112 protein-coding genes and 2 tRNA genes (2 of these 114 cut by a window edge) are annotated in these 115,343 nt (G+C 55.6%); 48 read left to right on the top strand and 66 right to left on the bottom strand.

Going from position 1 to position 115,343, the window contains the following annotated elements:
• The 4 genes from EUU23_RS05050 to EUU23_RS05065 all read left to right on the top strand — a co-directional run.
• Window positions 1-1,163, top strand: partial view of a glycosyltransferase family 4 protein gene (locus tag EUU23_RS05050; protein ID WP_160352982.1) — the 3' portion only. Its footprint begins 1 nt before the window's first position; the window shows 1,163 of its 1,164 coding nt (coding positions 2-1,164); its start codon straddles the left edge of the window (only 2 of its three bases are visible, at window positions 1-2); the stop codon is at window positions 1,161-1,163.
• Window positions 1,163-2,470 (top strand): replication-associated recombination protein A, encoded by a 1,308-nt coding sequence (locus EUU23_RS05055; protein WP_160352983.1) that lies wholly within the window; start codon window positions 1,163-1,165, stop codon window positions 2,468-2,470. The genes EUU23_RS05050 and EUU23_RS05055 overlap by 1 nt, the downstream gene beginning before the upstream one ends.
• A 58-nt stretch (window positions 2,471-2,528) precedes the next feature.
• The gene (locus EUU23_RS05060) at window positions 2,529-3,380 is read left to right on the top strand and encodes a hypothetical protein (RefSeq protein ID WP_160353549.1); all 852 of its coding nucleotides are present in this window, start codon (window positions 2,529-2,531) and stop codon (window positions 3,378-3,380) included.
• A 21-nt stretch (window positions 3,381-3,401) separates the two neighbouring features.
• Window positions 3,402-3,477 (top strand) — tRNA-Thr (locus tag EUU23_RS05065).
• A gap of 9 nt (window positions 3,478-3,486) precedes the next feature.
• On the opposite strand, the gene EUU23_RS05070 is transcribed toward EUU23_RS05065, so the two are convergent.
• Window positions 3,487-3,627, bottom strand: a complete 141-nt coding sequence (locus EUU23_RS05070; RefSeq protein ID WP_160352984.1) for a DUF2256 domain-containing protein — start codon at window positions 3,625-3,627, stop codon at window positions 3,487-3,489.
• A gap of 227 nt (window positions 3,628-3,854) precedes the next feature.
• Here EUU23_RS05070 and EUU23_RS05075 point away from each other — a divergent pair, with 227 nt between their 5' ends.
• Window positions 3,855-6,395: a TonB-dependent receptor gene (locus EUU23_RS05075; RefSeq protein ID WP_160352985.1), complete on the top strand. Its 2,541-nt coding sequence runs from the start codon at window positions 3,855-3,857 to the stop codon at window positions 6,393-6,395.
• Window positions 6,396-6,774: 379 nt separating this feature from the next.
• Here the strand turns inward: EUU23_RS05075 and EUU23_RS05080 are convergent.
• From EUU23_RS05080 to infA, 5 genes are all read right to left on the bottom strand, one after another.
• A tRNA-Phe gene (locus tag EUU23_RS05080) sits at window positions 6,775-6,849 on the bottom strand.
• 67 nt (window positions 6,850-6,916) lie between these two features.
• The gene (locus EUU23_RS05085) at window positions 6,917-7,108 is read right to left on the bottom strand and encodes a DNA gyrase inhibitor YacG (RefSeq protein ID WP_343032680.1); all 192 of its coding nucleotides are present in this window, start codon (window positions 7,106-7,108) and stop codon (window positions 6,917-6,919) included.
• Window positions 7,080-8,075, bottom strand: a complete 996-nt coding sequence (locus tag EUU23_RS05090) for a ribonuclease E/G (protein ID WP_160352986.1) — start codon at window positions 8,073-8,075, stop codon at window positions 7,080-7,082. Before EUU23_RS05090 ends, EUU23_RS05085 begins: the two co-directional genes overlap by 29 nt.
• Window positions 8,068-8,643, bottom strand: a complete 576-nt coding sequence (locus tag EUU23_RS05095) for a Maf family protein (protein WP_160353551.1) — start codon at window positions 8,641-8,643, stop codon at window positions 8,068-8,070. The genes EUU23_RS05090 and EUU23_RS05095 overlap by 8 nt, the downstream gene beginning before the upstream one ends.
• A gap of 19 nt (window positions 8,644-8,662) precedes the next feature.
• Window positions 8,663-8,881 (bottom strand): translation initiation factor IF-1, encoded by a 219-nt coding sequence (gene infA, locus EUU23_RS05100; RefSeq protein WP_125230427.1) that lies wholly within the window; start codon window positions 8,879-8,881, stop codon window positions 8,663-8,665.
• Window positions 8,882-9,065: 184 nt separating this feature from the next.
• Between infA and EUU23_RS05105 the strand changes: the two genes are divergently transcribed.
• Entirely contained in the window at window positions 9,066-11,732 is a 2,667-nt protein-coding gene (locus EUU23_RS05105) for a TonB-dependent receptor (protein ID WP_160352987.1), read from the top strand.
• Here EUU23_RS05105 and EUU23_RS05110 read toward each other — a convergent pair.
• The 7 genes from EUU23_RS05110 to hisG form a co-directional block, all read right to left on the bottom strand.
• Window positions 11,729-12,568 (bottom strand): cupin domain-containing protein, encoded by an 840-nt coding sequence (locus EUU23_RS05110; protein ID WP_160352988.1) that lies wholly within the window; start codon window positions 12,566-12,568, stop codon window positions 11,729-11,731. The genes EUU23_RS05105 and EUU23_RS05110 overlap by 4 nt on opposite strands.
• On the bottom strand, window positions 12,565-13,743 hold the full coding sequence (locus EUU23_RS05115) for a GNAT family N-acetyltransferase (RefSeq protein ID WP_160352989.1): 1,179 nt from the start codon (window positions 13,741-13,743) through the stop codon (window positions 12,565-12,567). Before EUU23_RS05115 ends, EUU23_RS05110 begins: the two co-directional genes overlap by 4 nt.
• Before the next feature lie 127 nt (window positions 13,744-13,870).
• A complete protein-coding gene (locus tag EUU23_RS05120; RefSeq protein ID WP_160352990.1) occupies window positions 13,871-15,967 on the bottom strand; it encodes a sodium-translocating pyrophosphatase in 2,097 nt (698 codons plus the stop codon).
• Between the two features lie 153 nt (window positions 15,968-16,120).
• On the bottom strand, window positions 16,121-17,038 hold the full coding sequence (gene thiL / locus EUU23_RS05125; protein ID WP_160352991.1) for a thiamine-phosphate kinase: 918 nt from the start codon (window positions 17,036-17,038) through the stop codon (window positions 16,121-16,123).
• A gap of 76 nt (window positions 17,039-17,114) precedes the next feature.
• Window positions 17,115-17,564 (bottom strand): transcription antitermination factor NusB, encoded by a 450-nt coding sequence (gene nusB / locus EUU23_RS05130; RefSeq protein WP_160352992.1) that lies wholly within the window; start codon window positions 17,562-17,564, stop codon window positions 17,115-17,117.
• Window positions 17,561-18,850, bottom strand: coding sequence for a histidinol dehydrogenase (gene hisD, locus EUU23_RS05135; RefSeq protein ID WP_160353552.1), 1,290 nt, complete (start codon window positions 18,848-18,850; stop codon window positions 17,561-17,563). Before hisD ends, nusB begins: the two co-directional genes overlap by 4 nt.
• Window positions 18,837-19,493, bottom strand: a complete 657-nt coding sequence (hisG, locus tag EUU23_RS05140) for an ATP phosphoribosyltransferase (RefSeq protein WP_160352993.1) — start codon at window positions 19,491-19,493, stop codon at window positions 18,837-18,839. Before hisG ends, hisD begins: the two co-directional genes overlap by 14 nt.
• Window positions 19,494-19,532: 39 nt before the next feature.
• On the opposite strand from hisG, the gene EUU23_RS05145 reads away from it, so the two are divergent.
• Window positions 19,533-20,612 carry a DUF2332 domain-containing protein gene (locus EUU23_RS05145; RefSeq protein ID WP_246156107.1) on the top strand — a complete coding sequence of 360 codons (1,080 nt, stop codon included), beginning with the start codon at window positions 19,533-19,535 and terminating at the stop codon, window positions 20,610-20,612.
• A gap of 9 nt (window positions 20,613-20,621) precedes the next feature.
• Here the strand turns inward: EUU23_RS05145 and EUU23_RS05150 are convergent, their stop codons facing one another.
• From EUU23_RS05150 to EUU23_RS05165, 4 genes are all read right to left on the bottom strand, one after another.
• The gene (locus tag EUU23_RS05150) at window positions 20,622-21,536 is read right to left on the bottom strand and encodes an alpha/beta fold hydrolase (protein WP_160352994.1); all 915 of its coding nucleotides are present in this window, start codon (window positions 21,534-21,536) and stop codon (window positions 20,622-20,624) included.
• A gap of 93 nt (window positions 21,537-21,629) precedes the next feature.
• Window positions 21,630-22,508 (bottom strand): pirin family protein, encoded by an 879-nt coding sequence (locus EUU23_RS05155; protein ID WP_160352995.1) that lies wholly within the window; start codon window positions 22,506-22,508, stop codon window positions 21,630-21,632.
• Between the two features lie 49 nt (window positions 22,509-22,557).
• Window positions 22,558-23,394, bottom strand: a complete 837-nt coding sequence (locus tag EUU23_RS05160) for a helix-turn-helix domain-containing protein (RefSeq protein ID WP_160352996.1) — start codon at window positions 23,392-23,394, stop codon at window positions 22,558-22,560.
• 146 nt (window positions 23,395-23,540) lie between these two features.
• Window positions 23,541-23,816 (bottom strand): BolA family protein, encoded by a 276-nt coding sequence (locus EUU23_RS05165; RefSeq protein ID WP_160352997.1) that lies wholly within the window; start codon window positions 23,814-23,816, stop codon window positions 23,541-23,543.
• Window positions 23,817-23,859: 43 nt separating this feature from the next.
• On the opposite strand from EUU23_RS05165, the gene EUU23_RS05170 reads away from it, so the two are divergent.
• The 13 genes from EUU23_RS05170 (at window position 23,860) to EUU23_RS05230 (ending at window position 34,753) form a co-directional block, all read left to right on the top strand.
• Entirely contained in the window at window positions 23,860-24,456 is a 597-nt protein-coding gene (locus EUU23_RS05170; protein ID WP_160352998.1) for a J domain-containing protein, read from the top strand.
• An 11-nt stretch (window positions 24,457-24,467) separates the two neighbouring features.
• Window positions 24,468-25,463, top strand: coding sequence for a cobaltochelatase subunit CobS (gene cobS, locus EUU23_RS05175; protein ID WP_160352999.1), 996 nt, complete (start codon window positions 24,468-24,470; stop codon window positions 25,461-25,463).
• A gap of 42 nt (window positions 25,464-25,505) precedes the next feature.
• The gene (locus EUU23_RS05180) at window positions 25,506-26,042 is read left to right on the top strand and encodes a peroxiredoxin (protein WP_160353000.1); all 537 of its coding nucleotides are present in this window, start codon (window positions 25,506-25,508) and stop codon (window positions 26,040-26,042) included.
• Window positions 26,042-27,241 (top strand): alpha/beta hydrolase, encoded by a 1,200-nt coding sequence (locus tag EUU23_RS05185; protein ID WP_160353001.1) that lies wholly within the window; start codon window positions 26,042-26,044, stop codon window positions 27,239-27,241. Before EUU23_RS05180 ends, EUU23_RS05185 begins: the two co-directional genes overlap by 1 nt.
• On the top strand, window positions 27,241-29,055 hold the full coding sequence (cobT, locus tag EUU23_RS05190) for a cobaltochelatase subunit CobT (RefSeq protein ID WP_160353002.1): 1,815 nt from the start codon (window positions 27,241-27,243) through the stop codon (window positions 29,053-29,055). Before EUU23_RS05185 ends, cobT begins: the two co-directional genes overlap by 1 nt.
• Window positions 29,056-29,092: 37 nt before the next feature.
• On the top strand, window positions 29,093-29,377 hold the full coding sequence (locus EUU23_RS05195; protein WP_160353003.1) for a ribbon-helix-helix domain-containing protein: 285 nt from the start codon (window positions 29,093-29,095) through the stop codon (window positions 29,375-29,377).
• Window positions 29,374-29,661 (top strand): type II toxin-antitoxin system RelE/ParE family toxin, encoded by a 288-nt coding sequence (locus tag EUU23_RS05200; protein ID WP_160353004.1) that lies wholly within the window; start codon window positions 29,374-29,376, stop codon window positions 29,659-29,661. The genes EUU23_RS05195 and EUU23_RS05200 overlap by 4 nt, the downstream gene beginning before the upstream one ends.
• A gap of 2 nt (window positions 29,662-29,663) precedes the next feature.
• Window positions 29,664-30,335: a nitroreductase gene (locus EUU23_RS05205; protein WP_160353005.1), complete on the top strand. Its 672-nt coding sequence runs from the start codon at window positions 29,664-29,666 to the stop codon at window positions 30,333-30,335.
• Between the two features lie 141 nt (window positions 30,336-30,476).
• Window positions 30,477-31,910 carry a cysteine--tRNA ligase gene (gene cysS, locus EUU23_RS05210; protein WP_160353006.1) on the top strand — a complete coding sequence of 478 codons (1,434 nt, stop codon included), beginning with the start codon at window positions 30,477-30,479 and terminating at the stop codon, window positions 31,908-31,910.
• Window positions 31,907-32,263: a hypothetical protein gene (locus EUU23_RS05215; RefSeq protein WP_160353007.1), complete on the top strand. Its 357-nt coding sequence runs from the start codon at window positions 31,907-31,909 to the stop codon at window positions 32,261-32,263. The genes cysS and EUU23_RS05215 overlap by 4 nt, the downstream gene beginning before the upstream one ends.
• Window positions 32,260-33,204, top strand: coding sequence for a D-2-hydroxyacid dehydrogenase (locus EUU23_RS05220; protein ID WP_160353008.1), 945 nt, complete (start codon window positions 32,260-32,262; stop codon window positions 33,202-33,204). The genes EUU23_RS05215 and EUU23_RS05220 overlap by 4 nt, the downstream gene beginning before the upstream one ends.
• A 2-nt stretch (window positions 33,205-33,206) precedes the next feature.
• On the top strand, window positions 33,207-33,599 hold the full coding sequence (locus tag EUU23_RS05225; RefSeq protein ID WP_160353009.1) for a nuclear transport factor 2 family protein: 393 nt from the start codon (window positions 33,207-33,209) through the stop codon (window positions 33,597-33,599).
• 5 nt (window positions 33,600-33,604) lie between these two features.
• Window positions 33,605-34,753 carry a JmjC domain-containing protein gene (locus EUU23_RS05230; RefSeq protein WP_160353554.1) on the top strand — a complete coding sequence of 383 codons (1,149 nt, stop codon included), beginning with the start codon at window positions 33,605-33,607 and terminating at the stop codon, window positions 34,751-34,753.
• Window positions 34,754-34,920: 167 nt separating this feature from the next.
• Here the strand turns inward: EUU23_RS05230 and EUU23_RS05235 are convergent, their stop codons facing one another.
• From EUU23_RS05235 to groES, 4 genes are all read right to left on the bottom strand, one after another.
• Window positions 34,921-35,478 carry a pseudouridine synthase gene (locus EUU23_RS05235; protein WP_160353010.1) on the bottom strand — a complete coding sequence of 186 codons (558 nt, stop codon included), beginning with the start codon at window positions 35,476-35,478 and terminating at the stop codon, window positions 34,921-34,923.
• A 111-nt stretch (window positions 35,479-35,589) separates the two neighbouring features.
• On the bottom strand, window positions 35,590-37,530 hold the full coding sequence (locus tag EUU23_RS05240; RefSeq protein ID WP_160353011.1) for a potassium transporter Kup: 1,941 nt from the start codon (window positions 37,528-37,530) through the stop codon (window positions 35,590-35,592).
• Window positions 37,531-37,753: 223 nt separating this feature from the next.
• A complete protein-coding gene (gene groL, locus EUU23_RS05245; protein ID WP_160353012.1) occupies window positions 37,754-39,409 on the bottom strand; it encodes a chaperonin GroEL in 1,656 nt (551 codons plus the stop codon).
• Between the two features lie 126 nt (window positions 39,410-39,535).
• Window positions 39,536-39,823 carry a co-chaperone GroES gene (gene groES / locus EUU23_RS05250; protein WP_160353013.1) on the bottom strand — a complete coding sequence of 96 codons (288 nt, stop codon included), beginning with the start codon at window positions 39,821-39,823 and terminating at the stop codon, window positions 39,536-39,538.
• A gap of 265 nt (window positions 39,824-40,088) precedes the next feature.
• Between groES and EUU23_RS05255 the strand changes: the two genes are divergently transcribed.
• From EUU23_RS05255 to EUU23_RS05280, 6 genes are all read left to right on the top strand, one after another.
• The gene (locus tag EUU23_RS05255; RefSeq protein ID WP_160353555.1) at window positions 40,089-40,379 is read left to right on the top strand and encodes a BufA1 family periplasmic bufferin-type metallophore; all 291 of its coding nucleotides are present in this window, start codon (window positions 40,089-40,091) and stop codon (window positions 40,377-40,379) included.
• An 88-nt stretch (window positions 40,380-40,467) separates the two neighbouring features.
• Window positions 40,468-41,340, top strand: coding sequence for an MNIO family bufferin maturase (gene bufB, locus EUU23_RS05260; RefSeq protein WP_160353014.1), 873 nt, complete (start codon window positions 40,468-40,470; stop codon window positions 41,338-41,340).
• A complete protein-coding gene (locus tag EUU23_RS05265) occupies window positions 41,324-42,040 on the top strand; it encodes an HvfC/BufC family peptide modification chaperone (RefSeq protein ID WP_160353015.1) in 717 nt (238 codons plus the stop codon). The genes bufB and EUU23_RS05265 overlap by 17 nt, the downstream gene beginning before the upstream one ends.
• A gap of 3 nt (window positions 42,041-42,043) precedes the next feature.
• Window positions 42,044-42,496: a DoxX family protein gene (locus EUU23_RS05270; RefSeq protein ID WP_160353016.1), complete on the top strand. Its 453-nt coding sequence runs from the start codon at window positions 42,044-42,046 to the stop codon at window positions 42,494-42,496.
• Window positions 42,493-43,017: a sigma-70 family RNA polymerase sigma factor gene (locus tag EUU23_RS05275; protein ID WP_160353017.1), complete on the top strand. Its 525-nt coding sequence runs from the start codon at window positions 42,493-42,495 to the stop codon at window positions 43,015-43,017. Before EUU23_RS05270 ends, EUU23_RS05275 begins: the two co-directional genes overlap by 4 nt.
• 1 nt (window position 43,018) lies before the next feature.
• On the top strand, window positions 43,019-43,654 hold the full coding sequence (locus EUU23_RS05280; RefSeq protein WP_160353018.1) for an NrsF family protein: 636 nt from the start codon (window positions 43,019-43,021) through the stop codon (window positions 43,652-43,654).
• 53 nt (window positions 43,655-43,707) lie between these two features.
• Here the strand turns inward: EUU23_RS05280 and hisF are convergent, their stop codons facing one another.
• From hisF to hisB, 4 genes are read right to left on the bottom strand one after another with little or no spacing between them, the layout of a single operon-like run.
• Window positions 43,708-44,466 (bottom strand): imidazole glycerol phosphate synthase subunit HisF, encoded by a 759-nt coding sequence (gene hisF / locus EUU23_RS05285; RefSeq protein WP_160353019.1) that lies wholly within the window; start codon window positions 44,464-44,466, stop codon window positions 43,708-43,710.
• Window positions 44,463-45,191, bottom strand: coding sequence for a 1-(5-phosphoribosyl)-5-[(5-phosphoribosylamino)methylideneamino]imidazole-4-carboxamide isomerase (hisA, locus tag EUU23_RS05290; protein WP_160353020.1), 729 nt, complete (start codon window positions 45,189-45,191; stop codon window positions 44,463-44,465). The genes hisF and hisA overlap by 4 nt, the downstream gene beginning before the upstream one ends.
• A gap of 13 nt (window positions 45,192-45,204) precedes the next feature.
• Entirely contained in the window at window positions 45,205-45,816 is a 612-nt protein-coding gene (hisH, locus tag EUU23_RS05295; RefSeq protein ID WP_160353021.1) for an imidazole glycerol phosphate synthase subunit HisH, read from the bottom strand.
• 3 nt (window positions 45,817-45,819) lie between these two features.
• The gene (hisB, locus tag EUU23_RS05300; protein WP_160353556.1) at window positions 45,820-46,407 is read right to left on the bottom strand and encodes an imidazoleglycerol-phosphate dehydratase HisB; all 588 of its coding nucleotides are present in this window, start codon (window positions 46,405-46,407) and stop codon (window positions 45,820-45,822) included.
• Between the two features lie 94 nt (window positions 46,408-46,501).
• Between hisB and EUU23_RS05305 the strand changes: the two genes are divergently transcribed.
• The 4 genes from EUU23_RS05305 to gmk all read left to right on the top strand — a co-directional run bounded on the left by EUU23_RS05305 (window position 46,502) and on the right by gmk (window position 49,349).
• The gene (locus tag EUU23_RS05305; RefSeq protein WP_160353022.1) at window positions 46,502-46,978 is read left to right on the top strand and encodes an SspB family protein; all 477 of its coding nucleotides are present in this window, start codon (window positions 46,502-46,504) and stop codon (window positions 46,976-46,978) included.
• A complete protein-coding gene (gene fumC / locus EUU23_RS05310) occupies window positions 46,975-48,366 on the top strand; it encodes a class II fumarate hydratase (RefSeq protein WP_160353023.1) in 1,392 nt (463 codons plus the stop codon). The genes EUU23_RS05305 and fumC overlap by 4 nt, the downstream gene beginning before the upstream one ends.
• A 77-nt stretch (window positions 48,367-48,443) precedes the next feature.
• The gene (locus EUU23_RS05315) at window positions 48,444-48,638 is read left to right on the top strand and encodes a hypothetical protein (RefSeq protein WP_160353024.1); all 195 of its coding nucleotides are present in this window, start codon (window positions 48,444-48,446) and stop codon (window positions 48,636-48,638) included.
• A 57-nt stretch (window positions 48,639-48,695) separates the two neighbouring features.
• A complete protein-coding gene (gene gmk, locus EUU23_RS05320) occupies window positions 48,696-49,349 on the top strand; it encodes a guanylate kinase (protein WP_160353025.1) in 654 nt (217 codons plus the stop codon).
• Window positions 49,350-49,368: 19 nt separating this feature from the next.
• Here the strand turns inward: gmk and EUU23_RS05325 are convergent, their stop codons facing one another.
• The 8 genes from EUU23_RS05325 to EUU23_RS05360 form a co-directional block, all read right to left on the bottom strand.
• On the bottom strand, window positions 49,369-49,845 hold the full coding sequence (locus EUU23_RS05325) for a DUF3429 domain-containing protein (protein WP_160353026.1): 477 nt from the start codon (window positions 49,843-49,845) through the stop codon (window positions 49,369-49,371).
• A gap of 48 nt (window positions 49,846-49,893) precedes the next feature.
• Entirely contained in the window at window positions 49,894-50,595 is a 702-nt protein-coding gene (locus tag EUU23_RS05330; RefSeq protein WP_160353027.1) for an ATP12 family chaperone protein, read from the bottom strand.
• Window positions 50,592-50,816 (bottom strand): hypothetical protein, encoded by a 225-nt coding sequence (locus EUU23_RS05335; protein ID WP_160353028.1) that lies wholly within the window; start codon window positions 50,814-50,816, stop codon window positions 50,592-50,594. Before EUU23_RS05335 ends, EUU23_RS05330 begins: the two co-directional genes overlap by 4 nt.
• Window positions 50,813-51,475, bottom strand: a complete 663-nt coding sequence (locus tag EUU23_RS05340) for an HAD-IA family hydrolase (RefSeq protein ID WP_160353029.1) — start codon at window positions 51,473-51,475, stop codon at window positions 50,813-50,815. The genes EUU23_RS05335 and EUU23_RS05340 overlap by 4 nt, the downstream gene beginning before the upstream one ends.
• A 7-nt stretch (window positions 51,476-51,482) precedes the next feature.
• Window positions 51,483-52,697, bottom strand: coding sequence for an RluA family pseudouridine synthase (locus EUU23_RS05345; RefSeq protein WP_160353030.1), 1,215 nt, complete (start codon window positions 52,695-52,697; stop codon window positions 51,483-51,485).
• Complete coding sequence (locus EUU23_RS05350; protein WP_160353031.1) at window positions 52,694-53,071, bottom strand: fluoride efflux transporter FluC; 378 nt, start codon at window positions 53,069-53,071, stop codon at window positions 52,694-52,696. Before EUU23_RS05350 ends, EUU23_RS05345 begins: the two co-directional genes overlap by 4 nt.
• A gap of 130 nt (window positions 53,072-53,201) precedes the next feature.
• Entirely contained in the window at window positions 53,202-53,999 is a 798-nt protein-coding gene (locus EUU23_RS05355; protein WP_160353032.1) for a hypothetical protein, read from the bottom strand.
• A gap of 268 nt (window positions 54,000-54,267) precedes the next feature.
• A complete protein-coding gene (locus EUU23_RS05360; protein WP_218939505.1) occupies window positions 54,268-54,789 on the bottom strand; it encodes a DUF11 domain-containing protein in 522 nt (173 codons plus the stop codon).
• A gap of 126 nt (window positions 54,790-54,915) precedes the next feature.
• Here EUU23_RS05360 and EUU23_RS05365 point away from each other — a divergent pair, with 126 nt between their 5' ends.
• From EUU23_RS05365 to acnA, 4 genes are all read left to right on the top strand, one after another.
• On the top strand, window positions 54,916-55,194 hold the full coding sequence (locus EUU23_RS05365) for a DUF167 domain-containing protein (RefSeq protein WP_218939506.1): 279 nt from the start codon (window positions 54,916-54,918) through the stop codon (window positions 55,192-55,194).
• A 95-nt stretch (window positions 55,195-55,289) separates the two neighbouring features.
• Window positions 55,290-57,488 (top strand): putative bifunctional diguanylate cyclase/phosphodiesterase, encoded by a 2,199-nt coding sequence (locus tag EUU23_RS05370; protein WP_246156113.1) that lies wholly within the window; start codon window positions 55,290-55,292, stop codon window positions 57,486-57,488.
• A 278-nt stretch (window positions 57,489-57,766) separates the two neighbouring features.
• Window positions 57,767-57,952, top strand: coding sequence for a hypothetical protein (locus EUU23_RS05375; RefSeq protein WP_160353036.1), 186 nt, complete (start codon window positions 57,767-57,769; stop codon window positions 57,950-57,952).
• Between the two features lie 220 nt (window positions 57,953-58,172).
• Window positions 58,173-60,848 carry an aconitate hydratase AcnA gene (gene acnA / locus EUU23_RS05380; RefSeq protein ID WP_160353037.1) on the top strand — a complete coding sequence of 892 codons (2,676 nt, stop codon included), beginning with the start codon at window positions 58,173-58,175 and terminating at the stop codon, window positions 60,846-60,848.
• 9 nt (window positions 60,849-60,857) lie between these two features.
• On the opposite strand, the gene EUU23_RS05385 is transcribed toward acnA, so the two are convergent.
• The 8 genes from EUU23_RS05385 to ribB all read right to left on the bottom strand — a co-directional run bounded on the left by EUU23_RS05385 (window position 60,858) and on the right by ribB (window position 70,128).
• Window positions 60,858-61,709 carry an HpcH/HpaI aldolase/citrate lyase family protein gene (locus EUU23_RS05385; RefSeq protein WP_160353038.1) on the bottom strand — a complete coding sequence of 284 codons (852 nt, stop codon included), beginning with the start codon at window positions 61,707-61,709 and terminating at the stop codon, window positions 60,858-60,860.
• A gap of 86 nt (window positions 61,710-61,795) precedes the next feature.
• Window positions 61,796-62,251, bottom strand: a complete 456-nt coding sequence (locus EUU23_RS05390) for a MaoC family dehydratase (protein ID WP_160353039.1) — start codon at window positions 62,249-62,251, stop codon at window positions 61,796-61,798.
• Between the two features lie 121 nt (window positions 62,252-62,372).
• Window positions 62,373-64,304, bottom strand: a complete 1,932-nt coding sequence (locus EUU23_RS05395) for an acetyl/propionyl/methylcrotonyl-CoA carboxylase subunit alpha (RefSeq protein ID WP_160353040.1) — start codon at window positions 64,302-64,304, stop codon at window positions 62,373-62,375.
• Window positions 64,301-64,828 carry an endonuclease domain-containing protein gene (locus tag EUU23_RS05400; RefSeq protein ID WP_343032681.1) on the bottom strand — a complete coding sequence of 176 codons (528 nt, stop codon included), beginning with the start codon at window positions 64,826-64,828 and terminating at the stop codon, window positions 64,301-64,303. Before EUU23_RS05400 ends, EUU23_RS05395 begins: the two co-directional genes overlap by 4 nt.
• Before the next feature lie 333 nt (window positions 64,829-65,161).
• Window positions 65,162-66,763, bottom strand: a complete 1,602-nt coding sequence (locus EUU23_RS05405; RefSeq protein ID WP_160353041.1) for a carboxyl transferase domain-containing protein — start codon at window positions 66,761-66,763, stop codon at window positions 65,162-65,164.
• On the bottom strand, window positions 66,760-68,361 hold the full coding sequence (locus tag EUU23_RS05410; protein WP_160353042.1) for an AbgT family transporter: 1,602 nt from the start codon (window positions 68,359-68,361) through the stop codon (window positions 66,760-66,762). Before EUU23_RS05410 ends, EUU23_RS05405 begins: the two co-directional genes overlap by 4 nt.
• Window positions 68,362-68,407: 46 nt before the next feature.
• The gene (ribH, locus tag EUU23_RS05415) at window positions 68,408-68,827 is read right to left on the bottom strand and encodes a 6,7-dimethyl-8-ribityllumazine synthase (protein WP_160353043.1); all 420 of its coding nucleotides are present in this window, start codon (window positions 68,825-68,827) and stop codon (window positions 68,408-68,410) included.
• Window positions 68,827-70,128, bottom strand: a complete 1,302-nt coding sequence (ribB, locus tag EUU23_RS05420; protein ID WP_160353044.1) for a 3,4-dihydroxy-2-butanone-4-phosphate synthase — start codon at window positions 70,126-70,128, stop codon at window positions 68,827-68,829. Before ribB ends, ribH begins: the two co-directional genes overlap by 1 nt.
• A 243-nt stretch (window positions 70,129-70,371) precedes the next feature.
• On the opposite strand from ribB, the gene EUU23_RS05425 reads away from it, so the two are divergent.
• Window positions 70,372-71,454, top strand: coding sequence for a DUF2855 family protein (locus EUU23_RS05425; RefSeq protein ID WP_160353045.1), 1,083 nt, complete (start codon window positions 70,372-70,374; stop codon window positions 71,452-71,454).
• Here EUU23_RS05425 and EUU23_RS05430 read toward each other — a convergent pair.
• The 9 genes from EUU23_RS05430 to EUU23_RS05470 all read right to left on the bottom strand — a co-directional run bounded on the left by EUU23_RS05430 (window position 71,441) and on the right by EUU23_RS05470 (window position 81,114).
• Window positions 71,441-72,268, bottom strand: coding sequence for a TIGR03084 family metal-binding protein (locus tag EUU23_RS05430; protein ID WP_160353046.1), 828 nt, complete (start codon window positions 72,266-72,268; stop codon window positions 71,441-71,443). The two genes, EUU23_RS05425 and EUU23_RS05430, sit on opposite strands and share 14 nt — an antisense overlap.
• A gap of 7 nt (window positions 72,269-72,275) precedes the next feature.
• Window positions 72,276-73,541, bottom strand: coding sequence for an acyl-CoA dehydrogenase family protein (locus EUU23_RS05435; RefSeq protein WP_160353557.1), 1,266 nt, complete (start codon window positions 73,539-73,541; stop codon window positions 72,276-72,278).
• Between the two features lie 144 nt (window positions 73,542-73,685).
• Window positions 73,686-75,014, bottom strand: a complete 1,329-nt coding sequence (locus EUU23_RS05440; protein WP_160353047.1) for a phosphotransferase family protein — start codon at window positions 75,012-75,014, stop codon at window positions 73,686-73,688.
• A complete protein-coding gene (locus EUU23_RS05445; protein WP_246156114.1) occupies window positions 75,011-75,406 on the bottom strand; it encodes a ribose-phosphate pyrophosphokinase in 396 nt (131 codons plus the stop codon). The genes EUU23_RS05440 and EUU23_RS05445 overlap by 4 nt, the downstream gene beginning before the upstream one ends.
• Window positions 75,407-75,414: 8 nt before the next feature.
• Complete coding sequence (locus EUU23_RS05450) at window positions 75,415-76,356, bottom strand: nitronate monooxygenase (protein ID WP_160353559.1); 942 nt, start codon at window positions 76,354-76,356, stop codon at window positions 75,415-75,417.
• A 38-nt stretch (window positions 76,357-76,394) separates the two neighbouring features.
• On the bottom strand, window positions 76,395-77,039 hold the full coding sequence (locus tag EUU23_RS05455; RefSeq protein ID WP_160353048.1) for a TetR/AcrR family transcriptional regulator: 645 nt from the start codon (window positions 77,037-77,039) through the stop codon (window positions 76,395-76,397).
• A gap of 57 nt (window positions 77,040-77,096) precedes the next feature.
• Window positions 77,097-78,212: a DNA polymerase IV gene (dinB, locus tag EUU23_RS05460; protein ID WP_343032682.1), complete on the bottom strand. Its 1,116-nt coding sequence runs from the start codon at window positions 78,210-78,212 to the stop codon at window positions 77,097-77,099.
• 92 nt (window positions 78,213-78,304) lie between these two features.
• Entirely contained in the window at window positions 78,305-79,987 is a 1,683-nt protein-coding gene (locus EUU23_RS05465; protein ID WP_160353049.1) for a long-chain-fatty-acid--CoA ligase, read from the bottom strand.
• A gap of 17 nt (window positions 79,988-80,004) precedes the next feature.
• Window positions 80,005-81,114, bottom strand: a complete 1,110-nt coding sequence (locus tag EUU23_RS05470) for an MBL fold metallo-hydrolase (protein WP_160353050.1) — start codon at window positions 81,112-81,114, stop codon at window positions 80,005-80,007.
• Between the two features lie 423 nt (window positions 81,115-81,537).
• Here EUU23_RS05470 and EUU23_RS05475 point away from each other — a divergent pair, with 423 nt between their 5' ends.
• A complete protein-coding gene (locus EUU23_RS05475; protein WP_246156116.1) occupies window positions 81,538-81,810 on the top strand; it encodes a CopG family ribbon-helix-helix protein in 273 nt (90 codons plus the stop codon).
• Window positions 81,807-82,115, top strand: a complete 309-nt coding sequence (locus tag EUU23_RS05480) for a type II toxin-antitoxin system RelE/ParE family toxin (RefSeq protein WP_160353051.1) — start codon at window positions 81,807-81,809, stop codon at window positions 82,113-82,115. Before EUU23_RS05475 ends, EUU23_RS05480 begins: the two co-directional genes overlap by 4 nt.
• Before the next feature lie 45 nt (window positions 82,116-82,160).
• Here the strand turns inward: EUU23_RS05480 and EUU23_RS05485 are convergent, their stop codons facing one another.
• Window positions 82,161-82,862, bottom strand: coding sequence for a DUF1013 domain-containing protein (locus EUU23_RS05485; RefSeq protein ID WP_246156118.1), 702 nt, complete (start codon window positions 82,860-82,862; stop codon window positions 82,161-82,163).
• A gap of 161 nt (window positions 82,863-83,023) precedes the next feature.
• Between EUU23_RS05485 and EUU23_RS05490 the strand changes: the two genes are divergently transcribed.
• The gene (locus EUU23_RS05490; RefSeq protein ID WP_160353052.1) at window positions 83,024-83,983 is read left to right on the top strand and encodes an alpha/beta fold hydrolase; all 960 of its coding nucleotides are present in this window, start codon (window positions 83,024-83,026) and stop codon (window positions 83,981-83,983) included.
• Here EUU23_RS05490 and EUU23_RS05495 read toward each other — a convergent pair.
• Window positions 83,980-84,978 (bottom strand): NAD(P)H-quinone oxidoreductase, encoded by a 999-nt coding sequence (locus EUU23_RS05495; protein ID WP_160353053.1) that lies wholly within the window; start codon window positions 84,976-84,978, stop codon window positions 83,980-83,982. The two genes, EUU23_RS05490 and EUU23_RS05495, sit on opposite strands and share 4 nt — an antisense overlap.
• 76 nt (window positions 84,979-85,054) lie before the next feature.
• Between EUU23_RS05495 and EUU23_RS05500 the strand changes: the two genes are divergently transcribed.
• The 6 genes from EUU23_RS05500 (at window position 85,055) to EUU23_RS05525 (ending at window position 90,328) form a co-directional block, all read left to right on the top strand.
• Window positions 85,055-85,252: a DUF1192 domain-containing protein gene (locus tag EUU23_RS05500; RefSeq protein WP_160353054.1), complete on the top strand. Its 198-nt coding sequence runs from the start codon at window positions 85,055-85,057 to the stop codon at window positions 85,250-85,252.
• A gap of 128 nt (window positions 85,253-85,380) precedes the next feature.
• Entirely contained in the window at window positions 85,381-87,720 is a 2,340-nt protein-coding gene (clpA, locus tag EUU23_RS05505; protein ID WP_160353055.1) for an ATP-dependent Clp protease ATP-binding subunit ClpA, read from the top strand.
• 147 nt (window positions 87,721-87,867) lie between these two features.
• Window positions 87,868-88,650: a hypothetical protein gene (locus EUU23_RS05510; protein ID WP_246156120.1), complete on the top strand. Its 783-nt coding sequence runs from the start codon at window positions 87,868-87,870 to the stop codon at window positions 88,648-88,650.
• A 27-nt stretch (window positions 88,651-88,677) separates the two neighbouring features.
• Window positions 88,678-89,007: a hypothetical protein gene (locus EUU23_RS05515; RefSeq protein WP_160353056.1), complete on the top strand. Its 330-nt coding sequence runs from the start codon at window positions 88,678-88,680 to the stop codon at window positions 89,005-89,007.
• A gap of 399 nt (window positions 89,008-89,406) precedes the next feature.
• The gene (dksA, locus tag EUU23_RS05520; RefSeq protein WP_246156304.1) at window positions 89,407-89,772 is read left to right on the top strand and encodes an RNA polymerase-binding protein DksA; all 366 of its coding nucleotides are present in this window, start codon (window positions 89,407-89,409) and stop codon (window positions 89,770-89,772) included.
• A gap of 169 nt (window positions 89,773-89,941) precedes the next feature.
• Complete coding sequence (locus EUU23_RS05525; RefSeq protein WP_160353058.1) at window positions 89,942-90,328, top strand: PilZ domain-containing protein; 387 nt, start codon at window positions 89,942-89,944, stop codon at window positions 90,326-90,328.
• Between the two features lie 90 nt (window positions 90,329-90,418).
• Here EUU23_RS05525 and pgl read toward each other — a convergent pair whose 3' ends face one another.
• The 7 genes from pgl to EUU23_RS05560 all read right to left on the bottom strand — a co-directional run bounded on the left by pgl (window position 90,419) and on the right by EUU23_RS05560 (window position 99,310).
• Window positions 90,419-91,126: a 6-phosphogluconolactonase gene (gene pgl, locus EUU23_RS05530; RefSeq protein ID WP_160353059.1), complete on the bottom strand. Its 708-nt coding sequence runs from the start codon at window positions 91,124-91,126 to the stop codon at window positions 90,419-90,421.
• Between the two features lie 15 nt (window positions 91,127-91,141).
• Entirely contained in the window at window positions 91,142-91,756 is a 615-nt protein-coding gene (gene eda, locus EUU23_RS05535; protein WP_160353060.1) for a bifunctional 4-hydroxy-2-oxoglutarate aldolase/2-dehydro-3-deoxy-phosphogluconate aldolase, read from the bottom strand.
• A complete protein-coding gene (glk, locus tag EUU23_RS05540) occupies window positions 91,753-92,724 on the bottom strand; it encodes a glucokinase (RefSeq protein WP_160353564.1) in 972 nt (323 codons plus the stop codon). The genes eda and glk overlap by 4 nt, the downstream gene beginning before the upstream one ends.
• Window positions 92,724-94,547 carry a phosphogluconate dehydratase gene (edd, locus tag EUU23_RS05545; RefSeq protein WP_160353061.1) on the bottom strand — a complete coding sequence of 608 codons (1,824 nt, stop codon included), beginning with the start codon at window positions 94,545-94,547 and terminating at the stop codon, window positions 92,724-92,726. Before edd ends, glk begins: the two co-directional genes overlap by 1 nt.
• Window positions 94,540-95,985, bottom strand: coding sequence for a glucose-6-phosphate dehydrogenase (gene zwf / locus EUU23_RS05550; RefSeq protein ID WP_160353062.1), 1,446 nt, complete (start codon window positions 95,983-95,985; stop codon window positions 94,540-94,542). Before zwf ends, edd begins: the two co-directional genes overlap by 8 nt.
• 101 nt (window positions 95,986-96,086) lie before the next feature.
• Complete coding sequence (locus EUU23_RS05555) at window positions 96,087-97,121, bottom strand: ACP S-malonyltransferase (RefSeq protein ID WP_160353063.1); 1,035 nt, start codon at window positions 97,119-97,121, stop codon at window positions 96,087-96,089.
• A complete protein-coding gene (locus EUU23_RS05560; RefSeq protein WP_160353064.1) occupies window positions 97,118-99,310 on the bottom strand; it encodes a thiamine pyrophosphate-dependent enzyme in 2,193 nt (730 codons plus the stop codon). The genes EUU23_RS05555 and EUU23_RS05560 overlap by 4 nt, the downstream gene beginning before the upstream one ends.
• A gap of 220 nt (window positions 99,311-99,530) precedes the next feature.
• On the opposite strand from EUU23_RS05560, the gene EUU23_RS05565 reads away from it, so the two are divergent.
• Window positions 99,531-102,128, top strand: coding sequence for a TonB-dependent receptor (locus EUU23_RS05565; protein WP_160353065.1), 2,598 nt, complete (start codon window positions 99,531-99,533; stop codon window positions 102,126-102,128).
• Window positions 102,129-102,554: 426 nt separating this feature from the next.
• On the opposite strand, the gene EUU23_RS05570 is transcribed toward EUU23_RS05565, so the two are convergent.
• From EUU23_RS05570 to EUU23_RS05590, 5 genes are all read right to left on the bottom strand, one after another.
• Window positions 102,555-104,750 (bottom strand): 3-hydroxyacyl-CoA dehydrogenase NAD-binding domain-containing protein, encoded by a 2,196-nt coding sequence (locus tag EUU23_RS05570; RefSeq protein WP_160353066.1) that lies wholly within the window; start codon window positions 104,748-104,750, stop codon window positions 102,555-102,557.
• A 14-nt stretch (window positions 104,751-104,764) separates the two neighbouring features.
• Window positions 104,765-105,979, bottom strand: a complete 1,215-nt coding sequence (locus EUU23_RS05575) for an acetyl-CoA C-acetyltransferase (protein ID WP_160353067.1) — start codon at window positions 105,977-105,979, stop codon at window positions 104,765-104,767.
• Window positions 105,980-105,981: 2 nt separating this feature from the next.
• Window positions 105,982-107,136, bottom strand: coding sequence for a CaiB/BaiF CoA transferase family protein (locus tag EUU23_RS05580; protein ID WP_160353068.1), 1,155 nt, complete (start codon window positions 107,134-107,136; stop codon window positions 105,982-105,984).
• 95 nt (window positions 107,137-107,231) lie between these two features.
• Window positions 107,232-109,184: an acetate--CoA ligase gene (gene acs, locus EUU23_RS05585; protein ID WP_343032683.1), complete on the bottom strand. Its 1,953-nt coding sequence runs from the start codon at window positions 109,182-109,184 to the stop codon at window positions 107,232-107,234.
• A 129-nt stretch (window positions 109,185-109,313) separates the two neighbouring features.
• Complete coding sequence (locus EUU23_RS05590; RefSeq protein ID WP_160353070.1) at window positions 109,314-110,579, bottom strand: methyl-accepting chemotaxis protein; 1,266 nt, start codon at window positions 110,577-110,579, stop codon at window positions 109,314-109,316.
• Window positions 110,580-110,916: 337 nt separating this feature from the next.
• Here EUU23_RS05590 and EUU23_RS05595 point away from each other — a divergent pair, with 337 nt between their 5' ends.
• Window positions 110,917-111,699, top strand: coding sequence for an SDR family oxidoreductase (locus EUU23_RS05595; RefSeq protein ID WP_160353071.1), 783 nt, complete (start codon window positions 110,917-110,919; stop codon window positions 111,697-111,699).
• A 205-nt stretch (window positions 111,700-111,904) separates the two neighbouring features.
• The gene (locus tag EUU23_RS14130; RefSeq protein WP_246156122.1) at window positions 111,905-112,552 is read left to right on the top strand and encodes a hypothetical protein; all 648 of its coding nucleotides are present in this window, start codon (window positions 111,905-111,907) and stop codon (window positions 112,550-112,552) included.
• Window positions 112,553-112,655: 103 nt separating this feature from the next.
• On the opposite strand, the gene prfB is transcribed toward EUU23_RS14130, so the two are convergent.
• Together prfB and EUU23_RS05610 are read right to left on the bottom strand one after the other, a co-directional pair.
• Entirely contained in the window at window positions 112,656-113,783 is a 1,128-nt protein-coding gene (prfB, locus tag EUU23_RS05605) for a peptide chain release factor 2 (protein WP_160353072.1), read from the bottom strand.
• Between the two features lie 70 nt (window positions 113,784-113,853).
• Complete coding sequence (locus EUU23_RS05610; protein ID WP_160353073.1) at window positions 113,854-114,783, bottom strand: DUF3137 domain-containing protein; 930 nt, start codon at window positions 114,781-114,783, stop codon at window positions 113,854-113,856.
• Between the two features lie 62 nt (window positions 114,784-114,845).
• Between EUU23_RS05610 and EUU23_RS05615 the strand changes: the two genes are divergently transcribed.
• Window positions 114,846-115,343, top strand: the 5' portion of a protein-coding gene (locus EUU23_RS05615) for a LemA family protein (protein ID WP_160353074.1). It continues 60 nt past the right edge of the window; 498 of the gene's 558 nt are visible here — the first part of the coding sequence; its start codon is at window positions 114,846-114,848; its stop codon lies beyond the right edge, outside the window.

Genomic DNA, 115,343 nt, shown 5'->3' on the forward strand with positions numbered 1-115,343 from the left:
TGCAAACCAGCGATCTTCGCATTGCCCTGTTCAGCGGCAATTATAATTATGTCCGCGATGGCGCCAATCAGGCGTTAAACCGGCTTGTCGGATATTTGCTGCGTCAAGGCGCGCAAGTCCGGATATATTCGCCGACCGTTGCCGTCCCCGCCTTTCCACCGACCGGGGATTTGATCAGCGTTCCGTCCATGGCAATTCCCAACCGGCCGGAATACCGCATCCCTTTGTCGCTTTCACGAAATGTCCGGCGCGATCTTGAGGCTTTCGGCCCAAATGTCATCCATATTTCCAGCCCGGATCGGGTTTCACGTCAGGCTGCCCAGTGGGCACGTAACCGCAATTTGCCTGTCCTTTGTTCCGTCCATACGCGGTTCGAAACCTATTTCCGCTATTATAACCTATCATTTATAGAACCATTGGTGGAGGCTTGGCTTCGCAAGCTTTATCGCAAATGTGATGCGCTGGTCGCGCCATCGGAGAGTTTCGCGCAGGTCTTACGCGAACAGCGGATGAATTATGATATTGATATCTGGTCACGTGGTGTGGACCGGGACATTTTCAATCCGCAACGTCGCGATATGGAATGGCGTCGGTCCCAGAATTTGACCGATGATATTCCCGTGATCGGATTTCTTGGTCGGCTGGTAATGGAAAAAGGTCTCGACGTCTTTTCTGATGCTATCGATCAACTCCGTCGCCGCCAAGTGCTACATCAGGTTATGGTCATCGGCGAAGGCCCTGCCCGTGGCTGGTTCGAAAGTCGCCTGCCCCACGCCCGGTTCGTCGGATTTCAAGGCGGAGCCGATCTGGGCCGCGCGGTCGCCTGCATGGACTTGCTGTTCAACCCGAGCGTCACCGAAACTTTCGGCAATGTTACACTTGAAGCAATGGCCTGCGGCCTTCCGGTTGTTGCTGCAAAAGCAACCGGCAGCCAAAGTTTGGTCGAAGACAAGGTCTCTGGACGATTGATCACCCCTGGCGCGATCAACCAGTTTGCAGATGTTTTGCAAAATTATTGTACCAACGCGGAATTGCGTCACCAGCATGGCAATGCGGGGGAATTCCGATCACTCGACTATAGCTGGGATGCGATCAATCAAACGGTGGCTGATACCTATGCACGGCTCATTCGCCAGCGCGCCGCGCGTTCCATGGTCCCGTAATGCCGGATCTCTTTGGGTCACCCGAATTGTCACAGACAACCACGGCCAACGGCCCGCTCGCCGACAGGTTACGACCTACGCAACTTGCCCAGATTATCGGGCAAGAGCATTTGACTGGCAAAAATGGCGCTATCGGGCGAATGGTGGCCGCAGGCAAATTATCATCAATGATCCTGTGGGGACCACCTGGAACGGGAAAAACGAGCATCGCTCGACTGCTCGCCGATGCGGTCGATATGCATTACAAGGCCATTTCGGCCGTGTTTTCCGGGGTCGCCGACCTTAAAAAAGCCTTTGCCGAGGCCGAGACCATGGCGCGCACGGGGAAGAAAACCCTGCTGTTCGTAGATGAAATCCACCGCTTTAACCGCGCGCAACAGGACGGTTTTTTACCCTTTGTAGAAAGCGGCGTGGTGACACTTGTTGGCGCGACTACTGAAAACCCGTCTTTTGAATTAAACGCCGCTTTATTGTCCCGCACACAGGTTATGGTGTTGCACCGGCTTGATGATGCAGCGCTCGATACATTGTTATCGCGGGCAGAAGATGTCGAGCAGCGTCCACTTCCTGTCAAAGCAGATGCCCGATCCGCGTTGGTGTCTAGCGCCGATGGTGATGGTCGATTTTTGCTCAATCAAGCCGAAACGCTTTTTTCAGTTGCGATTGAAAAGCCGCTGGATCCTGTCGCTATGGCCGCCTTGTTGCAAAGAAGGATGCCCGTTTATGACAAGGATCGTGAGGGGCATTACAATCTGATATCTGCGCTGCACAAAAGCCTGCGCGGATCTGATCCTCAGGCGGCGCTTTACTGGATGGCGAGGATGCTGGTTGCGGGTGAGGAACCGCTTTATGTACTGCGCCGCCTTGTCCGTTTTGCGAGCGAAGATATCGGCCTTGCTGACCCGCAGGCGCTGGTCCAATGCCTTGCGGCCAAAGATGCCTATGAATTTCTTGGCAGCCCGGAAGGTGAATTGGCGATTGTTCAGGCTTGCCTTTATCTCGCAACGGCACCCAAATCCAACGCCGCCTATAAAGCCCAGAAGTCCGCCTGGAAAATGGCCCGCGATACAGGCTCTCTGATGCCACCTGCCCATATCCTGAATGCACCGACAAAGCTGATGAAGGATATCGGATATGGAAAGGGCTATGCCTATGACCATGACGCGGAAAATGGATTTTCTGGCGCCAATTATTGGCCCGATGCGGTGACGCCCGTCACTTTATATCACCCCGTAGATCGCGGTTTTGAACACAAGATTGCAGAGCGTCTGCTCCATTGGGACACGCTCCGCAAAAATCGGGGCTAGTCGGCGTTGACCCATCCGCTACCCTATCACCGTTCCACGTCAAATACGTGATATTGTGATGCGAACATATGACCGCTTTGCATGTGTCGACTGGTCTGGCGCCAAGGGCAACAGGCATAAGGGCATCGCGCTTGCCTGGTGTGAACAGGGCACAAAAGCGCCAATACTTGTCGCTCCGCCAGGCAAGCACTGGTCGCGGCAGGACGTTGCCGATTGGTTATTAGCGCAGCAAGACAGTATTCTGATCGGTTTTGATTTCAGCTTCGCCCCTCCTTTTGTCGAACGTGGCAGCTATTTGCCGGGCGAAGCTGTACCTGAAAATGCCCGCGCATTTTGGGCCTATGTCGATGCACAATGCGATGATGTGGATCTTGGGGCGGCATCGCTGCTCGAACAACGGCACCGGGGGCATTTTTACTTTGGTGCAGCAGACGGGCAAAAAGCGGATTTCATGCATTTGCGCCAGTGCGAAGCGCGGTACAATGCCCAAGGGGGCGGAAAACCCTCCACTGTTTATGATGTCATCGGCGCCGCTCAGGTGGCCAAGGCAAGTTTTTCCGGGATGCGTTTTTTGCACCATATCAGCAAGACTTTGCCAATCTGGCCCTTTGATCCCCCTTCCCATAGCGGTCCGCAAATCATCGAAATCTATACCCAGATCGCCGCCCGGGCCGCAGGTATGCGAAAGGGCAGAAGCAAAATCCGTGACCCCATTGCGCTGGACGCAGCGCTTTCGGCATTGGGTTCACAGCCCCATATTCCCATGGATCGCTACACCGACCATGCGACAGATGCGATTTTGACCGCTGCTTGGCTTCGAAAAAACGCGGGAAATCAGGCATTTTGGAATCCGGCCCAATTAAATTTGACGATAGCATCAACAGAGGGCTGGACCTTTGGCGTCATTTGACGCTAAGGGCGCGTGGAATGTGCCGGCTTAGCTCAGTTGGTAGAGCACCTGATTTGTAATCAGGGGGTCACGAGTTCGAACCTTGTAGCCGGCACCATTTCCTGACCTACCTACTTCTTCTGCATCGATCGGAACAGTAGAGGACATTGTCCCAATCCTTCGCCCATTTTTTGCGCCAAGTGAACGGCTTTTCACAAGCCATGCAAATTTTCGACGGAAGATCGGACTTCTTAACCATTTTCGGCATAATATACGTCCGTTCACAAATTGCGGATCAAGGGCACCGTATCATTTTTATCGCACATTCGACTATATTTGCGCTTTGCAAACTATCCAATTGCTGCGCCGCATTTGTGGCGTTATTGAAATTGCAAAGTTTCTTGGTGGGTCATTGACCCACTTGGAAGCGATAAAATAATAATTTCCCCATGGAAAGCCGGAACACCGGCACAAAGATACAACAGGAGAGAGTTTATGAATTTTGCAAATCGGTTGATGAAAGCATCCATGCTATCGACTATTAGCATTGCGTCGCTTGGAATGGGATCCATCGCATACGCACAAGACGCAACACCGCAATCGGAAGAAGCGGCCGCAGACGAAAACGTCATCATCGTAACCGCGACAAAGCGAGAGCAGACGTTGCAGGAAATTCCAATTTCCGTTTCGGTTACCTCGGGTGAGACTATCGAACAGGCTCAAATCCGTGACATACTTGATCTGAAAACGGTGGTGCCTTCATTGCGCGTCAGCCAATTGCAGAATTCTTCATCGTCGACATTCATTATCCGCGGCTTCGGTAATGGCGACAACAATTTCGGGATCGAACCATCGGTTGGCGTTTTCATTGATGGCGTTTTCCGTTCGCGCTCTGCTTCGTCGTTGAACGACCTTGCAAATGTACAACGCATTGAGGTTCTGAACGGACCACAATCGACCCTTTTCGGCAAGAACGCTTCTGCAGGCGTTATTTCGGTTATTACCCGTGCGCCACAGTATGATTTTGGCGGCAGCGTCGAAGCAACTTATGGCAATTTCAATGCCTTCACCATCAAGGGCGATGTAACCGGCCCAATCAGCGAAAATGTCGCATTTTCGGTCGATGCAAGCTATAACCGTCGTGATGGTTACGGAACCATTGTCAATTTAGACGAAGATGTTTCCGATCGTAACCGCTGGACGGCACGTGGCCAGTTGTTGGTAGAACCAAGCGAAAGCCTGAAAATCCGGGCTATCGTCGACTATTCTAACATTGATGAAATCTGCTGCGTTGTTAGCACTTTGGTTGCGGGACCAACTGCACCGGCTGTGTTTGGGGTGGGCGGCGCTTTAAGCACTGATTTCTTCAGCTATGACATTTTTCTGAACCGTCCGCCGGTAAACGAAGTCGACAATTATGGCGGCTCGGTGCAGGTCGATTGGGAATCCGGTCCGATTTCGGTAACTTCGATCAGCTCCTATCGCGAACTGAAAAACTTCGTCGATCAAGATGTCGACTTCACCAGCGCTGATATCGTCAACGAAATTCGTGACCAGCAAGTCGAAACCCTAACCCAAGAGTTCCGGATTACTTCAGATTTCGACGGCCCGATCAACTTCTTGCTCGGTGGTTTCTATTTTGATGAGTCGGTGAAGCAAGACAGCTCGCTTACCGTTGGCGCTGCTGCGCGGCCCTTCTTCTCATTGCTGGCGGGCAATCCGGCCGTCTTCAATGGCGTTGAAGCGGCGCTGGGTCTTCCACAAAATTCGATTTTCTCACCTGGTTTACTTACGTCGGAAGCCTACACTTTGGATAACACATCCTGGTCGGTTTTCGGGACGGTTGATTTTGAGCCAATCGATGGCCTCGTCTTCACTGGTGGCTTCAACTACACCAAAGATAAAAAGGATTTTGCGCTTTCCCAGACTTCGTTTGACGAATTGGGCCAGATCAATTTGGTTGATGCCTTTATCGGGATCGCTACTGGTGGTGCCGTTAGAAATCGTGCCCAGTTCTTGGCGCTACCGGCTGCTAACCAGGCTGCATTGGCTGCTGCTGCTACATCTGCCGCCAATCCGTTCCTTGGACTGGCAGCATTTCAGTTCCAGCCGCCGTTCCTCAACATTCCAAATGCTGTGGAAGATGGCCGGACCCGCGACGATGATCTGAGCTATACCCTTCGTGTAGCCTATGATGTGTCGGACAATATCAACGCGTATTTTAGCTATGCCACCGGTTTCAAAGCCAGCTCGGTAAACCTGTCGCGTGACAGCCGTCCTTCATCCACGGATTTCATTCGCGGTACGCGTGGTTCAAACTTCCTTGCACCACCATCAGCCATTCTTGACGCCGGTCTTGCAGTACCAAATCTGTCGACTGGTTCACGTTTTGCCGGACCAGAAGATGCAGAAGTCTTCGAAATCGGCTTGAAAGCCCAGTTCCCCGGTGTGAGCGTCAACCTCGCTGTGTTTGACCAGTCGCTAAAGGGTTTCCAAAGCTTTTTGTTCACCGGCACCGGTTTCGGTCTGAGCAATGCAGAAGAGCAGTCGGTCCGTGGTTTCGAATTGGATGCGAAGATCAATCCGGCAAAGGGCCTCGCGCTGACTTTCGCTATGACCTATCTTGACCCACTCTTTGATAGCTTCACCGCTGGGCCTCTCGGCGATTTGACCGGCGAGCGGCCTGCTGGTATTCCTGAATACAGCATCTCGACATCGGCCACTTACACCCATGAATTCGGTGGAAGCGGCAATCGCCTGATCACCCGCCTTGATTTCAACCATGAAAGCAATACGCTGATCAACAACGGCTTGCCTACATTTGGTGCGAACAACTTCAAACGCGAAGTTAATCTGGTGAACGCCTCGTCCACCTTTGCTTTGAGCAACGGACTGGAATTGGGACTATGGGCGCGTAACTTGCTCAATGATAAATACATCCTGACAGTTTTCGACGGCGTGGCGCAAAGCGGCACCGTTTCAGGTTATCCGAGCCAGCCGCGTACTTATGGTGCGGTAGCCCGCTTCAAATTCTAAACACCCCAAATTGTGTAAAAAAGAGCCGGGGCAGCATCGCTGCTCCGGCTTTTTCTTTGGGGATTAACGTGGGGAGAGAAAGCAGCATAGGCTATCCGCACCATCCACGAAAAAAGTTTGGAGAGGTTGGGGTCGGATCCGACAATGACCGGCCTTTAGGGGGATCGCCCGCTATTCGGTCGCCCTGAACTTGTTTCACCTGCGGTGACTGCGTTTCAGCGTCTTAGGATCAGGACCTATTAAATGCAGTCACCGCAGGTGAAACAAGTTCAGGGCGACGTAATTAAAAGTTCACGAAGACGAGATCACGACTACTCTGATTACACGCCCGCTTCGCGTCTTCTCAAGAAACGCACCGACCGTAAACCATATCAGAAAATGGTGCCCGAGGGCGGATTTGAACCACCGACACGCGGATTTTCAATCCGCTGCTCTACCCCTGAGCTACTCGGGCTACACAGCAAAAACCGTGTGGGAGCGCAGCCTATAGAGAGGCGATATACCCCTTGGCAAGCGCAAAATCAGTCTCTTTCATCCCTGTCGATGCTATCTTGATAATCAGCTGCCGGTCCCGCCAGGCGATAGCCTTCATCCAACCATTTCAACAGGTCTCTGTCCTTGCACCCTTGGCTACAAAATGGCTTGAAATCGGCGCTTTGCGCTTTTTTACACAAGGGGCATTGATTAGCTCTGCGCGACATGGACATGTCCATAGCCCGTCATCCCGCGCTCTACAACGATCGACATGGCTGCGCCGGTAATCCTTTCACATTCTGTACGCAGCTCCTGCCATTTTGATGACAGCATCAAGCTGGCGATATTTTCGCTGGTGGTAACAATGCGTGGTCCAAAACCCGATGATCGCGCGACATCCCTATAGAGCCACAATGCCTGTGTTTCGTCGGACAAAGCGCCAATCCTTGCACCGAACAGCTGGTCAAGTACGGAAGGCCTGGGTCGGCTTCGGACAATCTGCATCAGGCCGAACCCGTTGATGGCACTGCGTTCAAACGCCCTGCCATCCGGCACAGATGCGGCATCGAAAATATCCGCAATATCTTGCCGCCTTGATTTAGAATCAACAGCTACAAAATCAACAATTGCCATTCCGCCAATCTGGTATAGCCTCAATAAACGTGCGATTTCCCGTGCAGCCACGGCGTTGATCGCAAAAGGATCACCGATGCCGTCGACGTCAAAAACAAGGCCGGCTTTAGTCCGTTGAAAATGCACCGTCACATCGCCTATGCGGGATGATCCCGCCATTGCACTGTCAAAACTTTCACCAAAGGGCTTAATGATCGGGGCAGCGCCGCTTATATCCAAATTTTGCAATCGGTCAGCCCATAGGCTGTTCACGTCGGTCATTGGCAGCGCATCTAAAATTTCGCGACCTTCTGCCGGTTTTAACCGTCCCGGTTCCGCTATGCTTTCTCGAGTGATTTGAAATAAAATCGGTGCACCGTCGGTTTTACCGGTATTTGCCCGGACCAACACTTCAAATCCGTTATCGCCTATGACATAGCTGCCAGTTGGCGTTTGCCGATCTATACGACCCGCACCGACCATCCCCAAAATCGGGTGTAAATCGCGCTGGATGTGAATTTCGACGATTTCATTGTTCACAACCAATGCAGCGCGGCGTTCGCCGGGTGCGTCGTCGGTCCATATTTCAATCAAGCCGGTATCCCGATGCCCGTAGCAAGGTGCGCGTCTCATAAAGTGGCAAGCCGACGACGCCGGAATGACTTCCGGCCATCCAATCGATCAAAGCCTCGGCCCTGCCCTGTATGGCGTAACCACCAGCCTTGCCCAACCCTTCGCCACAATCGATGTAGCTTTGAATCTCATCTGCCCCCAAACGTTTGAAGCGCACGATGCTGTCGCAAATGCAGCTACGCATCCGCCCGTCTACATCAATGATGGCAACCGCGCTCAGAACATGATGCCGCCGCCCGCTGAGCAGTTCAAGAAAGCCCCGCTGCATCTCCCCATCGGCAGCTTGTTGCAGGATTCGGCGGCCGACGGCTACCGTCGTGTCGCCTGCGATGACAATTTCATCCACCCCACGTGACACCGCCACCGCCTTTTCTTCGGCCATTCGCAAGGCATATATGCGCGGCACTTCGCCTTTGCGTGGGGATTCATCGATATCCGGAGACGCAATACGATCCGGCACCACGCCTAAACGCGCCAACAGGTCGCGCCGGCGAGGGCTGGATGAAGCCAGAACAAGTTTCGGGTTCAGACCCAAGGTCTGCGCCGTCTTACTTAAAGCGGTAAGTGATCCGGCCTTTGGTCAGATCATAAGGGGTGAGCTCGCACAAAACCTCGTCACCCACGAGCACGCGGATGCGATTTTTACGCATTTTGCCAGCGGTATGGCCCAATACTTCATGGCCATTTTCCAGCTCGACACGAAACATGGCGTTGGGCAGCAATTCGCGCACCGTGCCACGCATTTCGAGTAATTCTTCTTTTGCCATTCGGCCCCTTAAAATGCTTGAATTTCCAATGTTGCAGCGCCCTTAGCCGGTATAAGTGCAAAAGGAAAGAGGCACCGCACAAAAGCCGTATTGCGACAAATCGTGACAAAGTTCATCTTTATTACTAGTTCTTAATCCTAAATACTCATCAGCCATAAATCAAAAATCAGAGTTTCTCCCCCACATGAAACGATATTCTTTAGGCACGCTATTGCTTGTTTCCACGGCGGCACCGGCTTGGGCCATCAGTGACTCGCCACCGTCCGGTACCGGCGTCCAGCAACTGGTCGAGGAGGGCGAACTCGACACAAGTGACGAAATCGTTGTTACAGCCGAACGAATCCGTGGGTCGGTTGATACCGATGTCCCACCTGTCGAGCAGTTAAACGAAGCAGATATTGCCGCGGTCGGCGCATCGTCGCTGACCGAATTGGTAGCCGCGGTGGCCCCACAAGCCAGTTCGGGGCGCGGCCGAGGCGGCGGCCAACCGATTATCCTACTGAACGGACAACGCATTTCGGGATTCCGGGAACTGCGCGATTTACCGCCCGAGGCAGTCAAGCAGGTGCAGATATTCCCCGAAGAAGTGGCGCTAAAATACGGATTTCGTCCCGATCAACGGGTTATCAACTTCATTCTGAAAGACAATTTTTCGTCATTTTCAACCGAAATTGAACATGCCCAACCGCAGGAAGGTGGTTTTGGCAGCAATCAATTTGAAACGACCTTCACCCGCATCGGCCCAAATACCCGGATAAACCTTGATGTTGAAATTGAGCGGCAAACGCGACTGACCGAGTTCGAGCGTGACCTTATTTCCGCAGACAATTCCTTGCTGGCACGCGACGGTAACATCAGCGGGATAACGCCCAATGGCGAAATTTCACCAGCGCTTTCCGCACTTGCCGGTTCTATCGTGACTCAGGCCGGCGTCCCGGTCGGGGTAAGCAACCCGACATTATCGCAATTTGCATCTACGGCAGATATTCTTAATAGTGGTGATATTGGTCAATTTAGAACCCTGTTGCCACAATCCGAGCGACTGGAGGCCAATGGAAGCTGGAGCTATCTGCTCGCACCGCAGTCGATCATATCACTCAATGTAAATTATGCGCTTAATGGCAGCACAGCTTTGCTCGGCCTTCCTGGTGCAACCTTCGTGCTTCCCGGAAGCAGCCGGTTTTCACCGTTTGGCAATGATGTCACGATCAACCGCTATTTCGACACACCACGCCCTCTCGAACGTGAAAGCGAGGTGCATACATTTCAGACAGGCGGAACTTTCAACCATTTAGTCAGTGGTTGGCGCTGGACCGTGACCGGAAATTATGCACGGACAGATACACAGACACGAACGACAAGGGCTGTTGATTTTGCACCTTTGCAAGCGGCAGTTTTGTCAGGTGCAGCCAATCCTTTTTCACAAGATTTCGGCGCGGACCTGCTTTTCCTGGCACCTGATCTAGCCAACACGCTCGTCCAGAATATCGAGACCCGCAGCACAATCGCCGGATCGCCCTTCACCTTGCCCGCTGGCGAAGTTCAGATGACATTCGCCTCCGGGTTCACCCGGCAAATGCTGGACAGCGATACATTTCGTCTGGGCGCGAATACAGATGTATCGCTTCGGCGAACGATTTTCAGTCACTCGGTCAATGCCGAGCTGCCCCTGACAGGATCGGATTTTGGCATTGGACGCGTAATTGGTGAGTGGGCTATCAATGGCAATATCGGATTTAGCGATCTGTCCGACTTTGGCCAATTGACCGAATATGGTGCCGGATTGCGCTGGTCGCCCGCCAAAAACCTGACATTTCAGGCTTCCATCACTGGCGATGAAAATGCACCCGGTATCAATCAGCTGGGCAATCCGGTCATCGCAACGCCCAATGTGGCCATTTTTGATTTTGCCACCGGGCAAAGCCAGTTCATCACGATTGTTAGCGGCGGAAATCCGACGCTGATCGGGGAAAGCCGCCGCGATCTTATTTTAAATGCGAGCTGGAATCCCGTCTTTGTCAAAGATCTTGGAATCCAGCTTAGCTATTTCAAAAATAACAGCCGCAACACGACCGCAAATTTCCCGCTGCTAACACCAGAGATTGAAGCCGCATTTCCCGGCCGCGCCACCCGCGGCGCCAACGGGGAATTGCTTAGCATTGATCAGCGGCCCGTCAATTTTGACCGTGAACAATCCCAACGGCTTCGCCTTGGCTTCAACATATCGGGCTCCATCGGGCCTCAGTCGCAAGGGCGCGGGCCAATGGGTGGTTCGCCCGGTGCCAGCAACCCCGGCGGCGGGCGCCCGCCTGGCGCAGGGGGGCCGCGCGGCGGTGGCGGCGGCTTTGGTCCAGGCGGCGGCATGCCAAGCCGATGGAGCCTTGCGCTCACCCATATTTACCGCATTCAGGAACGAATAGTGATCCAGCCCGGTGTCCCTGTGCTCGACCTGCTGAATGGTTCGGCCGTGAACAGCAATGGCGGCGCATCAAGGCACGAAGTCGAATTATCTGGCGGTGTGTTCCACAAAGGCTTTGGTATGCGGTTACAAGGCACATATAAAAGCGGCACCACTGCGAACGGTACTGGCCTTCCGGGTAGCAATGATTTGCGATTTAGCGGCGTGGCAGCCATCAACGCGTTCTTTTTTGTAAATCTGGATCAACAGGCCCGAATGGTAAAGGCGGCTCCTTTTTTGAAAGGCAGCCGGATTGTGCTGCGTGTGGAAAACATCTTGAATGATGTTATCGATGTGCGGGATCAGAATGGCGATGTGCCGTTGGGGTTTCAACCAGCGTATCTTGATCCGCGCGGCCGGGTATTTGAATTCAGTTTTCGAAAGAGATTTTAGCCACGAAGCTTTCGCAATATGCGCCAAGCGATCGCCTTCCCCCGATTTTGCGCGGGGAAGCGTCCGGGTGCACGAGGCGAGGCGCCCCATTTTCGCAACATATGATTGAATGCGCGCGCATCGGCCTCAGCAAAGCTCCAGTCACTGCGCCACGTTATCGAAAGGGAGATCGATACCGCAGTTCCATTTTTTACATGATGCGGGGCCATGACCGGAACAAATAGCCCCTGCCCTGGATGTAATGGCCATTCGGTTCCGCCAACGGAGAGGTCATCATGCCACACCAGATTCCGGTGGCCACCGGTGTGATATCCTTCATGGGTTTCATCCGGCGCATATAAGGGATCACCAGCCGGGAACTGTGTCATCACTTTGGTACCGGATAATTGCAGCAGGATATTATGTTCCGGATCAAAATGATAAGGCGTGACCGCGTTTGGACTGGACACAAAAATAAAACCCTGCGGCTTTAGCATATTTCCTGTCTTGGCCTCGATTTGGGGCTTCAATTCGTTTAGTAATTCCAGAAGCAATGCAGCATAATCGGGAATCTGCTCAATATTTTTCAATACAGCCCAACTGCCGCTGGTGTTGGCATTTCTTATCGTATCCCCGATATTCATTCCATTCGCCGGCACATGCTGCGGATCAATTCCGACCGGCAAATCCCCCTTATTATATTCAACCGATGGAGCAGGCAAAGCTTCCCCCAGCACCGCGAGCGCATCCAATGACAAAAGCGGATGTGCCCGCAGATTATGGGCGATGATATGTGGTATTTCGGGATAGGCTTCGGCAAATTTCTGCCGCGCTTCGTTCTCGAAGATCGGCTTCATGTATCGTCTCCTGCACCATTTACCTGTTCCATGGTCGCAACCGGCACCGCGTTTCGGGCTAATTCTGTGTTGAGAAACGCCCCGAAAATCGCCCTTCGACCTGCTCCGCCTATAGCGACCGAATAGCGTCCAATGGTGCGACGTCCGGTCCAGATACTATCGATCATCGGATGCCCCGGTGCAGCGCAACTGTCGCACCACGCGATGTCCGGACGGTCGAGCATCGCCAGATTTTCAATTTGCAACAAAACACCCGGCGAAAATCTGGCATAATCTTCGTCAAAGGCTGTTTTAAAGGAAAAGCAGCCCGACGCTGATATGAAGTTAACCAGCATAGCCAGAGGCTTGCCCTCGAGACGCAAGTCCAACCGTTCGAGTTTACCCGCAACGCAAGCGGCCGCCAGCACTTCAATAAACATGTTCCTGGTCGCTGGAGCACTTGCCAGTGCTGATCCGCTCCGGCCTTTCCACCCGCGCTGCTCCAGAGTTAGAAACTCCTCTGTCCACGCCGCAATTCCCGTACCACTTTGATCTCGAGAGAATGTCAAAGCACCCATTTCTGCCAGCCGGCTTTTCTGCCGCCGAAGCTCTTTGCGCTTTTTGGCACGCACGGCATTTTCGAAATAGCTGTCAGGCGTCAAACCACTTTCCAGAAATGCGCGCTCGGTTCGGTGTACCAATGCGAAACGTCTGCCAGTATTGGCGCAGACATTTTCCAAAGCACGCGCCACAGTCCCGCCGATATTCAATCCGTTGATGTGCAGAAATAGGGATTGTCCTGGATCATTGTCGAGGCACGCCAACATTTCGGTCCAAAATTGGTCTTCATATCCTGCCCGTACAATCGGAGTGCCGAGAAATGCATTGTGGTGAAGCCAATTTTGCACATGTGGCATAGGCCAACGGCCATAACGCTGCTGGGTTGACAGGGGCATCAATCCACACAGCCGATCACGGTCCCAAAGTGAAAATAGTTTGACCCGTCCGAAGGCGTCAAACTGATCCAGCGCGGGGCGCAAAAACCAGCTTTCGGTAAATATATTGGGCTCGGCGGCATTGTCGCCAAGGTCACGCCAGGCGGCGACAAAGCAACCGTCAGCCGCGTCCCGCCAGCTCGATAGCTGGTGGCTGAATACCCCTGCCCTTTTAGTGGCATCCTTTGCCCGCGTCGCCATATTGCCCCTTGCCCCGAACGTCGGAATTCGCCGTAACAGCAAGCGGCAAAGAATTTGCTAATGACCCACGAAAAAACCCCGCCGAATTCACATTCAGCGGGGTTTTAGACCCTAAAGAAGGCGAAGCTTACATTCCGCCATGAGCCAGTGCCGCAAGCAAGAGCAAGGCCACGATATTTGTGATCTTGATCATCGGGTTCACCGCAGGTCCCGCCGTGTCCTTATAAGGATCGCCCACGGTATCGCCTGTGACCGCCGCCTTGTGCGCGTCCGATCCCTTGCCACCATGGTTGCCGTCCTCAATGAACTTCTTGGCATTATCCCATGCACCGCCACCCGAAGTCATCGAGATCGCAACGAACAATCCACCGACGATCACACCCAGAAGCAATGCGCCTAAAGCAGCGAAGCCTTCGGCTTGTCCAGCCACGGCCGTGATGATGAAATACACCGCAATGGGCGTCAGAACCGGCAACAAGGATGGAATAATCATTTCCTTGATAGCGGCCTTGGTCACCAAATCGACAGTGCGGGCATAATTGGGTTTTGACGCATAGGTCATGATGCCGGGGTCGTTTGCGAACTGGTCGCGCACATCCTTTACCACTTCACCAGCAGCACGGCCCACCGCAGTCATGCCCATCGCTCCAAAGAGGTACGGCAGAAGCGCGCCGAGCAGCAGGCCGACGATGACATAGGGGTTTTCAAGACTGAAATTGACCGTCAATTGAGGGAAAAATTCCCTTAGGTCGGTGGTATAGCATGCAAATAACACTAATGCAGCCAAACCGGCCGAACCGATGGCATAGCCTTTGGTAACAGCCTTTGTCGTATTGCCAACAGCGTCAAGCAGGTCGGTCTTTTCCCGGACGGAATCATCAAGACCCGCCATTTCGGCAATACCACCTGCGTTATCCGTCACAGGACCATAGGCATCAAGCGCCACGACCATACCAGCCAAAGCCAACATGGCAGTTGCGGCGAACGCAATGCCGATAACGCCAGCCAGCTGGAACGCGATTATGATACCGGCACAGATGACGATAGTTGGCATCGCAGTCGATTCAAGGCTGATCGCCAGGCCTTGGATGACGTTGGTCCCGTGACCGGTTTCAGATGCCTTTGCGATTGACCGTACCGGCCGATAATTGGTTCCGGTATAATATTCGGTAATCCAGATTATCAAACCGGTAACAACCAAACCCAGCAGCGAACAATAGAACAAGGTTCGTCCGGTAAATCCGCCAACATCGGTTTCCATGCCGCCCAAGGCATAGCTGATTGCCATCCATATCGCGGGAACAGACAGAATTGCCGTCACCAGAAAGCCTTTATACATGGCCCCCATGACATTGGTTCCATTGCCCAGACGGACAAAATAAGTGCCGATAATCGATGTTACTACACATACTCCGCCAATCAGGAGCGGGAGGGTCATCAGGTTCAAGAACAAGCCAGCATCGGTGACGCCCTTCACCAACAATGCGATCAAAACCATTGTGGCACCGACGGTGACAACATAGGTTTCGAACAAGTCAGCGGCCATACCGGCGCAATCGCCAACATTGTCGCCCACATTGTCTGCAATAACCGCAGGGTTCCGTGGGTCATCCTCTGGTATTCCAGCCTCAACCTTGCCGACAAGGTCGGCACCCACGTCGGCGGCTTTTGTAAAGATACCGCCGCCCAAACGTGCGAAGATCGAAATCAACGAAGCGCCGAAAGCAAGCGCGACCAGCGCATCGACAACCGCACGGTCATTTGGTGCAAACCCACGGATGTCGGTCAGGTACCAAAAGAACACCGCAATTGCGAGAAGGGCCAGACCGGCAACGAGCATGCCGGTGATTGCCCCGGCGCGAAACGCCATGGTCAAGCCTGCCTGCAAGCCGGTTTGGGCCGCCGCAGCTGTCCGGACGTTGGCACGGACCGAGATATTCATCCCGATATAACCGGCAACGCCCGACAGAACGGCACCAATCACGAAGCCGATCGTGGGAATAATCCCAAGAAACAGCGCGACCAAAATGGCAACAACAACACCTACAATTGCGATTGTGCGATATTGACGCCCAAGATAGGCCTGTGCACCCTCTTGTATGGCGGCGGCGATCTCTTGCATTTTTTCATTGCCAGCCGATGCGCTAAGCACCTGGCGGCTGGTTACAAAACCGTACACGACGGCAAGCAACCCGCATAATATTGCGATTATTGTCAGAGACATGAAATGTCCTCTCCCCTTTAGTTTTGCTATTACAGCATAGAATGGCATCCTCCTCCCGAAAGATGCAAGCTGCAAAGCTATAGGGCGACGACAAGCGACAACGCAACCCTTAAAAAACGTCCTTTTCCAGCCGATTAGGCCGTGAACGCAAAATCACTGATGCTGATATCCCAGTGTTGCGGGACGCGGTAATGCTTTGTCCCCATCAAACAATATCAGGCCAGCGCCTTGGGTGACGCACCCGATTGCTTGTGCTGCGACGGGAATCTGTATTTCGGGCGATATGGCAAAAAGCAGTTGGTAATCATCCCCCCAGCTTGCGGCCTGCAACCGGCTTTCCAGCGCATCTCCGCGATAGTTGATATAAGCAGGTGAGAGCGGTATTTTCGACAGATCGATGGCTATTCCCATTTTGCTGGCATTTGCCAGCCGTTCGGCGTCAAGCAGCAATCCATCGGACACATCCATCATCGCATGGACCAACGGCGCCAGTAACTGTCCTTCGGCTAGACGCGGCTCTGGGCGGTTGTAAGCAGTGGCCAGCGGGCCGACTTCGTCAAAGCCGGCTTCGATCAATTCAAAGCCTGCCAATGCATCACCTAGCGTTCCTGTCACATAGACAAGATCACCGGGCATCGCACCGCCGCGCGAAGGAACCGGCGCGCATGTCGCAGCGCCAATAGCTGTGAGCCCCAAGGCCCGCTTGTCGCCCCGGTTTGCAACGGTATCCCCGCCCAGCAAAGCGACCCCAAAATGGCTAAGCGCTTTATGTAAACCCACTGCAAATGCCCGGTCCCACGAATCCTCACCCAACATAAAGCCCAGCAACACACCCAAAGGACGTGCGCCCTTGGCCGCGAGGTCTGAGAGATTTGAAGCCACCAACTTCCAAGCGACATCGGCCGGATCGGCACTTGGCAACCAGTGGACATCTTCTGCCATCATGTCGTGGGTCAGAATTAGGTTTTCCGAACCCAGGCTGATCACCGCACAATCGTCCAGCAAATCCCGCGCCGCAGGGTCTGTCGCCATTGCGCGCATTAGGCCGATGAAGGTGGATTCGGAGGTCATGGCCGAACATTAGCCCAAGCTGCATTGATCCAGAACTGGTTTCAGCGCGGCACATTGCACCGCGACTTCGCGCAAATTATCCGCGAACGTCTTTTGCCACCGCGTCGAGCAAGCCGTTGACGAACTTTGCATCCTTCTTGTCAAAAAAGGCATGGGCAACGTCCATATATTCGTCGATAACCGCGCCCGTGGGGATGTCGGCGCGGGCAATCAGCTCATAGGTGCCGCAACGCAAAATCTGAAGCATCGTCTTGTCGAGCCGTCCCATTTTCCACATTTCGCCCAGTTTGCCTTCAACCAAAGCATCGATTTCCGCGCGCCGCGCATTCACGCCAGCCACAACGTCATCGAAAAAATCAACCTCGGCATCCGCATATTGCGCGTCTTCGATCTCGGCACCTAGCCGGTGGGCGTGAAATTCGTCGAGCAGGCGGGCCAACCCGACTTTTTCCATATCCATTTGATACAAAGCCTGCACAGCGGCCAGACGCGCAGCCGAGCGGGATTTGGAATTGCGGGATTTCATAATCTTTTCCTGACGCTGGCGGCATGTGCGGGTAAGCCTTCGGCATCGGCCAAGGTTGCGGCCGCCGGGCCAATAGCTTTGATGGATTGGGTATCGAGCGCGATGAAACTGGTGCGCTTCATAAAATCGAGCACCGATAAACCGGATGAAAAACGCGCACGGCGACCCGTCGGAAGAACATGGTTGGGACCTGCCACATAATCACCAATCGCTTCGGGTGTCATACGGCCGAGGAAGACTGATCCTGCATGGCGAACCAGATTAAAAAGCGTTTCGGCGCGGACATCATCGACGGCAAGTTCAAGATGCTCGGCAGCCAAACGGTTCACGAGCGGCATTGCGTCTTCAAGATTTTTGACAATGATGATCGCACCATTGGCCGACCAGCTTTGCTTCGCCACTGCGCCGGTTGCCAATCCAGCGATTTGAGCATCGACCGCCAGAGCGACCTTATCCGCAAAGGTGGCGTTGTCGGTGAACAATATGGATTGGCTCGTTGGATCATGCTCTGCTTGGCTGAGCAGATCGGCCGCGATCCATTCGGCTTTATTTTTGGCGTCGGCGACCACGACAATTTCCGATGGACCGGCGACCATGTCGATGCCGACCACGCCGTATAACTGCCGCTTGGCCTCCGCCACCCATGCGTTACCTGGGCCAGTGATTACGTCGACAGGCCGGATCCGGTCCGTGCCATAGGCAAGTGCGGCAATAGCCTGCGCCCCGCCGACACGCCATATCTCATCCACACCGGCCAAATGCGCCGCCGCCATCACTGTGGGATTTACTTCACCACCGGGCGTTGGCGTCACCATGACGAGGCGCGCGACACCTGCGACCTTGGCGGGAATGGCGTTCATCAACACAGAGGACGGATAGGCCGCGCGACCACCGGGCACATAGACACCCGCCGCATCCACAGCCGACCAGCGCGCGCCAAGGCGAACGCCCGCCTTATCGGTATAGTCGCGGTCCTTGGGCAATTGTGCCTTATGATATGCTCTTATGCGCTTGGCCGCCAGTTTCAGGGCGTCACGCAAATCGGGCGCGAGGCCGTCAAATGCGGCCTTGCACGTGGCGGCATCGACTTGCCAGCCTTCTTTGTTCAAATCGAACCCGTCGAAGCGCTGGGTCAACTCAAGCAGCGTCACGTCGCCCCTTGTCCGCACATTGCGGATCGTCTGCTCGACGATGCTCGAAACGTCGGAATCAGTTTCACGCCGGTCGTTGACCAGCGCGTCAAAGGCTTCGTCGAAGCCCTTGGCCGAGGAATCAAGCAGCCGCACGGTCGCCTGACAATAACCGGAAGCGTTCAACCAACGCAGGCAAAGTCCCGCTCATCATCTTGAAAGCAGCCCTGTTGACGATCAGCCGGGCAGAAACCTGTGAAATGATATCTGTTTCAACAAGGCCATTTTCCGCCAATGTCTTGCCCGACGACACAAGGTCGACAATCCGCCCTGAAAGACCGAGCGAAGGCGCAAGCTCCATCGCTCCGTTCAGCTTCACACATTCGGCCTGGATGCCCTGCGTCTGGTAATAGCGACTTGTCGTTGTCGGATATTTGGTGGCGACGCGGATATGCCCGCCATTGGCCGAATCCGACGCGTCTGCCGGCATGGCGACCGATATCCGGCAGCGACCGATACCCAGATCAACGGGTGCATAGAGTTCGGAATAGTCGAACTCGTCAATTACATCGGAACCGACAATGCCAATATGCGCCGCGCCATGGGCAACAAAGGTCGCCACGTCAAAAGCGCGCACGCGAATGATGCTCAAGTGCGGGTTATTCGTGGCGAACAGCAGCGCCCGGCTGCTGTCGTCGAAAAAGGCAGATTCCGGCTCGATACCCGCGCTCTGCATCAGCGGCAGCGCTTCGTCCAAAATCCGTCCCTTGGGGATTGCAAAGATGATGCGTTCGGTCACAATGGGCGCGCTTTAGGGGCCGCAGGCGGAAAGGGCAATATGGCAGACTCATTCGGTATCGGTGTCATGGATGATCAGCGGGTCGCCGAAGGCATCAAGGTGCAAGCAGAACATTGCCGCCGAAACGGTGCGCCGGTCACCGCGCGTATCGTTGAAGCGCAGTTGGCATTGATGGCAGGCGACACCTTATGCGGCAAACGCATCGCGCATTGGCCGGGCTTGCCCTTGGAGGATGCACTGCCCTTGCGGCTTGCCGGTGGTTTCCACCATCTGCTGCTAACCCACACGGATTCACGCCTTTTGCCTGTCTATAGCGGAGATGTTTCAAATCAGGCGGAGGTCGACGCCATCGTTGTGGCTGTCACCAGCGATCATGATCAGCGGCTGTTGCCGTGGCTGGATGGGCCGCCGCAAACGAACGAGGCCGGAAGATCGGCCAGCTTCATGGCAGGCTTGCTCTGGCTATCGGACAAAGTCGGGTCACGTTTCGAACTCAACGAGATAGGCGCGAGCGCTGGCATCAACACGATGATGGAACGCTACCATTATGATCTGGGTGGTGTTGAGACCGGACCGGAAACCTCACCAATGCGAATCAAACCGGAATGGCGGGGCCCACCGCCGCCCAAGGCAGAGGTTGAAATTATGCATATATCGGGCTGTGACCAATCCCCCGTTGACCTGTCCGATCCCGACGCCGCGTTACGTGTCAAAAGCTATGTTTGGCCGGAAAATGCCGGAAGGCTCGAACGCAAGGACGCTGCCATCCTACTCGCCGCCCAGAAACGACCGGATATTGTCAAAGCCGATGCGCTGGACTGGGTTCTGGAAAGGCTATCGACTCCTCAGGATGCCGGTGTCGTCCGCGTTTTCAATCACAGCATTGTCTGGCAATATATTCCCGCCGAACGCCGCGCCGCCATAACAGACGCGATTGAAACGCATGGGCGTAATGCATCAGCCGAACGCCCGCTCGTCTGGATGATGCTGGAAACAAACCGCGAAACCTTCAAGCATGAACTGCACATTCGCTATTGGCCTGGGCCGCCCCGGTGGCATCTGCTCGCCGAAGCGCAAGCCCACGGCACATGGGTCGAATGGCTGGCGGGGCAGACTTAGGATCAGGACCTAAGCTAAAAACCGTTCCATTGCGGCAATCACAGCCTCGGGTTTTTCCCAGATCACGAAATGGCCGCAATCATATACCGGCTCCACCACAACAGCGGGGACAAGCTTTTCAATTCCATCTATGTTGCTTGCGGGCAAAGCTAGGTCGTCCATGGCCCACACGACGAGCGTGGGAATGGTCAATTGCGGAAACTCGCCAGCAGCAAAGGCAGGTATTTCCGCATCTTCATCCATTGCCGGGACATAAAGCGCCGATGCACGGTACCAGTTGAGCATTCCGATACAAGCGTCGCGATCCTCCCAGTCGGAAAGCAACGCTGCGCGTTCAGTAGGTTCCATGGCACTCGGTTTATCCCATTTGATCGTTTCCAGCAGCAATCCGGTAAGCCCCTTTTCGCGCACCAGCGCATCATTGGCATGGTCGCGAAAGGCACGAATATACTGGCTCGACGCGCGCTGGTTCATATCGCTAATCAAAAGACGCTGGAACAAATAAGGGTGCGGTGCATTGGCAATGATCGCACGCGAAACACGTCCTGCCCAAGCCGGGTTAAACGCACCCATTTGGCCGTTCAGCGCGACACTCCATGCAATCGCACCGCCCCAATCATGTCCGGCGATGATAAAATTCTGTACATCCAAGGCATCGGCAAGCGCAAAAATATCGGCAGTCAGCTTGTCCGCCGTGTAGGCATCAACATCTTGCGGTTTTGAAGTACCGCGATACCCGCGCTGATCAGGCGCAATACAATAATATCGGTCAGCAAATGCCGCCATCTGGTGTCGCCATGTACGGTGCGATTCAGGAAAGCCGTGCAGAAAGATAATGGCGGGATTATCTGGGTTTCCGGCGGTATAGGCGTCCATTTCGATACCGGTCGAAAGCGACAGGCGACGGTGGGAGAATTCGGTCATTCGGGTTCTAACCTTATGGAAGCGATGGAAAATCGCCACCGCAATTTCTTCTGAAACAGAATTACATCCAATTTGATTGTAAAAAATCCGCAATCACTCACTTCGTGTGAGGGGAATTTCCGGAATGGGAATGGATTCCTTGTCGTCGCCCGGCACCAGAGGAAAATGCCCCGCTTTCCAATCCGATTTAGCCTGATTGATGCGATCACGCGAAGAGGACACAAAATTCCACCAGACATGGCGCGGGGTCGCGAAAGCCTCTCCGCCCAAAAGCATGACCCGGCAATCGCTTTCCGCCCGCAAAGTCATCGTTTGACCCGGCTGCAATACATATAGATTATGTGGGTCCAGCACTTCCCTGTCCAGACTTGCCGATCCCATGGCGACAAGAACAGCACGCTCATCCGCGTCGGCATCAATCGGAATTGTTGCACCGGCATTCATCAATATATCTGCGTAAATGGTTTGGGCATGTTGGGTCGTGGGTGCCGTCACACCCCACAGCGACCCCATGATAACCCGTGCCGAAACATTTCCAGCTTCAATCAACGGCAATTCTTCTTTGGCCACATGTTCAAACGCAGGATCAATTTCCTCTTTGCCATCGGGCAAGGCAAGCCATGTCTGCATGCCCGATATCGGCGATCCTGCTGCTCGTTCTGCCGAGGGTGTCCTTTCGCTATGTACAATACCTTTGCCGGCAGTCATCAAATTAAGAGCGCCTGGCCGGATCGTCGCATAGGTACCCAGACTGTCGCGATGATCGATCGCCCCTTCAAACAGATAGGTTACGGTCGCAAGATTGATATGTGGATGCGGACGAACATCCATTCCGCTCCCTATAACAAAATGGGCGGGGCCGAATTGATCGACAAAAATGAAAGGGCCGACCATAGTCCGCGCCTTGCTAGGCAAAGTGCGGCGTACTTCAAAAGCGCCCAGGTCGTGCGTAGTGGGGGTGATGATCATCATCCGCAAACGATGCTGCCGCCTGCCACAAATTGTCAAGTCAGGAACGACGTCAATCTTCGTACCGGCTTTCCTCACGCAATTTCAAACCCGCCGTTTGCAACGGCGTTACAGCTTCGGCAAAAACCTTCGGCGTCATGCCGGTGTAGCGGCGAAACTCTCTGTTCATATGGGACTGATCATAATAACGAAGTGCGCCAAGCTCCAGTTCGGTGGGGCTGCTGAAACCGCGCATGGCAGTGGCAGAATCCAGAAACCGGCTCCGGCGTAAAATGGCCTTTGGCGTCAAACCAAATGCCGCAAGGCATCGCCGTTCCAATTGACGGGCGGAGAGACCGACTTGTGATGCGGCCTCCTCGATTCGAATTGTGCTATCAGTACGGGCGATTATCTCAAACTGCGCCATTTGCCTGTCTGCCTCGCACGGCTGAAACAAAGCAAGCCGTTTACGGATCGCGTTTTCCATCGCTTGCAACTGCCCTGCGTCATCCTCCGCTTTTGCGACATCATCGAACATAATATCCGCCAATACGCCCCAAAGCTGTTGTAAAGGCAACATCTTGTCCGCGACTGTTTGATGGGATTCAGGGAAAAGTGCGTGCCAGCCACTGGGGCGGATCGCAAAGCCCGTGACCGCAAAACCGCCCTTGACCCGCACCTTGAAAGGCTGGCTGTTCGCGCCGAAAAATACGGTTTTACCCGCGGTACCCCATTCGCCCGGCCCGGTTTCCGCAGACCAATCTCCACGTAACAGGCACCTGACAAACGCCGTTTCTGCCAACAAAAAATCTTCGACTATTGCATTTTCGGGTAAGGGTGCTTCGAACACATAGAATCTTCGGATATAGGGTGCCAGATCAGCCGATGGCCGATAGGTGCGCGACAGCATCACTTCCCCCATTTCTCCGGATGCGACCCAAATAGGCTATGCCCACTTTCCCGGTGGGATAAGATTAGTGCATGAAAGCCTTGTCAGGCAAGGGTTTTCCCAGGTCGTTCATTGGACCTGCATCCCCACCCCTTGCCCCCACACATTTATTCGCCGGGCACGGTGGCCTTTATAGCCAATGCGTGAACACGTTCGCCCGGGATATCCCCTAACGCCTTGTTCACCATCCGCTGGCGTGTCACACGGTTTAAGCCTGCAAAGGCGATACTTTCAATTTCAACGGTAAAGTGCGATTCCCCCGACCCGTCATCGCCGCTATGGCCATGATGTTTTGCGCTATCGTTGATAACAGCAAGGCGCGATGGGGCAAACGCTGCCGTCAGCAACGCTTCCATTTCAAGTTGGGCCGGACCTTTTTTCATTTGAAGCCCTTCCCATATGTCACGTTTTTCGCCAAGGAAAATCATGGCGTCCGACCGACCTAATGACAGATTCCATGGCCGTGTGCGCGGGTCGCGGCGGGCCTGCGCCTTTCCCGGGTGCCGGGAAACTGGGGAATTTAGGGCTCCCGATCCGCTAGGACAGGCCGCATCGTCCAATGGCCCGGGCGACTATCAGTTTCTATGCCTCGACCATGTCCGCGAATTCAATGCCGGGTATAACTGGTTCGATGGCATGACCATGGAAGAAATCATGGCCGCGCAAAGCCCGTTGAATCTCTGGCCTTCCGAAACGCGGGCATTCGGCGCCAATGGCGGTGTCGATTCGCCCCCAAAATGGGCAGACTTTAAAGATCCGCTCGACGCCATTTCCGCTCGATTTAGGGAAAGAATGCCCAAGGAACGGACCGACGGCCAGATCCTCTCGCCGCAGGACCGCACCGCGCTAAAGACGCTAGGGCTTGGCGTAGATGCCGACCGTCGCGCATTACGCACCGCCTATTCCGAAAAGGTGCGCGCTTTCCACCCTGACAAAAATGGCGGGAACCGGTCCTATGAAAAGGCTTTGCAAGACGTGATTGCGGCCTATACGCACCTTAAAACATCTCCCGCATTTTTATGAAGAGACACGGAATGACTGACATCCCCAATATCCAGCCTGACAGCCGCGATGCCACCATCCTTGCTGCACCTGACAAAAGCATCAGCGTGCGTGACATGTTCGGCATTGACGTGGATATGGAATGCCCCGCCTTTTCGATCGCGGATGAACGGGTCCCCGATACAGATGACAGCTATGTGTTCGACCCCGACACGACTTTGGCAATATTGGCGGGATTCGCGCACAACCGGCGTGTCATGGTGCAAGGCTATCATGGGACCGGAAAATCAACCCATATCGAACAGGTTGCCGCCCGCCTGAAATGGCCGTGCATCCGGATTAACCTCGACGCGCATATCAGCCGTATCGACCTGATTGGCCGTGACGCCATAGTATTGCGCGACGGACAACAGGTCACCGAGTTTCGCGAAGGATTGCTGCCTTGGGCGCTCCAGACACCGACCGCGCTGGTATTTGACGAATATGATGCCGGTCGGCCCGACGTGATGTTTGTGATCCAGCGGGTTTTGGAAACCGAGGGCAAGTTGACGCTGCTCGACCAGAATCGCGTCATCCGTCCGAACCCTTTTTTCCGCTTGTTTGCCACGGCCAACACCGTTGGTCTTGGCGATACCAGCGGTCTGTATCACGGCACGCAGGCGATTAACCAGGGTCAGATGGACCGTTGGAACATCGTTGTCGGCCTCAACTATCTGCCCGCGCAGGTTGAAAGTGAAATCGTGCTCGCCAAGGCATCGGGCACTGATGCCGCCAGCGTTGCCAATATGGTCAAGGTTGCCGATCTTACGCGACAAGGCTTTATCAACGGCGATATATCCACGGTGATGAGCCCGCGTACTGTAATCACCTGGGCCCAAAACACCGCCATTTTCAAGGATGTCGGCTTCGCGTTCCGCCTGTCGTTCCTGAACAAATGCGATGAAGCTGAACGCGCACTGGTCGCCGAATATTACCAGCGCGTTTTCGGCAAGGATTTGCCGGAAAGCGTGGTTGGAAAATCTGGCTAAGCTATGGGGTATTTCCCCCGACCGTTACTTCAGGAACATGATATGAAACGCCTTGTCCTCATCATCGCCCTTATTTTCGCTGCCGCCCCGGCATTTGCGGCATTGAAACCCGGTGCGCGCACAACGGACTTCACGACGCAGGCTGTTCTGGCAGGCGATACCTATACCTATAATCTCAAAAAGGCACTGAAACGGGGGCCGGTCGTCCTTTACTTCTATCCCAAGGCTTTCACCTCGGGCTGCACCGTTGAGGCACATGAATTTTCAGAAGCTGCCGATGATTTTGCCGCTTATGGAGCATCGATCATCGGAATGTCCGCCGATAAGATCGATACGCTGAAGAAATTTTCCGTCGAAGCCTGCCGGAATAAATTCACCGTGGGTGTGGCATCCAAACCGGTTATCAAAGCCTATAATGTCAGCCTGCCTGTCATGGGCGGATCGAACCGCACGACTTATGTTATCGCGCCGGATGGGAACATTCTCTTTGCCTATTCGGAACTGGGCGTCAAAGGCCATGTTTCTGGCGCTTTGAAGGCGGTGAAAGATTGGCGCGCGGCAAATCCCAAAGGAAATTGATGCAGCGTTTGTTGGCCATTCTATTTGTTCCGCTGGTGCTTTCCGGCTGCAGCGTGGCCGTCCAATATGGAGATATTCCGCATAGCCAGCTGGCCGAGAGTCCCCGCTGTAATCCTGACAAAAGCGATGCAAGCGCTGTCGCTGGCAAAGACTATTTCGCGGTAACAAGCCGCCTGCCCGATTGTCTTGGTGACAATGTGTCGTTGACAAATCACCGCACAGACCGGGTCCGATATGCGCGTTTTGCGCCACCCCGGATGATCAAGCCTGCCAAGGGAAAAGAGCAGACGATTGTGCCGCTTGCGTTCCAGCCTGAATCGGACTGGTGGGACGGACTGCGGGATGCGGCCAATCTTCGTAAAGGGCGCGTGCTCCTATATGTGCATGGCTATCGCGAAACATTTCCTTCCACTGCGAAAGATACTGTGCAGATTACTTCACTCTCGCAATTTGACGGCCCGATCATCCAGTATAGCTGGCCATCACAGGGCAATTTGCTGAGTTATGCTGTGGATGAGACCAATATGTATTGGGACGAACGAAATTTTCGTAATTTCCTGACCAAATTGGCGCGGCAACAATGGGTGAAGGAAATTGTCATCGTCTCCCATTCGCTTGGCGCCCGTCTGGTTATCCCGGCGGTGGAATATGTGGACCGGACCTCAACCAACGCCGATTCCAGTAATATTTCCAATATCATATTGGCATCACCTGACGTTGATCGTGAAGATTTTGAGCGCGATATCGCCGAAGAGGTTCTGGCTGCGCGGCGTGTGAATAATGACCGGCGCATTACCGTTTACGCATCTCTTAATGACAAGGCGTTGGCGGTGTCGCGTGCGTTACACGGCTATCCTCGCCTTGGCTCACCTTACTGTTTCAATCCATTTGAAGCCAGGGAGCTGATCGCCAAGGGCATTCCGGCGCGATGCTTTGCGACAAAAACCAAATATGAAACGCAGCCCAGTAAAACCGGTTTCACCGTCGTCGATACGACAGATGTCACCAGCGGAGGTAGCGGACATAGCGATTATTTACGTAGTATAGCCGTCTGCCGTGATTTCGCTGCAACCGTCAATGGTGCGCGTGAAAATGCCGACCGCATAGCCACGCAAAACGCGCATGTGTTCAGATTGCAACCCAGCGGAAAAGTGACCAAGGAACAGGTGGCGGCTGCATGTAAATGGGCGGTTGAATAATGGCAGGCGAATCCCCGTTGGAACAATTCAAGCAGGTGCTGACTGGTACAGCCCGCGCCATTGCCCATGAACCCGAGGTAGAACTGGCCTTCACCGCCGACGCGCCTTCGCAATCGGGCAAGAATTTTAAAGTGCCAATGCCTGGCCGCCTTTTACCGCCCGATCAAGTCGCCGAGGCACGGGGTTTTGCCGACAGTTTTGCGCTCAAATTGAAACATCACAATGCGTCCCGTCATGCCGCACTCCGCCCATCCGAAGCAATTGCTGGGGCCGCCTTTGACGCCGTTGAAAATGCCCGTGTCGAAGCACTGGGTTCGCGCAATATGGCTGGTGTCGCAGCCAATCTTGCCCATTCGCTTGACCTGAAACTCCGCACCGACCCGATCAGCCGCGCACAATCGGCAGACGAAGTACCGATCTCTACGGCGCTGTCGCTGATCGTGCGCGAACGCCTGACCGGCACTGCGGTGCCCGAAAGTGCCGCTGCGGGTGTCGACATGTTACGCGGCTGGATCGAGGACAAGGCCGGTAGCGATCTGGACGCACTCGGCCTTGCACTCGACGACCAATCGGCTTTTGCCGCTCTGACGCAAAGCATGTTGGAGCATCTCAATCTCACCGAAGGTGATATCGACCCGTCCGATGCCGACGACGGCGGAGATGATTCAGACGAGCAACAAGAGCAAGACGGGGAAAGCGAAGACGACGGCGAAGGTGAAGCCGGTCAATCCGAAGCCCGCGCGCAGCCCCAAGATGGCGAAGGCGAAGAGACCGAGGCCGACTATGACGGCGAAGACATGGACGACCAAGATAGCGCCGACGGTGAAATGGGCGACGACGGCATGCAGCCCGTTACCCCGCAGCGGCGCAACTGGGACCATTTGCCGCAAAGCGACTATAAAATCTGGTCGACCAAATATGACGAGACGATCACCGCGACCGAACTGGCCGACGAAGAAGAGTTGAACCGCCTTCGCGCTTATCTCGATCAGCAATTGTCCAACCTGCAATCGGTGGTCACCAAACTCGCCAACCGGCTGCAGCGCCGCTTGATGGCGCAGCAGAACCGCAGTTGGGATTTCGATCAGGAAGAAGGCATGCTGGACGCCGCGCGGCTGGCGCGCGTTGTTGTGTCCCCGGGAAGCTCGCTTTCATACAAGGTGGAGCGCGAAACCGATTTCCGCGACACGGTCGTGACCCTGTTGCTCGACAATAGCGGTTCGATGCGTGGCCGCCCGATCAGCATTGCGGCGATCAGCGCTGATATCTTGGCGCGCACACTTGAACGCTGCGGTGTGAAAACGGAGATATTGGGCTTTACAACTCGCGCCTGGAAAGGCGGACAGGCGCGCGAAGACTGGCTTGCATCCGGTCGTTCGCCCATGCCGGGTCGTCTGAATGACCTGCGACATATCATCTACAAAAAGGCCGATGAGCCTTGGCGGCACGCGAAGCGCAATCTCGGCCTGATGATGCGCGAGGGGTTGTTAAAGGAAAATATCGACGGCGAGGCTTTGCTCTGGGCGCATAACCGCCTCATTGCTCGGGCAGAAGACCGCCGCATATTGATGGTGATCTCCGACGGTGCGCCAGTCGACGACAGCACCCTGTCGGTCAACCATGGCGGCTATCTCGAACAACATCTACGCAAGGTCATCGAAATGATCGAAACCCGCTCGCCCGTTCAACTGGTCGCCATCGGCATCGGCCATGACGTGACGCGCTATTACAAACGCGCTGTGACCATCATGGACGCCGAACAACTGGGCGGGACGATGATCGAGCAACTGGCAGGCTTGTTTGACGAGGAGTGAGTTTGACAGATCATATATAATATGATTAAGTATGATCATGTCCAAACTTGAACGCATTACCGTCACCATGCCTGAAGAAATGGCCGCCAGAATGCGAGCCGCTGTCGAATCGGGTGAATACGCCACCACGAGCGAAATCGTCCGCGAGGCGTTGCGTGATTGGCAAGAGTATCAGGAAAGGCGACTGTTAAAACTTGAAAAACTGCGCGATCTAATTGCCGAAGGTGAAAGAGGTCCATATCGGTCGGCGACCGAAGTGCTTGATGAACTTGAAGCGAAATACCTCAAGATAGCTGAATTGACGAAAAACTCCGCTGCATGATTGAACTTGTAATTTCCAATAGCGCAGAAAATGACATTGATTCCATCGCAGCCTACATCGCCCAGGACAATCCGACACGTGCCGTGACGTTCATTGCGGAAATACGAGCAAAATTCCTCGAAATTGCAGAGCGTCCGAACAGTTTTCCGGAAAAGGCGTTGTGGCGCAAGGGTAAACGTTCAGCCATAACTGGTAAATACCACATCATATTTGAAATCAAGCCAACGGTCATTGAAATCGATCGAATCTTGCATGGCGCAAGAAACATCCCGGAAATTTTATAGATATGAACGTAACCGAAGCCGTCGCGACCCGCCGTTCGATCCGGCAGTTCCTGCATACACCCGTGCCACAAGATGTCCTCCAGCGTGTGCTTCAAAAGGCACAGCGGTCACCTTCGGGCGGCAATACGCAGCCGTGGAACGCGGTCATCCTGACCGGACAGCCGCTAACGGACCTGACCGCCAAGATCAAAGCCAAGGCAGCGACCGCGCCTTTGGGTGAAGGGCACGAATATGACATCTACCCCAAGGGGCTGGAGGGCCGTTATGAGGATCAGCGCCGCGGTGTCGGCAAGGCGATGTTCGATGCCCTCGGCCTTGCACGCGAAGATGGCGCTGGCCGTGTCGCGCAGATGATGAAAAACTGGGACAGCTTTGATGCGCCCGTACAACTGTTCACCTACACCCGCAAATATATGGGGCCACCCCAATGGTCGGACATGGGCATGTGGTTACAGACCGTGATGTTGCTGCTGCGTGAAGAAGGCCTCGACAGTTGCGCGCAGGAAATCTGGGCTATGTACGGCACCTATATGCGCGAATTGCTGAACATCGATGATGACCATATCTTCTTCTGCGGCATGGCCATAGGATATCGCGACCCCGACGCACCGGTGAATGGCTTCACGGTTCCACGCGTGGAAATCGATCAAGCAATCCGCTGGGAAGGGTTTTAGGATAATTACACGTCATGCTGAACTTGTTTCAGCATCCATCGTGCAACCGAGAGCGGAGAGTTGCGAGGCGAAATGGACCCTGAAACAAGTTCAGGGTGACGGTGGCTTGACCTATTCGCGTAATTCCAGCATCGCCACCCCATGACCGAATTACGCCTCTTCAACAGCCTGACCCGGCAACTTGAACCCTTTGTTCCCATCCATCCCGGCGAGGCGCGCGTCTACACTTGCGGCCCCACGGTCTATAACTATCCCCATATCGGCAATATGCGGGCTTATGTCTTCGCGGATACGTTGGGCCGCGTGCTTTCTTACAAAGGCTATAAGCTCACCCATGTCATCAACATCACCGATGTCGGCCATCTGACCGATGACGCCGATGCGGGTGAAGACAAGATGGAAAAGATGGCGGCCGAAAAAGCACAATCCATCTGGGATATCGCAAAGCATTATACCGAAGCCTATTGGGAAGACATCAGGGCACTCAATATCCGCCAACCGGCGCATTGGTCGATTGCTACCGACTATGTTCCCGCGATGATCGAGTTCGCGAAAAGCATAGCGGACAAGCATTGCTACGAACTGGAAAGCGGCCTCTATTTCGATACATCAACGGTCGCCAATTACGGCGCGCTGGCGCGGGCCAAAACCGAAGATGGAGAAGGCCGGATCGAACAAGTCGACGGCAAACGTCACGCCGCCGACTTTGCCATCTGGCGCAAGACGCCCGCCGGGGAATCGCGGCAGATGGAATGGGACAGCCCCTGGGGCAAAGGCGCGCCGGGCTGGCATCTGGAATGCTCGGTTATGTCCGAAGCTCTTCTAGGCCTGCCCTTTGACATTCACACCGGCGGCATCGACCACCGCGAAATCCACCACCCCAATGAAATTGCCCAAAACCAGGCGCGGTGCGGCGGCGACCATAGCGGTGCAAGGATCTGGATGCACAATAACTTCCTGATCGAACGCAGCGGCAAGATGAGTAAGTCATCGGGCGAGTTTTTGCGTGTGCAATTGCTGATCGACAAGGGCTTCCACCCCCTCGCCTATCGTTTGATGTGCTTACAGGCGCACTACCGCAGCGAATTAGAGTTTAGCTGGGAAGGGTTGCAAGCGGCGTTTGTGCGGTTGAAGCGGATGGTGATGGGGGTTGAGCAATTACGATCTAGCACTTCCCAACCCGCCACCAAGCCGGGAGAATGGTGGTTTGAAAGACTTTCGGCTTTTGACGATTCAGTCTTGGATGATCTAAATACTCCGAAGGCCCTCATTTGGATTGACGACGTATTAGGGCTAAAAAATGTCAACTCAGGCGAGCGGCTGGCCGTGATTAAAGATATGGACGCTGTCTTGGGCCTCAACCTTTTGATGCTCAACCGCCAAGACCTCCGCGTTCGCCCCAAATCCACACTCATCACCGAGGAGGAAATCGAAGCCGCCCTCACCACCCGCAAAGAAGCCCGGGCGGCCAAGGACTTCGCCCGCTCTGACGCGATCCGCGATGACCTGATTGCAAAGGGCGTGGAAGTTATGGACGGCGACCCCCTCGGATGGGATTGGAAGCTGGATATATGATGCTGAAGATTGCATGGCTTGTTCTTGCTGCGGTGCATGCCACGCCCGCCCTCGCATTTTTCAGGCCGGCTACTCTCACAACATTGTATCGCCTAGACAACTCCAATCCGCTTTTCCTCTTAATGCACCACCGCGCCGCGTTGTTCGTTGCAGTATTCGCACTCTGCCTTTGGTCGGCGTTCGACAGCCAACCACGGCGTGCCGCCGTGGTGGTGACCGGTATTAGCATGCTCTCCTTTCTTGCACTCTATTTCCTGAATGATAGCCCAAAACCGTTGAAGACCATTGCAATGGTCGATCTGGTGGGCATCCCGTTCCTTTTCTTCGTGGCATGGAAGGCTTTCTGGCGTTGACCAAAACCAAACTCGTAATGGCGGGCCTCGTCCGTCCATTGATTGAACCCCGCCTCCCTGAATGGGTGGAGCCGCACTGGTTCATGTCCAAAGACGAGGCATTGGAATTGGCGCCAATGGCCGAAATCGGATGGTTTGACATGTATGACAAGGCCGATATGGCCGCTGTTATCGGGGCCGCCACGCAGATGAAATGGCTCAATTCCATCTATGCCGGTGTCGATGGCATGCCTTTGGCCCAACTGAAAAAGCAAGGCTGCGTGGTCACCAACGGCGCGGGGATCAATGCGATTACCATCGCTGAATATGTTGTGATGGGAATGCTGACCATGGCGAAGGGTTATCGGGAGGTCGTGCGCGCGCAGGAGCGGCACGAGTGGCTGCAGGACTCGCCGGGCAAGGTTGAACTTTACGGCTCCAAGGCTTTGCTGCTGGGCTATGGAGCGATCGGCAAGCTAATCGAGGAGCGGCTTAAACCCTTTGGCGTCGATGTCACCATCGTTCGCCGAACCCCTGGACGGACCAGCCTTGCGCCCGACGCGTGGCGGGCGCGTTTGGGCGAATTTGACTGGGTTATACTCGCCGTTCCTGCAACCGCAGAAACCGACGATATGATCGGCGCAGACGAGTTAGCGACTATGAAACAGAGTGCCGTGCTCATCAACATCGCGCGGGGTTCGGTCGTCGAACAGGAAGCGCTGGTAAACGCGCTTCGCGACAAGCAAATTGGCGGCGCTTTTCTGGATGTCACAACACCCGAACCCCTGCCCGCCGACCATCCCTTGTGGACGCTCGACAATGCCCACATCACCATGCACCTTTCGGGGCGGGCGCAGGACAAGATGTTTATCCGTTCCGCGACCCGTTTCTTTGAAAATCTCGACCGGTACCGAAAGGGCGAGAAACTGGAACCTCTTGTCAATCTGGATCTAGGATATTGAATATGGCGCATAACCCGGCTGAAATCTGGCATAAGGTTGCCCTGTCACGCGATGTCGATGCGATTGCCGCGATCCTGCATGACGACTGCATATTTGAAAGCCCTGTGGTGCATACACCACAATTGGGCAAGGCGATTACCGCCAAATATCTGGCCGCCGCCGGACATACGCTTGGCAACAGCGATTTTGCCTATGTCGGGGAATGGCACCGGGAAAATTCGGCCATATTGGAATTTCAGACGGTCATCGATGGGATTGCGATCAACGGCATCGATATGATCAGTTGTGACGACGACGGTCTTATCACCCATTTCAAGGTCATGGTCCGCCCGTTGAAGGCAATGAACATGCTCCATCAGAAAATGGGCGAGATGCTGATGAAGATGTCCGGGTGACCCCGATTACCTTGGACCATTTTGATGTCGCCTTGTTTCTGCGCGACTATTGGCAAAAAAAGCCGCTATTGATCCGCAATCCCTGGTCGCAGTGGATCAACCCGCTTGACCCCGACGAACTGGCTGGACTGGCCTGTGAACCAGAGGTGGAGTCCCGACTTGTCATCGGTGCACAAGGCAGTTGGGCCGTCGAACATGGCCCCTTGGCAGAGGCGCGTTTTGCCAAATTGGGTCAGGAACCGTCGACATTGCTGGTGCAGGCGGTCGATCATCATGTGCCACAGGTGGCCGAACTGATCGCACCTTTCCGGTTCATTCCCGACTGGCGGATTGACGATATCATGGTCAGCTATGCCACCGATGGCGGCGGCGTGGGTCCGCATTTCGACCAATATGATGTGTTCCTAATTCAAGGAAATGGACGTCGTCGCTGGCGCGTGGGGCAGTTGTGCGATGCTGACAGCCCCCTATTGCCACATGAGGATTTGCGATTGCTGGCGAATTTCGACGCCACTGACGAATGGCTGCTGGAACCCGGCGACATATTATATGTGCCGCCACGCATCGCGCATGATGGGGTTGCAGTCGGGGACGACTGCATGACATATTCAGTCGGTTTTCGCGCGCCATCACGCAGCGAGCTAATTGCCCATTATGTCGATGATATGGTTGCCGCAATGGACGATGACGACCGCTATTGCGACCCTGAACTGGCGCAACAGTCCAACCCGGGTGAAATATCGGCCAAGGCATTGGCAACCCTGCATCATATGGTTTGCGCTACTCTGGCCGACCCCCAACGCTTTGCCCGCTGGTTCGGGGAATATAGCACAACGCCTAAATATCCGGAGGTTGATTGGACCCCGGACGAGCCCGTCAGTATCGAAGAAGTCCGTCTGCACCTTGCCAATGGCACGACGCTGGTACGAAACCCGGCCAGCCGTTTTTCCTTCATACAAGCGGGTACCGGCGTCGATCTGTTCGTCGACGGTCGCAGTTTCCCATGCCGAGACGAGTGCGAGGCATTTGCCCGAAAAATCTGCGCGGAAAGCCGTTTGGTGCCGGGCGTCCTATTGTCACGGCCTGATTCTGTCCATTTATTGGTTATGCAATTGGCCAATCATGGGGCAATTGCGTTCGAGCAGGATGACTGAAAAGATTGTGCGAACACGGCTCAGCATTTGTAACAAAAAGGTCCGTTATCAGAACGAACGGGATGCTTTGGCTGTTGCCGTGCGCGCCGACATCCTATTGCATCCATATCGATGTGACCGCTGTCACAAATTTCACCTCACAAGCAGGACAAAGGGCAAAAGACTGGTCAGGCCGGATCGCCAACCTCCCGCCATGTCCCTTGCGCCAATCCTTCGACCGTCCAATCACCGATTGCCCAACGAACCAGCCGCAGGGTTGGTAAGCCAACCGCTGCCGTCATCCGCCGCACCTGCCGGTTGCGGCCTTCCTGAATAGTAAGGCGCATCCAATGATCGGGTACGGTCTTGCGAAATCGCACCGGCGGATCGCGGGGCCATAGATCGGGGGGTGCAATGGACTCTGCCTCGGCCGGTAATGTCATCCCGTCGTTCAGCATAATTCCGGCACGCAACGCCGCCAATGCCGCGTCGGTTATCGTTCCTTCGACCTGCACCAGATAGCTTTTCGGCATTTTAAAGCGAGGGTCAGAAATACGGGCCTGCAACCGCCCGTCATCGGTCAGCAGCATCAGCCCCTCGCTGTCCATATCCAGCCGTCCCGCAGGATACACATCTGGCACATCGACAAAAGCCGATAAAGTTGGGCGCGGTGATCCAACGGTGCCCTTGTCCGTAAACTGCGGTAAAACACCAAATGGTTTATTGAACAAGATCAGTCGGGTCATAGCCGCTATATCATATCCCAATTCCGATCCTGACTCCGTTCAACCCGTAATTTCCGAACCCCCATTGCATTGCCTCCGTCCTTTCCCGACGGACACTCAGCGGGTTCAATTTCAGACTATAACCTGCCCACCCAGCGCAACAATCCTGTTCGATGGAATGTGAAAGAATTCTGCCGGATTATAGGCATTACGCTGTAAAAAGATCAAAATAATATCCTGCCAAAAAGGCAATCCTTCGTCTTTGGATGCAGACAGCACACTTCGACCGACAAAATAACTTGTTTTCATCTCGTTCAGCGGGGCATCGGATTTGGGAATGGCCCTTGCCAATGCTTGCGGAACATCAGGGGCATCCATAAATCCGTAACGCAGCGTAACGCGTGCAAAATTGGCATCAACTTTTTCATACTTAGCGCGTTCTTCCTCCGGTACATGGGGTACGCCTGCAGTTTTGACATTAAGAACCACATTACGTTCATGTAAAACCTTATTATGTTTAAGATTGTGTAAAATGGTGCTGGGGACGCCGTCTGGATTGGCGGTCAAATAAACTGCCATTCCTTCGACCCGTGCGACCTCGCTGTTGGTCAGCGATTTGCTGAGTTCGGCCAAAGTGATCACACTTTCATTTTCTTTAATATCAATAAGTCTTTTGCCGCGAACCCATATCCAGATGACAAGACAGATTAGCGAACCGACCGCAAGCGGGACCCAGCCGCCATCGACAACCCGCAAAATGTTCGCGCCAAAGAATATGAGGTCGATCACAAGAAAAGGTAACATGACCAGCATGGATTTCGGCAGACTCCAGTTCCAAAGTTTATGGACCACAACAAACGCAAGACAGGTCGTAACCACCATCGTTCCGGTTACGGCGATGCCATAGGCAGACGCCATCGCTGACGAATTGCCGAACTGCACAACCAATAGCCATACGCCTAACAACAGCAGCCAGTTAATCGCCGGAATATAGATTTGTCCGGCGCTGCCCGGCGATGTCTGCACGATTTTCATTCGTGGCAGAAGGCCAAGCTGGATCGCTTGTTGAGTCAAGGAATACGCCCCCGTTATAACAGCTTGGCTGGCGATGATCGTTGCCAAACCGGCCAGAATTATCATCGGCAAACGAAAGGATTCCGGGCACATCAGAAAAAACCAGTCTTGCGTTTCCAATGGCACTCCCGCTAAACGCGCCCGTTCTAATGCGGCCATCGCAAACGCGCCTTGACCAAAATAGTTCAGGCTTAACGCCGGAAACACCAGCAGGAACCAACTCAAGCGAATTGGGAAGCGGCCAAAATGCCCCATATCAGCAGTCAGTGCCTCTGCACCCGTTACCGTTAAAAACACCGACCCCAGAACAATTAGCCCAATCATTCCGTTGCTGGCAAGAAAACTGACGGCATGATGTGGCGACAAAGCCGCAATTATCCCAGGATAATCCGAAATATGCATCACTCCGAGCCCCCCTATTGCAAGGAACCAGATCACGCAAATGGGACCAAATAATTTCGAAACCAACGCCGTACCGCGATATTGGATCGCAAAGAGCAGCACCAGAATAACGATTGTTATGCTGACAATTGTCTGTTGCGAAATGCCACTTCCGATACCTGGTATTGTCTTCGTACCTTCAACCGCCGATAGAACGGACAAAGCCGGAGTGATGATTGCATCACCGTAGAACAGAGATGCGCCGACGGCTCCAAGTGCAAGCACCACACCAGTTCGGCCGCCGGTGCCACGGCCCGCTAGAGCCAAAAGAGCCAAAACACCGCCCTCACCGTCATTGTCCGCGCGCATCAAAAAGATAACATATTTGACCGTCACGACCAAAATGAGAGACCACAATGCCAAGCTTAATACGCCAAAAATGGCTGCTTCCTCGATGCCGCCCATTGGCGCGCTGTGGTGCAATGCTTCGCGGAACGCATAGAGCGGGCTGGTTCCGATATCGCCGAAGACCACACCAATCGCGCCTATTGTAAGTGCGGAAAGGGAATGTTTATGAATGAGCTGAGAATTAACTGAACCCGAATGCACATTTTGCATGACCGGAAACCTCTATTGTTGGGCGGCGGCAAATACTCCTCTTGTTTTGCAATGCAATAGAAATTTCATAAATTTTTAACTTATATATTTGAGTGGCTTATAACCTTAAAATCGTCTGTTTGGGCAGTTGAGACCCCCCGATTGTGCATCGCACCATTCGACTCGCAACAAAAAAGGCCGGTGAGTTTCCCCACCGGCCCCTTTTTGAACAAAGGCGTTGGACTTAGAAGTCCATGCCGCCCATGCCACCCATTCCGCCCATGCCGCCGGGCATACCGCCACCGCCAGCAGACTTGTCTTCAGGTGCGTCGGAAATCGCAGCTTCAGTGGTGATCAGGAGGCCGGCAACCGATGCCGCATCCTGCAACGCAGTACGAACCACCTTGGTTGGATCGATCACGCCTGCCTTGACCAGATTTTCATAGACGTCGGTCGACGCATTGAAGCCCATGGTTTCGTCATTTTCACGCAGCAGATTGCCTGCAACAACTGCACCGTCAACGCCCGCATTCTGGGCAATCTGGCGCAGCGGCGCTTCGATTGCCTTGCGGATGATGTCGACGCCGCGAGTCTGGTCATCATTGGCACCCTTGGTATTTGCCAACGCTTTGGTTGCGTACAACAATGCTGTACCGCCGCCAGGAACAATGCCTTCTTCGACAGCTGCGCGGGTTGCGTGCAGCGCATCATCGACGCGGTCCTTGCGTTCCTTAACTTCGACTTCGGTAGAACCACCGACCTTGATAACTGCAACACCGCCAGCAAGCTTTGCGAGACGTTCTTGCAGCTTTTCCTTGTCATAATCCGACGTGGTGTTTTCAATTTGCGAACGGATCGCTTCGACACGGCCCTTGATGGCGTCGGTTTCACCCGCTCCGTCGACAATGATCGTGTTGTCCTTGTCGATAGTGACGCGCTTGGCCTGACCCAGCATTCCAAGTGTCACGGTTTCAAGCTTGATGCCCAGATCTTCACTGATCATTTCGCCCTTGGTGAGGATGGCGATATCTTCGAGCATCGCTTTGCGACGATCACCGAAGCCGGGAGCCTTTACAGCCGCGATCTTCAAGCCACCACGCAATTTGTTGACAACCAGGGTCGCCAAAGCTTCGCCTTCTACGTCTTCAGCGATGATCAGCAGCGGACGGCCCGACTGCACCACAGCTTCGAGGATCGGCAACATGGCTTGCAGATTGCCGAGCTTCTTTTCGTGGATCAAAATGTAAGGATTGTCGAGTTCAACCGACATTTTTTCGGTGTTGGTGATGAAGTAAGGCGACAGATAACCACGGTCAAACTGCATGCCTTCAACAACGTCGAGCTCGCTTTCACGGCCCTTTGCTTCTTCAACAGTGATGACGCCTTCTTTGCCGACCTTTTCCATGGCCTTGGCAATCATTTCACCGATTTCGGTTTCGCCATTTGCAGAAATGGTGCCGACTTGGGCAACTTCCGACGAACCGGCAACAGGCTTGGAGCGCTGAACGAGGTCAGCGACAACCGCAGTAACAGCAAGGTCGATACCACGCTTCAAATCCATCGGGTTCATGCCAGCGGCTACCGACTTCATACCTTCGCGCACGATGGCTTGCGCCAATACAGTCGCGGTGGTGGTGCCATCACCGGCAATGTCGTTGGTTTTCGAAGCAACTTCGCGAACCATCTGAGCGCCCATATTTTCGAACTTGTCTTTCAGTTCGATTTCCTTGGCGACGGTAACGCCGTCCTTGGTAATCCGAGGTGCACCGAAGCTTTTGTCGATAACCACGTTGCGACCCTTTGGTCCCAAGGTTACCTTCACCGCATCGGCGAGGATGTCTACGCCGCGCAGGATGCGTTCACGCGCATCGCGTCCGAATTTCACGTCTTTAGCAGCCATGATAAAATTCCTTTTGTTCAAAACAAATATGTGAGGCCCGTCATCCTGAATTTGTTTCAGGATCTTAGTCTGGGCCGTCGAAAGCAAGACCCTGAAACAAGTTCAGGGTACCGGCAGTAGCGTGCGTTAGGAAACGATCCCGAGGATATCCGATTCCTTCATAATCAACAGGTCTTCCCCATCGATCTTGACCTCGGTTCCGGACCATTTGCCAAACAGGATCTTGTCGCCAGCCTTGACGTCGAGCGGCGTAACTGTGCCGTCATCTGCCTTGGTGCCTGAACCTACGGCGACAACTTCGCCTTCCTGTGGCTTTTCCTGAGCGGTGTCGGGGATGATAATCCCACCAGCGGTTTTTGCTTCGGCCTCGACCCGACGGACGAGGACACGGTCATGCAACGGACGAAATGCCATGTAGAACCTTCCTTTTAACTGTTTCGCCATCCCGCCACTCCCGCAGGGAAGCAGGTGACGGCAATGAATAGGTGTTGGCACTCACTAAACGAGAGTGCTAACGGTGCCCAGATAGGGTGTTTTTGTGACGGGTCAAGGACTGCGGACAAGAATTTTTGCGGATATTGTAACCGTTGGCTTTTGCGTGTCGAATGATTGGCGGGACCAGATGAAAGATGGTCCATTCCCCTCTGGCTCAATGCCCAAACAGAATTGGAGAATCACGATGAACACTATGATTTTGAAGCTGGCCGGTGCCGCGGCAGCTCTTTCAGCTGCAGCAACCATGGCAGCTGCCCCCGCACAAGCAGCAGGCGACAAAGAAAAATGCTATGGCATTTCACTAAAAGCAAAAAATGATTGCGCCGCAGGGCCAGGCACAAGCTGTGCCGGCACGTCGACTGTTGATTATCAAGGCAATGCTTGGAAGTATGTCGCGACGGGCTCTTGCGAAAAAATGGGCGGATCGCTTGCCGCCAAAAAAGGAAATGCCAAACCAGTGCCGATGAAGGGCTAAGCAAATTTGTCGCCATTTTGGACGCATTTGAAATTCCATCGAACGCGTTCCGGGTGACGACCCCAATTTGAGAGCATATAGTTTGCGGATGGACATCAAGCCTACCCCTTCCCTCCTTCCTCCTTCGGTCGGGATAGGTTTGAAGCCGCAACATTATGAAGCGTTGCTCGACCCTTCATGCCCATCGGGTCGCTCCTGCTGGGTCGAAGTCCATCCGCAGAATTATTTCGGCGATGGCGGTCCGCCACACCGTTGGCTGACTGCCATCGCCGAACGCTATCCGCTCAGCTTCCATTCGGTCGGGTTATCACTTGGTTCTGCCGACGGATTGAATGGCTATGATCTTGAACGGCTGGCGGTACTCTGCGATTTATACCAACCTGCATCGGTTTCTGATCATCTAAGTTTCTCAGGCAATGCCCACAATCGTTTTGCCGACCTGCTTCCTGTGCCTTATACAAAACCGTCGTTGGACCATTTTGCTCGCGAAATCGGCAAAGTTCAGGATCGTCTAAAACGATCAATATTGATAGAAAACCCATCCCGCTATCTGGCCTATCGCGGTGACGAAATGGAAGAGGTCGAGTTCATCTCACGGCTGATTGGCGTCACCGGATGCGGGCTCCTATTTGACATCAACAATGTAGAGGTATCAGCAACCAATCTGGGTTTTCCGCCTCTGTCCTATCTTGACGCTATCGATCCCGCTTTGGTCGGCGAAATCCATTTGGCAGGTCATGCAGTCGAAAATCACGATAGCGGACCATTGTTGATCGACGATCATGGCAGCAAAGTGACGCAAACAACCTGGAGCATGTATCGCACATTTATCGAGCGCGCAGGTCCTATAGCGACATTGATCGAATGGGATACCGACGTACCTGATTACGAGGTTTTGTTAGCAGAGGCAGCATTGGCGCAGGCAATCATGGACGAGGCATGTTATGCTTTCGCTGTCTGAAGCGCAGACGAACTTTATCGAAACGATCAACGATGGCCCCGATCGGCTGGATCCGCGATTATTCAGCGGTCCGGTGGAACGGATCATGTTGGGGCTAAAGGCGCATGCCAATACGATAAATCATGCCCGGATCGTGGCGCTCGAAGACACCTTTCCGCTGACGCGCCAATACATCGGTGAAATAGAATTTAACAGATTAGCCCGTGAATTTGTCGAAACCGAAACAGCCCGCGCCTGTAACAACAACCAAATTGGACTGCGTTTTCCCGAATATCTGGCTGATGCAGCCACTATGGAACTGGCGCAAGTCGAGTGGGCATGGCTCGAAAGTTACAATGCAGCAGAAGCGACGGCATTGACGCTCGCCGAACTTGCCGGACTGGATCAGGCAAGTCTGCTTTCGCTTCTCATTGCACCGCATCCTTCGGCCAGACTGATACCAGTTTCATCGCCTTTGGCAATTGCCGTTGAAAATCTTTCCGATCTGCAACCATCCGCCATTTTGGCTGTGCGCCCTTCTATCGAAGTTCGCCTCGTTCCGCTGGACCGACTGCAAATGACGTTGTGCGCTGTATCGGCGGAGAAAAATGCTACTTTGGGTAACCTTTTGGCGATTGCCATCGAACAGGCTTGTGAACAGGCACCTTTGGAGCCAATTTTTCACCTCATTAGCGCAGGTGCGCTGATAAAAGCCGGATGATGTATGAACGCCCTTTCAGTCTCCTATCACCGCATTGTTGCGATGCTTTCGTCTATGTTTGCGGAATCGGCCATGTTGCTATTCGTCCGTTTTTCCCTCGCCGGAATTTTCTGGCGCTCGGGACGCACGAAAGTTGAAGATGGCAGCTGGCTGTCGGTAAGCGATACTGCAAAATTTCTGTTTAAAGAGGAATATAGCAATGTTCCTTTGCCGCCTGAGCTTGCTTCCTATCTCGCGACTTATGCCGAACATCTCTTTCCTGCCTTACTGGTTATAGGTTTGCTAACGCGGGTTTCCGCGCTGGCGCTATTAGGTATGACGATGGTAATCCAGATATTCGTCTATCCCGAAGCATGGTGGTCGGTACATATGATATGGGTGGCTTTGGCTTTGGTGCTCATTGTGCGCGGCGGAGGAAAATTCTCCGCTGATGCAATTCTGACGCGTTCAAAATGATCGCGCGCGAAGAAACCATGCGCGACCTGATGCGCCTTGCACAAGCAGGCGACAAGCAGGCTTACGCCGTATTGCTGGAGCAAACCGGTCGATGGCTTGCACGGTTCTTTTCACAAAAAATTGCTGCTGATGCGGTTGATGACCTTGTCCAGGAAACCTTGATTTCGCTGCATCGCAAACGCGCCAGCTATGATCCGTCGCGGCCGTTCTTGCCTTGGCTCGCGGCCATTGCGCGCTATAGGTGGGTGGACCGCTTAAGGCAAACCTATCGCCACGCCGCCGATGAATTGCAAGATCAGCACAGCGAAGACAGCCATGAAGATGTCGTCGGCGCCAAAATCAGCATCGATAATCTGCTGCATAAATTACCGCCAGCACAAGCGCTCGCGATCCGGCTTGTAAAAATAGATGGCCTCAGCATTGCCGAGGCTTGCATCAAATGTGGCCAGTCCGAACCGCTGGTTAAGGTAAACATACATCGTGGTCTCAAAAAACTTGCCACGCTTATCGAGAGTGAATGACATGAATAAGAATTTCGACATTGCCGCGCTGGTTGATGACCTTGAACCGGTCAATCCCATGCAGCAAAAGATACCCTTGGTGTTTTTGGCAGCCATAACCTTTATGGCAACAGCCCTTGTGATATGGGCCCAGGGCATGCGTGCGGATGTATTGGCAGGACATCCTGACGAAATGTTTTTGATCCGTGCGGGTGTCTTGCTTCTGCTTGGAAGTGCGACCGGCTATGCTGTAACATCAATGGCCAGCCCGGCGGTTGGCCGCAGCCAAAATGGCTGGCAAGTGGCACTTGCCGCTGCCGCAGTTTTCCCTCTTGCTGCGATTGTAGTGGCATCCACGGGTGATGTAGGTCCGGCAATATCAGCGATGGAATCCGGTATGCGGTGCATGTCCTATAGCTTAATCGCTGCGACGGCGACGGCGGTTCCAATGGTGGTCTGGCTTCGTAAAGGCGCGCCTTCGTCACCGGGACGCGCCGGCTGGCTTACCGGCATTGCATCGGGGGGCTTGGGCGCTTTTGCCTATAATCTGCACTGCCCGTTCAACAATGTTGTCTATATCGGACTTTGGTACAGCCTCTCGATCCTGATCTGTGCGATCATTGGCCGGTTGGTGGTACCACGTCTCATTCGCTGGTGATGCACAAGCCATGTATTTTTGTTACCCTTCGCTTAATCGGGTATAACAAAAAACTAACTCCGCACTGCAAGGCCTGCCGAGCGCAAAGCAGCATGGGCTTGGGCGATACTATGCTGGCCAAAATGGAATATTGACGCGGCAAGAACGGCACTGGCATGGCCTTTAACGACGCCTTCAACTAGATGGTCAAGATGACCAACGCCGCCGCTTGCAACGACCGGCACATTGACGGCATCTGCAATTGTACGGATGAGTTCAAGGTCATAACCGTCGCGTGTTCCGTCGCGGTCCATACTGGTCACCAGCAGTTCTCCTGCGCCGAGTTTGGCGAGCTTAACCGCATGCTCCAGCGCATCTATTCCGGTCGGTTTGCGGCCTCCATGCGTAAAGATTTCCCAACGATCCCCGCTGCGCCGTGCATCGACCGAAGCGACGACACATTGGCTTCCGAAACGTTCAGCGATGTCGGCCACCACTTCGGGGCGGGCAACCGCCGCACTGTTGACCGCCACTTTATCTGCGCCCGCCAGCAACAAAGCCCGGGCGTCGTCCGCACTCCGCACACCTCCGCCCACGGTCAGGGGCATGAAGCATACTTCCGCGGTGCGGCGCACGACGTCGATGATCGTACCCCGCCCTTCGTGGCTCGCACCAATGTCGAGAAAACATAATTCGTCGGCTCCCGCCAAATCATAGGCTTGCGCCTGTTCTACCGGATCACCGGCATCGCGAAGGTCAACAAAGTTTACGCCCTTTACGACGCGTCCATTTGCCACATCCAGGCAAGGTATAACACGTACCCGGACTGTCATGCCCTATTTCCCATCGCAATCGCCGTCGCCAGATCGAGGCGTCCGTCGTAAATTGCACGTCCTGTAATAACACCTTCAATCCCGTCCTTGGCATGCAGCGAAAGCATATGGATATCATCGATACCTTTCACCCCACCACTCGCGATAACCGGTATCTGTACTGCCCGGGCAAGATCAACCGTTGCTTCGATATTGCAACCGGTGAGCATTCCGTCACGGCCCACATCGGTGAACAGGATAGATGCAACGCCAGCATCCTCGAACCGGCGCGCCAGATCGACTACCGGCATGTCGGATGTCTCGGCCCAACCTTCGGTCGCAACACACCCGTCGCGTGCATCAACGGCAACCACGATGCCATTTTCGAATTCGCGCGCCATATCTTTCACAAATTGCGGGTCTTTGAGCGCCGCTGTTCCGATGACGAGCCGCGCAACGCCCATGTCGAACCAGCGTTCGACGGTTTGCACATTGCGGATACCTCCACCGAGTTGAATATAGCCCGGGAAATTTTCGATTATTCCCTCAACTGCCTCGGCATTTTCAGGCCGTCCGGCAAAGGCACCGTCAAGGTCGACGACGTGCAAATACTCTGCGCCCTGCTCGGCGAATAGCAAAGCCTGCGCCGCCGGATCGTCTGCGTAGACGGTGGCCCGGTCCATATCGCCTTCGGCTAAGCGCACTACTTCGCCGCCTTTCAGGTCGATTGCGGGAAAAACGATCATGCTAAATCTCCCTTCACGGCTTCCACTCCAGAAAGCGTTTCAGGAAATTGATGCCGTAAGTCTGGCTTTTCTCAGGATGAAATTGGACGCCAATGATATTGTCTCTGCCGATGGCAGCGACCAGCGAACCGCCATGATCGCTTGTTGCCAAAATATCCTCTGCGTTTTCGGCATCAAAGTGATAGCCATGCAGAAAATAGGCTTCGCCGCTCTCTACCAGCGGCGCGCCTGTTTTTGGCGTTACGTCGTTCCACCCCATATGCGGAACTTTCAAATCTGCTAAAGGCTCAATCGCACGAACCGTGCCCTTGATCCAACCCAACCCTTTCGTCTTTCCATGTTCAACGCCTGCATCAGCCAGAAGCTGCATGCCGACGCAAATGCCCAGGAACGGAATGCCGTCGCTAAGCACTTTGCGCTCCATCGCGTCAATCATGCCATCAATGGCCGACAAAGCCTCAAAGCAATGGGCAAATGCTCCAACGCCGGGCAAGACGATCCGGTCAGCGTTCGCCACCATGTCAGGATCAGCGGTCACCACAACATCCACAGCGCCAGCCGCTCTCAATGCATTGTGCACCGAATGCAGATTGCCCGCGCCATAATCAATTAGCGCCAGTGACACGACTTACAGCGTCCCCTTGGTAGACGGAATGGAATCCGCCTTGCGCGGATCAATCTCTACCGCCTGCCGCAAGGCTCGGGCCAAAGCCTTGTAGCAGCTCTCGACAATATGATGGTTGTTCGAGCCATACAGGTTCTCGACATGCAGGGTGATCCCAGCGGCGGTCGCAAAGCTGTGGAACCAATGCTCGATCAGCTCGGTATCCCATTCACCCAACCGCGGCATAGCCAAGGATACCTTCCAGACAAAATAGGGACGCCCGGAAATATCAAGCGCACAGCGTGTCAGAGTTTCGTCCATCGGTGCATAGGCCGTGCCATAGCGGGTAATTCCGCGCTTATCACCCAGCGCCTGAAGAACAGCCTCGCCGATGGCGATGCCTGTATCTTCTGTGGTGTGGTGCTGGTCTATATGCAGATCACCAACGGCATTGACCTTCAGATCAATCAACGAGTGCCGCGACAATTGTTCCAGCATGTGATCGAGAAACCCGATACCCGTGGTAATGTCATAAACGCCGCTGCCGTCAAGATTTACCTCGACATCAATCGACGTTTCACTGGTTTTGCGGCTAATGGTCCCGGAGCGCATGGGCGTCGCTATACGGATAATATCGCGCTTGGCAAGTTGACTTGACGACAACAAGCATCTTGATTTCAACTTCCCGACGGTCCACCAAGCGCGCATGAGCGAAGAGCATTTTGATAGCCTGATTCCCTATGACGATGTTGTGCAAGAGGCACTGCGCGCTGTGGTGGGCCGCGTGCTCGGCGATGTTGCGTTGAACGGCCTGCCGGGCGACCATCATTTCTATATTACTTTCAAAACACAAGCGCCCGGCGTTGCAATCCCATCCCATTTGCATGAACGGTTTCCGGACGAAATGACCATCGTGCTTCAACACAAATATTGGGACCTAAAGGTCGAGTCGGATCATTTTGAAGTTGGTCTCTCTTTCAGCCAGATACCGTCCCATCTTTTCGTACCCTATTCCGCAATCACAGCATTTGTAGATCCGGCTGTCGATTTTGCGTTACAATTCCATGTCGATGCCGGCGAAACCGGCCCCGAACCACATGACGTCGCCGGCAATGACGAACCGTCGGTTCAGGTCGAGGATGGCTCAAATGTCGTCAGTGTGGATTTTGGACGTAAAAAGTGACGGGCAACACCCGCGCTGAATATGACAGTTTTGGCCCTATAGACGTACCGGCTGCGGCATATTGGGGCGCGCAAACCCAACGCAGCATCACAAATTTCCCCTTCCCGGCGCAGGAACGCATGCCTTTGGGGATTATTTACGGCCTCACCCACGTCAAACGTGCAGCCGCGCGAACGCACAGAGAGTCGGGCGCACTCGCACCAGAAGTCGCTGCTGCGATCATATCTGCCACCGACCGTATCTTGGCCGGCGAGTTTGACGACCAGTTTCCGCTCGTGATCTGGCAAACAGGTAGCGGTACACAATCAAATATGAATGTGAACGAGGTGATTGCGGGCATCGCCAACGAAACCCTGACAGGCACGCGCGGTGGCAGTTCGCCGGTGCACCCCAATGACCATGTAAATAAGGGACAGTCGTCCAACGACAGCTTTCCAACCGCAATTCATATCGCGGTAGCCCAGGCAACCCATGGCAAATTGCTGCCATCTTTAGCAATTCTTACCGAAGCGCTTGGTTCCAAATCTGTCGCCTGGGCCAACATCATCAAAATTGGCCGCACCCATTTGCAAGATGCGACGCCAATGACGCTCGGCCAGGAATTTTCTGGTTATGTGGCCCAATTGATCGCGAACCGCGCCCGGATTGAAGGCACCGTCCTTCATAATGTGCAAAAACTGGCGCAGGGCGGGACCGCGGTTGGCACCGGGCTGAACGCGCCGGAGGGATTTGACCAAGCCATGGCAAGCGACATCTCGACCGCAACCGGCATCGCTTTCGAACCGGCCCGCAACAAATTTGAGGCACTAGCCTCCAATGACGGGTTGGTACAAATGTCTGGAGTTTTGAATACATTAGCCGTCAGCCTGACAAAAATCGCCAACGATATCCGTTTACTCGGGTCCGGTCCACGTTCGGGGTTGGGCGAACTTTTGCTTCCTGAAAACGAGCCGGGAAGCTCAATCATGCCGGGCAAAGTCAATCCGACACAGTGCGAAATGCTGACGATGGTCGCGGCACAAGTGATTGGCAATCATCAGGCGGTAACCATAGGCGGCCTTCAAGGTCATTTGGAACTAAATGTGTTCAAACCGCTCATCGGCGCAAATGTCCTGCGTTCCATTGAACTGCTAAGCATCGGCATGGACACTTTCGCCAAAAACTGTGTCGCAGGTCTCGAACCTGACCATATTCGTATCGCATCGTTGATGGAAAATTCGCTCATGCTGGTAACCGCATTGGCGCCAGTCATCGGATATGACAATGCCGCAAAAATTGCAAAGCAGGCACATGCTGCGGGAACAACATTGCGCGCGGCGGCTTTGGCATCCGGGCTGGTTGACGAAGTCACCTTCGATACCCATGTCAGACCTGAAGATATGGTTTAGGGTCGTAACTTCAAACGGCGATTAAAAGGTAATATCCTGAAACGGGTTCAGGATGACGATGTTTGGGAGTTTTCGGTATGTTGAGATCTATCGCAGGGGCAGTTGTCGGCGAAGTCATCGGTCGCAAGCGCGGCAATGGGCTGTTGGGCGCAGGACTGGGTCTGGTGGCCACACGTATCGCGACACGCTCCATCCCCGGCTTGCTGCTGGTAGGCGGTGCCATTGCCGCCAAGACCATTTACGACAAGCGCAAAGAGCGCCGCGCTGAATAAAGCACCACACCCCAAAAACCAATTGACGCGAACCCATTGTTTCGCGCAGTAGCGGTTATGGTCGACAGCAACACTCACAAGCCGCACGAACTCGCAAGACGCGGACTTCTTTTCGTGCTTTCCTCCCCTTCGGGCGCAGGAAAATCCACGCTTTCCCGCATGTTACTGGATGCAGACGAAAAAATTGCCCTGTCTGTGTCGTATACAACGCGTCCGCCACGCCCGGGCGAAATAGATGGTGTGCATTACCATTTTACCGATGTGCCGACTTTCAAACAAATGGCCGCAGACGGCGATTTTCTCGAGTGGGCCCATGTTTTCGGAAATCGTTATGGCACGCCAAAGGCTCCGGTCGAAGAAAAGCTGGCGGCCGGTTGTGACGTTTTATTCGATATTGACTGGCAGGGCGCGCAGCAATTGTATCAGGAAGCTGGCCCTGATGTTGTCCGGGTTTTCATCCTACCCCCGTCCATCGAGGAACTCGAACGCCGACTGCATACCAGGGCGCAAGACAGCGATGCCGTGATCGCCGACCGAATGAGCCGCGCCAAATCCGAAATAGGCCATTGGGACGGCTATGACTATGTCTTGATCAACGACGACATTCAGGCATGTTTTAACAAAGTTCGCCAGATCCTCGCTGCTGAACGCATGAAAAGGCGGCGGCAAAAGGGACTTATTGGATTTGTCCGTGATCTAGCGGCTACTTAAGGCCTAGGGTCAGGACCACTTAAGCCAACGCGGCAAGCAAAAAGGTCAGACCGCCCAATCCCAATGAGAGGTGCCAGCGCATCTTCATCCAGCCTTCCGGCAGATGACAGCGCTTTTTCAACCATCGGTCGACCAGCGGCGAGATCATAAGAAATGTTCCAATCCACGCCATTGAGGGACCAGGCCATTCCCATCCCCATATCCAGGGCAGATAACTGGCAAACGCGATCAAACTTGGCGCGACTGCCAGAATGAAAATGGGGCCAGCGGCGGCGCCTTCTTTTCGCGCGATCACACCAAAACCCCACCAGATGCCGCCAAGAAAACTGAAAATAAACGCCGCATATCCATAGGCAGCGGCAAGACCTGTCCATCGATATTCACTGTCCGAAATCACAAGTATGACAGCGATGATCTGCGGAAGCAGGCCGGCATATCCAGCAATCAACGCGGCTTTGGGCAAATCGGATGGTGATGCCGTCGGAGACTTTGTCATAGCACGGCTTTAGACCGATGCGTTTCCTGGGGCGACCTAGGCTTTCACCTATGTCGATGTGCCAAGTAGGTCGAGAAACCGCACGGCCTGCATAAACTCGCCTTCACGATCATTACGGTTTTTCTGCGCCCAATAATCGGCGCCCCACAATTCTTCCTGCCACAACTCGTCGAGGCAGGCCGCGTTCCAAATGTCTTGGGCTGTTCCCTCCTGTTCCACAACCGCCATTGTTGCGATTAGTGATCCCGACAGATGGGCTAGCTTTGCCATGGCCGCGAGCTCGAACGTTCCGCGCGCCGCAACTGCCGCACGCAACTTTTCAAGGGTCGCGTCCGGTTGCGGCTTATGTATGATTCCTTCGACAATTACAAAGCTGACGTCGTAACGGCCCCGCGCCCAGTTAATCCAGGGGTCCCAAATTTCAGCCTGCCGATCTGCAAGCGCATCGCCTTTTGCGGCGCGATAGCACATAAGGTCGGTTTCTCCATATGCGGCGATGGCTGTGGCGAAGCTGCTGCGGTCGGGACCGATATGGTCAATCGCTGCATTGGCAAAACCTGTAATGGGCATTCGACCTGGATCGATGCTCTTTTCAACAGCATCCCATTCCGCGACCACAGCATCGGCCAATCTCTGCGTCGGCAGCGCAAGTTCGTTACGGGTCGGTGTCTTGACCGGTCGCCCGTCAAGCCGCACGGCATAGCCAAATGTGCTCTGCTCAAGCGTCACTTCTTTCCAGAAACGCCTCATATTTTTGGCGTGCTTTTCCATCGTTTGGACAGGAATACCGGTACCATCAGAAAATCGAACATCCCCACCAGAAACAGCACATAACCAGCCACTTTAGGAAGGCCGAAGGCTTCGCGAGCAATAACGGCAAGGCCGATAACCAACATGATCGCGCCGGTAATGCGGCAAATGTTGATAACCAAAAAGCGATATTGCGCCTTTGTTTCGTCTTCGGGTGTCATACAAAATCTCCCAACAAAGCGGCAAGTTCGTCCATGGATTCGGCAATGGCATCGGCACCAGCTGCGCGTAGTTCTTCCACCGGATGATAGCCCCAATTGACGCCGATGGTGCGCGTACCTGCCGCGCGGCCCATCTGGATGTCGTAAACCGTGTCCCCAATAACAACCGCCCGCCCTGCCGCCACGTCGGCATCGGCGAGCGCTTGATGAACCATCGAAGGATGGGGTTTCGAAGGATGCCGGTCGGCGGTTTGCAAGGTGACAAACAGTCCCTTGATTGCGTGATGGTCAAGGCAGCGTTCCAACCCGCGATCCGATTTGCCCGTTGCTACGCCCAGCAACCAGCCGCTTTCGTCCATTGATGCCAAAAGACCTGCCATGCCATCATAAAGAGGCTCATGCTCCAGCCCGTCATTTCGCAGGGCAAGATAGGAAGCACGATACAGTTCGACCATTTTGGTGTGTTTTATTGAATCTGCATTGGGCAAAAGTACACGCATTATTTCAAAGAGGCTAAGTCCAACAACCCGTCTGATTGCGTTACGGGCAGGTGGTGGCATTCCGGCTTGTTCAAAAGTATATTCCATTGCCAAACAGATATTCGCCTGACTGTCGACCAGTGTGCCGTCGCAATCAAATATCGCAAGCCTCGCCGTCACTTTTGCTTCACTTCTTCGCCACTGGCTTCTTGCCAATTGCTTTTTTAATCACGGGCTTTTTCGCAGCGATTTTCTTGCCCGTCGCCAACTGGCTACGCTTTTTGTCCTTTGGCTTGTCCATTACTGCACCGCGCGAACGGCGTTCGCCTTTTCGTTCCTTGCGGGCGGATTTCGCAATGTTGGCGGCAACACGCTTCTTGCCTTCGGCTGTTTCCGAAAATTTTGGCGCATCGAGCACCAATGCGTCGCCCAGTTCAATATCAAATCCAAGATCAGCAAAGCTGTCCTTCATATGTGGTGGCAGGTCGGCGCGCACATCAATCTGGTGCCCTTGTGGATGATCAATACGAAGCCGCCGTGCGTGCAGATGCATTTTGCGGCTGATCGTTCCGGTTAAAAACGCATCCTTGCCGCCATATTTTCCATCACCAACAATGGGATGTCCAATTGCGGCCATGTGCACGCGCAGTTGGTGCGTGCGGCCTGTATAAGGTTGTAATTCGACCCACGCACAGGCGTTTCCGGCGCGTTCCACGATACGATACCGTGTCCGTGCCGACTGCCCGTCCTTTTCATCGACATGCATTTTCTCGCCGCCGCTACCTGGTTGCTTGCCGATAGGCAGATCAATAAAACCATCGGCAATGGTGGGTACACCTACCACCAAGGCCCAATAAACTTTGCGCGCCGTGCGCGACGAAAATGCTTTGGCAAAATGTCCCGCTGATCGCGAAGTCCGCGCCAGCAGCAGCGCACCCGACGTATCTTTGTCCAGCCGGTGTACAAGCTTTGGTCGATTATCCAGTTCAAAACAGAGCGCATCCAACAGGCCGTCGACATGGTTCTCCGTCTTGGTTCCACCCTGCGTCGCCAACCCTGCGGGTTTGTTAATAACCAGCGCTGCATCGTCCTTGTGTATGACCATACTGAGGGCGAACTCCATTTCGTCCTCTGTTAACTCGCGCCGTTTACGAACGGGTCGCGCGCTTGCCGCTGCGGTTGTGTCTGCAGGTGGCACCCTGATCGCTTGTCCTGCCGACAAGCGATCACCCGGCGTTGCGCGTTTGCCATCCACCCGCAACTGTCCTGTCCGCGCCCAGCGTGAGACAATATTGAATGACGCGTCAGGTAAATGCCGCTTGAACCAGCGGTCGAGCCGGATACCGTCATCATCGGGCTGGACGACAAATTGCCGGATCCCTTTTTCCTCGCTCTTACTCATACCCATAATGCCTTTGCTGCCGTCATACCGGCAAATAATGCCCCTAAAGCGAGGAGGACCGAAGCCAGCGCATATCCGGCGGCCAGTTCCGTTTGCCCTTGCTCGATCATCTGTGCCATTTCCAGGCTGAATGCACTGAATGTCGTAAATCCGCCTAAAACCCCGACACCCACAAATAAGCGCAACGGTTCAGCCGAGTTATCGCCCCGCAACACCCACGCCGCCAGAACACCCATTGCCAAACCACCCAAAATATTTGCGGCAAAGGTCGACCAAGGCCAACCCTGCCCCGCATAAGGCAGAGCCCGCGACAAGCCAAAGCGCAACCCCGCCCCAATAGCTCCGCCCGACATAACAAGAATGATGGAATACATCCCGCCGCCTTAGCGGGCGAAGGCCGATATGGGAAGCGAGACGGTAAATGCTATGCACCATTGCCTTGGTATTCGGACAAAAAATAGGGCGGCACCTCTGCCGCCCCAGGCGCTTCGGTCTGTTTAACGCTTAACGGCCATTATTGGCCACGATGTCGACAATGGTGCCGCCACCGGCTTTTGCGTTGAAGGTAATGAAATAGGCTCCGCCGTCATTGTCCCGGGTTCCGCCCAGAACATGTTCGCCGGCGCGCAATTGATGTTCGGCGTTATAACCGGACTTGCGCGCTCGTGTGTAATAATAGTCGATAACATTCTGTATGGCGGCCGATGTGGAGAATGACACTACCCGAATGTCGCAAATGCCGCCATCCACGCCCCCGGCTTCTTTCACACGGCCTTGCGGATAGACCGGGAATTCGGCTGGCATTCTGTTTGCCCAGCCCGCGCCATATTGTAACTTGGCATCGCAAGTACCCTTGCCGCGCGTTACACCTTGATCTGCAGCAAGGCCACCGAGCGTCGCCGCACGGCGATCACCGCAATTGGTGCATTCTTCGGCCTTAACGACCGTTGCTTTGGGCGCACGCATCAACTTGGCGCCATCCAGCGCTTCGATAGATGCATCGCCTTCAAACCCGCTGTCCGCAGGTGTTGCACCCGATAATGGCTTGGTCGCGGCTTTGACCGTATTCATATTCGCATTGTCGGTCAGATCGGGATCAACCAAAATGCGGTCGTTCAACGCGGCATTGACTTCAGGATCGCTGCCCTTGCCGACCAACTGATTATCAAGATCCGCAACCGCAGCGTCATTTGCACCCTCTTCACCACAAGCGGCCAAAGGCAGGGCAAGCGCCACGCCCAGTAAAAGAGGAATTGTAAGGCGCGGGAAAGCACGCAGAAAGCTTGTTCCAGAATAGGTCATAGGTTCAAGCTGCGTTCATCGAGGAACAAAAGCTAGCCTTAAAGGTGGTTAACGCACCCGTTGAGTCGTATTTACCCTATGTGAGCGGTTACTATGTGCCAGCACGGGACAGACTGGGTGGCTGAGTTGATCAATATCGTCCCGGGCAAAGTCCAAATCATCAGCTGCGGTTCGGAAAAATTCGACAGCCGGACAAAAAACTGGCCTTATACCGACCGACCATATGTTAAATGGAAGGCGGCGCATTTCAACACGCGCCGCCATTTCCTTATTTCACGACGCCACGATAGCTGATTGACCGCTTTGCCCCTGCCGCGATTGAATCGGGGAAAACCCAGCGGACATGGGTTACATCATCCGGGGTAGCTGCACGTTCAACATCTGTGGTGCCTGAAGCATCTTTTGCTTTGACTTTCAGGTCAGCCAACTTGCCCCAATTGGTACCACCATCGACCGACAATTCGGCCCAATCTTCCGCGACCGAAGTGAAACGGACTGCATCGGGCAAGGGATTAACAGCCCTAAAGCCGGAGGCTGGCTCTTTACCAGAATTGCTGACGATCAATGTGAACAACACTTTGTCGCCTGGAACTACAGCAATTTCACCGGGACCGAATAGCTTTACCTGTTCTGCGCCTGTTGGGCCGGTTTCCACGCGTTCAATTTTTACATCACTGGTCAAAGTAACCGGAGATCGTTCGGCGGCCTGCGCCATTGCGGGTCCTGAAGACACCGTCGCGCCCGACATCAACACCACCAAAGGCGTCAAAAGATAAACGGTTTTCAACATTCTGTTTTTCATTACATTCCTGCCATATTCGAATGATTACAAACCGGGTCGCTGCAATTGTATCGCGGGTTGATAGCTAAAGGGTAGCAAAATCTGCATGACGGCCTGATAAAAATGGAGAAGATGATGACTGCCCCCAGCCCCGATACCATCGCAGCTTTAATGGATGCGGGCGGAGAAATGCCTGTTCGCGTAGTTCCGGGGGCTCGAGTCGAAAAAGCAGCGGTTGAGAATGGCGCGCTTAAAATCTGGATCAGAACCGCACCCGAAGACGGCAAGGCAAACAAGGCCGTGATCGAGCTGTTGGCGAAAATCATTTCGGTGCCGCGCAGTAATGTGGAGATCATCAAGGGACTGACCAGCCGTGACAAGCGCGTGCGGATAACCCTAAATCCTCTTAAATAACGCCAAAAACCGCCGTTTATTAGCGTTATGGTAACCATCGCGGTTTAGGGTGTATTTCTTATGAACCGGTTTCTTTTACCCTTGCCTGATGTGGAATGACGATGGCCGTCGCAAAACTCTTCCGTAGTTTCCCCGGTGTGGGCCCCAGTGATAGCGCACGGTACGGTTCTGTAGCCGTCATCACAGCGACTGATGCAAGCCGTCGGCTTGAAGTGCTCGACGACTTTGAACATGCCGGTATTGGCTGGCTTTGGGCGACCGATGCGGATTTCCGGTTGATCTATATTTCTGAAAATGCAGCGGAAAAATTGAATCGCCCGATCGAAGAATTGCTGGCGCAGCCGCTGACCACCTTGTTCGAAACCGACAGCAGCACCAGCGGCGAACGGTCCGACCGGCCTCTGAATTTCCAGTTGACCGCGCGCAACAAGATTATTGATCAGACAGTCCGCTTTGCCCTAAACATAGGGCAGGATGAGGGGCGGCACACATGGTGGTCGATCTCAGGTCATCCAAAATTCGACAAATCCGGAAGTTTTCAAGGCTATCGCGGCAGCGCGAAAGACATCACCGTCGAATATGAACGAAAGCTCGTCGACTCCCGTTTGGCCGAATTTGACTCACTGACCGGCCTTGCGAACCGCCACCGTATGGACAAAAAGCTGGAAAGCATATTGTCCGCTTACAAATCGGCCAAACGCAGCTGTACGCTCATCATGCTTGATCTAGATCGGTTCAAGCATGTTAACGACACGCTTGGCCATCCGGCGGGTGATGATCTGTTGTGTCAGGTCGCGCGGCGTTTGGAACGGGTCGTGGGCGCACGCGGCGAAATCGGCCGTTTGGGTGGCGACGAGTTCCAGATCATCCTGCCCGACCTTGATGACCGGGGCAAACTGGGCGAAATGGCCAACAAGATCATCCAAATCGTGTCGCAACCCTATACTATCGAGGATAAGCGCGCGACCATTGGCACCTCAGTCGGTATTGCGATTTCACCTTATGATGGCATCGACAAGCTGGACCTGATCCACAATGCCGACCTTGCACTATACGCCGCAAAAAATGGCGGACGCGGCCAGTTCCGCTTCTATTCTGCCGACCTGAAAGACGAGGCCGAAGAGCGCCGGCTGCTTGAAGAAGGTCTGCGCGACGCGCTTGCCAATGATATGCTGGAACTGCATTACCAGCCGGTCGTCCGCACCGAGGACAATATGGTCGTGACGTTCGAAGCGTTGATGCGCTGGGAACACCCCGAACGCGGTACCATTGGACCCGACGTTTTCGTACCCATTGCAGAAGAATCCGACCTTATAAACCAGATCGGTGCCTGGGCCCTGAACAAGGCATGCAAAGACGCGATGGCCTGGCCCAAATCGGTACGCGTTGCCGTCAATGTTTCAGCCGCCCAGTTCGCACATTCAGACCTGATCAACATCGTCACCCACGCACTCGAAACCGCTGGCCTTGAACCCAATCGCCTCGAACTCGAGCTCACCGAAAGCGTGTTCATGGGCGATGGAGAGACCATCGACGATATCTTTCGTGCGCTAAAGGATTTGGGCGTACGCCTTGCGCTGGACGATTTCGGCACCGGCTATTCTTCACTCAGCTATTTGCGCTCCGCTCCGTTTGACAAGATCAAGGTTGATCGCACCTTTGTCGACAGCTGCACCCAAAAAGACCAGAACAGCGCGAAGATCATCGCCGCCATCATTGGCCTGTCCGACGCTTTGGGAATGGAAACCACAGTTGAAGGCGTAGAAGCCTTTGACCAGTTAGAAGTCGTCAAATCCAAAGGGGCGCGCTTTATTCAGGGTTGGATTTATTCCAAGGCGTTGACCCAGGAAACCGTCATTCACCAATTGAAATGCGGCGAACTTAGGATCGAACCCGACGGCCCCGAACGCCACCGCCCCGAACGCCGGTCCGTGTTCCGTCGCATTGGCGTGATACATGACGATCACCGTTATGACGCGCTGATGCGGAACCTGTCAAAGACCGGCGCGTTGATCGACGGCTTGCTCGGTGTACCCGAAGGCACCGGCCTTGTGCTTGATTTGGGCGGCGGACAGCTTGTTGTCTCGACCGTGACACGTGCACAGGATGCATTGATCGCGGTCGAATTTGAAACCCCCTTGGTCAGCGACGGCGCCGGCGGCCTATGCACCCGCCACCGCATATCGCCTTACGTGCTCGCCGCCGCTACCTCTGTCGGCGCAACCCAGTCCAAGCCCTTATTTATGCAAGTCGCCGCCGTGTCCAGCCAAAGCGCAATGGATTTTCAGGACTGATGACGATAGCGCTCTTTTTTATATCACCCATAGCACCGTCATCCTGAACTTGGTTCAGGGTCCATTTCGCATACATCCCCGTACCTATATGATTGCATGCTCATGACGCAAAGAAGCGCCAGCTAGTCAACGACAGGGCAAAGCTGAACGATGGACCCTGAACCAAGTTCAGGGTAACAGGACCGATTGAAAATTTCTGTTCGGTTGGAAATACCCCCAACCCTTTACGCCCGGCCTGCAAAGCTGCCAAGACAACGCACAAATCAAAAGGAACCCCCATGATCCCCTTCGTCACCTTAACCGACACGCACGGCCAGAAAATCTCGGTCAATCCCGAAATAGTCCAATTCATCCGCACCGCCGACAACGCCCATGACGAATGCCTGATCGTCTTTGGCAAAGACCAACTCCTCCGCGTGCGCGGGACATTGGAGGAGGTAACAGAAGTTTTGCGGGAGGGGTGAATTTTGGGGTCGCTGCATAAGGCTCCCTGGACCAAACTCCCCTTCCCTTTCCTTTCCCTACACGCTAAGGCGCGCGCAGCAATCGAATCTCCCGCTTTTACGCTGGTTTGGCTGCCCGCTGATAACTGTAATGTAACCTTCGACATGCGATTGTCGAAGGGAGCGGGAGTAGCCGTTCCCCCATCCAGCAAAAAGCCCAACATCAAAGGGGTATATAACAATGACCGCAATCGGATTAGACAGCCTGCAAACCCGCTCCACCTTGACCGCTGGCGGCAAGACGGTGGATTATTTCTCTATCAAGAAAGTATCGGAAAAGCTGGGCGATGTGTCGCGTTTGCCCTTTTCGATGAAGGTCTTGCTTGAAAACCTGCTGCGCTTTGAAGATGGCGGTTTTACCGTTTCGGTAGACGATGTGCAGGCGCTGATCGATTGGCAGGCGGACCCCAAGTCCACCCGCGAAATCCAGTATCGCCCTGCCCGTGTGCTGTTGCAGGATTTTACCGGCGTGCCTTGCGTGGTCGATCTGGCCGCGATGCGTGATGCCATGAACAAGCTGGGCGGCGACGCGCAGAAGATCAATCCGCTGGTTCCCGTGCATCTGGTCATCGACCACTCGGTCATGGTCGATGAATTCGGCCACCCGAAAGCCGCCGAGCAGAATGTCGAGATCGAATATCAGCGCAATGCGGAGCGGTATGACTTCCTGAAATGGGGTTCAAAATCGCTCGCCAATTTCAAGGCAGTCCCTCCCGGGACGGGCATTTGCCATCAGGTCAATCTGGAACATATTGCACAGGCCGTCTGGACTTCCACAACGGATGATGGTGCCACCATTGCTTATCCCGATACCTGTGTTGGTACCGACAGTCACACAACGATGATCAACGGTCTGGGCGTGCTCGGATGGGGCGTAGGCGGCATCGAGGCGGAAGCAGCGATGTTGGGCCAGCCGGTTTCGATGTTGATCCCCGAAGTCGTCGGGTTCAAGCTGACCGGCGCATTGGCTGAGGGCGTGACCGCGACTGACCTCGTGCTGACCGCGACACAGATGCTGCGTGCCAAGGGCGTGGTCGGACGCTTTGTCGAATATTATGGCCCGGGCCTTGCCTCGCTCAGCCTTGCCGACCGCGCGACGCTTGCCAATATGGCGCCTGAATATGGCGCAACCTGCGGCTTCTTCGGCATTGATGAAAAGACGCTCGATTATCTGCGTCTCACGGGCCGCGATGAAGACCAGATTGCGTTGGTCGAGGCCTATGCCAAGGAACAAGGCCTGTGGGCCTATACCGATATGGCGGACCCCGTGTTCACCGATACGCTGTCGCTCGATGTGGCAACCGTGGTGCCTTCGCTTGCCGGGCCAAAACGGCCGCAAGACAAAGTTATCCTGACGCAGGTGGACGATGTGTTCAACGGCGACCTTTCCAATGTGTATAAGCATGACAGCGCCAAGCGTGTCGCGGTTGAAGGCAAGACGCATGATATTGGCGACGGCGACGTCGTGATTGCAGCGATTACATCATGCACCAATACTTCCAACCCATCGGTTCTGGTGGCCGCCGGTCTGGTAGCACGCAAGGCCAATGCTTTTGGCTTGCGGCCAAAGCCTTGGGTCAAAACGTCGCTCGCGCCGGGAAGCCAGGTGGTCACCGATTATCTCGACCGCGCGGGTCTGACCGCAGATCTGGACGCAATTGGCTTCAACCTGGTGGGCTATGGCTGCACCACCTGCATCGGCAATTCCGGTCCATTGGCCGAACCGATTTCCAACGCAATCAACGGCAATGACATTGTCGCTGCCTCGGTCATTTCGGGCAACCGCAATTTCGAAGGCCGCGTTTCCCCCGACGTGCGCGCCAACTTCCTCGCGTCGCCGCCGCTGGTTGTCGCTTATGCGCTGAAAGGCACGGTGACCGAAGATTTCACCACCACACCAATTGGTCAGGCGACCGACGGTAGCGACGTATTCCTGCGCGATATCTGGCCAACCAATCAGGAAGTGCACGATGTCATGACCGCCAACATCGACCGTTCGATGTTCACCGCGCGCTATGCCAAGGTCTATGAAGGTGACGCACATTGGCAGAAAATCCAGGTCGAAGGTTCGGACACCTATCAGTGGCGCGCTGGTTCCACCTATGTTGCGAACCCGCCCTATTTTGACGGCATGAGCATGACCCCGGCACCGGTGACCGACATTATCGAAGCCAAGCCGCTGGCAATTCTGGGTGACTCCATCACCACCGACCATATTTCGCCAGCCGGTTCGATCAAGGCGGACTCGCCTGCGGGCAAGTTCCTGATGGAGCATCAGGTCAGCAAGGCTGATTTCAACAGCTATGGTGCACGTCGTGGCCACCACGAAGTCATGATGCGCGGCACCTTTGCCAATATCCGCATCAAGAACGAAATGGTCCCCGGTATTGAAGGTGGCATGTCCAGCTATGCAGGCGAAGTCATGCCGATCTACGACGCCGCCATGCGCCACAAGGCCGACGGAACGCCGCTGGTCGTCATCGCAGGCAAGGAATATGGCACGGGTTCAAGCCGTGACTGGGCCGCAAAGGGTACCAATCTGCTCGGTGTACGCGCCGTGATCGTTGAAAGCTTTGAGCGTATTCACCGCTCAAACCTCGTCGGCATGGGTGTCTTGCCTTTGCAGTTCCAAGAAGGCGAAAACCGCGGAAGCCTGGGCCTTACAGCCGATGACAGCTTTACTATCAGAAACGTCTCGAAGCTTCAGCCGCGTCAAATAGTGACCGTCGACGTAACCCGCAAGGATGGCTCGACCTTCACCTTCGACACGCTGTGCCGGATCGATACAGCGAACGAGATCGAGTATTTCATGAACGGCGGCATCCTGCACTATGTGCTCCGGAAACTCGCGGCTTAAGACACGGGTCTAGACCCGGGCGAGAATTGACAGCGCCGCCTTCAAATGCGGCGCGTCGATCATCTTGCCATCCAGTTGTAGAACCCCAGCACCGGGATTGGCAGCGAAAGCGTCGACTACCTTCTGTGCGTGCTCTAATTGTTGCGTCGATGGCGTGAATGCACTGTTGATTATCGCAACTTGGGACGGATGAATGGCAAGCATTCCGGTGAAGCCATCCCGGGCAGCGCGTGCAACATATCCGTCTAACGCATCGGCATCGCTGATATTTGGAAATACCGTATCGATAGCCGCGACACCTGCGGCATGGGCGGCGAACAAGGTCAGCGAACGGACGAGTTCATAAGGCGCGGTATAGCTTCCATCAGGCTCCCGCGAAGTTGCAGCGCCGACAGCAGCGGGCAGGTCTTCGGCCCCCCAGCTAACCCCGGCCAACCAAGGCGTAACCTCGCGCAAACTGCCAAGGTCGAAAACAGCGCCGGGCGTTTCGGTGGCAATGGGCAAAATCGGCGGCGCTTCACCATCAGGATTATCTGCGACAGCAGCCGCTTCGGCACGCAACCAGTTTATCGAGCGGGCACCTTCCGCCTTTGGCAGAACGATACCGTCCGGTAAGAACGGCAGCACGGATGCGAGGTCATCATGCGTTAAATGGCTGTCTTGTGGATTGACCCGAACGAACACAGGCACTGGTCGGTCACCGGACAGATATTCCGCCGTCGCCTCACGCGCCGAAACCTTTTTGTCTAACGCTACCGAATCTTCTAAATCGATAATGATGGCATCAGCCAAGCTGGCCGAAGCCTTGGCAAAACGTTCAGGCCGGTCGCCGGGCACGAAGAGGAGAGAGCGGAGCTTCATGGGTTTAAGCCTTATATGTTTCACCGGTACACTGGCCTTTTCGAAAAGCTTATAAACATGAGCTTTCGGTCGACCTGTCGTTAAGGTTACGCGCTTTCGCTTCGCTTTAACAGTGCAGCGCGTTCGCAACTGCACACCACCTCGTCGTGCTGGTTGAGACAGCGGTGAAGGAAAGTGATGACACCTGCGTCAGGCCGCGATTTGCTCTCCTTTAAAGCTATCACTTCGGTTTCGGCCCGGAGAGTGTCGCCGAGGAACACGGGCTTTGGCATGACGAGCTTGTCGTACCCCAAATTGGCGACCAATGTACCCAAAGTCGTGTCGCCGACTGATAGGCCGACCATAAGGGCAAAGGTGAAAGTGCCGTTGACGAGGATCTGCCCAAACTCGCTGGCCTTGGCCGCCTCAGCGTCGATGTGCAGCGGTTGCGGGTTGTGCGTCATGACCGAGAACAGCAGATTATCGGTCTCAGTCACCGTGCGGCGGATTTCATGGATGATGGTATCGCCGATTTGCCATTGGTTGAAGTATCTACCAGCCATCACCCTACCCTTAGTCCGTCATGCTGAACTTGTTTCAGCATCTTACTTTTTCGCCACCACAAATTAAGACCCTGAAACAAGTTCAGGGTGACGGATGTGGTTTGGAGTGCGGCTACGGGGGTCACTCCACCGCCTCGATCCGCACCAACAAAGCCTCAACCTGCACCTGCGCGCCAGCTTCGGCGTTCAGCACCGCCACTACGCCGTCGAACGGCGCGGTGAGGCTATGCTCCATCTTCATCGCCTCAAGCGTAAGGAGTTTCTGGCCCTTTATAACGCTTTGGCCGGCGGTGACATCGACCGCAATGACGCGGCCTGGCATGGGGGAGAGGATGTCGCCGTCATGGTTGCCGTGATGACCTGTTCCATCGACGCGGCTCGGGCGCAAAACCAATGTCCGGCCATTATCATCGACGAGAAAACCTTCAGCCACCGTCTCGACCCAAGGGAGGCTAGCTATCGATGGCTCAAGAAACCGGACCTCGTATTCCTTTGAGCCATCAGTGAGCGACACCACGACGAGCCGCTTCGCGGAGTTAAGGCGAAAACCGACCAGACCTGCTGGACGTTGCGGATCGCGGCCAAGGTATGTCTTTCGGATGTCTTCTGGATGCCCGCCAAGTGCGCCGTCCAGAACCATCAGGGCTGCTGCCTGCAAAGCGCTTTCGCTCGGCGCGTCCTCGGGCTGCAGCACGTCCAGCTTCCGTGCAATGAGGCCGGTGTCCAAATCCGCCGACGTGAAATCGTCGTCACGAAGAAGTTTTGTCAAAAAGGCGGCATTCGTTTTTACCGGCCAGCAACGCACCTTCTCACAAGTCTTCGCAAGCCCCTCGCGGGCTTCGTCGCGATTGTCACCGTGCACAATGAGCTTCGCAATCATCGGGTCGTAAAAGGGCGAAATTTGGTCACACGGCGTCACACCGGTTTCAATCCGCCCCTCCGTCCGCCAAGCGGTCGATAGGTCGAAATGGGTCAATGGTCCCACGCTCGGCAAGAACCCCTTCGCCGGATCCTCCGCATATAACCGCGCCTCCATCGCCCAGCCATTGATACGCAATTCGTCTTGCCGCTTGGGCAACGCCTCCCCGCTCGCCACGCGCAGCTGCCACTCCACCAGATCGACGCCGGTAATCTCCTCGGTCACCGGGTGTTCGACCTGCAGCCGCGTGTTCATTTCCATGAACCAGATGCGGTCGGCGCGCAGGCCTTCGGATGCGTCGGCGATGAACTCGATGGTGCCTGCGCCAACATAGTCGACTGCCTTAGCCGCCTTGACCGCCGCCGCGCAGAGCTGTTCGCGGGTCGCCTCATCCATGCCGGGCGCGGGGGCTTCTTCAATTACCTTCTGGTGGCGGCGTTGCAGCGAACAGTCGCGTTCGAACAAATGGACGATGTTGCCATGCGTGTCGCCAAACACCTGCACCTCGATATGGCGCGGGCGTTGGATATATTTCTCGATCAGGACATGGGCGTTGCCGAACGAGGCGGTGGCCTCACGCTGGCAACTGGCGAGCGCATCCGCGAATTCGGCTGCATCCTCGACTTTACGCATGCCCTTGCCGCCGCCACCCGCGACCGCCTTGATCAGCACGGGATAGCCGATTTCAGCGGCTTGTTTCCCAAGAAACGCCGGGTCCTGGTTCTCGCCCATATAGCCCGGGGTGACGGGCACGCCCGCCTCGGCCATCAATTTCTTGGCCGCATCCTTCAGCCCCATCGCGGTGATGCTGTCAGGCGCTGGCCCGACCCAGATCAGCCCCGCATCGATCACGGCCTGGGCAAATTCGGCATTTTCGGAGAGGAAGCCATAGCCCGGATGGATCGCCTCCGCGCTCGTAGCCTTGGCGGCGGCGATGATCTTCTCGCCCACCAAATAGCTCTCGCGCGCCGGAGACGGCCCGATATGCACCGCTTCATCGGCCTGCCGCACATGCAGCGCCTTGGCATCCGCGTCCGAATAGACCGCAATGGTGCGAATACCCATCGCCCGCGCTGTGCGAATGATCCGGCAGGCAATTTCGCCCCGGTTAGCGATGAGGAGGCTTTTCATCATGCGTTCTTCTCAATTCCTCCCCGAGCTTGTCTCGGGGAGGGGGACCGCCCTGTGTTAGCAGGGTGGTGGAGGGGCAGGCGCGATAGCGCCAATCTCAGAATGCCATCGGCAACCGCGTTGGCATCTTTAAGCACTTCCGTCGCCGGTATCCGCACTGTGTCGATCCCCTTCGAGCGAAGCCAGGCATCCCTGTTGAAGTCTCGTTCGGGATTGTCACCCATGTCATGCGCAATGCCGTCAATCTCGAACACCAGTCGCGCGTCGGAACAATAAAAGTCCATGCCAATCCTACTGCTGGGATGTTGCCTTCGAAACTTAACTCCTTGCGGCTGACCGCGAAGCAAACGCCACAGCAGCACCTCAGGTAAAGTCATCTCCTTCCGCAATTTCCGCGCGCGAGCGACAGAACCGGCAGTAGGTTTCGGTGCAAGATCCTTAAGCATCGCAAGCCCCTCCACCACCGCCTTCGGCGGCGGTCCCCCTCCCCGAGACAAGCTCGGGGAGGATTTGCAAGCTTCTTCCATTCAATGAATGCTCTTTGTTCAGTGAAGCAATCCAATGTCGCTCTCGACTATTTAGTTCTTCGCGGGAACAGTTCTCAACAATTTCGAGTCTAATCGGCTTCTCGCAAGACACAGCTGCTGCAAGCGCTGTATGAATCCGCCGGAAGCCGGATGGGTTCTGTGGTCGATAAGGCTTCCCACCGAGCAACCTGCTGACGTTGCGCTCGTATGCGCCCAATGGTCGGCTTGCACGAGTATAACGGCCAACGTAAACCGCCTTGCCGTCGATCCACCAGCGGTAGATGCCAGGCAGCGCGCACGTGGCGTTGGTTTGATCAGGCTCAGGCAAATACCTCACATCCGGAACACCCCGAACCGGGGCACCTCCTCGACCGGGGCATTTAACGCCGCCGCCAGCGCCAGCCCCAGCACATCCCTCGTCTGCGCCGGGTCGATAATCCCGTCGTCCCACATCCGCGCGGTGGCGTAATAGGGGTTGCCTTCATCTTCATATTTCTGGCGGATCGGGGCCTTGAAGGCTTCGGCGTCTTCAGCGCTCCATTTCTCCGCATCGCGGTGGACGGTCGCGAGCACGCTCGCCGCCTGTTCGCCGCCCATAACGCTGATCCGCGCATTGGGCCAGGTGAAGAGGAAGCGTGGGCTATAGGCGCGCCCGCACATGCCGTAATTGCCCGCACCAAAGCTGCCGCCGATCAGCACGGTGATCTTGGGCACGCTGGCGGTGGCAACGGCGGTAACGAGTTTTGCGCCATGCTTCGCGATCCCCTCCGCCTCATATTTGCCGCCGACCATGAAGCCGCTGATATTTTGCAGGAACAATAAGGGTATCCGCCGCTGGCACGCAAGTTCGATGAAATGCGCGCCCTTGACCGCACTTTCGCTAAACAGCACGCCGTTATTGGCGAGGATCGCGACCGGCATTCCCCATATATGCGCGAAGCCACAGACCAATGTGCTGCCATAAAGCGCCTTGAATTCGTGAAACTCGCTGCCGTCGACGAGGCGGGCGATGACTTCGTGAACGTCATAGGGCGCGCGGACGTCGTCGGGAATGACCCCGTAAAGTTCATCCGCGTCATATTTGGGCGGTCGCGGGTCTTTGAGGTCGATGTCGGGTTTGTGGATGGGGCCAAGGTGCGAAATGATATCGCGCACGATCGTCAGCGCATGTTCGTCATTCTCCGCCACATGATCGACCACACCCGATTTGCGGCCATGCAGGTCGCCGCCACCCAGATCCTCAGCGCTGATTTCTTCACCCGTCGCGGCCTTCACCAACGGCGGGCCGGCCAGAAATATTGTGCCCTGATTGCGGACGATCACGCTCTCGTCGGACATCGCAGGAACATAAGCGCCGCCAGCGGTGCAACTACCCATGACGCAGGCGATTTGCGGAATACCCTTGGCGCTCATGTTCGCCTGATTGAAGAAAATGCGCCCGAAATGGTCGCGGTCGGGAAATACCTCGTCCTGATGCGGCAGGTTTGCGCCGCCGCTGTCGACGAGATAAATGCACGGGAGGCGGTTGGCTTCGGCAATTTCCTGGGCGCGCAGATGCTTTTTGACGGTCATAGGATAATATGTGCCGCCCTTCACCGTCGCATCGTTGCAAACAATCATACACTGGCGGCCCGATACACGTCCGATGCCGCAGATCAGGCTCGCGCCATGCACATCACCTTCATACATGGCATTGGCCGCAAGCTGGCCGATCTCCAGAAATGGCGAACCCGGATCGAGCAGCCGCTCCACCCGCTCTCGCGGCAACAGCTTGCCTCGTGAAACGTGCCGCTCGCGTGACTTCTCGTTACCGCCCAATGCAGCCTTTGCAACCTTTGCCCAAAGTTCGTCACGCAACGCACGGTTGTGCGCGGAACGGGATCGATACTCGTCGCTCTCTACATTAGCGCTCGTTTCGAGAACCGGCGCGCTCATTTGAAAGCCTCCACCGGCGGTGTATAGAAAACCTGCGCGCCCGGCCCAAGTGGCAAGTCGAAGGTGACCCAAGTCACCGTCATTGTCAGCCCGACAACCATGAAACTGAGCGCATAGGGCAACATGAGCGCGAGCAGCGACCCAACGCCCAGCGTCTTGTCATAGCGCCGTGCAAAGGCCAAAATCAGTGGAAAATAGCTCATCAATGGGGTCATGATATTCGTGTAACTATCTCCCATACGGTAAGCGGCCGTCGTCATCTCGGGGCTTATGCCCAGAAGCATGAATTTAGGCACGACCACAGGCGCCATGGCACTCCATTTTGCGGCTGCCGAACCAATGAACAGATCGAGGAACGACGAGACGAATTGCACGCCCGCCAGCAACAAAGGTGCCGGTACGTTCATCTGCTGGAGCACCAGCGCCCCATCAATTGCGAAGATCGGTCCCAATCGCGACCAGTTAAACATCGCAACAAAATGCGCGGCGAAAAACACGAATACCAGATAGGGCGCAAGCATCCGCACCCCTTCTTGCATCATCACGACGACATCCGACGAATTTTTGATTGTCCCGACCGCGCGCCCGAATGCGATGCCAGTGACCAGAAACAGCAAGAAAAATCCTGCGACAAGAGCGGCGTAAAAAGGCTGAAGCCGCGCGGGCCCTGCCTGCGTTTCATCAATCAGCGGTGTGTATTCCGGCCAAAGCGCGAGTGCCGCAAACGCCGAAACAATCACCAATTCGGCGAACCCTGCTGCGCGCAGGCCGCGCCGTTCTGCGGGTGTGACTTCGGAACGCGCAAGCTCTGCCTTAAGTTCTTCGTCCGGAACGCCGCCCCACACCCCAAGGCGCGGCTCCACAACGCGATCGGTAATGTACCAAATGATCGGCGTGAAAACGACAACGATCGTAAGGATGAACCACCAGTTACCGAGCGGATTCATCGTCCATGCCGGGTCGATGATCCGCGCCGCTTCCTGCGTAAAGCCAAATAGCAGCACATCCATCTGGCCAGGCGTGACGTTTCCGGCAAAGCCCCCTGAAACCCCAGCGAACGCCGCCGCCAGCCCTGCCAACGGATGCCGCCCGACGCTGGCGTACAGAATTGCGGCAAGCGGAATGAACACCACATAGGCGGCGTCGGATGCATGATGGCTCACCATTCCGATGATCGCAACGATGGGAGTGAGGATGACCCGCGGCGCGTTACGCAGCGAGATGCGGATCAGCGCCGAGAACATCCCTGATCGTTCAGCCACAGCCGCGCCGAGAATGAGGGTCATGACTAGCCCAAGCGGCGCAAATCCGGTCAGTGTGCGCGGCATTTCGGTCAGCAGCCGCGCAATATTTTCTTCGGAAAACAGGCTTGTCGCACTGTAAGTCAGCACGCCGCCTTTCAACTCGCCCCATTGCGGCGCAGTTTCACCCGTATAGGCAAGCGACGCCGTCCAGCCGAGCACCTGCCCCAGCGCAGATAGCAGCATCAGGAATAAAATGAGCCACAGGAATATTATCGCAGGGTCGGGCAATTTGTTGCCCAACCGCTCGATTGCTCCCAGAAAGCCGCGCTGTTGCGGTGAAGATGCGATTGTCATATGTGGACTATAGCGTCCGCTTTTGTCTTGGGAATATGTAACTTTGTTACGAGAACCGCCCCTGCAGTTCGTAAAGCGCCAACGCCGCTTTTGCAGCCTCTCCGCCCTTGTCCTTTTGCTTGGGATCAGCGCGCACCAGCGCCTGCTCTTCATTTTCTACGGTCAAAATTCCGTTGCCGATCGCGATTCCGTCCATCGTGAGCGCCATGATTCCGCGGGCACTTTCGCCAGCCACGATTTCAAAATGATAGGTTTCGCCGCGGATCACGACCCCGATGGCGACAAAACCGTCATATTGCCGGCTTTCGGCCGCCATCGCGATTGTACCAGGCAGCTCGAGCGCACCCGGAACGGTAATAACGTCCACTTCATGCCCAGCCGACTTTAATGCTGCCTTGGCTCCGGCCACGAGCATGTCGTTCAAATGATCGTAAAAACGTGCTTCAACTATAAGGAACTTCGCCATTATTCGCCTCCGGTGCCAGGTATCGGCCGCTCGCCTACAATGGAGAGTCCATAACCTTCAAGCCCCACCAATGTGTGATGTGTATTTGTGAGCAAGACCATATCTTGTACACCCAATTCGGTCAGGATCTGGGCACCACCGCCATAATCTCGCAATTCCTCGACTTCCGGCGCACCAGCTTGTTTGCCTTCGGCCCGCAATTGCATGAAACGCGTCACAATGCCTTTCATAGGCTTGTTGATGACAACAACCACGCCAGCCCCTTCAGCAGCAATCGCTTCCATGGAACGCGACAATAAGCCAGCCCGTTCATTTTCTTCACCGAAAACATCCACGAACATAGACATGGTGTGCATACGCACCAACGTTGGTTTATCAGGATCAACTCGGCCTTTGACCAGCGCCATCGTCTCGTCGCCAGTCGCTTTGTTATAGAAAGTCATCGCCGTCCATTCGCCGCCCCAACGGCTGTTAAACTTCATTTCCGCACGCTTTTCGACCAAATGGTCATGCTTGCGGCGATAAGCGATCAGGTCTCGGATGGTCCCCATCTTCAGGCCGTGCAGGCGCGCAAATGATACAAGATCGTCCATCCGCGCCATCGTACCATCGTCTTTCATGATCTCGCAAATGACACTGGAGGGATTGAGTCCAGCTAAGCGAGAAATATCACAGCCAGCTTCGGTATGCCCTGCCCTTACCAACACGCCGCCGTCACGGGCAATCAACGGGAATACATGACCTGGCGTCACAATGTCGTCCCGACCTTTCGAAGCATCAATTGCAACAGATACTGTCCGTGCACGATCGGCAGCGCTGATCCCTGTGGTTACGCCCTCACGCGCCTCGATAGATGTCGTGAACGCCGTTTCATGCCGTGTCCCATTGGCGCGGCTCATTAAATCCAGACCCAGTTGTTCGACCCGGTTTTTGGTGAGCGTGAGGCAAATCAATCCGCGCCCATGGGTTGCCATGAAATTGACGGCATCAGGTGTCGCCATTTGCGCCGGAATGATAAGATCACCTTCATTTTCCCGATCTTCGTCATCAACCAATATGTACATGCGGCCGTTGCGCGCTTCTTCGATAATTTCTTCAATCGGTACCAGCGCCGGTGTGTCGTCATTGGAAAACAAATAGCTCTCCAGCTTGCGTAGCGTCTCGGCCGTCGGGTTCCAATCGGGCTGGTCCAGGTCACGCAAGGTGTTGGCATGAAGGCCGGCCGCTCGGGCCAAGCCGGAGCGAGAGAGACCACCATCATGCACCAGGGCGCGAAGTTTTGCGATAAGTTGTGTAGACATGAATCGGTATTTTTCACATTATGGTGTGATTGTCAAAAGGTAAATTCACATTACAGCATTGTTAATTACCCCCCAAGGACAAAGCTGTTTCGCTGTTTCTTTTGCTCATGCCTTGCATCAAATTAACGCTCATTGCATAATCGCAACCGTAATAAAGAACGAAAAACAGCACATCTGCTTGGCATCACATTGTATTTCCCACATTGAAAGCATGTTTTGATCAATCGTGACGAAAGAAGGAGAATGGCTTTGGCGTCGACAGTCTGGATAAAAAAGGCATCGTTAACCGACACCCATATTCATGCGGACACGCTGCCTCCCTTGGGTGATGGGGAAGTTCGGCTGAAGATCGAAAGCTTCTCTGTCACGGCAAATAATATTACTTACGCGGTTATGGGTGACATGTTTGGGTATTGGAACTTCTTTCCGGCGGAGGGCGATTTTGGCATCGTCCCGATGTGGGGCCACGCTATCGTTGAAGATTCGCGCAACCCCGACGTCGCCATTGGCGAACGCATTTATGGCTATGTGCCGATGGGTACACATCTGGATGTGCTTCCGGGAAAAGTCAGCTTCGGCGGATTTACCGATATGGCCGCCCACCGCCAACCGATGAGTCCGGTCTACAATCAGTATAGCCGCCTGAACGCCGATCCGGAACATGACCCCGCCAAAGAAAATGAGCGAATGTTGTTTGGACCGCTTTTCAAAACCGGTTTTCTGATTGAGTCCATGTTCCGGCGCGAAAAATGGTTCGGCGCAAAAAATCTGACTATGACAAGCGCGTCGTCGAAAACTGCGATGGGTTTGGCGAGCGTGGCCAAAGACTTGTCCTTGGACATCAAGCGCATTGGCCTGACGTCCAAAGGCAATGTTGCATTTGTCGAAAAATGTGGTCTTTTTGATCAGATACTTGCCTATGAAGATATCGCGCAACTGCCGCAGGAGCCTTCGGTTTCGGTTGATTTTGCGGGTAACAGCCAATTGCTCCATGACATCCATGCCGTGCTTGGAAACCAGTTGAAATATAGCTGTCTGGTCGGCGCGACCCATGTCGAGGCGCGCGGCCTTGGCGGCGGCGGCGAAATGGCGGGGCCAAAACCAATCCTGTTTTTTGCGCCCGATCATGCTGTCGCTTCGATACAAGAACTGGGTCCCAAAGCTTTTGGTGAAGCAGTCGCCAAAAGCTGGAAAAGCTTTTTGGGCGCTGTCGACGGCGTCGTCGCTGTGGACAAGCGCCAAGGCCTCGACAATGCTGCAAAGAGCTTTGCCGAAACGCTCGAAGGACGGACCGACCCGCAAAAGGGAATCATTATTCATCCTTGATGCTTTTGCCGTGGTCGAAATTGTATTGCAGAAACCGCGCGCCCGCTCCGGGTGGATCCTGGGGCGGCCCAGCGAAGCATTGTGCGACCACCATCCATTGCTTTGCAATATCGCCACTGACCCGTAAATCAGTGTCCGCAATATTACGGCATTGGGTGACCACTTGGCAGAACTCAGTTGCGCTGCCTTCAATCAACCCGCTTTCCGAAGTTTCGCCATATTCCCAAAGCGCACCAGATGGTGCTTTCAGTTTCAAACGCGGCATAGACCCGGGCGGGTCCATCCGGCGGTTTTTCCAAGTCCAGCCCCATGTGTTTACGCCCAGACGTACAATGTTGCCGATCCGATCGCTGTCTTGGCGTTCAACACCCAAAACATCATAAATCGCTTGGCCATGGGCCCAGGTCTCCATCAGGCGCGCGGTAATGGAACTAAGCGCGCTCATTTCCGGACCGACCCATTTCAAACGCTGCTTGGGCTCTACCGCCGCAAAATGACTGGCCATGATCTTGGCTTGTCCAATCCAGTCCGCCCGCAATTGCTGTCCTGACAGCCCTCCAAGATAGGTCATCTCAAAATCGGGCAACCGTCCTCCCCGGACGCCCGCCGCCATGTTCTGCAAAAATTCGGTAAAGGCCGCTTCATCAACACAGGAGAGATCAGCAGCGATATTCCAGATATGTAAATGGCGTAGAATAGTGTTGATCGTCCAACCCTTGAATAAGGTAGGCGATTCAAATTCATCGTCGGAAAGCGGCTCAATCAGCGCGAAGAGCGCCGTGCTTTCGTCGTAAAAGTCCTGTGCCTGTTGCATATCGCCCCTAACCCATAAACCCGAACATATGACCGGCAACCTTACGCATCTGTATCTCTTCGGCGCCTTCGGTAATGCGATAGCGCCGGTGGTGGCGATAGATATGCTCAAACGGTTTGTGCCGTGAATAGCCAAGGCCGCCATGAACCTGCATGGCGAAATCTGCGGCATGGCAGACAAGACGATTGGCCTTGTAATTGCACATGCTGACCTTGTCAGACAAGCGGACGGCCACGTCCGGTTTGGACATCATGTCCATTTCGGCCGCTGTCTTATAGATCAACAGACGGAGCATTTCTGCATCAGTCTGAAGCTCCACAAGCGGAAACTGGATGCCCTGATTGACGGCAAGCGGCTTGCCAAAAGGCTTGCGCTCCCGCGCATATTTCACCGCCTCGTCGATACAATATTGCGCCGCGCCGAGGGACGACGCCGCCTGCCGAATGCGATTTTCATGTACGAAATGCTGCGCGACGGCGAGGCCATTGTCCAATTCCCCCAACATTGCGCTTTCAGGAACCCATACATCGGTATATTTCACCTTCGGGTGATCGGTGGGCATGTTGAATGTCCACAGATATTCGCCAATTTCAAACCCCGCGGCATCCGTTGGGACGACGAAACAGGTAATGCCACGTGCCTTGCCATTATCGCCATTTGTGCGGGCAAATGTCATTACATGCGAGGTATAAGGCAAGCCGGTGGTCCACATCTTGTTGCCGTTTATACAATAGCCGGCCACGCCATCTCGTACTTCCGGCACTGCCCGCGTGTCCATATGCGTGGCATCGCTGCCATGATGCTCTTCGGTCAGACCGAAGCTCCACCCCATTTTGCCTTCAAGCATAAGCGGGATAAAATCGCGCCTTTGTTGCTCTGTTCCGAAATCACGCAGCATCAGCACCTGAACCAGATTGCCGACAATGCTGCTCTCATTCTGCAAGTCATTGTGCAAACCTAGGCCTTTGTGCGCCAGATGATGCCGGATGACCGCCATCGCCAGATTGCTGCCGTCCTGCCCGCCATATTCTTTCGGAATGGCATAGCGATAATGGCCTGCCCGGTCCGCAACCTGCCGCATTTCGGCCAGCAACGCCCACCAATCGGCGCGTGGATGCCCGTCATTGTCCCAGTCGGTCCGGGCATGTTCGCGACGATGATCGAAAAAGCGGATATTGTCGTCGCGGTTTTCTATCGGCTTGATTTCGCGCTCGATAAATTCGTCGAGAGTGGTGAGATAGTCGGTGATTTCCTTTGGAATTGCGAATAACATTTTACTCTCTCCCTTGCCGCGAAAACCGCAGAAAATCAGGCAGATTTTCAGCCTCTCCGCTGGTTTTGCCATCCAATGAATCCAAACGATAGTGGGCGAGTTGACAGGGCATGCCCGGCTTTTCAAGAAGATTTAATTGCACGATTAAATCCAAAGCTCGATTGCCTTGGCGAGTGCCGAATATTTCGGCTGGTCTACCCGCAATTTCTGCAACGATTGTTGCTTTAACTGGGCAAGCAAACCAGGTGTCGCCAATGACTTTCGCCCAGCCAGCAGGTCGTCGGACAAGGTTTTGTCATATAATGTGGTTTGATGCTGAGATTCCCGCTGCAACATACCCAATGCATTTAGCGCGACCGAGGCCATGAACCGGTCTCTGCCCTGTGCCATTGGCTTGACCTCGTTTTCAATCCAACCTGCGATCGCTTCCAGCATTTCGAAAGCGGATGGTTCACCGGTGCGTCGGACTGCGGTGGTGGAAGGGATCATGACAGAGCCACGCTCTGCTGCGGGCGCGTCAAGTTCCAGAAGCAGCAACAGATCCACTTCGGTTTCCGAAGTACGCCTGCCAATCACTGCGCGCTCCAATCCGGTGTCTAGTCCATTGCGCCAAATATCGGCCATTTGAAGGCAACATATACCCCACCATAAAGTCGCGTAGACCAGCCACCAGCGGAAACGGTTCGGGTCGACGGCGACACCGCTGGCGGTTTCATATTCTGCCCAAAACACATCCAGTTGACCAAGGCCAAAAGCGGGGCGATCAATATGTCCAAAGCGCCAGCTGTTAATGCAGCCAAACGCGAGGTCCTGATGCCGGTCGCCCAAATGCGCGAGTTCCCAATCAAGCACCACCGCCAGTCCTCGCGCGTTGGCCATGATGTTGCCCATGCGGAAATCACCGTGCAGCAGCACCGGATTGACAGCGACCGGGCATTGATCGTCCAACCAACGCAACGCAAACGCCATGACCGGACGGTCACCGCCAAAAGCAAGAAACCGGGCCTTGAGTTCTGCCAGCAAACTTTCCCCGGTTGTAACAGGCAAATTCGGCAAAGCGTCTCTCGACACATTGTGGATCAGTGCCAGTTCGCGGGCAAAATCGGCAAGCAATGTCGGGGGCGGATCTGCCAGAATCCGGGTCGGATTAACCTCGGCATCGACGCGCCGCATCAGATAGCCCGTTCCCAAATCATCGCCGGAAACAATCTCCGCCACTATTTCAGGTGCCTTCACTCCGGCTGCAAAGGCAGCACGCACCACGGCGGCTTCGACATCATGGCCATAAACGCGCCCCACCATCAATTCAGCGGAAGGGGCGCGGCGCAGGACATAGCCTTGACCTGCATAATCAAAGGACCAGCTTTCCATATTGGCGCCGCCAGACAGACGACTGAGCTCGTCTATCGAACCGTTTCCGCCCAGTTTGCGCCTTACAAATCGAAGCAGTTTCGCCGCGAAAATCTCGGTCATCCCCCGCGCCCCTTCCAGTAAGCGAAGACTTTACTTTGCAGCTTGGCGATATGTGCCTGCGCCTGCGGACCGGTCCATTGGCCTTGATAATCGGTCCGGCCGGTCCACCAGCCCTGCCCCGGTAGTCCATCCCCCTCGCGGACCACCAACACCGCCAGCGCGGGCGCGCCTTCCTGTGCGGTCAGCATGTCGATCCGGTCGACCGTCTTGCAAACGGCGCGCATTTTTGGCCGGGTGAAGCGGAAACCGAGGGTGAGGAGCAATTCGGAGTAGCTGATCGCTCTGCCATCCCTCGCGCACTGTTCCAACAGGCCTTTGATCCGCGCAACATCGTGCAGCGCGGAAAGATCGGCCGCCGGATCGCTCAGAAAATCTTCAAGAACGGCGTCCAATTATCCTCCTATGAATAGGTCTTGGCCATTTGCCCCATGATGTCGTGAAAATCGGCGATGACCTCGTCGATGATCTGCTTGGCAGGTTTAACCTCGTCAATGCGTCCGGCCACCTGCCCCGACAGGGCAATAGCCGCCTCCATATCCCCACCGAAATAAAGGTCGAGAACCCCACGCATTTCGCCCATGATATTGTCCGTCGGCTCCAGATCGAGCTTCGTCGTCCGCTCGGTCCGCAGCGCGCGCAGCGCCGGGCCGGGGCCGTGCCGGTTCAGGAACAGCGTATCGGTTTCCTTGGCGGTAATGATGGCGTCCTTCCAATTTTGGTGCACTGGTGATTCCGCCGCGCTGACCATCCGGGTGCCCATCTGGATAGCTTCAGCCCCCAAGGCAAAGGCCGCCGCCATCGTCCGTCCACATACCATGCCACCGGCGGCGATAATCGGGACGTCGACCTTGCTGCGGATCAGCGGCAGCAAGACCATCAATGCGACGTCTCGCGGGTTTTTGAACCCGCCGCCTTCGCCGCCTTCAACCACCAGACCATCGACGCCAGCGTCAATCGCTTTCAAAGCACCCGCCAGCGTCGGGACGACATGGAACACCGTCAAGCCCGCCGCTTTCAACGGGCCGCAATATTTGTTCGGGTCACCTGCCGACGTCGCCACGAATTTCACGCCCTGATCGACTACGAAGTCTACGATGCCCGGGTCGCGGACAAAGGCTTGGGCGATGTTGACGCCAAAGGGTTTATCGGTCAGTTCCCGCATCTTGACGATTTCGGCGCGCACCTCCTCCAGTTGGCCGGACGAGGTTTCGATTATCCCCAAACCGCCCGCATTCGACACCGCCGATGCCAATTGGGCGCGGGCGATCCAGCCCATCGGGGCTTGAACAATGGGATATTCAACGCCCAATAACTGAGTAATGCGGTTACTGATCTTGGTAATGGCCGCTCTCCTGCCAGATTATAAAATAATCAATATTTTCAAGACACTATCTTAATATGGGATTCTTTTGTTAATTCGGCTGAAGCTTGCACGCCCAATCCGTTGAACATTGCATCGACGATATGGGCCAGTTTTTCGACCCTCAATTTGCCGGTTCCGATATAGATGATGGACTCAGGATTCGTGTAACAATGTATCATTTGATTGATGAGCGACACCGTCTCGTCAATCGACAGACCCTGAAAATAGCCTTGCTCCATCGCCTCGGCCACGATCAACGATAGATAATGGTCGCCAAGGTCGACATAGCCGCGCACGACTTCGAAATGTTGCTGGCCGATTTCGAGGTAGCTTTTCAGCAGGTCAGGCTCCGCCTCATATTTTTGGACCATCACCAAGAACCGCCGCGCAAAAAATTCATACATTTTATTACGCACCGGTAAGTCGGATTCAGTTACCTCGACCATGATCTTGCTCTTGTCTTCAAAGAACCGTTCCGCCACCGCCTCCAGCAAAGCCTCTTTGTTTTCGAAAAAGCGGTAGAGGTTGGACGGCGACATTCCCGCCGCAGCGGCAAGGTCAGTCATGGAAATATCGACTGCACCGCGTTTTCGAACAAGATCATCGACGACGGTCAGCAACTCGGCTCTTCCAGCCTCTATATCAGTTTGGGGGCGGGCCATGGGGGGGGTTCCTGTATTATATGTGCACAACAGTTTTGTGATATATGGCGAATATCTTCAATCTTCAATGCCGTCGAACGCAAATCGACCCTGCCCTGCCGCATCGTCGACATCGCCAGAATCGCCAACCAGTCCGGACAAGGTCAAACCCAGCAACCTTATCCCCATTTCCGCCGGCAATATCTGGTCCAGCAAGGCATGGCCCAATTGCGTGAACTCGGCCCGGTCGGCCAATAGATGCCCTAAAGTCCGCGACCGGGTGACCGTGCGGAAATCCGAATAGCGCGCCTTCAGCACCAATGTCTTGCCCTTGGCCTGATAACGTTCGATCCGGTCCCACACGATGTCGATAATCTCGTCCAGCGCCTCGCGCAGTTCATCCTCGCTGCGTTTGTCGTCAAAATAAGTCAGCTCCCCGCCTAAGGATTTACGCACGCTATTGGCGTTGACCGGCCGGTCATCAATCCCGCGCGCCGCCTTGAACAAATAGCTGCCCCAACTGCCGAAATGATGCGCCAGCCAGGCCTCGTCCTTCTGCGCGAGGTCGGCGCCGGTATGTACGCCGAGTTTCGCCATCTTCTCCGCCGTGCGTGGCCCTACGCCATGAAAGCGCCGCACCGGTAAACTTGCGACAAATTCCGCGCCCTGTTCAGGCAAAATGACGCACAATCCATCGGGCTTGTTCTGGTCACTGGCCAGCTTGGCGATAAATTTGTTATAGCTGACCCCCGCGCTCGCCGTCAGTCCGGTCTCGGCGCGGATCGCGGCACGGATCGCCTTGGCTATCTTGACAGCAGAGCCAATGCCCTGTCTGTCCTGCGTCACATCGAGATAGGCCTCATCGAGCGACAGCGGCTGGATAAGGTCGGTGTGCCGGGCAAAGATATCGCGGATCTGCCGCGATACTGCGCGATAGGCTTCAAAGCGGGGTTTTACAAAAATCAGGTCAGGACATTGCCGCTGCGCCGTAATCGAGGGCATGGCCGAACGGACACCAAAGGCCCGCGCCTCATAACTCGCCGCCGCCACCACGCCCCGTTTGGACGACCCGCCGACCGCAACGGGCTTGCCCCGCAATTCCGGATTGTCCCGCTGCTCCACGCTCGCAAAAAAGGCATCCATATCGACATGGATGATCTTGCGGACAGGCGGCGGGGCGTCGTGTTTGGGCACTAGGGTGGATTATGGGGATGTTATGGGGATTGCTATGGAAAATCGCCTGCGGGATTTTTGGCCTGAAGTTTTTTAGCTAGAAGGAAGAACGCCTAACACTCAATCTCCGCCCGCAAAGCCTTCCGGTCCAGCTTCCCAATCATCGTCTTGGGCAAAGCCTCCCGAACCACAACGGCCTGCACCCGCTCATGCTTGCCCAATTGCGGGTTCAGCCATGTCATCAGCGCCGCGCCATCTTCCGTGGCACCGTCTTGCAGTGTCACGAAGGCGCGCGGCATTTCGCCGTGATAGGCGTCGGGTACGCCGATCACGAGTGCCTCTTTCACCGCGGGATGCTTGTAGAGCACATCTTCGACCTGGCTGGGAAAAACCTTGAACCCGCCGACCGCGATCATGTCTTTCAGGCGGTCGACAATATGGATGAAGCCGTCCTCGTCAATCGTCGCCACATCGCCGGTACGCAGATATTTGCCGACGAACACTTCGGCATCGGCATCGGGCCGTTTCCAATAGCCGCACATGACCTGTGGCCCTGCAAAGACCAACTCGCCCGGCTCGCCTTCGGGGGCGGGCTTGGTGGGGTCTTCCTTGTCGAGCAGTTTGACATCAGTGCCCGGAATAGGCTGGCCGATACTGCCTAATTTGTTCAGCCCTTCATAGGGGTTACACGAGACCACACCGGAGCTTTCGGTCAGGCCATAGCCTTCGATTACGACGGCACCGCTGCGTTCTTCAAAGCGCGCCTTCAACTCGGCGGCCAAAGGTGCGCCGCCGGAAATGCAGGCGCGCAGGCTGGTGAAATTGGTTTTTGCGATATCGGGGCAGTCAAGCAACGCCTGATACATGGTCGGCACGCCGGGAAGCGATGTCACATGGGTCCGGTTCACCGCCGCCAGCGCCGCCTTCGCTTCAAAGCGTGGCAGCATGACGATTTCGCCGCCATTATAAATGGTCCGATTCAAAACAGTCGCGTTGGCGAACACATGGAAAAATGGCAATACACCCAATATGCGGTCGGGTGCCGGATTGTCCGGCATGTTGATCCGGCTGTGCGGGTCCAGCATATTGATCTGACGTGCATTGGCGGTGATATTCTGGTGGCTCAGCATCGCCCCTTTGGGCACGCCCGTGGTGCCGCCCGTATATTGCAACTGGGCAATGTCTTTTTCAGGGTCGCAGCTTTGGACGCTGTAATCCCCTTCATTGTTGGTAAGCGCTGCATAGGTGGTGATGCGGCTATCGGCCGGAATGGCGACGACATCCTTGCGCTTGAACAGGCGATAGGCAAAGCTTTTGGCCCGTGGCAAGGCTTCGGCGATGCTACCCACCACCAGTTCCTTCAGGCTGCTATTGTCCAAAACCTTGATGGCGGTCGGCAAAAGCGCCGCCGCCGATACGGTGAACAGGATCGAAGTCCCGCTGTCGGCCACCTGATGCGCCAGCTCGTCCACCGAATAGAGCGGAGAAAAATTGACCACCGTCGCCCCGGCGGCAAGTGCGCCATAATAAGCGGCGATATAATGCGGCACATTGGGCAGGAACAGGCCAATATGATCGCCCTTCCCTATCCCCTTGTCCTGCAGGCCCTTGGCCACGCGCCGTACGCTTTCGGCCATTTCGGCATAGCTATATTTGCGGCCCATAAAGTCCGCCAAAGCGGCCGTGCCCCTGCGCTCTGCCGATTGGAAAAACATATCGTGCATGGCCAGCGGTGCAAAATGCTGGTCCCATTTGGTCGGGTGGAGATAATGGCTTTGCCAGATGCTGTTTGTCATATTGCCACGATGCGATATTATTTTGAACTATACCAGCCCACGCCGTCACGGACCTCGACTGTGGCGCGGCCGGCGCGTTCAAGATACCGCAGATGCGCCATCGCCTCACCTGTAGCAAGGCCATACATGCTGTCATCAATCGGCCGCCCGAACAACAGGCCAAACGTATCTACGCCGCGCATTTCCTTGGTTCGAAGCGCCGCCTCCAACCGGTCAAGCTGCTCATGATGGCCTGCCGCCAATCGGTCCAGACGAGTGTGGATGCCATTGAACGGAAAGCCATGGGCGGGCAGCACCAGCATATCTGCGGGCAAGGCCGCCCGGAATTTCGCAATCGACGCCAACCATTCGGCCAAGGGGTCTGCATCCGGTTCGCTATCCATGATCGACACATTTGATGTGATGCGCGGTAAAATCTGGTCGCCTGCGATAATCACCCCATTGCGGTGATCGACCATACAGGCGTGCTCTGGCGTGTGCCCTCCGCCTGTCAAGATGTGCCAGTCGCGATGTCCGACCCGCACTGTTGCGCCGTCGTCCAGCCGATGATGCCCGCTGGGTAAACGCGAAACCGCCCGGGCAAAATTGCCCCAACCGCCCTTTCGCATCTTGTCCAGCCGTTCGTCATCATAGCCGTATAATTTCCGGCGCCTCAAAATATCTTCGGGTGGATGTTCCAGTTGTTCGTTGACCAGCAACCGCGTCAACAACCATTCGGTGCGGTTCATCCACACCGGAACCTTGAATTTATTGGCCAACCAGCCCGCGCATCCGACATGGTCGGGGTGGAAATGGGTTACAAAAATCCGCGTAAGTTGCCGTTGCGACAACGGCCCTGCAAACATCGATTTCCAGTAATCGACCACATCGGGAAGGAACAGGCCGGTATCGGCAATCGCATAACCATTGCCCTGCGGCGCATCATCATCAAGCAGCCACAGATTGATATGCGACAAATTCCCCGGAACCGGCATCCGCGTCCAGCCAAGGTCAGGCGCAAGCTGATAGATTTCGCCATATTGCGGGGCATGGTCGCCCAGGGGATAGGTCAATCCCTTGAGTTCCTTCGCTTCAAAGCCGTGGTCGGCGAGCGAAGCATCATATGCGGGGGGTGTTTTGGGTGCCATTGCATAGCCGTGCCTTAATCACGCGGTTAAGGCAATGCTGACGTTAGGGAAGGTTCGAAGAGACAAGCATCAATTTTAAGCAGCCGTCACCCTGAACTTGTTTCAGGGTCTATTGGTAAGCCCTCACCCGACCTGTAGTGACAAGCCATGCTGCGACGCGAGGTTGCTCTTAGCTCATACCGACGGAGCCGCTGCACGATGGACCCTGAAACAAGTTCAGGGTGACGGTGGAGGGAGCGGAGGGTGACGGTAGAGGGAGCGGGGGTGACGGTGGAGGGAGCGGGGGTGACGGTGGAGGGAGCGGGGGTGACGGTAGATGGGGCTTCAGGGTGAAGGTGGGTAGGGGTCGAACAAATACACCAAATTGCCGATCAACTTTTTTTGTGCTATCAATAAATACAAATGAGTACAATGGAGCACAAATTGACCGAAACCGCACCCACATCGACTATGACGATACGCGTGACTCCTGAAACGAAGGCGCAATTAGGCCGACTGGCTCAGGCTACTAAGCGAAGCCGCGCTTTTCTGGCAGGCGAAGCTGTCGCGCATTATGTCGCGCGAGAAGTGGCTATTGTCGAAGGAATCAAACGTGGGCTCAACGACATAAATACAGGAAATTTGGTTCCCAACGATATAGCTATGGAAGAATTATCTGCTGTAATTACAGATATATCTGCTAGCGGACGTGGATGAGACGGGCGGTCTTTTGGTCACGAGATGCGCTTGATGATCTCAAACAACATCTCGGTTACATTGCGGCTGAAAATCCCGATGCCGCACATAAAATCGTTGATACGCTCCGCAAGACGGGCGATGCTTTGTCAGACTTTGCAACCGGGCGACCAGGCCGGGTCAGCGGTACATATGAAAAATCAGTAAGCCGCTTGCCCTATATCATTGCCTATGCGTTAATCCTGAATCAAGGACGCGAAATAGTCGCGATTTTGCGCGTAATTCATACGTCAAGAAACTGGGATGAAGAAAACTGGCCGTCTTGACTCTTTAACCGATAATATTGGAGATGATTTGCTTATGGCCGAGGTTTACTCGCCCGTTTTCTTGAACAATGTATCCGCGGTCAGCTCCGGCTTTGCGACTTCGTCTTCCTCACCGTTCAATGCGGCTTCTGCCTTGCGGGCGGCCTCAGTGCGTTCGGCGCGAAGTTCTTCGATCAAGGCTTCGCGGTCGGTGCCGAGACGCGCGTCATCGGCGGCGCTATTGTCGATGCCGGCCTTTTTCGCGGCGCGGGTCACGATGGCGTCGAGTTCACGTTGCGATGTCAGGCCCAGAGTGACTGGATCCTTTGGCTGGATTTCAGCGATGTTCCAGTGGCTGCGTTCACGAATGGCGGCAATCGTGTTGCGGGTGGTGCCGATCAATTTGCAAATCGCGCCATCGGAAATCTCAGGGTGGTTCCGCAGCAACCAGGCAATGCCATCGGGCTTGTCCTGACGCTTTGACACCGGCGTATAGCGCGGGCCTTTGGTGCGGCGGACCTGATCGGGACCTTTCGACATTTTCAGGACATAGTCTTCGTCGGCCTGTCCCTTTTCAATTTCGTCCATCGACAGTTCGCCAGCGTGCACAGGGTCACGGCCGGTATATTTGGAGCCGGTCATATCGTCCGCCATGGCCTGTACTTCCAAAATGTGGATCCCGCAAAACTCGGCGATTTGCGAGAAGCTGAGCGCGGTATTGTCGACCAGCCAGGCGGCGGTCGCGTGCTGCATCAAGGGGGTGGCCATTTTTATTGCTCCAATAATAAGGGCCGCACCTTGCGGCGCGGCCTGAATATGTTGTCGAAGACATTAGGCCAAGTTCGCGCAATCGGCAAGCCGCAATCCGCGATGGCACTTGCGCCGGGAACAACTCGGGTGCATTCATTCTGAAAAAGCGGGAGAAACTTATGAAACGGCTGTTGAAATGGTTCGGGATTTTGGTCGTGCTCGCAATTGCGGGGCTGTTTCTGTGGGGCTATGCGCCCGACACCGATGCGGCGGCGATGAAGGCCAAATATGGCGGTGGCGCGTCCCAATTTGCCGAATTGCAACCCGGCCTGACGGTCCATTTCCGTGATGAAGGCAAGCGCGACGGGCGCGCTATCGTCCTGATCCACGGCTCCAACGCCTCGCTTCATACATGGCAACCTTGGGTGAAGATTTTAGGCGCGGATTATCGCATCATCACGCTCGACCTACCGGGGCATGGCCTGACCGGCGCGCATCCCGGCGGCGTGTATGACTATCCCGTTTTTGTCGACGTCGTTGACCGGTTGATGACCCGTCTAAAGGTCAAATCTGCAGTGATTGGCGGCAATTCCATGGGTGGCGGTACCGCGTGGATGTTTGCCCTCGCCCATCCTGAAAAAACCGACGCGATGCTGTTGATCGACGCCGCGGGGGCGCCGCAATGGCAGGCGCGCAAGATACCCATCGGGTTCCGTCTGGCGCGAATGCCGGTGGTCAAGGAACTGACCCGCTTCATCGCCCCGCGCAGCATGTTTGAATCGAGCATCAAGACATCGATGTCGGTACAATCCAAAATCGACGATGCGCTGATCGACCGCTATTGGGAACTGAACCGCTACCCGGGCAATCGCGAAGCGACGATGAAGCGCTTTGCCCTGCCGCACAACAACCATCAGGCGTCGAAACAGGGACTGGCGGCCATCAAGGTGCCGGTGATGATTATGTGGGGTGAAGAGGATAATCTGATTCCGGTCAGTTCGGCGCACTGGTTCGCTGATGCCTTACCCGAAGCCAAGCTCGTCATCTATCCCAAGGTCGGGCACATCCCGATGGAAGAAGTGCCGGAACAAAGCGCGGCAGATGTGCAAGCCTGGCTCGGCGGCATTACCGAAGGTTAAACCGCGAGCACAATCTTGCCGACATGATCGCCCGATTCCATGTGCGCGTGGGCGTCGGCAGCGTCGGTCAGCGCGAAAATCCGGTCCATTTCCGGACGCAGCCGCCCTTCGGCGACCATAGGCCAGACATTGGCAAGAATTTCCTGCGCGAGCAGCCCCTTGAACTGCGCCGAACGCGGTCGCAAGGTTGATCCAGTCAGTGTCAGGCGGCGCACCATAATCTGTGCAATGTTGATTTCGGCAACCATCCCGCCTTGCACCGCGATGGTCACATGACGGCCATCGTCGCGCAGGCATTGCAAGTTGCGCGCGACATAGCTGCCGGCGACCATGTCCAGCACGATATGAACGCCCTGCCCGTCGGTCAGTCGCTTGACCTCATCAACAAAATCGGTGTCGTTATAATTGATCGCCTGATCGGCACCCAACGCCTTGGCAGAATTGCATTTTTCGTCCGAACCACAGGTTACAATAACATCCAGCCCGAACAATTTACCCAATTTGATCGCCATTGTACCAATGCCGCTGGTGCCACCATGGATCAGGATCATTTCGCCATCGCGGGCATAGCCGCGTTCAAACACATTGTGCCAGACGGTGAACAGAGTTTCAGGCATCGCCGCAGCCTGTGCCATGTCGAGTGATACAGGAACAGGCAGGCATTGGTCAAACCGCGCAAGGCAATATTCGGCATAGCCGCCACCTGAAACCAGCGCGCAATATCGCCCGCCGATTTCGGCCCCACCGACGCCATCGCCAACAGCAACAATAGTTCCCGACACTTCAAGGCCGGGCAAGTCGCTGGCGCCCGGCGGGGGTGGATAAAGACCCTTGCGCTGGATGACATCGGGCCGGTTTACACCAGCATAAGCGACCTTCAGCAGGACCTCCCTCTCACCCGGCGCAGGCACAGGACGCTGACAGGGTGTAAGCACTTCGGGGCCGCCCGGCGCGGAAATCTCCATCGCCATCATCATCTGTGGCAATTCTGCCATGCCGACCCCCCAAAATTGCGCCCGTTACAGCGGGAACTTATTGACAGCAACCTCGGTCCAGTCAACACTACAAAATATGCAAAGCGACGAGAATTTACCCCTCCGCCGTGATGATCCTCTGACATTGCTGGTCAGGCAGGATCTGGACCCTCTGTCGGTTAACGAGCTGGAAGCCCGCATCGCAACCCTGAAATCCGAAATCACCCGTTGCGAAGGCAAAATCGCCTTTGCCACCCGCCATCGCAGCGCCGCCGATGCGTTGTTCAGGAAATGAAAGATCAGCGAAAAGAATGAATTTTTCACGCATTTGCCGTTATCTTCTTCGAGGCGGTTGAAAGCGCAAAAGCCGGAACCGATATAGAGAATTAGAAATTCAGCGACCCCAGTTTAAGGAACAACGCCATGCCATCATTTGCGGAATCGCTGGAAGCCACGCTTCACAACGCGCTCAAGCACGCCGGTGACCGCGCGCATGAATATGCGACGCTGGAACATCTTCTGCTTGCGCTGATCGACGATGCCGATGCCGCCAAGGTGATGCAGGCCTGCGGCGTTGATTTGGGCGAATTGTCCGATGTTGTGATGACCTATCTCGATAGCGAACTGGAAAGCCTGCGCGTCGATGGCAAGGTCGACCCGTCACCGACCAGTGGATTCCAGCGCGTTGTCCAGCGCGCCATTCTGCATGTGCAAAGTTCCGGCAAGGATGTCGTAACCGGCGCAAATGTGCTGGTTGCGCTGTTTTCCGAACGGGAAAGCTATGCCGTTTATTTCCTGCAGCAACAGGATATGAGCCGCCTCGACGCGGTATCCTATATCAGCCATGGCATAGGCAAAGATGGCAAGCTGGCCGAACCGCGCCAAATTCAGGGCAGCGAACAAAAAAGTGAAGAGCCAGAGGACACCAAGTCGAAAAAGGAAAAGAAAGAAGGCGCGCTCGACCAGTTCACCGTCAATCTGAACGAAAAGGCCAAGCAGGGCCGCATCGACCCGTTGATCGGCCGTAGTGCAGAGGTTGACCGCACCGTGCAGATCCTGTGCCGCCGGTCGAAGAACAATCCGCTTTATGTGGGCGAACCCGGCGTTGGCAAAACCGCCATTGCCGAGGGACTTGCACGGCGTATCGTCGAAAAGCAGGTTCCAGAAGTGCTGTTGCCCGCCGTCATCTACTCGCTCGACATGGGCGCGTTGCTGGCAGGTACGCGCTATCGCGGCGACTTTGAAGAACGGTTGAAGGCCGTTGTATCGGAGCTTGAAAAGCTACCCGACGCGATCCTGTTCATCGATGAAATCCACACCGTTATCGGCGCTGGCGCGACCAGCGGTGGCGCGATGGATGCGTCGAACCTTTTGAAACCGGCCCTTTCAGGCGGCACCATCCGCTGCATCGGGTCGACGACCTACAAGGAATTCCGCAACCATTTCGAAAAGGACCGCGCCCTGTTGCGCCGGTTCCAGAAAATTGACGTCAACGAACCAACAATCGAAGACACGATCAAAATTCTCGCCGGATTACGCAGCGCGTTTGAAGAACATCACAAGGTCAAATACACGCCCGACGCGCTGAAGGCGGCGGTGGAACTGTCCGCGCGCTATATCAACGACCGCAAATTGCCGGACAAGGCCATCGACGTCATTGACGAAGTTGGCGCGATGCAGATGCTGGTCGCCCCGTCCAAACGGCGCAAGCTGATTACTGCACGCGAAATCGAAGCGGTCATTGCCACCATTGCACGTATCCCGCCGAAAAATGTATCGAGCGATGACAAGACGGCGCTGGGCTCGCTCGAAGCGGATCTGAAACGGGTCGTATTTGGACAGGACAAAGCCATTGAAATATTGGCAAGCGCGATCAAATTGTCGCGCGCCGGTTTGCGTGATGGCGACAAGCCGATTGGCAATTATCTGTTTTCCGGCCCCACCGGCGTCGGCAAAACCGAAGTTGCGCGGCAACTTGCCTCAATCATGGGAATCCCGCTCAAGCGTTTCGACATGAGCGAATATATGGAACGCCATTCGGTCTCGCGCCTGATCGGTGCGCCTCCGGGCTATGTCGGGTTCGATCAGGGCGGCCTGCTGACCGATGCGGTCGACCAGAACCCGCATTGCGTGCTGTTGCTCGATGAAATTGAAAAGGCCCATCCGGACCTGTTCAACATATTGCTGCAGGTGATGGATAATGGTCGCCTGACCGATCATCATGGCAAGACGGTCGATTTCCGCAATGTCATCCTGATCATGACGACAAATGCCGGTGCCAGCGATATGGCGAAGGAAGGCATCGGTTTCGGCAATAATATCAGCAAGGAAGATGCCGGCGACGAGGCGGTGAAGAAATTGTTCGCCCCTGAATTCCGCAACCGTCTGGATGCTCAGGTACCATTTGCTTATTTGCCGACCGAGGTTGTGGCACGCGTGGTCGACAAGTTCATTCTGCAACTTGAACTGCAACTGGCCGACCAGAATGTCCATATCAAGCTCGACGACGAGGCACGTGCCTGGTTGACCGAGCGCGGCTACGACAAGCTCTATGGCGCACGCCCGATGGGCCGCCTGATCCAGGAAAAGATCAAGCAGCCGTTGGCCGAGGAGCTATTGTTCGGCAAACTGGTGCATGGCGGCGAAGTGGCGGTCCATATGAAAGACGGCGCCCCAGTCTTCGAAATAACCCCCGCCCCGCCCAAAGCCGCCAAGCCCAAGGCACCCAAAAAGGCAACGGGTAAGGCCAGCAAGGCGGAGTGATGTGAGGAACAGGGATGGCCACTTCTTCCGGTGGCCACTCCTTAAAAACGTAGTTTCAGACCCTAAGCCGCTATAACATCCTTAGATTTCCTCGCCGCGCGGCGGCGGGCGAGCAGGCCGGCTGCGGCTGCGCCGAAGAGCAGGACCATGGGCGGGGCCGGAACATCGGTGCCTCCGGTGGAGCCGCCCGTCGATCCACCGCTCGACGAAGATGACGAACTGGAGGATGAAGAAGAGCTGCTTGACGAGGAGGATGATCCACCAAAGGATGAAGACGTGCTGCCGCCAAAGCTTGACGAGCCGCCGGATGACGAACTGGACGATGATCCGCTAGATCCGCTGCTGCCGCCCGAACCACCGGGATGGTCTGAGCCGCCGCCCGAGGACGAACTGCTGCTCGACGACGAACTCGACGATGACGACGAGCTGGATGAAGAGGAGGAACCGGAACTGGTCACCGCACCACTTGATGTGCTGACATTGCCCGATGATGTCGAAACACCGCCTGTTGACGTCGATACACCACCGGTCGAAGTTGAAACGCCGCCAGTGGAGGTGCTGACGCCACCTGTTGATGTGGAAACGCCGCCCGATGTGCTTGAAGTGCTCGACCCACCGGTGGATGTGCTGCTTGAACCGCCGGTGCTGGTGTTGCTGTTATTGTTGTTGATGATAATCGATGTGCCGTTGGATGACCCACTGCTGCTCGATGCGCCGGAAGATCCGATCGGCGTTCCGCTCGAAGCGCCCGCCGCGCCGCCATCGCTGCTCGTTCCGCCCGTGCTGCTGGAGGTCGACGAAATCACAATGCTTCCACCGCCGCCACCGCCGCCGGAGAAACCGCCAAAAAATCCACCGCCAAAGCCGCCGCCAAAGCCGCCCGAACCGCCGATCAATACAGGAACGCCGCCGCCGCCGCCGCCTTCATAAGGCTGAGAGGGAAGGAACGGGACCGGAATGGGCGGCATGCCCTGGCTCGCGACTGTGACAACGCTGGGTGTGCAGGTGCTGGTCGTGGTGGTGCGGACGACTTTGCGGACGCGCTTGACTTTGCGGACCGGTACATGGTGCGCGATCTTGCGGACCTTGTCCTTCTTTTTGACAACCTTGTGCACTTGCGCGGGTGGGGTATCGGCGACTTGCATCGCGCCGCCACCAATCAATGCGCCGCCACAGGTGCAGGCACATAATTTCGCTAAAGCCATGCGTACTGACATAATCTCGACCTTCTTCAGCATTGGGGCAGAATCGAAGTCGCAGAGACGGACCCCATTTCGCGTCTTCTGATTTATGGAGAAAGGCAGATCTATTGGTGAAGCTCAATTCTATTAACCCTGTTTGGACAGGCTACGCTTCGAAAATTGCCGAATTTCAGTGGGAAAAAGACAAATCGTCCCGAACTGGAACTGTTTACATGGCGACAATTTACCCGCGGACATGATTTCCACTGCTTTTCGCGTCGCAATTGGCCGTCGCGCAAATTGCCGCTTGTGCGCCTATGGACCCGAGTCTATATCGCCGCCCGAGAGTTGAATTTAAGCGGGATTCCGTGGTTCCCCCCGGGCCGCAAGAGGTGGAGAATTCATAATGGGCGCCAGCGCCAAGCCTCACGAAAATTCCAGTGAAATCAAAAATTTAAATATTGATTTGGATCCTTCTTATGTTCCGGCGGATGACGAGCCGTTCATGAATGACCGTCAATTGAAATTTTTTGAAAAGCAACTGGTCGATTGGAAAAACAGCATTCTTGCCGAAGCGCAAGGCACGCTGAACCAGTTGCAGGACGGCCCGATCCGCGAGCCCGACCTCAACGACCGTGCTTCAAGCGAGACGGACTGGAGCATTGAACTGCGGACCCGTGACCGGCAGCGCAAGCTTATTTCCAAGATTGACGCGGCTTTGCGCCGTATCACCGAGGGTGAATATGGCTATTGCCAGGTCACTGGCGAACCCATTTCGCTCGCCCGCCTGCGCGCCCGCCCCATCGCGACCATGACCTTGGAAGCGCAGGAACGCCACGAACGGCAGGAACGCGTATCTCGCGACGACTGACAATCTGGCTGTGAACGCATGCAATTCATCGTTACGGACCAGTTCCTGCTTTGGTTAATCAACCAAGGGAGAAATCCTTCGGGATCGGGTGGCTATTAACCTTTTGGCTACATTTCGCTGCCACACTTATCGCATAACATGAAGACGAATTCTTCCTTGGTAGCGCGATATGAACGATCTGTTGAAAATTGATAATCCGGCAACTGCCAAGCGCGGCAATAATCGCGACAGCCTTTTGCTAAAAGCCGTTCTGCGGTTCAACGGCGTCGTCGATGATCGCGAAGTGCGAATTCGCAACCTGTCAGCAGGGGGCTTGATGGCCGAAGCCCCGATGCGCGTGGCGCGCGGCGAACCGGTGGAAATCCATTTACGCAGTATTGGCTGGATCAGCGGACATGTCGCATGGGTCACCGATGGCCGGATCGGCATCGCCTTTGATCACCCGATCAACCCGAAAGACGCCCGCAAACCTGTGGGTAATGGCGATCTGGAAATGCCCGATTATCTGAAGAAGCTCAATAATCCCGCCGCGCCCGGCAAAATGCGCCGGGTATAATTGCGCGGGTTTATTGGGGACAGTCCCTAAAGGGACAGTCCCCAAGGTTGCGCTATACGGGGACGGTCCCCAACCTTCACCGCGCCAGCATTACGCATCAAGGCAATAGATATCGACCGGAATGGTAATCCGTTCCAAAACCTGCCCGACCGGGCTGGTCGAATTTGCGCCGTCTTCAATTGCCTTTTCCAAGACTTCACGCTTCTTTGCACCTGATATGACGATGATGGTCGTCCGTGCAGAGGCAATGGCGGCGGCGGTCAGGGTCACGCGGTTGACGGGCGCTTCTTCTGGCAAAGGATCTGGCGCAACGCCCACGGCACGCACATCTTTGCCGCCGTTCAGCGCATCGTTAAGATCAGGTCCGGGGAAGATCGAGGCGGTATGCCCGTCCGCGCCCATGCCCAGCCAGACAAGGTCAGGCGGCCAATGCAGGTCGGCAAGCCTAGCATTTGCGGCATTTCCGGCGAGTTTATGATCGGCGGCGTCGCTGGTAATCGGCAAGACCCGCGCACCTTTTGGAATGAATATCTTCGCGATCATCGCGACGTTGGACAAGGGGTTGTCCACCGCGACCAGCCGGTCGTCGGTCGGGATGATCGTGACGCTTTTCCAACGGATGTTCGCTTGCGCCAGCTTTTCAAGGATCGGCTTGGGCGTCGAGCCGCCGGGAAAAGCGACCAGCGCCTGCCCCCGCGCGTCGAGCGCGCTTTCAATGATGAAGCTGACATCGCCGACAACCGCGTCGATCAGATCTTCGGCAGCATCAAAATCCCACCACTCAACTTCTTCGGCCATGCGCTTGTTACTCCATCAAATGCGTAGCGCCGCGGCGGCGCGCGCTGCGGCCTCTATCGCCACAACATCGGGTGTCCCTTTACCAACAAGCCAGCTACCGCCAACACATAAAATTTCAGGAACGGCCAACCAATTGGCGGCGGTTTCCTGTTTGATGCCTCCTGTGGGGCAAAATTTGCACTGGCCAAAGGGACCGATCAGCGATTTCAACGCCGGAAGCCCGCCATTCGCCTCAGCTGGGAAAAACTTGAAATGGTTGAGGCCCAGATCCAGCCCGCGCATGATATCGCCTGCATTGGCGATACCCGGCAGGAACGGAATGCCCTTGGCCACCGCAGCCTTGCCCAGATTTTCGGTCAAGCCGGGCGAGACAATAAACTCAGCCCCCGCTGCTATGGCGCTTTCCAGACCGGCAATATCGACAATAGTCCCCGCCCCGACGATCGCCCCGGGCACTTTTTTCATCTCGGCAATGACATCCAGTGCCGCCGCCGTCCGCAAAGTAACCTCCAAAACGGGCAGGCCGCCTGCGACCAGCGCTTCGGCGATAGGCCGCGCATGGGCAGCGTCCTCAATGACCAGCACGGGAATGACCGGCGCGGTCCGCATAACGGTTTCGACGGGTTTCACTCTATATTCTCCTGCGCGAAAGCCGCTGCTGCCCCGAACAGGCCGGGTTGCGGATGGGTAATGAGTTTGACCGGAATTCCGGCCATCAACGATTCGAAGCGCCCCTTGGCGCGGAAACGCTCGGCAAAGCCGGAGCGGACGAGGATATCCTTGATCCGCAGCCCGAGGCCACCGGCGATGACGACACCGGCAAATCCGCCCTGCGCGAGGGTAATGTCGCCCGCGACGCTGCCCAGCGACAGACAGAAGCGGTCAACCGCCGCAGCAGCTAGGCTATCCTCACCCGACATGCCCAATTGCCAAAGCTGCTTGTCGTCCAGTTGCTGGACGGCTTTGCCTTCCAGAGCGGCCAAGGCTTCGTAAATTTCCACCAGCCCCGGCCCAGACACGACGCGCTCTGCCGAAACCCGGCGATACCGTTTCCGCAGCCGGTCGAGCAGCGCGTCTTCTATACTATCGAGCGGCGCAAAATCGATATGCCCGCCTTCGGTCGCCTGCACATGATAGCCATCACCCTTGCGCCATACATGCGCCACGCCCAGTCCGGTTCCGGGGCCAATGATGCTGATCGTGCCACTATCGGCCAAGGGCTGTTCCGGCCCGGTCAGGTGCAGAAAATGCTCCGCCCCTGCCTGCGCGACGGCATGGCCCACGGCGCCAAAGTCGTTGACGATGACAAAGCGTTCCACATTCAGTTTTTCGCAGACCAGTGACCGCCGGATGATCCAGGGATTATTGGTCAGCTTGATCACATCGGCATCGACAGGCCCGGCAATCGCAATTGCGGCCGCGCGCGGCAAAGGCTTTCCGGTGATCCGGCCAAAATCTTCCCATGCGGTTTGAAAGCTCGCATGCTCGGCTGTCTTGAGCGTTACCGCCTCACCCAACGAGACAACACGCCCACCGGACACCTCGGCAATGGCGAAGCGGGCATGGGTGCCGCCGATATCGACCGAAACAATCTCCATCACAGACCTGCCGCCGCCAGCATCGCCGAACCGCCCTTTTCTGCCTCATCCGACCCGTTCCGCATCATTGCGAACAGCTCACGTCCCGTGCCGACATGATCCGACGGCATAGGCACGGCCATCCGGCCCGCCCATTCGGCCTCGTCGACAAGAACATTCAGCGCCCCGTCATTGGCGCACAGCCGGACCACATCCCCATCCTGCAATTTCGCAATGGCACCGCCGCGTGCAGCTTCAGGACTGAGGTGGATCGCTGCAGGAACCTTGCCCGACGCACCCGACATACGCCCATCGGTGACCAGCGCGACCTTGAAGCCCTTGTCCTGCAACACACCCAGTGGCGGGGTCAGCTTGTGCAATTCGGGCATGCCATTGGCGGCGGGTCCCTGGAACCGAATCACGACAATCACATCGCGGTCGAGTTCACCCGCCTTGAACGCAGCGAGCGCGTCATTCTGGTCGTGGAAGACCCGCACCGGCGCTTCGATGGTCCACCGCGCGGGGTCCACTGCGCTGGTTTTGAAAGTAGCGCGGCCCAGATTGCCGGTGACCAGACGCATCCCGCCATCAGGACTGAACGGGTTGGAGGGCGGGCGGAGCATCGATTCATCGGCGGTAACAGCCGGTGCCTCGCGCCAGCTCAGTTGCTCATCCTGCAAAACCGGTTCCTGCCCGTAAGCGGTCAGATCATCCGCCGCGACGGTCATGATGTCGCGGTGCAACAGCCCAGCATCCAGCAACTCACGGATCACATAGCCCATGCCGCCTGCCGCGTGGAAATGGTTCACATCGCCCGAACCATTGGGGTAAACACGCGCAATCAACGGCACAACCGACGACAACTGGTCGAGATCTTCCCAATCGATCATGATGCCTGCTGCGCGCGCGATTGCTGGAATATGCAGCGCATGGTTGGTTGATCCGCCCGTGGCCAGCAATCCCGCACAGGCGTTTATGATGGCCTTTTCATCGACACAAAGACCGAGCGGACGGTAATCGTCACCTTCCCAGCCAATTTCGGCGAGACGGTGCACCGCCGCGCGCGTCAATTCCGTTCGCAATTTGGTACCCGGATTGATGAAGGCCGCGCCGGGGATGTGCAGCCCCATGACTTCCATCATCATCTGGTTGGAATTGGCTGTTCCGTAAAAGGTGCAGGTCCCTGCCCCATGATAGGAAGCCGCTTCCGCATCCAGCAATTCTGCGCGGCCGACTTTGCCTTCTGCATAAAGCTGGCGAACCCGCTGCTTTTCCTTATTGGCGAGGCCGGACGGCATGGGGCCTGCCGGAATCAATATCGTTGGCAAATGGCCGAAGCGGAGTGCACCGATCAGCAAACCGGGCACGATCTTGTCGCAAATGCCTAGCATCGCGATGCTTTCGAACATACCGTGGCTCAACCCGACTGCGGTCGACATCGCAATCACATCGCGGCTGAACAGCGACAATTCCATCGAATCCTGCCCTTGCGTCACCCCGTCGCACATGGCCGGGGTGGAGCCTGCGACCTGCGCCGTGGCACCGACTTCGCGGGCGAATATCTTCATCTGTTCAGGGTAACGGCCATAGGGCTGATGCGCGGACAGCATGTCATTATAGGCGCTGATAATGCCGATATTCATCGCCTTGCCGCCTCGTATCGCGGCCTTGTCTTCACCGCTGGCGGCGAAGCCATGGGCGAGATTACCGCAGCTCAAGATGGGCCGGTTGACGCCCGCATCACGTTGCCGCGCAATCAGGTCCAGATAGGCGGCGCGTCCGGGCTTTGACCGTTCGATAACGCGAGCGGTCACCGCTTCCATGGTGGCGTTCAGCTTACTCATGCCAGCTTACTCCATCCCGTTCGGCAAGTGCGATGGCGGCATTGGGCCCCCAGCTGCCTGCGCCGTAATTTTTGGGTTTTAATCCGGTCGATTTCCAAAGTTCGCGGATGGCATCGACCCATTTCCATTGTGCCTCCACTTCGTCACGGCGCACGAACAGGGTCTGGTCGCCCTCGATCAGATCGAGCAGCAGCCGTTCATAGGCGATCCGGCGGCGCGACCCTGCAAAAGCGGTGGTAAGCGACAGGTCGAGTGGCACCTCGCGCAGCGTAACTCCGCCACGATCCAGACCGGGCTCTTTCGCCATCACCAGCAGGCGCACATATTCCTCCGGCTGCAACCGGATGATGAGCGTGTTGGCCTCCAACCGTCCGCCGCGCGCACCGAATACATTGTGCGGCACTGGTTTGAACTGGATGACAATCTCGCTCCGCCGTTCGGGCAGGCGCTTTCCGGTACGCAAGAAAAAGGGCACGCCCTGCCAGCGCCAATTATCGACATAGGCCTTGATCGCGACAAAGGTTTCGGTGTCGGATGGCTTGCCCAGATCGGAATCATAGCTCTTCACCGCCTCGCCCTTGACCGCGCCATCGCCATATTGGCCAGTCACGACATCACCCTCGGCAACGGGCCGCAGGGCGCGAAGCACCTTGACCTTCTCATCACGGATCGCCGTGGCGTCCAGATTGGCGGGTGGCTCCATTGCAGTCAGCGCCACAAGTTGCAGCATATGGTTCTGGACCATGTCGCGCAGCGCGCCGGTATCGTCATAAAAGCCGGCTCGTCCCTCCAGACCGACCGTTTCGCTGACAGTGATCTGCACATGCTCGATGGCGTTGGCGTTCCACAAGGGTTCGAACAGCATATTGGCAAAGCGCAGCGCCATCAGGTTTTGGACCGTTTCCTTGCCAAGATAATGGTCGATCCGGAATGTACGCTTTTCCGGGAAGACGGCGTTGACCGCATCGTTGATCTGGCAACTGCTGGCCAGATCATTGCCGAGCGGTTTTTCTAGACCGATACGCACATTGTCGCCGGCGAGGCCAGCGCTGTGCAGCCCCCTTATGGTGGGTTCGAACAACGAAGGGGCGGTCGACAGGAAGATGGACAAGCCGCCCGAAATGTCACCGATCTTCTCGGCCAGCGCGGCAAAGCCGTCCGGCTGTGACGCATCCAGCGCCTGATAATGGAGACGCTGCAAAAAGGCATCGATCATGCCTTCCGCCTTGCGGTCTTCCGGCAGAAATTCGCAAAGCGCGGTGCGGGCAAATTCACGGAACTCGGCATCGCTATAGGCGCTGCGTGCCGTGCCGAATATCCGCAAGGCGGGGTCGATCAATTCATCGGCGTGCAGCGCATAAAGTGAGGGCAGCAACATCCGCCGCGAAAGATCGCCGGTCGCGCCGAATAACAAGAGGGTCGAACTATGCTCGCTCATGCAGCCAATCTCCAACAATCGACGCATTGCGCGCGCCGATTACGTGCCATCCCTTAGCTTGCCGACCCCTCGCGTCTAGCGCTTATTCGTATGCACCGCGTTTAGCGGACCACCTGCGCCCTCTGCTCGGCTATTCCCATCGATAATATCACCGGATTTTCGGATTGCCGCACCTGAAAATCAGCCTTCCCGGACAGGCCGCGCCAACCGGATGCGATCAGCGATTGCGCCGTGGGCGCTCCCAATGTGGTTCCGGGACCGAGGACTATGATTTTGTCCGGTGCAAACTCCGCCGCCGCGACCTGAACCGCGCGGGTGAAATCATAGGTCCGGTTCAATTGCGCGCCCAAAGTATAGTCATAGATCGCCGCCGGATCGAACGCCTTGGGCGACCAGAGCCTCCCCTGCCCATCCACCGCTGACAGCGCACCGCACCCGAAATCCGCCGGCGGATTGGCGGCCCGCGCCATGTTCGGGATATGGTCGAGCAGCGGGCTGTGGAAAGCCGCATGATTCATCAGGCGCATGGGGAAGCGGTCGTCCTTAGGCAGACGCTCCGACACCCATTTCAGGCCCTTATCATCCGCCGCGAAAACGACCATGCCGCCCAGATGGATGGAAATATGGACTTCTATATCAGATAGTGATGCAGCTTCTTCGCATATCTCACTGACTAACTTAATTTTTTCAGGATCGGTGCGCCAGTCGGCATCGACAATCGACCAGACAATCTGCCCGCCGAAGCCGTGCTTATGCATCATCCCGCCCATATTGTTGACTAGCCGCGCACCACCTTCGAAATCGAGTATTCCGGCGCAGGCCAGAGCCAGATACCAGCCCATCGAATTGCCGGTGACTGCAACGATGTCATAGCGTCCCCGGTCAATCGCCGCGAAATCGGCCAAGGCGCAGGCGTAGATCAGCAGGGATGCATTATCGCCGGTCATGTGCACCGATGGCGCATATTTCTCTGCACCGTCCAGCTCGGAAATCGGCACCTGCCCCAGCGAACGGCGGAGCGCGTCCAGTTGTTCGACCATCGCCCAGCGGTCGGCATGATGGGTTTTCAGATACCCCAGTTCCGGTGCATTATAGGTGCCACGTCCGGGGCAGACGACTAGCGCAGTCTCTTTCATGCCACGGCCGCCTTTGCTGCTGCGATGATCGACTCGCGGCTGGGCAACACCAGCTCCGCGGCGGGACCCAAAGGTATGAAGCAATCCTCGGCGGTGATCCGGTGCGTCACATCGCCGCGTCCGGCCTCGGCCAGGATCGTCATCAGCTTCTCGCTCAAACTGCCTGTCCGGCGGCTTTCATCGACGATCAGGATATTCCGGCAATCGGCGACAGCCGCAACGATGGCGGCATCGTTCAACGGGTGCAGCCAGCGCAAGTCGATGATCCGCAGATCAATGCCCGATGCGCGCAATTCAGCCTCTGCTTGCTGCGAAAGATAATAACCATTTCCGTAGGTTATGATCGCAAGTTCTGATCCATTCCCATGTTGATGAAGTTCACCGAAGTTTATGCTCTGCGATTCTGCGGGCGCAACATAAGGCGCCGTCCACTCCCCATCGTTCGCTTCCACCAAATCGGTGGTATGGTAAAGCGCGATGGGTTCAACAAATACAACCACCTTGCCATCTTCATGCGCCATCCGGACACATTCGCGCAGCATGGCCGGGGCGTCGGCGGCATTTGAGGGACAGGCGACGACGATGCCCGGAATATCGGTCAGTACCGCAAGGCTATTGTCGTTATGGAAATGCCCGCCAAAGCCCTTTTGGTAGGGAAGTCCGGCGATGCGAAGCACCATGGGATTGCGGTATTGGCGGTTGGAGAAGAAGGACAGAGTCGCCGCCTCGCCGCGAATCTGATCCTCGGCATTGTGTAAATAGGCCAGAAACTGGATTTCCGGGATCGGCACAAAGCCATTATGCCCCATGCCGATGGCGAGGCCTAATATGGTCTGTTCGTCGAGCAATGTATCAAATACCCGCGCCGCGCCAAATTTATCCTGCAAGCCTTGGGTAACCCCATACACCCCGCCCTTGCGCGCCACATCTTCGCCGAACAGTGCGACATTGGGGTAACGCTGCATGAGGTCAGCAAGCGCAAAGTTGATGGATTTCGCCAGCGTGACAGGCTTGGCCAAATTGCGCTGATCCTTGGCAAACAGCGCGTCCCTCGCCGATGCATCGGGTAAAGGCGGCGATGCTTTGAAGCCCTGTATGGGTTCAATCGACGTCATGACGTCAGCGGCGGTCTCGATCCGTGGTTTCGCCAGTGCGTCCTGCGCCACGCGATCGACGCGGGCGCGCATATCCTGATAGCGGCCGACGATTTCTTCCCCCGAAAACCCCGCCTGTTCATGCAAAATGCGGGCGCTGTGTAGTAACGGGTCCTGCGCCTCTGCGGCCTCAATATTGGCGAGCGCGGAATAGCTCGCTTCCACATCTGCACCGGCATGGCCCATCAATCGCACCGTCCGCATATGCAGGAAGACAGGCCGCCGCCGAGACCGGGCAAATCGCACCGCTTCCCGGCATCCGCGCACCGCGTCATTCAGGTCAGCCCCGTCGCATTGGATGTAATGCAGCGCAGGCCGGTGCGCGAAATTCGCTTCGATCCAGCCGCCCGGTGTGCGGACCGATATCCCGATGCCATTATCTTCACACAGGAAGATGATCGGCATCGGCAAATGCTGATACGCCGCCCAACAGGCCGAGTTGAACGCCCCTTGCGATGTCGAATGGTTCGCCGATGCATCACCGAAGGAGCACAGGATCACCGCATCATGCGGCAGCACGGCGTCCGCAAGTTTCAACCGCTGTGCCATCCCCAAAGAGTGCGCCGCACCCACGGCCTTGGGCAGATGCGAGGCAATGGTGCTGGTTTGCGGAGGTACGAACGTATTGGCGCAACCCAATACCTTGTGCCTTCCGCCTGATATCGGATCATCGGCAGCGGCAGCAAAAGACAGAGCCATGTCGTATAACGGGGTCAGACCGCCGAACTGCTTCTTACGCTGGATGAGAAACGCGGCATCCCGATAATGCAGGAACGCCATATCGGTATGCCGCGTCGCCGCCGCCATCGCTGCGGTGCCTTCATGGCCGGAACTGCCGATCGAATAAAATGTCTTCCCCTTGGACCGGCGCGCCCACAAATCGAGATGGCGGCTCATGATCTGGGTGTCGAACAGGTCGACCAGTTGGGGAGCCGAAATTGAAAATGGTGCAATATTGCTGCGCGGTGCAGGAAAATCCTGGGCTGCAACACGACGCACAAACGCGTCATCGATGATGGTGGGTCGATCAAACATAATGTCGAAGTGAATAACGAACCGACACGCAAAAGCCACACCAAATCGCAATATTCAATCGCCTGATTAAATTGCTGGATTTGTAAAAATTCTTCGATAGGATGTTGATTGAGAGAGAGCTTATTCCCCGGGAAAACCCAGTGAATTGGTAAGTGACTGCTGGATCGAGACGAACAGAAAATGTCGCAAAATCCACAGTCAATATGGAGGAGAGAGAGAAATGCGTCGTTTTAACCGTATCATGACGGCTGCGCTTTGCAGCACGATTTGCAGCACTTTAGTCGCACCCGCCGCGTTCGCACAGCAGCCGGCGGCGGAAGAAGATGGTGATGAACCGATCATCGTGACCGCAACCTTACGCGCCATGGACGTTCAGGACATTCCCCTTGCCGTGACCGCTGTCGCGCCGGAAGCCCTTGAGCGCGAAGGTGTTTCGGACATTAAAACCCTGTCCTCAATCTCACCGAGCTTCAACATCCAGTCGTCACAAACCGAAACCCAAGGTACCTCGATCAAAATTCGCGGCGTCGGCACAACCGGTAATAACACCGGTTTGGAAAGCTCAGTCGGCGTATTCATCGACGGCGTCTACCAATCACGCCCCGGCGTTGCCCTCGGTGACCTTGTCGATCTCGAACGGCTCGAAATTTTGCGTGGTCCGCAAGGCACATTGTTTGGGCGCAATACATCGGCGGGTGCGCTCAACATCACGACAAAGCGGGCCAACCTTTCCGAATTTGAAGGTTTTGCCAACGCATCTTATGGCAATTTCAACTTCATCAATGTGCAAGGCGGCATCAGCGTCCCACTCGCACAGGATGTTGCCGCATTCCGTCTATCGGGAACCTATCGCAAACGTGACGGCTTTTTGAAAAGCTCCACGGGCGCGGAAAGCAACAATCGTGACCGGTACATGCTGCGCGGCCAACTCTATGTTGAACCCAATGCCGATGTCAGCATCCGGTTACTCGCCGATTATTCCAAGGTAGACGAAAATTGCTGCGATGCGGTGATTGTTCGCGAAACCGAATTGGCACCGTTCTTTGCTTTCCACGGATTGGCCTCGGACGGGGTCGATCAATCGGGTCCGTCCGCGCTTAAAAATCTGGCTACCAATGCCCAGCAATTCATAAATGGTGCCGAACAATGGGGCGTTTCGGGTGAGTTGAAATGGGACCTTGGTGGCGCCAAAATGACCTATATCGGTTCGTATCGGAACTTTGAATCCAATTCGACACAGGAATCCGATTTCGTCTCACTCGCCATTTTCACGACCGGCGCTGGTGGCCAAAATTCCCGTCCCGGCATTTTGCCATCGGGTAACCGGATCAAGACGATGACCCACGAACTGCGGTTTCAGGGAACGGCGTTTAACGATCATCTCGACTGGTTGATCGGTGGTTTCTATTCGACGGAAGATATTGTCGAAGACCAGACCATGACATTCGGGACCGATTACCAACGGGCCAATAGTGCGTTTAACTTTGCCAACACCCTTGGGGTTAATCCGCTCTTTGCCCTTACAGCTTTGGGCAATGGCGGAATTCCGGTAAACTCGGCGGGTGCCTTTGCGGAAAACCGTTTCAGTCAGGACGCCAAAAGCTTCTCGATCTTCACCCATAATGTGATCAATTTTACCGACAAATTGAGCCTGACCCTGGGCGCACGTTATGTGGACGAGAAAAAGACCGCATCTTTCGACCAGTTGAATTCTGTAAATGGGGCCTGTCAGGCAAGTGTGAACGCAGTCTTTAACGGCGGCTTTAACGCAGCTTTCGCGGCGCTTCCGGCGGCGACGAGAAATGGGATCATCAATGGCGTTGTCGGTCTCAACTGCTTCCCATTTGCAGCGCCCGTCACCCTGGCTGGTCCTGGCGGCGGCCTTGCCAGCAACTTCCTGCCATTGCCCCGTGAATGGTCGAATGTCTTCAAAGACGATGAAATTACCTACACGGCGCAAGTCGGATATAAAGCCAACCCCGACCTGTTGTTTTATGCCGGGTACAGCCACGGCTTCAAATCGGGCGGTTTCAACCTTGATCCCACCGCTGCAAACCTGACCAATTCCGGCGCTGTATTGGCCGGTGCCGGAACGGTTGCACCGATCTTTGCCGATCCACGGTTCAAATCTGAAAAAGTGAACCAGATCGAAATCGGGGTGAAAGGCACCTTCGGTCCGATCAAGGCGAACCTTGCCTTGTTCGATATGAAGATGAGCGATTTCCAGGTTCTGGAATTCACCGGCGTCCAGTTCCTGACGTTCAACGTCAATTCCGCCCGTTCAACGGGGGCGGAGCTGGAATTGTTCGGTGACTTCGGCAATTATGTGAAGGGCAATCTGGCCCTGACCTATGCCGATGCACGCTATCCGAGCAATTGCGCCGACGGTGTTGCGCCCGCTGCGCTGGGTTCAGTCACCCGGCTATGCGGTCAAGACCTGACCAATGCGCCGAAATTCACCGGGGTCATCGGGCTGACCTATGATGGTCCGCTCAACAGCTCGGGTTGGGGATTACTGGTCAATGGCAGCATGAACTACTCGGACAGCCGCACCACGCGGACTATTGATCTCGACACCAATGGTCTTCCGGTTCCGCTCGCGCGGCAGGAAAATTATTTCAAGATGAATGCGCGCATCGGCCTCACCACGCCCGATGGACGTTTTACCTTTGAACTGTGGGGCACCAACCTGTCGAACGAGATTACCCGTGGCATCACCGCCAACACGCCTCTGCGTGGTGGTGCAGGTACAAGGTCCTTGATCGGCTTTATCGAAGAACCCCGCATGTACGGCGTAACAGTCCGCGCCAAGTTCTAAGAAACAAAAGCAAAAGGGGCGGCCTTCCCAAGCGGAGGCCGCCCCTTTTTTGTTGGTCGTGCGGAACAGAACCAAAGTCGAAGGACCGTCACCCTGAACTTGTTTCAGGGTCTATCGTGCAGCGGCAACCCAAGTGTTAAGGTAACAATGGCAGGGCGTCGCCAATTGGCTTGCCACGACAGAGCAGAAATTGACTGACGAATGGACCCTGAAACAAGTTCAGGGTGACGGGTAGGGTATAATAAGAGCGACTTCACGTCCTAACCGCTGTGACTTGGTCACGAATCAGGCTGTCCCCCTCAACTTACTCCCATACCCAATCCGTTCGCATCGAGCGCATTCGAGATGCCATGCGTAAGCGCGCTACCGATAGGTGTCTCGACTTCGCTCGGCACGAACGGGAGGGTTTAACAGGTTTTGGCGTCCCTATGCCGCCGCTTTATACAGCGTCGCCCCCGTGTCGGCCATTTCGCGGAAGCTTTTGGGCGGGGCGAAGCGGTTGCCGAAACGCTGGGCAAGGCTGTCGGCGGTTCGCACGAAGTTTTCTAACCCAACGGTGTCGATATAGCTCATCGGACCGCCAGTATAAGGCGCAAAGCCCCAGCCGAAAATCGCACCCAGATCCGCGCTTTGCGGATCGCGCACGACGTCCTCTTCAAAGCATTGGGCCGTAGCGATCAACTGAATGTAGAGAAGCCGTTGTTTGACCTCTTCAACGCTCGGCTGGTTTTCCGCCAGCGGATAATGATCGGCCATACCCTTCCAAAGGCTCAGGCGCTCGCCCTTTTCATCATAGTCATAAAAGCCCGAACCGAAGCGACGGCCTTTACGGCCCAGCTTCACTACCATCAGTTCCATGAAATCTTCGGTCCCGCTTGGCTGGTAAGCATCGCCCAATTCCTTCTTGGTCGATTGCATCACGTCATAGCCCAGCTGCAACGTGGTCTCGTCGAGCAACGCCAGCGGACCGATGGGCATGCCCAGCAACTTAGCCGCATTTTCGATCAGGGCAGGCTTCACGCCCTCGGTCACCAGCTTCATCGCCTCGCCCATATAGGGCGGGAAGACGCGGTTGGTGAAGAAACCGCGTACGTCCTTGACGACGATCGGGGTCTTCTTGATCTTTGCATTATAGTCAAATGCTGCTGCCAAAGCGCGGTCGCCCGACAGTTCGCCCGGAATGATTTCCAGCAACGGCATCTTTTCGACCGGCGAAAAGAAATGCAGTCCGATGAACAGTTCCGGACGGACCGAATTTTTCGCAAGGCCGGTGATGGGCAAGGTTGACGTGTTGGAGGCGAATACGACGTCGGGGCGAATGACCGCCTCTGCCTTTTTGATGACGTCCGCTTTTACGTCGGGGCGTTCGAACACGGCCTCGATAATCAGGTCGACATCTTTCAGATCGTCATAATTATCCGTCGGCGTGATGCGAGCCATAAATGCCTCGCCCGCTTCCTTCGACATTTTGCCACGGCCCACGGCCTTGTCGATAATCTTGCGGCTGTAATCGACCGCCTTGTTGGCGTCTTCAAGGCTGCGGTCGAGAACGACGACATCCATGCCGCCTTTGACCGTCACATGGGTGATGCCCGATCCCATCAGGCCGCCGCCCAATACGCCGACTTTCTTGATTTCGACAGGCGGCACATCCTTGGGGCGACCAGCGCCCTTTTCCGCAGCCTGTTTGTTGATGAACAGCGTGCGGATCATATTCTTCGCCTGGCTGCCCGAAAGCAGCTTGGTGAAATATTTCGATTCCACGCGAAGCGCCGTGTCGAACGGCAGGATAGAGCCTTCATACAGGCAGGACAAGATCGCCTTGACGGCATCGAAATTGCCCTTGCTTTCCTTGTGCGCCATGGCGTTCAGGCCGACGAAAAGCTGAACCGAGCGTGGGTCCATTGCGCCTGCACCGCCGGGGAATTTGAAATCTTTCTTATCCCAAGGTGCAGTGACCTTTGGATTGGCCCTTACCCAAGCCTTGGCATTGGCGATCAGGTCGGCAGCCGGAACTACCTCATGGACCAGACCCTGCGCCTTTGACGTTGCGGGATCGAGCGACTTGCCCTGAATGATCATCATGGCTGCATTTTGAAGGCCAATCAGGCGAGGTGTACGCTGGGTGCCGCCGCCGCCAGGCAACAGGCCAACCATCACTTCGGGCATGCCGAGCTGGATTTTCGGATTGTCGGCAACAACGCGATAATGGCACGCGAGCGCGAGTTCCAAGCCACCGCCCAGTGCAAGACCGTTGAGCGCGCAGGCGACCGGCTTTGCCGAGGCCTGACCGCTGGTCAATGCCTTGGCGGTCTGTCCACCGGCTTCCATTTTACGCAGCAAGGCGTTCAAGGCAAACGCCTGATCAAAGGCTTCTTTCGTGCTATTCGCCTTTGCCCCGCCAAGCATGGTGAGGTCTGCGCCCGCGAGGAATCCGGTAGCTTTGCCGGATGTGATGACGGCACCCTTGACCGCGTCGTTGGTTGTGAAATCTTCGACCCACGCGCCGAATTCGGCAATCAGGTCGCCATTCCAGACATTCATGGTCGCGCCGGGAAGGTCGATGGTGACAAGCGCGATGCCGTCGCTGTCGATGTCGACGGAAAAAGTTTTGTAAGTCATGTTCTAAATCCCGATCAATTCACGCGTTCGATGATAGTCGCAGTGCCCATGCCGGCGCCGATGCACAGGGTGGTGAGTGCGGTCGATTTTCCGGACCGTTCCAGTTCGTCCAGTACGGTGCCCAAGATCATCGCGCCGGTTGCACCTAGTGGATGCCCCATCGCAATCGCGCCGCCATTCACGTTGATATCGCCATGGTCGATGTTCAGCGCTTCCATGAAACGCAGGACGACGGCAGCAAATGCTTCGTTCAATTCCCACACATCAATGTCGCCCTTGTCCATTCCGGCGCGCGACAAAGCCTTTTGCGCGGCGAATTCGGGGCCGGTCAGCATGATCGAGGGTTCCGATCCGATGGAGGCCATTGAAACAATGCGTGCGCGCGGTTTCAAGCCAATCCGTTCGCCTGCTTGCCTGTTACCAATCAACACCGCAGCCGCGCCGTCGACAATGCCTGAACTGTTTCCGGCATGATGGACATGGTTGATCTTCTCCACCTCTGGATAGCGCATCATGGCAATATCGTCGAAGCCGGGCATCATTGTTCCCATCATCTGGAATGCGGGTGCCAAAGCGCCAAGCGATTGCATATCCGTTTCGGGACGCATCAGCTCATCATGATCAAGGATCACCTCGCCAATCACATCGCGGATCGGCAGGATGGATTTGGCGAAACGCTTTTCACCCCATGCTGTTGCCGCGCGTTTTTGGCTCTCGACTGAATAGGCATCAACATCATCGCGGCTATATCCATAGATCGTCGCGATCAGGTCGGCGGATATACCCTGCGGAATGAAATAATTGGCGATGGCGGAACGAGGGTCGATAGGCCATGCGCCACCGTCCGATCCCATGGGCACGCGGCTCATCGATTCAATACCGCCGCCAATGGCGAGATCGCATTCGCCCGATTTGACCTTGGCCGCCGCGATATTCGACGCCTCAAGCCCTGAACCGCAGAACCGGTTTACCTGAATACCTGAAGTGGTGTGCGCGTAGCCCGCCTGAAGCGCGGCTGTGCGGGTGATAACCGCACCCTGTTCGCCGACCGGCGAGACGCAACCAAAGGCGATATCTTCCACTGCATCGGGCGCCAGACCGTTACGGTCGCGCACGCTAGCCAGCACTTGGGCGGCCAGATCAAGCGGCGTTATCTCGTGCAATGCGCCGTCTGAGCGGCCTTTACCGCGCGGGCTTCGTACCGTGTCATAGATATAGGCTTCGGTCATAATCAGTCCTTGTTTGCGACCACGGCACCCGCCGCGATCAATTGGGTTATTTCAGGGTCAGTCATTCCTGCTTCGCCGAGAATCGACGCATAGTTACCGCCTTTTGTTGCAATTTCGAAATGGGTAGCCAGCGGCTGCGTTGCAAGGCGCGGCGCGATTTGCGGGTGCAGCCAGCGGCCATCCTGCAGGACTGCCTGCCGTTCCGCATTGGCGGGGTGTGCTGCGGCTTCGACATAGTCCAGCACCGGCGTGACGCAGGCATCGGTCCCGGCAAAAATCGCCTCCCACTCATCACGGGTTTTGGTCGCGAACACATCTTCCAGCATTTCGTGCTGCTTGGCCCGGGCGGCCATGTCATGCTGATGCCCGAACGCTTCCCGATCAATGGGCAGACGCTCCATCATCGCGGCGAAGAATTGCGATTCTATACAGCCTACCGCCATATATTTGCCGTCCGCCGTCATGTAACAACGATAGAAAGGCGCAGCGCCGTCGAGCATATTGGCCTCGCGCTTGGTCTGCCATTGCCCGAGACCCGCCATGCCGTGGACAAAGCTCATCAGGCTGTGTGTGCCGTCGATGATCGCGGCGTCTACGATATTGCCCTTGCCGGTCCGCCCTCGCTCAACCAGTGCCGCCAATATGCCGGTCAGCAAGAACATCGAACCGCCGCCAAAGTCGCCGACCATGTTGAGCGGCGGGAAGGGCGGTTGTCCGTCCTTGCCAATGGCGTTCAGGACGCCGGTCATGCTGATATAGTTGATGTCGTGCCCGGCCATATGGCTCCACGGACCGCTTTGGCCCCAGCCGGTCATGCGCCCATAAATGAGGCCGGGATTGACCGCGTGGCACGCTTCTGGCCCGACACCCATGCGCTCGGTCACGCCGGGACGCAGTCCTTCGATCAGCACATCGGCCTTCGCCACAAGCTTAAGCAAGGCATCCACCGCTTCGGCTTTTTTGAGGTCGAGAACGATCGACCGCTTGCCGCGACCATCAACCGCCTTGGGCATGCCGCCGCCCGGCCGGTCGATCACAACCACATCCGCGCCCATATCTGCCAGCAATTGTCCGGCATAGGGACCGGGACCAATACCGGCCAGTTCAATGACCATGATACCAGCTAGCGGGCCGGTCTTGGCAGAGGAATCAGTCATGGCATCCTTCCGTTACGGAACAGGCGGCACAGATATTTAACCGCACGATTAACCGCGGTTCCTTACCCCGTCCTTCAGGTTGACGCAAGCGTCAACTAGCGGTTTTGCCGCCCCTCGATCAGCGCATCCACCACGCTGGGATCCGCTAGGGTCGACGTATCGCCCAGCGCGGCAAAGTCATTTTCCGCAATCTTGCGTAATATCCGCCGCATAATCTTACCCGACCGCGTCTTTGGCAGGGCGGTGGTGAAATGGATATGGTCGGGCGATGCAATTGGGCCGATTTCGATACGGACCTGCTGCCGCAATTCGGCGTGCAGTTCGTCCGACGGCTCCTCGCCCATGTTGAGCGTGACATAGCAGTAAATGCCCTGCCCCTTGATATCATGCGGGAAACCAACAACCGCCGCCTCGGCTACCTTGTCGTGCAGGACGAGTGCGCTTTCGACTTCGGCGGTTCCCATGCGATGGCCGGAGACATTGATAACATCGTCCACCCGGCCCGTGATCCACCAATAGCCGTCCTCATCGCGGCGACAGCCGTCGCCTGTGAAATATTTGCCCTTATAGGTCGAAAAATAGGTCTGCACAAAACGGTCATGATCGCCATATACCGTGCGCGCCTGCCCGGGCCAGCTATGCGTGATGCACAAATTGCCGCTTGTCGCGCCGCCAACCTGCTCATCTGCCAGCACGGCACCTTCGGCATCGACCAGTTGCGGGCGGATGCCGAAAAAGGGCCGGCCTGCGCTACCCGGTTTCATGCCATGCGCGCCGGGCAGCGTTGTGATCATCACCCCGCCGGTTTCGGTCTGCCACCAGGTATCGACGATGGGCAGTTTCCCTTCACCCACCGTCGCATGATACCAGCGCCATGCTTCGGGGTTGATCGGCTCACCCACCGTACCCAAAAGCCGGAGCGATTGCCGCGACCGTGCCTTCACAGGCCCGTCGCCGTCGCGCATCAAGGCCCGCAAGGCTGTGGGCGCGGTGTAGAAAATGTTAACCTGATGCCGATCAATAATGTCCCAGAAGCGTCCGCTGTCGGGATAACTCGGTATCCCTTCGAAAATCAGGCTGGTCCCGCCATTTTGCAGAGGACCATACACCACATAACTATGCCCCGTGACCCAACCGATATCCGCCGAGCAGAAAAAGACTTCGCCGGGTCGATAATCGAACACATAATGGAACGTCGCCGCAGTCCATACCGAATAGCCGCCTACCGTATGCAGCACGCCCTTGGGCTTTCCGGTCGAACCCGACGTATAAAGAATGAACAACGGGTCTTCAGAATTCATGGGCTCGCAGGGGCACTCGCCCGACACCTGCATGTCGTGGAACCAATGGTCGCGTCCCTCGTGCATCGCAACGGCTTCGCCCGTGTGCTGCACGACCAGCACCGCATCGACCCCGCCAACCTTTTCCAGCGCAGCGTCGATATTCGCCTTCAACGGCACCGACTTGCCACCCCGGACGGCGCTATCGGCGCAGATAACAAAGCGGCTGGCGCAATCTTCGATCCGTCCGGCGATGGCTTCGGGCGAGAAACCGCCAAAGACAACGCTGTGCACCGCGCCAATCCGCGCGCAGGCCAGCATCGCGACCGCACCCTCGGCACACATGGGCATATAGATTGTAACCCGGTCGCCCTTGGCAACACCCAACTGTTTGAGCGCATTGGCCATACGGATGACTTCGCCCTGCAATTGGGCATAGCTGACATGGCGGGCATCCTTTGCGGGATCATCCGGTTCAAAGATAAAGGCAACCGCATCGCCGCGTCCGGCAGCAACATGGCGGTCCACCGCATTGTGGCACAGATTCAGGACGCCATCTTCATACCATTTGATCGACACGGGATCATAACACCAGTTCGCGATTTTCGTGGGCGGCGTGAACCAGTCGATACGATCGGCCTGCTTTGCCCAAAAGGCGTCGGGATCGGTGATGCTTTCGGCATAGAGCCGGTCATAATCCGCGGCGGAGCAATATGTGTGATTGGTCGCGCTTTCGGGAACGGGAAACCAGTCCTGATGCTCACTCACTTGCTCTCTCCTGCGCTGGGTGTGAAACACCATAGCGCATAGGTGCAGTCGGCAAGCATATTCAAGACTAAAGAACAGCGCTGCTAATATTCAACCCAAAACTGGTAATTACTAGCTCTGCCTGCATTCTCAGGCATATTCGATAGATTGCACAAAAGTTCGACTTTGTTCGCTTATTCCCTTTGCCGAAACCAGTAGCATAGCGGAAACACGCGCCAATTCACCCGCGCTTGAATTCACCTGACTGGCACGCGCACCGATATCTTTTGCCCGAGCGCTGATTTCTGAAGTTGCATCGGCGGCCTGCTCGACAAATCCCGCGATCACCAGACTGGTCGCACTTTGTTCGTCGACGGCCGTTTCGATTTGCTCGGAAATCGTGCTGATCTGTTCCATGGCATCTACAATTTCCCGATGTCCCACCAGAACATCATCCACAGTCCGGCCAATTTTGCCCACTTTCTTGGAAACTTCCTCTGCCGAAACTTTCGTTTGATTTGCCAATTGCTTGATTTCGCTCGCCACCGCGACAAAACCATGATTATCAGCATCTTGCCGAACTGCCTCGATTTGTGCGTTTAGCGCCAGAAAATTGGTCTGTTTCCCGACTTTGTGGATGACGTCAATTATACCGCCAATTTCGACCCCGCCATCAGCCAATGCTTTCATTTGTGGGTCAGCAGAATCAATAACGCTTTTGGTTCGGGTGCGAACCATTTTCGCTTCACTCGCTGCAACCGCAAGCTGTTCAAGCGCGTAGGCCAGCTTATGCCCTCTTTCATTGACATCTTGAAGCCCCATTGAGGACTGGGCCGCGCCAGATGCGACGTCTTGTGCCGCATTGGTCATCTCCCGCGCCTGATTTCCTAAGGATTCGGACAGGCTATTCACTTGATTGGCCGTTTCGGAAATTTGACCTGACAACGCCAAAATATGTTGCGTAAAATCCTGCCCATATTTTGCGATTTTTTCCGCCCGTTTTATTCTGCCTTGGGCAAGAAGCTCCAATAAACGGTCACCGCTTAACGTTTCCCGAAATTGTCCTTGTGTGACTAAAACCAATCCCGGACTGTCCGAATAGCGGGAAAAAGCCCCCATCAACGCCGCGCTATCCTGACCATATTCGGCCACCGCGCAATCCCTTATCAGGCCGGTAATGTCACTCCCAAAACCTGGATTGGACATTAAGGCGTGCCCAAATGGATTAAACAACAAATCGCGAATATCAATTTCACGGATTACACCAACTGGGATTCCAGTATCATCGACAACGGCCAAAAGCCGCATTGCCCGATTAACCCGAAATTTTTCGAGCGTGTCACGAAGTGTGTCGGTAGGAAGAACGGAGAGGAACGAACAGTCGTCGCTTTTCTCAAATCGCGATATATGCTGCATTTGTTCGCCCTGAATGCGTGTTTTACACCTGCGAAGTACAGCGCCTATGGTTAATGACAGGTTATGATTTTCGGAAAGATTTTACAATTTCGCACATCGTCATGGATTAGATCCTCCAATTGCCACGCCCTATTCCCATATTGTCATTCCCGCGAAGGCGGGTATCCACCGAAGGACCTTGCAGCCCAAAATTCGCTTTTAGTTCACGCAGAGACTCAACAGATGCGAAGAAACCCCTTGGTGTCTTCGTGCCCGCTTTTTTTCGATAGGCCAGACCATGGATTCCCGCCTTCGCGGGAATGACAGTATTTTAGATAGTCATTTACAGGACCACAAAATGCCCAAATTACAGAATAAATCCGCCCTCGTCACAGGCGGCGCGCGCGGAATTGGCGCGGCCATCGCCCGCCGCTTTGCTCAGGAAGGCGCCCATGTCATAATCGGCGACATCGACGCCGAAGCTGGATCGGCACTGGCCGCAGAAATCGGTGGCCGCTTTTTCCCGCTGGACGTGGCATCCGAGGCAGATTGGCAGAATCTGGCCCGCGCAATTCCCGAAATCGACATTGTCGTCAATAATGCCGGGATCACAGGGTTCGAAGACAGCCCCGGCCCGCACGACCCCGAACACGCCAGTTTAGCCGAATGGCACCGTGTACATGCCGTGAACCTGGACGGCACCTTTTTGGGATGCCGCTATGCGATTGGCGCGATGCGGGCGAAGGGGGCTGGCGCGATCATCAATATGTCGTCCCGCTCCGGCCTTGTCGGCATACCGGGCGCGGCCGCCTATGCCTCGTCCAAGGCCGCCATTCGCAACCACAGCAAATCCGTCGCGCTTTACTGCGCGCAACAGGGGCTCAACATCCGCTGCAACTCGATCCATCCAGCGGCCATTTTAACGCCCATGTGGGAGGCATTGATCGGCGATGGTCCGGACCGCGAGGACCGCAAGGCGGCTATGGTCGCTGATACGCCGCTAAAGCGGTTTGGCACAGTCGAAGAAGTGGCCGCCATCGCCCTGATGCTCGCGTCGGATGACGCCACCTATATGACCGGCAGCGAGGTCCATCTGGATGGCGGACTATTGGCCGGATCAGCGGCGTCGCCGGGGGGATAGGCGGCAATTTGGTATGGTATCTGTAATGTAAAAATCCAAACAATGTAAAGAATAAATAGTGCTGCTACTTATTCTTTACATTTCAGATTTATTACTTCATCATCTTTGATATTTTGATAAAATAACAAATATAGATTTATAAATTTACTTGCCTTGAATGCAGAGGATGCTTAGCTGCCTTCACCTAAATGGGGAGGGCACATCTATGAAAAAAATGATTCTTATCGGCTTGCTTGCAACGGCAATGCCATTCAATGCCAACGCACAAACTGCACCAGCGCCCGCAAATACAACGATCAGCGTCAAGCCTTTAGTATCCGAACCTGGCCCCGATGCATCGACGCGTGTGGTCCGAGGCGGTGCCCAGGTGCGCGTGCAATTTCTTCACGAAATCACAACCGAAGACAAGGCATCCAAAGTCGGTGATCGCCCTCGCTTGGAAGTTGCCGAAAATGTTGTCGTTGACGGCGTTACGGTCATTCCTAAAGGCACACCTGTTGTCGGTGAATTGACGGCGGTTCGTAATAAAGGAATGTGGGGCAAATCCGGCAAGTTGGAAGGTCGGGTTTTGAACATGACCCTGAATGGCCGTACCGTGCGAATGTCGGGTGCGTTTGATGACAAGGGAGTCACGGGGACCGCAGGCGTAGTCGCTGCGGTCGCATTTGTTCCGGTTGTCGGTTTTTTTGTGACTGGCACCAGCGCACGCATCCCGGCCGGCGGACAGGTCAGCGCGTTTATCGATGAGGACATCGTCTTCACCGTAACGCCTGCCTCTGCCCCTGCCCCGATGGAAGTAGCAGCTCCTACCGCCGCAGATACCACGACTGCAGTTTCTCCAGCAAATAATTGATATTTATTAGAATTTTGTAATATGGGCAGCTTCTCAAAAGGGGGCTGCCCGTTTTAGTTGGAGCCTGCAAAGTAGTTTTTAAAATCGCAGTTACCCACTATCGTCAATCCACATCCTCAACCGCGACCGCCTCACCCGTCACACGCTGCGCCAATGCGGCGGCGATGAAGCTGTCGAGGTCGCCGTCCAGAACGTCTGATGGCGTCGGTGACGTGACTCCGGTGCGTAGATCTTTTACCATCTGATAGGGTTGCAGAACATAGGAACGGATCTGATGGCCCCAGCCGATTTCGGTTTTGGCCGCATATTCGCCCGAAGCAACCTCTTCCCGCTTGCGTAATTCGGCCTCATACAGGCGGGCCTTCAACATACCCATCGCGGTGGCGCGGTTCTTGTGCTGGCTTCGGTCGTTCTGGCTCGCGACCACAATGCCTGAAGGCTTGTGGGTTATACGGACTGCGGAATCGGTGGTGTTAACGTGCTGTCCACCTGCACCCGACGCGCGGTAGGTGTCGATTTTCAGGTCACCTTCGTTGATTTCGATATCGATATTGTCGTCGATGACGGGATAGACCCAGACGCTGGAAAAGCTGGTGTGCCGCTTGGCCGCACTGTCATAGGGCGAAATGCGGACGAGACGGTGCACGCCGCTTTCGGTCTTGGCATAGCCATAGGCGTTTTCGCCCTTCACCAGCATGGTGGCGGATTTGATGCCTGCCTGATCGCCCGCCTGATAATCCACCATTTCGACTCTGTATCCGCGCTGCTCCGCCCAGCGATAGTACATCCGCTGCAACATTTCGGCCCAATCCTGGCTTTCGGTACCACCTGCGCCTGCGTGGATTTCGATGAAGGTGTCGTTGCCGTCGGCCTCACCCGACAACAGGGCCGAAACCTTGTCGCGGTCAGCACGGTCCGCCAAAGCCTTGAGCGAAGCGGCACCTTCGTCGGCGAGGGCGGCGTCGCCCTCCATTTCTGCAAGCTCGATCAATTCGACAGTACCGCCTTTGTCGGCGTCGATTTCGCGCACAGTAGCGATGGCCGCATCCAGACGGCGGCGTTCGCGCATCACTTCTTCGGCCGCCTTGGGATTGTCCCACAGCGTCGGATCTTCGACCTTGGCGTTCAATTCGTCCAGGCGACGCAGCGCGCGATCCCAATCAAGCGACATCTTGACGAGATTAAGGGCAGCATCAATGCGGGCAACATAGCCTTCTGCGTCGGCGCGCATGGGGAAACTCCAAAGGGAATGAAATCAGGTTGGCGGCCTTTAGCCGATTAGCGGCCCAAGTCAAAGGGAGCTAATGCCGCGGCCTCTCGTTCAGTAATTTGACCAATTTCGTGATCGAACCGAATTGCGCGATTGTCTTGCCGAGCAATTCACGGTCGCGCTTGGGGCTGAGCGTTGCGCTTTCAAACATATTGCCGGTGTGCAAGGTGACAATCAGGTCACCGCCATGGAAAAGCGCGGCCAGTTTATCGCCCTCAAACTCCTGCTCCATTTCGATCAGCCGTTCGCAATAAGCAGGGTGGACAAGGTAACGGGCCTCGACCTGATCGGTGCCGTAAACGTCAAACGCATCTTCAAAACCCGGGTCGACCATTTTGATCCGTTCCAACATTTGGCCGCCGTAGCTTTTGCTATCGCCAAACAAAGTGATTTTGAAGCCGTCGCGGCGGACCAGCGTTGTGCCCAGAAACGGCCGCGTAAACTGGAACCGCAGCACGACGCCCTCGAATTTGGTCACGGTTCGCCGGTTCTTGCCCGAACCCTGCTCTTCGGTCAGCTTGGCTTCGTACAAGAGGAAATCCGTGCCGTCGATTGACCCATGCCATTGGTCTTGCAGATATTTATCATCAAAGGTTGGCAACAGACCATATGTGTGCGCCACTTCAAATTCTTGCCCTGAAAACGCCGAAACCGAATAGTCCACCTGCAAGCTGCGGGCGAGCGCGCCGTTCATTTCACGCTTCAGGGAATCAATCATCTTTTGCCGGATATTGCTGGCCCAGGCCAACGCCCCGCCGCCGACAACGCTGGCCGCGAAATAGCCGATCTCCTCCAAACCGAAGGTATAAAAAATGAAGCCAACCAATATCGCCGACACAATGCCGCCTGCGCCGGTCCAGATCATTTTCTCCTTGGCCTTGGCCCGATCCGCGATCAAGGAATCCAGCCGGTCCTGCAAGCCACCCGCCATAAGCGTGTCGACATCAGGCAATGCTATCATCTTTGCTTTCCCCTTCCCCCATGATAACCAATGCTATCGACCGTTACAGGGGGAGTAAAGCGATGGGTTTGGTCATCATTGGTATCGTTGTTTTTTTAGGCCTGATTGCGATCCTGATTTACAATAGGCTCGTCGGGTTGCGGCAAAATGTCCGGCAGGGTTGGGCCGATATCGATGCCCAGTTGCGCCAGCGGCATGACCTGATCCCCAATCTGGTAAACACAGTACAGGGCTATGCTACGCATGAAAAATCGACTCTGGATGCGGTAATTTCCGCGCGCAATTCAGCCCTGGGCGCATCCAACCCCGCCGCAGCGGCGGCCGCAGAAAATGGACTTTCCGGCGCGTTGAAAAGCCTATTTGCGCTGGCGGAAAACTATCCCGACCTGAAAGCCAACCAGAATTTCCAGACGTTGCAACATGAACTTGCCGATGTGGAAGACAAGCTGGCGGCGTCGCGCCGCGCCTATAATGCGGTCACGGCAGACTATAACGGCGCGCGGCAGGCATTTCCTGCAGTACTGTTCGCAGGCGCTTTCGGTTTTGGCGAAGAGAAATTC

The organism is Sphingorhabdus profundilacus, assembly GCF_009769755.1.
Classification (GTDB): domain Bacteria; phylum Pseudomonadota; class Alphaproteobacteria; order Sphingomonadales; family Sphingomonadaceae; genus Sphingorhabdus_B; species Sphingorhabdus_B profundilacus.

Excerpts from the sequence above, each read along its gene's own strand:
- EUU23_RS05590 (WP_160353070.1), bottom strand. The coding sequence starts at position 110,579 with ATGCAGCATATATCGCGATTTGAGAAAAGCGACGACTGTTCGTTCCTC.
- EUU23_RS05120 (WP_160352990.1), bottom strand. The coding sequence starts at position 15,967 with ATGTCTCTGACAATAATCGCAATATTATGCGGGTTGCTTGCCGTCGTG.
- EUU23_RS05485 (WP_246156118.1), bottom strand. The coding sequence starts at position 82,862 with ATGGCCACCCCCTTGATGCAGCACGCGACCGCCGCCTGGCTGGTCGAC.
- EUU23_RS05455 (WP_160353048.1), bottom strand. The coding sequence starts at position 77,039 with ATGGCCCGCCCCCAAACTGATATAGAGGCTGGAAGAGCCGAGTTGCTG.
- acnA (WP_160353037.1), top strand. The coding sequence starts at position 58,173 with ATGACCGCAATCGGATTAGACAGCCTGCAAACCCGCTCCACCTTGACC.
- EUU23_RS05365 (WP_218939506.1), top strand. The coding sequence starts at position 54,916 with ATGACTGCCCCCAGCCCCGATACCATCGCAGCTTTAATGGATGCGGGC.
- EUU23_RS05270 (WP_160353016.1), top strand. The coding sequence starts at position 42,044 with ATGAACGCCCTTTCAGTCTCCTATCACCGCATTGTTGCGATGCTTTCG.
- EUU23_RS14130 (WP_246156122.1), top strand. The coding sequence starts at position 111,905 with ATGAAAAAAATGATTCTTATCGGCTTGCTTGCAACGGCAATGCCATTC.
- edd (WP_160353061.1), bottom strand. The coding sequence starts at position 94,547 with ATGAGTAAGCTGAACGCCACCATGGAAGCGGTGACCGCTCGCGTTATC.
- EUU23_RS05580 (WP_160353068.1), bottom strand. The coding sequence starts at position 107,136 with ATGACTGATTCCTCTGCCAAGACCGGCCCGCTAGCTGGTATCATGGTC.
- EUU23_RS05525 (WP_160353058.1), top strand. The coding sequence starts at position 89,942 with ATGAACGATCTGTTGAAAATTGATAATCCGGCAACTGCCAAGCGCGGC.
- dksA (WP_246156304.1), top strand. The coding sequence starts at position 89,407 with ATGAATGACCGTCAATTGAAATTTTTTGAAAAGCAACTGGTCGATTGG.
- EUU23_RS05345 (WP_160353030.1), bottom strand. The coding sequence starts at position 52,697 with ATGAGTAAGAGCGAGGAAAAAGGGATCCGGCAATTTGTCGTCCAGCCC.
- EUU23_RS05440 (WP_160353047.1), bottom strand. The coding sequence starts at position 75,014 with ATGACCGAGATTTTCGCGGCGAAACTGCTTCGATTTGTAAGGCGCAAA.
- EUU23_RS05200 (WP_160353004.1), top strand. The coding sequence starts at position 29,374 with ATGATTGAACTTGTAATTTCCAATAGCGCAGAAAATGACATTGATTCC.
- EUU23_RS05610 (WP_160353073.1), bottom strand. The coding sequence starts at position 114,783 with ATGATAGCATTGCCTGATGTCGACACGCTTATGGCGGGTGGCTTGCAG.
- hisF (WP_160353019.1), bottom strand. The coding sequence starts at position 44,466 with ATGACAGTCCGGGTACGTGTTATACCTTGCCTGGATGTGGCAAATGGA.
- prfB (WP_160353072.1), bottom strand. The coding sequence starts at position 113,783 with ATGCGCGCCGACGCAGAAGGCTATGTTGCCCGCATTGATGCTGCCCTT.
- EUU23_RS05205 (WP_160353005.1), top strand. The coding sequence starts at position 29,664 with ATGAACGTAACCGAAGCCGTCGCGACCCGCCGTTCGATCCGGCAGTTC.
- EUU23_RS05395 (WP_160353040.1), bottom strand. The coding sequence starts at position 64,304 with ATGATGAAAAGCCTCCTCATCGCTAACCGGGGCGAAATTGCCTGCCGG.
- EUU23_RS05185 (WP_160353001.1), top strand. The coding sequence starts at position 26,042 with ATGCAGCGTTTGTTGGCCATTCTATTTGTTCCGCTGGTGCTTTCCGGC.
- EUU23_RS05385 (WP_160353038.1), bottom strand. The coding sequence starts at position 61,709 with ATGAAGCTCCGCTCTCTCCTCTTCGTGCCCGGCGACCGGCCTGAACGT.
- ribB (WP_160353044.1), bottom strand. The coding sequence starts at position 70,128 with ATGTCTACACAACTTATCGCAAAACTTCGCGCCCTGGTGCATGATGGT.
- EUU23_RS05515 (WP_160353056.1), top strand. The coding sequence starts at position 88,678 with ATGGGCGGCATGCCCTGGCTCGCGACTGTGACAACGCTGGGTGTGCAG.
- EUU23_RS05555 (WP_160353063.1), bottom strand. The coding sequence starts at position 97,121 with ATGAAAGAGACTGCGCTAGTCGTCTGCCCCGGACGTGGCACCTATAAT.
- EUU23_RS05470 (WP_160353050.1), bottom strand. The coding sequence starts at position 81,114 with ATGGCACCCAAAACACCCCCCGCATATGATGCTTCGCTCGCCGACCAC.
- groL (WP_160353012.1), bottom strand. The coding sequence starts at position 39,409 with ATGGCTGCTAAAGACGTGAAATTCGGACGCGATGCGCGTGAACGCATC.
- pgl (WP_160353059.1), bottom strand. The coding sequence starts at position 91,126 with ATGGCCGAAGAAGTTGAGTGGTGGGATTTTGATGCTGCCGAAGATCTG.
- EUU23_RS05280 (WP_160353018.1), top strand. The coding sequence starts at position 43,019 with ATGAATAAGAATTTCGACATTGCCGCGCTGGTTGATGACCTTGAACCG.
- EUU23_RS05360 (WP_218939505.1), bottom strand. The coding sequence starts at position 54,789 with ATGTTGAAAACCGTTTATCTTTTGACGCCTTTGGTGGTGTTGATGTCG.
- hisA (WP_160353020.1), bottom strand. The coding sequence starts at position 45,191 with ATGATCGTTTTTCCCGCAATCGACCTGAAAGGCGGCGAAGTAGTGCGC.
- EUU23_RS05255 (WP_160353555.1), top strand. The coding sequence starts at position 40,089 with ATGAACACTATGATTTTGAAGCTGGCCGGTGCCGCGGCAGCTCTTTCA.
- infA (WP_125230427.1), bottom strand. The coding sequence starts at position 8,881 with ATGGCAAAAGAAGAATTACTCGAAATGCGTGGCACGGTGCGCGAATTG.
- hisB (WP_160353556.1), bottom strand. The coding sequence starts at position 46,407 with ATGCGCTCCGGGACCATTAGCCGCAAAACCAGTGAAACGTCGATTGAT.
- EUU23_RS05115 (WP_160352989.1), bottom strand. The coding sequence starts at position 13,743 with ATGGCGACGCGGGCAAAGGATGCCACTAAAAGGGCAGGGGTATTCAGC.
- EUU23_RS05085 (WP_343032680.1), bottom strand. The coding sequence starts at position 7,108 with ATGGACATGTCCATGTCGCGCAGAGCTAATCAATGCCCCTTGTGTAAA.
- EUU23_RS05155 (WP_160352995.1), bottom strand. The coding sequence starts at position 22,508 with ATGATGATCATCACCCCCACTACGCACGACCTGGGCGCTTTTGAAGTA.
- EUU23_RS05055 (WP_160352983.1), top strand. The coding sequence starts at position 1,163 with ATGCCGGATCTCTTTGGGTCACCCGAATTGTCACAGACAACCACGGCC.
- EUU23_RS05150 (WP_160352994.1), bottom strand. The coding sequence starts at position 21,536 with ATGACCGAATTCTCCCACCGTCGCCTGTCGCTTTCGACCGGTATCGAA.
- EUU23_RS05195 (WP_160353003.1), top strand. The coding sequence starts at position 29,093 with ATGTCCAAACTTGAACGCATTACCGTCACCATGCCTGAAGAAATGGCC.
- EUU23_RS05160 (WP_160352996.1), bottom strand. The coding sequence starts at position 23,394 with ATGCTGTCGCGCACCTATCGGCCATCGGCTGATCTGGCACCCTATATC.
- cobS (WP_160352999.1), top strand. The coding sequence starts at position 24,468 with ATGACTGACATCCCCAATATCCAGCCTGACAGCCGCGATGCCACCATC.
- EUU23_RS05375 (WP_160353036.1), top strand. The coding sequence starts at position 57,767 with ATGATCCCCTTCGTCACCTTAACCGACACGCACGGCCAGAAAATCTCG.
- EUU23_RS05510 (WP_246156120.1), top strand. The coding sequence starts at position 87,868 with ATGGGCGGGGCCGGAACATCGGTGCCTCCGGTGGAGCCGCCCGTCGAT.
- bufB (WP_160353014.1), top strand. The coding sequence starts at position 40,468 with ATGGACATCAAGCCTACCCCTTCCCTCCTTCCTCCTTCGGTCGGGATA.
- zwf (WP_160353062.1), bottom strand. The coding sequence starts at position 95,985 with ATGAGCGAGCATAGTTCGACCCTCTTGTTATTCGGCGCGACCGGCGAT.
- EUU23_RS05465 (WP_160353049.1), bottom strand. The coding sequence starts at position 79,987 with ATGACAAACAGCATCTGGCAAAGCCATTATCTCCACCCGACCAAATGG.
- EUU23_RS05490 (WP_160353052.1), top strand. The coding sequence starts at position 83,024 with ATGAAACGGCTGTTGAAATGGTTCGGGATTTTGGTCGTGCTCGCAATT.
- EUU23_RS05435 (WP_160353557.1), bottom strand. The coding sequence starts at position 73,541 with ATGTTATTCGCAATTCCAAAGGAAATCACCGACTATCTCACCACTCTC.
- EUU23_RS05070 (WP_160352984.1), bottom strand. The coding sequence starts at position 3,627 with ATGCCGAAAATGGTTAAGAAGTCCGATCTTCCGTCGAAAATTTGCATG.
- cysS (WP_160353006.1), top strand. The coding sequence starts at position 30,477 with ATGACCGAATTACGCCTCTTCAACAGCCTGACCCGGCAACTTGAACCC.
- EUU23_RS05405 (WP_160353041.1), bottom strand. The coding sequence starts at position 66,763 with ATGAGCGCGCCGGTTCTCGAAACGAGCGCTAATGTAGAGAGCGACGAG.
- gmk (WP_160353025.1), top strand. The coding sequence starts at position 48,696 with ATGGTCGACAGCAACACTCACAAGCCGCACGAACTCGCAAGACGCGGA.
- EUU23_RS05240 (WP_160353011.1), bottom strand. The coding sequence starts at position 37,530 with ATGCAAAATGTGCATTCGGGTTCAGTTAATTCTCAGCTCATTCATAAA.
- EUU23_RS05325 (WP_160353026.1), bottom strand. The coding sequence starts at position 49,845 with ATGACAAAGTCTCCGACGGCATCACCATCCGATTTGCCCAAAGCCGCG.
- EUU23_RS05575 (WP_160353067.1), bottom strand. The coding sequence starts at position 105,979 with ATGACCGAAGCCTATATCTATGACACGGTACGAAGCCCGCGCGGTAAA.
- clpA (WP_160353055.1), top strand. The coding sequence starts at position 85,381 with ATGCCATCATTTGCGGAATCGCTGGAAGCCACGCTTCACAACGCGCTC.
- EUU23_RS05565 (WP_160353065.1), top strand. The coding sequence starts at position 99,531 with ATGCGTCGTTTTAACCGTATCATGACGGCTGCGCTTTGCAGCACGATT.
- EUU23_RS05390 (WP_160353039.1), bottom strand. The coding sequence starts at position 62,251 with ATGGCTGGTAGATACTTCAACCAATGGCAAATCGGCGATACCATCATC.
- nusB (WP_160352992.1), bottom strand. The coding sequence starts at position 17,564 with ATGAAATCCCGCAATTCCAAATCCCGCTCGGCTGCGCGTCTGGCCGCT.
- EUU23_RS05180 (WP_160353000.1), top strand. The coding sequence starts at position 25,506 with ATGAAACGCCTTGTCCTCATCATCGCCCTTATTTTCGCTGCCGCCCCG.
- EUU23_RS05500 (WP_160353054.1), top strand. The coding sequence starts at position 85,055 with ATGCAAAGCGACGAGAATTTACCCCTCCGCCGTGATGATCCTCTGACA.
- EUU23_RS05145 (WP_246156107.1), top strand. The coding sequence starts at position 19,533 with ATGGCAGACTCATTCGGTATCGGTGTCATGGATGATCAGCGGGTCGCC.
- EUU23_RS05225 (WP_160353009.1), top strand. The coding sequence starts at position 33,207 with ATGGCGCATAACCCGGCTGAAATCTGGCATAAGGTTGCCCTGTCACGC.
- EUU23_RS05075 (WP_160352985.1), top strand. The coding sequence starts at position 3,855 with ATGAATTTTGCAAATCGGTTGATGAAAGCATCCATGCTATCGACTATT.
- EUU23_RS05480 (WP_160353051.1), top strand. The coding sequence starts at position 81,807 with ATGAGACGGGCGGTCTTTTGGTCACGAGATGCGCTTGATGATCTCAAA.
- EUU23_RS05400 (WP_343032681.1), bottom strand. The coding sequence starts at position 64,828 with ATGGAAGAAGCTTGCAAATCCTCCCCGAGCTTGTCTCGGGGAGGGGGA.
- EUU23_RS05570 (WP_160353066.1), bottom strand. The coding sequence starts at position 104,750 with ATGACTTACAAAACTTTTTCCGTCGACATCGACAGCGACGGCATCGCG.
- EUU23_RS05305 (WP_160353022.1), top strand. The coding sequence starts at position 46,502 with ATGAGCGAAGAGCATTTTGATAGCCTGATTCCCTATGACGATGTTGTG.
- EUU23_RS05495 (WP_160353053.1), bottom strand. The coding sequence starts at position 84,978 with ATGGCAGAATTGCCACAGATGATGATGGCGATGGAGATTTCCGCGCCG.
- glk (WP_160353564.1), bottom strand. The coding sequence starts at position 92,724 with ATGGAGATTGTTTCGGTCGATATCGGCGGCACCCATGCCCGCTTCGCC.
- EUU23_RS05315 (WP_160353024.1), top strand. The coding sequence starts at position 48,444 with ATGTTGAGATCTATCGCAGGGGCAGTTGTCGGCGAAGTCATCGGTCGC.
- EUU23_RS05595 (WP_160353071.1), top strand. The coding sequence starts at position 110,917 with ATGCCCAAATTACAGAATAAATCCGCCCTCGTCACAGGCGGCGCGCGC.
- thiL (WP_160352991.1), bottom strand. The coding sequence starts at position 17,038 with ATGACCTCCGAATCCACCTTCATCGGCCTAATGCGCGCAATGGCGACA.
- EUU23_RS05355 (WP_160353032.1), bottom strand. The coding sequence starts at position 53,999 with ATGACCTATTCTGGAACAAGCTTTCTGCGTGCTTTCCCGCGCCTTACA.
- EUU23_RS05275 (WP_160353017.1), top strand. The coding sequence starts at position 42,493 with ATGATCGCGCGCGAAGAAACCATGCGCGACCTGATGCGCCTTGCACAA.
- ribH (WP_160353043.1), bottom strand. The coding sequence starts at position 68,827 with ATGGCGAAGTTCCTTATAGTTGAAGCACGTTTTTACGATCATTTGAAC.
- EUU23_RS05235 (WP_160353010.1), bottom strand. The coding sequence starts at position 35,478 with ATGACCCGACTGATCTTGTTCAATAAACCATTTGGTGTTTTACCGCAG.
- EUU23_RS05215 (WP_160353007.1), top strand. The coding sequence starts at position 31,907 with ATGATGCTGAAGATTGCATGGCTTGTTCTTGCTGCGGTGCATGCCACG.
- EUU23_RS05425 (WP_160353045.1), top strand. The coding sequence starts at position 70,372 with ATGGCTTTGGCGTCGACAGTCTGGATAAAAAAGGCATCGTTAACCGAC.
- EUU23_RS05170 (WP_160352998.1), top strand. The coding sequence starts at position 23,860 with ATGGCGTCCGACCGACCTAATGACAGATTCCATGGCCGTGTGCGCGGG.
- cobT (WP_160353002.1), top strand. The coding sequence starts at position 27,241 with ATGGCAGGCGAATCCCCGTTGGAACAATTCAAGCAGGTGCTGACTGGT.
- EUU23_RS05105 (WP_160352987.1), top strand. The coding sequence starts at position 9,066 with ATGAAACGATATTCTTTAGGCACGCTATTGCTTGTTTCCACGGCGGCA.
- EUU23_RS05265 (WP_160353015.1), top strand. The coding sequence starts at position 41,324 with ATGCTTTCGCTGTCTGAAGCGCAGACGAACTTTATCGAAACGATCAAC.
- EUU23_RS05060 (WP_160353549.1), top strand. The coding sequence starts at position 2,529 with ATGCGAACATATGACCGCTTTGCATGTGTCGACTGGTCTGGCGCCAAG.
- groES (WP_160353013.1), bottom strand. The coding sequence starts at position 39,823 with ATGGCATTTCGTCCGTTGCATGACCGTGTCCTCGTCCGTCGGGTCGAG.
- EUU23_RS05165 (WP_160352997.1), bottom strand. The coding sequence starts at position 23,816 with ATGAAAAAAGGTCCGGCCCAACTTGAAATGGAAGCGTTGCTGACGGCA.
- EUU23_RS05330 (WP_160353027.1), bottom strand. The coding sequence starts at position 50,595 with ATGAGGCGTTTCTGGAAAGAAGTGACGCTTGAGCAGAGCACATTTGGC.
- EUU23_RS05350 (WP_160353031.1), bottom strand. The coding sequence starts at position 53,071 with ATGTATTCCATCATTCTTGTTATGTCGGGCGGAGCTATTGGGGCGGGG.
- EUU23_RS05370 (WP_246156113.1), top strand. The coding sequence starts at position 55,290 with ATGACGATGGCCGTCGCAAAACTCTTCCGTAGTTTCCCCGGTGTGGGC.
- EUU23_RS05110 (WP_160352988.1), bottom strand. The coding sequence starts at position 12,568 with ATGAAGCCGATCTTCGAGAACGAAGCGCGGCAGAAATTTGCCGAAGCC.
- EUU23_RS05430 (WP_160353046.1), bottom strand. The coding sequence starts at position 72,268 with ATGCAACAGGCACAGGACTTTTACGACGAAAGCACGGCGCTCTTCGCG.
- EUU23_RS05410 (WP_160353042.1), bottom strand. The coding sequence starts at position 68,361 with ATGACAATCGCATCTTCACCGCAACAGCGCGGCTTTCTGGGAGCAATC.
- EUU23_RS05335 (WP_160353028.1), bottom strand. The coding sequence starts at position 50,816 with ATGACACCCGAAGACGAAACAAAGGCGCAATATCGCTTTTTGGTTATC.
- EUU23_RS05560 (WP_160353064.1), bottom strand. The coding sequence starts at position 99,310 with ATGTTTGATCGACCCACCATCATCGATGACGCGTTTGTGCGTCGTGTT.